Source organism: Streptomyces sp. NBC_00154 (assembly GCF_026342835.1).
Lineage (GTDB): Bacteria > Actinomycetota > Actinomycetes > Streptomycetales > Streptomycetaceae > Streptomyces.
The window spans coordinates 1-115343 of sequence record NZ_JAPEMI010000001.1; the positions used below are offsets into that span (position 1 = coordinate 1).

Annotated in this window: 97 protein-coding genes, 1 tRNA gene, 10 pseudogenes and 2 riboswitches (1 of these 110 running past the window's edge); of the genes and pseudogenes, 51 read left to right on the forward strand and 57 right to left on the reverse strand. The window is 69.3% G+C overall.

Features of this window, described 5'->3' with window-relative positions:
• From OHA03_RS00005 to OHA03_RS00020, 4 genes are all read right to left on the reverse strand, one after another.
• Positions 1-945 (reverse strand): IS481 family transposase (locus OHA03_RS00005; RefSeq protein WP_266999449.1); only part of this gene is annotated, 945 nt, incomplete at its 3' end.
• Positions 946-1062: 117 nt separating this feature from the next.
• Positions 1063-2337 (reverse strand): glycosyltransferase, encoded by a 1275-nt coding sequence (locus tag OHA03_RS00010; protein ID WP_266999451.1) that lies wholly within the window; start codon positions 2335-2337, stop codon positions 1063-1065.
• Complete coding sequence (locus OHA03_RS00015) at positions 2334-2903, reverse strand: tetratricopeptide repeat protein (RefSeq protein WP_266999453.1); 570 nt, start codon at positions 2901-2903, stop codon at positions 2334-2336. The genes OHA03_RS00010 and OHA03_RS00015 overlap by 4 nt, the downstream gene beginning before the upstream one ends.
• 659 nt (positions 2904-3562) lie before the next feature.
• Positions 3563-4735, reverse strand: coding sequence for an MFS transporter (locus OHA03_RS00020; protein WP_266999455.1), 1173 nt, complete (start codon positions 4733-4735; stop codon positions 3563-3565).
• Between the two features lie 73 nt (positions 4736-4808).
• On the opposite strand from OHA03_RS00020, the gene OHA03_RS00025 reads away from it, so the two are divergent.
• Positions 4809-5615 (forward strand): helix-turn-helix domain-containing protein, encoded by an 807-nt coding sequence (locus tag OHA03_RS00025; RefSeq protein ID WP_266999457.1) that lies wholly within the window; start codon positions 4809-4811, stop codon positions 5613-5615.
• Here OHA03_RS00025 and OHA03_RS00030 read toward each other — a convergent pair.
• Genes OHA03_RS00030 through OHA03_RS00040 form a run of 3 tightly spaced genes read right to left on the reverse strand, consistent with a single transcriptional unit; the run spans position 5609 to position 9009 of the window.
• Positions 5609-6652: a S66 peptidase family protein gene (locus OHA03_RS00030; RefSeq protein ID WP_266999459.1), complete on the reverse strand. Its 1044-nt coding sequence runs from the start codon at positions 6650-6652 to the stop codon at positions 5609-5611. The genes OHA03_RS00025 and OHA03_RS00030 overlap by 7 nt on opposite strands.
• Before the next feature lie 48 nt (positions 6653-6700).
• The gene (locus OHA03_RS00035) at positions 6701-7483 is read right to left on the reverse strand and encodes a crotonase/enoyl-CoA hydratase family protein (RefSeq protein WP_266999461.1); all 783 of its coding nucleotides are present in this window, start codon (positions 7481-7483) and stop codon (positions 6701-6703) included.
• Positions 7480-9009, reverse strand: a complete 1530-nt coding sequence (locus OHA03_RS00040; protein ID WP_266999463.1) for a class I adenylate-forming enzyme family protein — start codon at positions 9007-9009, stop codon at positions 7480-7482. The genes OHA03_RS00035 and OHA03_RS00040 overlap by 4 nt, the downstream gene beginning before the upstream one ends.
• A 78-nt stretch (positions 9010-9087) precedes the next feature.
• Between OHA03_RS00040 and OHA03_RS00045 the strand changes: the two genes are divergently transcribed.
• Complete coding sequence (locus tag OHA03_RS00045) at positions 9088-9678, forward strand: TetR/AcrR family transcriptional regulator (protein ID WP_266999465.1); 591 nt, start codon at positions 9088-9090, stop codon at positions 9676-9678.
• A 143-nt stretch (positions 9679-9821) separates the two neighbouring features.
• Here the strand turns inward: OHA03_RS00045 and OHA03_RS00050 are convergent, their stop codons facing one another.
• Entirely contained in the window at positions 9822-10658 is an 837-nt protein-coding gene (locus OHA03_RS00050) for a LysR family transcriptional regulator (RefSeq protein WP_266999467.1), read from the reverse strand.
• A gap of 1 nt (position 10659) precedes the next feature.
• Between OHA03_RS00050 and OHA03_RS00055 the strand changes: the two are divergent.
• Positions 10660-11073 (forward strand): annotated as a pseudogene (locus tag OHA03_RS00055) (DMT family transporter); the annotation flags it as partial.
• Positions 11074-11213: 140 nt separating this feature from the next.
• On the opposite strand, the gene OHA03_RS00060 reads toward OHA03_RS00055, so the two are convergent.
• The 3 genes from OHA03_RS00060 to OHA03_RS00070 are packed head-to-tail and all read right to left on the reverse strand — an operon-like array spanning position 11214 to position 13868.
• The gene (locus tag OHA03_RS00060) at positions 11214-12050 is read right to left on the reverse strand and encodes an FAD:protein FMN transferase (protein WP_323181122.1); all 837 of its coding nucleotides are present in this window, start codon (positions 12048-12050) and stop codon (positions 11214-11216) included.
• A complete protein-coding gene (locus tag OHA03_RS00065) occupies positions 12047-12523 on the reverse strand; it encodes an FMN-binding protein (protein ID WP_266999469.1) in 477 nt (158 codons plus the stop codon). Before OHA03_RS00065 ends, OHA03_RS00060 begins: the two co-directional genes overlap by 4 nt.
• Positions 12524-12551: 28 nt before the next feature.
• Positions 12552-13868, reverse strand: coding sequence for a ferric reductase-like transmembrane domain-containing protein (locus tag OHA03_RS00070; protein ID WP_267007870.1), 1317 nt, complete (start codon positions 13866-13868; stop codon positions 12552-12554).
• 541 nt (positions 13869-14409) lie between these two features.
• On the opposite strand from OHA03_RS00070, the gene OHA03_RS00075 reads away from it, so the two are divergent.
• The 7 genes from OHA03_RS00075 (at position 14410) to thiE (ending at position 21440) form a co-directional block, all read left to right on the forward strand.
• Positions 14410-15009: a hypothetical protein gene (locus OHA03_RS00075; RefSeq protein WP_266999471.1), complete on the forward strand. Its 600-nt coding sequence runs from the start codon at positions 14410-14412 to the stop codon at positions 15007-15009.
• Complete coding sequence (locus OHA03_RS00080; protein WP_323181124.1) at positions 15006-15725, forward strand: DUF5987 family protein; 720 nt, start codon at positions 15006-15008, stop codon at positions 15723-15725. The genes OHA03_RS00075 and OHA03_RS00080 overlap by 4 nt, the downstream gene beginning before the upstream one ends.
• Positions 15722-17317, forward strand: coding sequence for a GMC family oxidoreductase N-terminal domain-containing protein (locus tag OHA03_RS00085; protein WP_266999473.1), 1596 nt, complete (start codon positions 15722-15724; stop codon positions 17315-17317). Before OHA03_RS00080 ends, OHA03_RS00085 begins: the two co-directional genes overlap by 4 nt.
• A 12-nt stretch (positions 17318-17329) precedes the next feature.
• A complete protein-coding gene (locus tag OHA03_RS00090; RefSeq protein ID WP_266999475.1) occupies positions 17330-18268 on the forward strand; it encodes a hypothetical protein in 939 nt (312 codons plus the stop codon).
• A 120-nt stretch (positions 18269-18388) separates the two neighbouring features.
• Positions 18389-18483: riboswitch (TPP riboswitch) on the forward strand.
• Positions 18475-19881: a cytosine permease gene (locus tag OHA03_RS00095; RefSeq protein WP_266999477.1), complete on the forward strand. Its 1407-nt coding sequence runs from the start codon at positions 18475-18477 to the stop codon at positions 19879-19881. (Overlaps the previous riboswitch by 9 nt.)
• A 75-nt stretch (positions 19882-19956) precedes the next feature.
• Complete coding sequence (thiM, locus tag OHA03_RS00100) at positions 19957-20766, forward strand: hydroxyethylthiazole kinase (RefSeq protein WP_266999479.1); 810 nt, start codon at positions 19957-19959, stop codon at positions 20764-20766.
• A complete protein-coding gene (gene thiE / locus OHA03_RS00105; protein ID WP_266999481.1) occupies positions 20763-21440 on the forward strand; it encodes a thiamine phosphate synthase in 678 nt (225 codons plus the stop codon). Before thiM ends, thiE begins: the two co-directional genes overlap by 4 nt.
• A 130-nt stretch (positions 21441-21570) precedes the next feature.
• Here the strand turns inward: thiE and OHA03_RS00110 are convergent, their stop codons facing one another.
• Both OHA03_RS00110 and OHA03_RS00115 read right to left on the reverse strand, forming a co-directional pair.
• Entirely contained in the window at positions 21571-22143 is a 573-nt protein-coding gene (locus tag OHA03_RS00110; RefSeq protein WP_267007872.1) for a CGNR zinc finger domain-containing protein, read from the reverse strand.
• Positions 22144-22281: 138 nt separating this feature from the next.
• Positions 22282-22764 (reverse strand): MarR family winged helix-turn-helix transcriptional regulator, encoded by a 483-nt coding sequence (locus OHA03_RS00115; protein WP_266999484.1) that lies wholly within the window; start codon positions 22762-22764, stop codon positions 22282-22284.
• 254 nt (positions 22765-23018) lie between these two features.
• On the opposite strand from OHA03_RS00115, the gene OHA03_RS00120 reads away from it, so the two are divergent.
• Together OHA03_RS00120 and OHA03_RS00125 are read left to right on the forward strand one after the other, a co-directional pair.
• Positions 23019-23579: an NADPH-dependent FMN reductase gene (locus tag OHA03_RS00120; protein WP_267007873.1), complete on the forward strand. Its 561-nt coding sequence runs from the start codon at positions 23019-23021 to the stop codon at positions 23577-23579.
• Between the two features lie 438 nt (positions 23580-24017).
• Positions 24018-24668 carry a DsbA family oxidoreductase gene (locus OHA03_RS00125; RefSeq protein WP_266999486.1) on the forward strand — a complete coding sequence of 217 codons (651 nt, stop codon included), beginning with the start codon at positions 24018-24020 and terminating at the stop codon, positions 24666-24668.
• 330 nt (positions 24669-24998) lie between these two features.
• Here OHA03_RS00125 and OHA03_RS00130 read toward each other — a convergent pair whose 3' ends face one another.
• A complete protein-coding gene (locus OHA03_RS00130) occupies positions 24999-25643 on the reverse strand; it encodes a DsbA family protein (protein WP_266999488.1) in 645 nt (214 codons plus the stop codon).
• A 287-nt stretch (positions 25644-25930) separates the two neighbouring features.
• A complete protein-coding gene (locus OHA03_RS00135; protein WP_266999490.1) occupies positions 25931-26233 on the reverse strand; it encodes a muconolactone Delta-isomerase family protein in 303 nt (100 codons plus the stop codon).
• A gap of 325 nt (positions 26234-26558) precedes the next feature.
• Between OHA03_RS00135 and OHA03_RS00140 the strand changes: the two genes are divergently transcribed.
• Together OHA03_RS00140 and OHA03_RS00145 are read left to right on the forward strand one after the other, a co-directional pair.
• On the forward strand, positions 26559-27176 hold the full coding sequence (locus OHA03_RS00140) for a TetR/AcrR family transcriptional regulator (RefSeq protein WP_266999492.1): 618 nt from the start codon (positions 26559-26561) through the stop codon (positions 27174-27176).
• 232 nt (positions 27177-27408) lie between these two features.
• Positions 27409-28440 carry a nitronate monooxygenase gene (locus OHA03_RS00145; protein WP_266999494.1) on the forward strand — a complete coding sequence of 344 codons (1032 nt, stop codon included), beginning with the start codon at positions 27409-27411 and terminating at the stop codon, positions 28438-28440.
• Positions 28441-28503: 63 nt separating this feature from the next.
• On the opposite strand, the gene OHA03_RS00150 is transcribed toward OHA03_RS00145, so the two are convergent.
• From OHA03_RS00150 to OHA03_RS00160, 3 genes are all read right to left on the reverse strand, one after another.
• Positions 28504-29124, reverse strand: coding sequence for an HAD-IA family hydrolase (locus OHA03_RS00150; RefSeq protein ID WP_266999496.1), 621 nt, complete (start codon positions 29122-29124; stop codon positions 28504-28506).
• Positions 29125-29699: 575 nt separating this feature from the next.
• The gene (locus tag OHA03_RS00155; protein ID WP_266999498.1) at positions 29700-31949 is read right to left on the reverse strand and encodes a SpoIIE family protein phosphatase; all 2250 of its coding nucleotides are present in this window, start codon (positions 31947-31949) and stop codon (positions 29700-29702) included.
• Positions 31950-32311: 362 nt separating this feature from the next.
• Entirely contained in the window at positions 32312-32737 is a 426-nt protein-coding gene (locus OHA03_RS00160; protein ID WP_266999499.1) for an Ohr family peroxiredoxin, read from the reverse strand.
• 394 nt (positions 32738-33131) lie between these two features.
• Between OHA03_RS00160 and OHA03_RS00165 the strand changes: the two genes are divergently transcribed.
• From OHA03_RS00165 to OHA03_RS00175, 3 genes are all read left to right on the forward strand, one after another.
• Complete coding sequence (locus OHA03_RS00165; protein ID WP_266999501.1) at positions 33132-34148, forward strand: alcohol dehydrogenase catalytic domain-containing protein; 1017 nt, start codon at positions 33132-33134, stop codon at positions 34146-34148.
• Positions 34149-34307: 159 nt separating this feature from the next.
• Complete coding sequence (locus tag OHA03_RS00170) at positions 34308-34904, forward strand: TetR/AcrR family transcriptional regulator (protein ID WP_266999503.1); 597 nt, start codon at positions 34308-34310, stop codon at positions 34902-34904.
• A gap of 647 nt (positions 34905-35551) precedes the next feature.
• A complete protein-coding gene (locus OHA03_RS00175; RefSeq protein ID WP_323181125.1) occupies positions 35552-36148 on the forward strand; it encodes an LLM class flavin-dependent oxidoreductase in 597 nt (198 codons plus the stop codon).
• Here OHA03_RS00175 and OHA03_RS00180 read toward each other — a convergent pair.
• The gene (locus OHA03_RS00180; protein ID WP_266999505.1) at positions 36119-37342 is read right to left on the reverse strand and encodes an IS110 family transposase; all 1224 of its coding nucleotides are present in this window, start codon (positions 37340-37342) and stop codon (positions 36119-36121) included. The genes OHA03_RS00175 and OHA03_RS00180 overlap by 30 nt on opposite strands.
• 249 nt (positions 37343-37591) lie before the next feature.
• Between OHA03_RS00180 and OHA03_RS00185 the strand changes: the two genes are divergently transcribed.
• The 3 genes and pseudogenes from OHA03_RS00185 to OHA03_RS00195 form a co-directional block, all read left to right on the forward strand.
• A complete protein-coding gene (locus OHA03_RS00185) occupies positions 37592-38104 on the forward strand; it encodes an LLM class flavin-dependent oxidoreductase (RefSeq protein ID WP_267007874.1) in 513 nt (170 codons plus the stop codon).
• 569 nt (positions 38105-38673) lie between these two features.
• The gene (locus tag OHA03_RS00190; protein WP_266999507.1) at positions 38674-39978 is read left to right on the forward strand and encodes a phosphatidylserine/phosphatidylglycerophosphate/cardiolipin synthase family protein; all 1305 of its coding nucleotides are present in this window, start codon (positions 38674-38676) and stop codon (positions 39976-39978) included.
• Positions 39979-40118: 140 nt separating this feature from the next.
• Positions 40119-40345 (forward strand): annotated as a pseudogene (locus OHA03_RS00195) (transposase family protein); the annotation flags it as partial.
• Between the two features lie 431 nt (positions 40346-40776).
• Here the strand turns inward: OHA03_RS00195 and OHA03_RS00200 are convergent.
• Positions 40777-40850, reverse strand: a tRNA-Pro gene (locus OHA03_RS00200).
• A 128-nt stretch (positions 40851-40978) separates the two neighbouring features.
• On the opposite strand from OHA03_RS00200, the gene OHA03_RS00205 reads away from it, so the two are divergent.
• From OHA03_RS00205 to OHA03_RS00215, 3 genes are all read left to right on the forward strand, one after another.
• The gene (locus OHA03_RS00205; protein ID WP_266999509.1) at positions 40979-41680 is read left to right on the forward strand and encodes a transketolase; all 702 of its coding nucleotides are present in this window, start codon (positions 40979-40981) and stop codon (positions 41678-41680) included.
• 57 nt (positions 41681-41737) lie between these two features.
• Positions 41738-42640 (forward strand): transketolase family protein, encoded by a 903-nt coding sequence (locus OHA03_RS00210; RefSeq protein ID WP_266999511.1) that lies wholly within the window; start codon positions 41738-41740, stop codon positions 42638-42640.
• 256 nt (positions 42641-42896) lie between these two features.
• Complete coding sequence (locus OHA03_RS00215) at positions 42897-46415, forward strand: ThuA domain-containing protein (RefSeq protein WP_266999513.1); 3519 nt, start codon at positions 42897-42899, stop codon at positions 46413-46415.
• 60 nt (positions 46416-46475) lie between these two features.
• Here the strand turns inward: OHA03_RS00215 and OHA03_RS00220 are convergent, their stop codons facing one another.
• Positions 46476-47672 carry an RNA-guided endonuclease TnpB family protein gene (locus OHA03_RS00220; protein ID WP_266999515.1) on the reverse strand — a complete coding sequence of 399 codons (1197 nt, stop codon included), beginning with the start codon at positions 47670-47672 and terminating at the stop codon, positions 46476-46478.
• 155 nt (positions 47673-47827) lie between these two features.
• Here OHA03_RS00220 and OHA03_RS00225 point away from each other — a divergent pair, with 155 nt between their 5' ends.
• Entirely contained in the window at positions 47828-48685 is an 858-nt protein-coding gene (locus OHA03_RS00225; RefSeq protein ID WP_266999517.1) for a sugar phosphate isomerase/epimerase, read from the forward strand.
• 63 nt (positions 48686-48748) lie between these two features.
• Here OHA03_RS00225 and OHA03_RS00230 read toward each other — a convergent pair whose 3' ends face one another.
• Entirely contained in the window at positions 48749-49708 is a 960-nt protein-coding gene (locus OHA03_RS00230) for an NAD-dependent epimerase/dehydratase family protein (RefSeq protein WP_266999519.1), read from the reverse strand.
• A 130-nt stretch (positions 49709-49838) separates the two neighbouring features.
• On the opposite strand from OHA03_RS00230, the gene OHA03_RS00235 reads away from it, so the two are divergent.
• Positions 49839-50564 (forward strand): TetR/AcrR family transcriptional regulator, encoded by a 726-nt coding sequence (locus OHA03_RS00235; protein WP_266999521.1) that lies wholly within the window; start codon positions 49839-49841, stop codon positions 50562-50564.
• Between the two features lie 185 nt (positions 50565-50749).
• On the opposite strand, the gene OHA03_RS00240 is transcribed toward OHA03_RS00235, so the two are convergent.
• Genes OHA03_RS00240 through OHA03_RS00250 form a run of 3 tightly spaced genes read right to left on the reverse strand, consistent with a single transcriptional unit; the run spans position 50750 to position 53523 of the window.
• Complete coding sequence (locus tag OHA03_RS00240; protein WP_266999523.1) at positions 50750-51592, reverse strand: ABC transporter ATP-binding protein; 843 nt, start codon at positions 51590-51592, stop codon at positions 50750-50752.
• Positions 51589-52608, reverse strand: coding sequence for an ABC transporter substrate-binding protein (locus OHA03_RS00245; RefSeq protein ID WP_266999525.1), 1020 nt, complete (start codon positions 52606-52608; stop codon positions 51589-51591). Before OHA03_RS00245 ends, OHA03_RS00240 begins: the two co-directional genes overlap by 4 nt.
• Before the next feature lie 51 nt (positions 52609-52659).
• Positions 52660-53523 (reverse strand): ABC transporter permease, encoded by an 864-nt coding sequence (locus tag OHA03_RS00250; protein WP_266999527.1) that lies wholly within the window; start codon positions 53521-53523, stop codon positions 52660-52662.
• A gap of 255 nt (positions 53524-53778) precedes the next feature.
• Between OHA03_RS00250 and OHA03_RS00255 the strand changes: the two genes are divergently transcribed.
• Both OHA03_RS00255 and OHA03_RS00260 read left to right on the forward strand, forming a co-directional pair.
• Positions 53779-54816, forward strand: a complete 1038-nt coding sequence (locus tag OHA03_RS00255) for a LacI family DNA-binding transcriptional regulator (RefSeq protein ID WP_266999529.1) — start codon at positions 53779-53781, stop codon at positions 54814-54816.
• Positions 54817-54981: 165 nt separating this feature from the next.
• The gene (locus tag OHA03_RS00260; protein ID WP_266999531.1) at positions 54982-56463 is read left to right on the forward strand and encodes a transposase; all 1482 of its coding nucleotides are present in this window, start codon (positions 54982-54984) and stop codon (positions 56461-56463) included.
• A gap of 154 nt (positions 56464-56617) precedes the next feature.
• Here the strand turns inward: OHA03_RS00260 and OHA03_RS00265 are convergent, their stop codons facing one another.
• A complete protein-coding gene (locus OHA03_RS00265) occupies positions 56618-57007 on the reverse strand; it encodes a hypothetical protein (RefSeq protein WP_266999533.1) in 390 nt (129 codons plus the stop codon).
• On the opposite strand from OHA03_RS00265, the gene OHA03_RS00270 reads away from it, so the two are divergent.
• A complete protein-coding gene (locus tag OHA03_RS00270) occupies positions 57006-59438 on the forward strand; it encodes a polysaccharide lyase 8 family protein (protein ID WP_266999535.1) in 2433 nt (810 codons plus the stop codon). The two genes, OHA03_RS00265 and OHA03_RS00270, sit on opposite strands and share 2 nt — an antisense overlap.
• Positions 59439-59645: 207 nt before the next feature.
• Positions 59646-61644, forward strand: a pseudogene (locus tag OHA03_RS00275) (DUF2264 domain-containing protein).
• Between the two features lie 19 nt (positions 61645-61663).
• Here OHA03_RS00275 and OHA03_RS00280 read toward each other — a convergent pair.
• The 6 genes and pseudogenes from OHA03_RS00280 to OHA03_RS00305 all read right to left on the reverse strand — a co-directional run.
• Positions 61664-62254, reverse strand: a complete 591-nt coding sequence (locus tag OHA03_RS00280) for a GAF domain-containing protein (protein WP_266999537.1) — start codon at positions 62252-62254, stop codon at positions 61664-61666.
• Positions 62251-62901 carry an ATP/GTP-binding protein gene (locus OHA03_RS00285; RefSeq protein WP_266999539.1) on the reverse strand — a complete coding sequence of 217 codons (651 nt, stop codon included), beginning with the start codon at positions 62899-62901 and terminating at the stop codon, positions 62251-62253. Before OHA03_RS00285 ends, OHA03_RS00280 begins: the two co-directional genes overlap by 4 nt.
• On the reverse strand, positions 62879-63250 hold the full coding sequence (locus OHA03_RS00290) for a DUF742 domain-containing protein (RefSeq protein ID WP_266999541.1): 372 nt from the start codon (positions 63248-63250) through the stop codon (positions 62879-62881). The genes OHA03_RS00285 and OHA03_RS00290 overlap by 23 nt, the downstream gene beginning before the upstream one ends.
• Positions 63251-63252: 2 nt before the next feature.
• Complete coding sequence (locus OHA03_RS00295; RefSeq protein ID WP_266999543.1) at positions 63253-63687, reverse strand: roadblock/LC7 domain-containing protein; 435 nt, start codon at positions 63685-63687, stop codon at positions 63253-63255.
• Between the two features lie 7 nt (positions 63688-63694).
• Entirely contained in the window at positions 63695-65584 is a 1890-nt protein-coding gene (locus OHA03_RS00300; protein WP_266999545.1) for a sensor histidine kinase KdpD, read from the reverse strand.
• A gap of 1045 nt (positions 65585-66629) precedes the next feature.
• A pseudogene (locus tag OHA03_RS00305) lies at positions 66630-66974 on the reverse strand (MBL fold metallo-hydrolase); the annotation flags it as partial.
• Here OHA03_RS00305 and OHA03_RS00310 point away from each other — a divergent pair.
• Both OHA03_RS00310 and OHA03_RS00315 read left to right on the forward strand, forming a co-directional pair.
• Positions 66967-67347, forward strand: coding sequence for a plasmid pRiA4b ORF-3 family protein (locus tag OHA03_RS00310; protein WP_266999547.1), 381 nt, complete (start codon positions 66967-66969; stop codon positions 67345-67347). The pseudogene OHA03_RS00305 and the gene OHA03_RS00310 overlap by 8 nt on opposite strands.
• Before the next feature lie 5 nt (positions 67348-67352).
• Positions 67353-67565 carry a hypothetical protein gene (locus tag OHA03_RS00315; RefSeq protein WP_266999549.1) on the forward strand — a complete coding sequence of 71 codons (213 nt, stop codon included), beginning with the start codon at positions 67353-67355 and terminating at the stop codon, positions 67563-67565.
• Between the two features lie 244 nt (positions 67566-67809).
• Here OHA03_RS00315 and OHA03_RS00320 read toward each other — a convergent pair whose 3' ends face one another.
• The 3 genes from OHA03_RS00320 to ltrA form a co-directional block, all read right to left on the reverse strand.
• Positions 67810-68901 carry a HAMP domain-containing sensor histidine kinase gene (locus tag OHA03_RS00320; RefSeq protein ID WP_266999551.1) on the reverse strand — a complete coding sequence of 364 codons (1092 nt, stop codon included), beginning with the start codon at positions 68899-68901 and terminating at the stop codon, positions 67810-67812.
• The gene (locus tag OHA03_RS00325) at positions 68894-69589 is read right to left on the reverse strand and encodes a response regulator transcription factor (protein WP_266999553.1); all 696 of its coding nucleotides are present in this window, start codon (positions 69587-69589) and stop codon (positions 68894-68896) included. The genes OHA03_RS00320 and OHA03_RS00325 overlap by 8 nt, the downstream gene beginning before the upstream one ends.
• An 88-nt stretch (positions 69590-69677) precedes the next feature.
• Positions 69678-70967 (reverse strand): group II intron reverse transcriptase/maturase, encoded by a 1290-nt coding sequence (ltrA, locus tag OHA03_RS00330; RefSeq protein WP_266999555.1) that lies wholly within the window; start codon positions 70965-70967, stop codon positions 69678-69680.
• 1030 nt (positions 70968-71997) lie between these two features.
• Here ltrA and OHA03_RS00335 point away from each other — a divergent pair.
• Entirely contained in the window at positions 71998-73116 is a 1119-nt protein-coding gene (locus OHA03_RS00335; RefSeq protein ID WP_266999557.1) for an endonuclease/exonuclease/phosphatase family protein, read from the forward strand.
• A gap of 1 nt (position 73117) precedes the next feature.
• A pseudogene (locus tag OHA03_RS00340) lies at positions 73118-73252 on the forward strand (SDR family oxidoreductase); the annotation flags it as partial.
• A gap of 153 nt (positions 73253-73405) precedes the next feature.
• On the opposite strand, the gene OHA03_RS00345 reads toward OHA03_RS00340, so the two are convergent.
• The 3 genes and pseudogenes from OHA03_RS00345 to OHA03_RS00355 form a co-directional block, all read right to left on the reverse strand.
• The gene (locus OHA03_RS00345) at positions 73406-74077 is read right to left on the reverse strand and encodes a DUF4232 domain-containing protein (protein WP_266999559.1); all 672 of its coding nucleotides are present in this window, start codon (positions 74075-74077) and stop codon (positions 73406-73408) included.
• Between the two features lie 267 nt (positions 74078-74344).
• Positions 74345-74608, reverse strand: a pseudogene (locus OHA03_RS00350) (XRE family transcriptional regulator); the annotation flags it as partial.
• Positions 74556-75398 carry an SRPBCC family protein gene (locus OHA03_RS00355; RefSeq protein ID WP_266999561.1) on the reverse strand — a complete coding sequence of 281 codons (843 nt, stop codon included), beginning with the start codon at positions 75396-75398 and terminating at the stop codon, positions 74556-74558. The pseudogene OHA03_RS00350 and the gene OHA03_RS00355, both read right to left, overlap by 53 nt.
• A gap of 63 nt (positions 75399-75461) precedes the next feature.
• Between OHA03_RS00355 and OHA03_RS00360 the strand changes: the two genes are divergently transcribed.
• From OHA03_RS00360 to OHA03_RS00395, 8 genes and pseudogenes are all read left to right on the forward strand, one after another.
• Positions 75462-76349 carry a helix-turn-helix domain-containing protein gene (locus tag OHA03_RS00360; protein ID WP_266999563.1) on the forward strand — a complete coding sequence of 296 codons (888 nt, stop codon included), beginning with the start codon at positions 75462-75464 and terminating at the stop codon, positions 76347-76349.
• Positions 76350-76489: 140 nt separating this feature from the next.
• A complete protein-coding gene (locus OHA03_RS00365) occupies positions 76490-76909 on the forward strand; it encodes a hypothetical protein (RefSeq protein WP_266999565.1) in 420 nt (139 codons plus the stop codon).
• On the forward strand, positions 76906-77250 hold the full coding sequence (locus OHA03_RS00370) for an alpha/beta fold hydrolase (RefSeq protein WP_266999567.1): 345 nt from the start codon (positions 76906-76908) through the stop codon (positions 77248-77250). Before OHA03_RS00365 ends, OHA03_RS00370 begins: the two co-directional genes overlap by 4 nt.
• Before the next feature lie 171 nt (positions 77251-77421).
• A pseudogene (locus tag OHA03_RS00375) lies at positions 77422-78717 on the forward strand (ISL3 family transposase); the annotation flags it as partial.
• Positions 78718-78740: 23 nt separating this feature from the next.
• Positions 78741-78899, forward strand: a pseudogene (locus OHA03_RS00380) (ISL3 family transposase); the annotation flags it as partial.
• A gap of 13 nt (positions 78900-78912) precedes the next feature.
• Complete coding sequence (locus tag OHA03_RS47745) at positions 78913-79155, forward strand: single-stranded DNA-binding protein (RefSeq protein WP_323181317.1); 243 nt, start codon at positions 78913-78915, stop codon at positions 79153-79155.
• Between the two features lie 53 nt (positions 79156-79208).
• Entirely contained in the window at positions 79209-80300 is a 1092-nt protein-coding gene (locus OHA03_RS00390) for a tetratricopeptide repeat protein (RefSeq protein ID WP_266999568.1), read from the forward strand.
• Between the two features lie 294 nt (positions 80301-80594).
• Positions 80595-80863, forward strand: a pseudogene (locus OHA03_RS00395) (transposase); the annotation flags it as partial.
• Positions 80864-81117: 254 nt separating this feature from the next.
• Here OHA03_RS00395 and OHA03_RS00400 read toward each other — a convergent pair.
• A complete protein-coding gene (locus OHA03_RS00400) occupies positions 81118-82317 on the reverse strand; it encodes an MBL fold metallo-hydrolase (protein ID WP_266999569.1) in 1200 nt (399 codons plus the stop codon).
• Between the two features lie 99 nt (positions 82318-82416).
• Positions 82417-82857 carry a PPOX class F420-dependent oxidoreductase gene (locus OHA03_RS00405; RefSeq protein WP_266999570.1) on the reverse strand — a complete coding sequence of 147 codons (441 nt, stop codon included), beginning with the start codon at positions 82855-82857 and terminating at the stop codon, positions 82417-82419.
• A gap of 136 nt (positions 82858-82993) precedes the next feature.
• Here OHA03_RS00405 and OHA03_RS00410 point away from each other — a divergent pair, with 136 nt between their 5' ends.
• Both OHA03_RS00410 and OHA03_RS00415 read left to right on the forward strand, forming a co-directional pair.
• A complete protein-coding gene (locus OHA03_RS00410) occupies positions 82994-83578 on the forward strand; it encodes a carboxymuconolactone decarboxylase family protein (protein WP_266999571.1) in 585 nt (194 codons plus the stop codon).
• A gap of 177 nt (positions 83579-83755) precedes the next feature.
• Positions 83756-84985 carry a Glu/Leu/Phe/Val dehydrogenase dimerization domain-containing protein gene (locus OHA03_RS00415; protein ID WP_266999572.1) on the forward strand — a complete coding sequence of 410 codons (1230 nt, stop codon included), beginning with the start codon at positions 83756-83758 and terminating at the stop codon, positions 84983-84985.
• Positions 84986-85087: 102 nt separating this feature from the next.
• Here OHA03_RS00415 and OHA03_RS00420 read toward each other — a convergent pair whose 3' ends face one another.
• Positions 85088-86302, reverse strand: coding sequence for a transposase (locus OHA03_RS00420; protein ID WP_266999574.1), 1215 nt, complete (start codon positions 86300-86302; stop codon positions 85088-85090).
• 266 nt (positions 86303-86568) lie between these two features.
• On the opposite strand from OHA03_RS00420, the gene OHA03_RS00425 reads away from it, so the two are divergent.
• Complete coding sequence (locus tag OHA03_RS00425; protein ID WP_266999575.1) at positions 86569-90294, forward strand: S8 family serine peptidase; 3726 nt, start codon at positions 86569-86571, stop codon at positions 90292-90294.
• Positions 90295-90388: 94 nt separating this feature from the next.
• Complete coding sequence (locus OHA03_RS00430) at positions 90389-91000, forward strand: TetR/AcrR family transcriptional regulator (RefSeq protein ID WP_266999576.1); 612 nt, start codon at positions 90389-90391, stop codon at positions 90998-91000.
• A gap of 308 nt (positions 91001-91308) precedes the next feature.
• Here the strand turns inward: OHA03_RS00430 and OHA03_RS00435 are convergent, their stop codons facing one another.
• Complete coding sequence (locus OHA03_RS00435) at positions 91309-92352, reverse strand: helix-turn-helix transcriptional regulator (protein WP_266999578.1); 1044 nt, start codon at positions 92350-92352, stop codon at positions 91309-91311.
• Between the two features lie 101 nt (positions 92353-92453).
• Here OHA03_RS00435 and OHA03_RS00440 point away from each other — a divergent pair, with 101 nt between their 5' ends.
• The 5 genes and pseudogenes from OHA03_RS00440 (at position 92454) to OHA03_RS00460 (ending at position 96537) form a co-directional block, all read left to right on the forward strand.
• On the forward strand, positions 92454-92648 hold the full coding sequence (locus OHA03_RS00440) for a hypothetical protein (RefSeq protein WP_266999580.1): 195 nt from the start codon (positions 92454-92456) through the stop codon (positions 92646-92648).
• Positions 92649-92814: 166 nt separating this feature from the next.
• Positions 92815-93519 carry an IS607 family transposase gene (locus OHA03_RS00445; protein ID WP_266999582.1) on the forward strand — a complete coding sequence of 235 codons (705 nt, stop codon included), beginning with the start codon at positions 92815-92817 and terminating at the stop codon, positions 93517-93519.
• On the forward strand, positions 93516-94937 hold the full coding sequence (locus tag OHA03_RS00450) for a transposase (RefSeq protein ID WP_266999584.1): 1422 nt from the start codon (positions 93516-93518) through the stop codon (positions 94935-94937). The genes OHA03_RS00445 and OHA03_RS00450 overlap by 4 nt, the downstream gene beginning before the upstream one ends.
• A gap of 2 nt (positions 94938-94939) precedes the next feature.
• Positions 94940-95611, forward strand: a pseudogene (locus tag OHA03_RS00455) (coproporphyrinogen III oxidase family protein); the annotation flags it as partial.
• Between the two features lie 8 nt (positions 95612-95619).
• Complete coding sequence (locus OHA03_RS00460; protein WP_266999586.1) at positions 95620-96537, forward strand: STM4011 family radical SAM protein; 918 nt, start codon at positions 95620-95622, stop codon at positions 96535-96537.
• Between the two features lie 58 nt (positions 96538-96595).
• Here the strand turns inward: OHA03_RS00460 and OHA03_RS00465 are convergent, their stop codons facing one another.
• The 3 genes from OHA03_RS00465 to OHA03_RS00475 form a co-directional block, all read right to left on the reverse strand.
• Positions 96596-97447, reverse strand: coding sequence for an SGNH/GDSL hydrolase family protein (locus tag OHA03_RS00465; protein WP_266999588.1), 852 nt, complete (start codon positions 97445-97447; stop codon positions 96596-96598).
• A gap of 175 nt (positions 97448-97622) precedes the next feature.
• Complete coding sequence (locus OHA03_RS00470) at positions 97623-98480, reverse strand: LysM peptidoglycan-binding domain-containing M23 family metallopeptidase (RefSeq protein WP_266999590.1); 858 nt, start codon at positions 98478-98480, stop codon at positions 97623-97625.
• Positions 98481-98483: 3 nt separating this feature from the next.
• Positions 98484-98644: riboswitch (cyclic di-AMP (ydaO/yuaA leader) on the reverse strand.
• A gap of 291 nt (positions 98645-98935) precedes the next feature.
• On the reverse strand, positions 98936-101032 hold the full coding sequence (locus OHA03_RS00475; RefSeq protein WP_266999592.1) for an alpha-galactosidase: 2097 nt from the start codon (positions 101030-101032) through the stop codon (positions 98936-98938).
• Between the two features lie 195 nt (positions 101033-101227).
• Between OHA03_RS00475 and OHA03_RS00480 the strand changes: the two genes are divergently transcribed.
• The gene (locus OHA03_RS00480; RefSeq protein WP_266999594.1) at positions 101228-102040 is read left to right on the forward strand and encodes a tyrosine-protein phosphatase; all 813 of its coding nucleotides are present in this window, start codon (positions 101228-101230) and stop codon (positions 102038-102040) included.
• Positions 102041-102068: 28 nt separating this feature from the next.
• On the opposite strand, the gene OHA03_RS00485 is transcribed toward OHA03_RS00480, so the two are convergent.
• From OHA03_RS00485 to hpnC, 12 genes are all read right to left on the reverse strand, one after another.
• A complete protein-coding gene (locus tag OHA03_RS00485) occupies positions 102069-102242 on the reverse strand; it encodes a DUF6126 family protein (protein WP_266999596.1) in 174 nt (57 codons plus the stop codon).
• 33 nt (positions 102243-102275) lie between these two features.
• The gene (locus tag OHA03_RS00490; RefSeq protein WP_266999598.1) at positions 102276-102884 is read right to left on the reverse strand and encodes a helix-turn-helix domain-containing protein; all 609 of its coding nucleotides are present in this window, start codon (positions 102882-102884) and stop codon (positions 102276-102278) included.
• Positions 102885-102951: 67 nt separating this feature from the next.
• The gene (locus OHA03_RS00495) at positions 102952-104349 is read right to left on the reverse strand and encodes an aspartate aminotransferase family protein (RefSeq protein ID WP_266999600.1); all 1398 of its coding nucleotides are present in this window, start codon (positions 104347-104349) and stop codon (positions 102952-102954) included.
• Positions 104346-106247, reverse strand: a complete 1902-nt coding sequence (gene dxs, locus OHA03_RS00500; protein WP_266999602.1) for a 1-deoxy-D-xylulose-5-phosphate synthase — start codon at positions 106245-106247, stop codon at positions 104346-104348. The genes OHA03_RS00495 and dxs overlap by 4 nt, the downstream gene beginning before the upstream one ends.
• Before the next feature lie 25 nt (positions 106248-106272).
• On the reverse strand, positions 106273-107439 hold the full coding sequence (gene ispG / locus OHA03_RS00505; RefSeq protein ID WP_266999605.1) for a flavodoxin-dependent (E)-4-hydroxy-3-methylbut-2-enyl-diphosphate synthase: 1167 nt from the start codon (positions 107437-107439) through the stop codon (positions 106273-106275).
• A 4-nt stretch (positions 107440-107443) separates the two neighbouring features.
• Positions 107444-108463 carry an adenosyl-hopene transferase HpnH gene (hpnH, locus tag OHA03_RS00510; RefSeq protein ID WP_266999607.1) on the reverse strand — a complete coding sequence of 340 codons (1020 nt, stop codon included), beginning with the start codon at positions 108461-108463 and terminating at the stop codon, positions 107444-107446.
• Between the two features lie 5 nt (positions 108464-108468).
• Positions 108469-109128 (reverse strand): 1-hydroxy-2-methyl-2-butenyl 4-diphosphate reductase, encoded by a 660-nt coding sequence (locus tag OHA03_RS00515; RefSeq protein ID WP_266999609.1) that lies wholly within the window; start codon positions 109126-109128, stop codon positions 108469-108471.
• On the reverse strand, positions 109128-111128 hold the full coding sequence (gene shc / locus OHA03_RS00520) for a squalene--hopene cyclase (protein ID WP_266999611.1): 2001 nt from the start codon (positions 111126-111128) through the stop codon (positions 109128-109130). The genes OHA03_RS00515 and shc overlap by 1 nt, the downstream gene beginning before the upstream one ends.
• 104 nt (positions 111129-111232) lie before the next feature.
• Positions 111233-112336, reverse strand: coding sequence for a polyprenyl synthetase family protein (locus OHA03_RS00525; RefSeq protein WP_266999613.1), 1104 nt, complete (start codon positions 112334-112336; stop codon positions 111233-111235).
• On the reverse strand, positions 112333-113724 hold the full coding sequence (gene hpnE / locus OHA03_RS00530) for a hydroxysqualene dehydroxylase HpnE (protein WP_266999615.1): 1392 nt from the start codon (positions 113722-113724) through the stop codon (positions 112333-112335). The genes OHA03_RS00525 and hpnE overlap by 4 nt, the downstream gene beginning before the upstream one ends.
• A gap of 172 nt (positions 113725-113896) precedes the next feature.
• Positions 113897-114817, reverse strand: a complete 921-nt coding sequence (gene hpnD / locus OHA03_RS00535; RefSeq protein WP_267007875.1) for a presqualene diphosphate synthase HpnD — start codon at positions 114815-114817, stop codon at positions 113897-113899.
• Positions 114818-114846: 29 nt separating this feature from the next.
• Positions 114847-115343 carry the 3' portion of a squalene synthase HpnC gene (gene hpnC / locus OHA03_RS00540; protein ID WP_267007876.1) on the reverse strand. The gene runs 424 nt beyond the window's last position, so 497 of the gene's 921 nt are visible here — the last part of the coding sequence; its start codon lies beyond the right edge, outside the window — the gene reads right to left on this strand; its stop codon occupies positions 114847-114849.

The window sequence follows — 115343 nt, forward strand, 5'->3', positions numbered from 1 at the left end:
CTGACCCGTGAGGTTGGGGACGCGGCTGGCGGGTGGTTGGCCCTTGAGCGCGGTGTGTCCGCGGTGGTGATTGTAGGTGTGCAGCCAGGCGGGGTAGGCCTCGCGTCGTTCGCTCTCGGTGCGGTAGAGCTTTGCGTAGGCCCATTCGTCGAGGAGAGTGCGGTTGAACCGCTCCACCTTCCCGTTGGTCTGGGGCCTGTAGGGCCGAGTGCGCTTGTGTGAAATGCCTTGTTCGGCAAGGGAGTTGCGCCAAAGGTGTGACCTGTAGCAGGACCCGTTGTCAGTGAGAACCCGCTGGACGGTGATGCCGGCAGCGGTGAAGAAGGTCTGGGCTCGCTGCCAGAATCCGACGGCGGTTTCCTTCTTCTCGTCGGTGAGGATCTCGCTGTAGGCGAGTCGGGAGTGGTCGTCGACGGCGTTGTGCAGGAAGCTCATGCCGGCGTTCGCCCGGTTCTTTCGGCCCTCGGCCCGGCCGAGGACCTTGTGGCCGCCGCCGTCGGGGATGTTGCCGAGTTTCTTGATGTCGACGTGCACGAGGTCGCCGGGAGCGACGTGTTCGTAGCGGCGGATCACCCGGCCGGTGGCGCGGTCCAGGTGGGCCAGGCGGGCGAGGCCGTACCGGGTGAGAACACGGTGCACGGTCGCGGGATTCAGCCGTAGCAGGTAGGCGATACGGGCCGGTCCCCAGCGGCGCAGAAGCCGGACTTTGATGATCCGCCGCTCGGTGCGGGTCGGGGTCCGACGCGGGCTGTGGTGCGGCCGTGAGGAGAGGTCGGCCATACCGGCCTCGCCGAGCTCGCGGTAACGGGCGGCCCACCGCTGGGCCGTCGTGGGCGAGACCTGGAAGCGTTCGGCGGCCCGCCGCAGCGGCCAGCCGTCCTCGACGACGCAGCGGGCCAGACGCAGACGTCCGGTCTCGGTCAAGGGTGCATTACGGTGGGGCATGAGGGCCTTCTGATCGTTCGGTGGAGATGTCGCAATCCACACCGAACCCGGAAGGCCCTCACTCGTTCAAGATCCCCAAGCCGTGGGATCCGTCACCAACCTCCGTGGTCAGAACACCTAGACCAGCAGTGGTCCGCCGCATCGTGCGGCGCCGTCCTTCACCGCGATGAGGTTCGCCACGACGTAGGAGATGTTGTTCCTGGAGTGCCAGTCGGTCGGGTAGTAGGTGACCAGCCGTGAATTCTGGAACCGGGCCTCGATCTCGGGCACGAAGGTCCGGTACTGGTTGTCCGTGTAGTACCAGAACGAGTTCTCGTTGTAGAAGGCGACGTGTGTCGGATCCTGGTACGCGCCGCGGCCGTCGGAGCTCGGGGTCATGGTGAGGAGCATCCCCCCGGGAGCCAGCAGCCGGTAGAGCTCGTTGATCAGCGGCACCTTCGCGGGCACATGCTCGAGGAAGTCCACCGCCCGCAGCAGGCCGACGGAGCCGTCGGGCAGGTCCAGCTTCCCGGGCAGGGTCGCGACGATGTCGACCCCCTCTCCCGGATGCTGGTCCACGCCCAGGTAGCCGGGCGGCTTCCGGTGCGCTGCGCCGAGGTCCAGCGCGAACAGTCCGCGGCGCTGGGTCCAGGCCAGGGCGTTGGCCTCGACGTACTTGTCGTACAGGGCGACCGTCTCACGCTGGATGTGTGCGTTGATCTCCGGATCACGCTGCGTGTTCGCCGGGTGGATCCGCTGCAGGTACAGGCAGCGAGGGATGTGGTGGAAGTCGCCGGCCTGGAAGAGACGGCACATCAGGTCCTGGTCGTCCAGGACCGTACGGGTGGCGTCGTATCCACCGACCTTCTCGTAGACATCCTTGCGGAACGCCCGTACGTGGTTGGGCGCGTACCAGATGTACGAGACGTTGTGCGGCGTCGGAGCCATGGACAGAGCCTGCAGCAGCCGACGGCCGTCGACGTTCACATCCTCGTACTGCCAGCCGTGCTCCTTGTTGAAGCGGCTCTCGTCCCGGCCCCCGTCCTGGGTGATCTGTGCGGTGTTGCTGTACACGAAAACGGCCTCGGGATTGGCGTCGAACGCCTCGGCGAGCTCCGCCAGGCATCCCTTCGCCAGCAGATCGTCGTGGTCGAGTTCCACGAGGATCTCCCCGCGTGCCAGTTCACAGGCCCTTCGCTTGGCGGCCCCGACGCCGTGGACATCGTCCGCGATCTCCACACGGACACGCTCATCGGGCTGCTCCGGCCTCCACCGGGCGCCGTTGTTGAGCAGGACGATCCACTCCCAGTCCGAACAGGTCTGTGCCTGCAAGGTGGTCAGGCACTCGTCGAGGAATCGCGGCCTGTGGCTGGGGGTGAAGACGGAGAACCTCGGTGTCGCAGTCGACGTCATTCGGTAGTACCTGCTTGGCTAGTTGACGGTGATGGGCTTGCGGAATCCTGGAAGGGTTCCGGCACGAGAGAAAGCAGTTTGGGATCGACGGCAACGGCGCGGCCGAATGCGTCCTGGGCCTCGTCGTCGCGGCCTTTCTTCGCCAGGACCTGCCCCAGGTGCAGGTAGGCCGTGGAGGCCTTCGAGTTGTGGGCGACGACACGCTTCAGGAGACTGATGGCGCGGTCGGGCTCGCTGGACTTGAGCAATAGCGCCTCATTGAAAAGGGCCGAGTCGAACGATGGATCGATCTTCAACGCCTTGTCATAGGCCGCGCGGGCATCAGCCTTCTTGCCGTCCCGCTGCGCGATGACACCCAGGTTGTACCAGGCGATTTTGTTGTGCGGATCCAGGGCCACCACCCGCTTGAAGGTGGTGGTCGCCCCGGAGAAATCCTGGTACTGCGACTGCATAAGGCCGGCGCTCAGAAGCGTCTGCGCCTCCGAGGCGGCCGATTTGGCCTCGGATTCCGAGGTGGCGGCCGGCTGGGACAGAATCGCCCAGACTGCTGCCCCGGTGGCAACCACGGCCGTTGCGGCGAGTCCTGTCCACAATCGCCTACGTTTCACTTGGTCACATCTCATGGAGTCGGTGTGGGATGGAATGGATCCGGCTGATGCCGATCGGCCGACTCGGGCGCCCTGAGGGCCGTGCCGAAGAGACCGGATTCCGAACCTCCGTCATTGTCACCAAAGTTACGAGGTGACCGTTATGGCGTCACGATTCGTCAGGGACTTAGGGCATACAGACCACCCGAACGTACGCATCCAGGGGCGCCATTCACTTCAAGTCGACGATGCGAATCCCGGGGTGACAATGCATTCTTGAGCGGGCTCACCGGCAATTCGTCGGCTGACGAGGGTGGTCATGGCGGTCAAGAGTCTGATGATCTGCATGAGAAAGTCCCACCGCCACACCCGGCGCAGCATTCTCCGCACGGTGAAGTCAGCCAGTGCCCCGGCGAGTTCATCGGCTCAGACGTCAACATCGTTCCACTTCGGAATGTGTGACAGTATCGGCGGCCCGTGGCGACCTCAGCCGACACTGATCTGACCGAGGTGTCGGCCGAACCGCTCGCCCCCGCTGTCACCCTCGCGAAGTGGTGAGCCACCCCGTCGCGCAGGCGCACGCGCCCAGTTCAGGCGTACGTATCACGCCACCCATGCCCTGCATGCCAATTCCGGCGTCACACACGACATGTGGGCGAACCGATCATGCGGCGCGCCGGCAGGACAGCGACGATCAGCCCGGCCGCCGTGGCGGCGACGCCCGTGCCGGCCACCGTGGACCAGCCGCCGCCCACCCAGGCGACTGTTCCGACGAGCGAGCCGACCGCGATGCCGAGGAAGCGGAACGTGAAGTAGAGCGTGTTGAGGCGGTTGTGCAGAGCGGGATCGAGAGTGAACAGAGCGGCCTGACAGGCGGCTTGGCTGCCCCAGACACCCACATCCAGGACGACCACACCGGCGATGAGCCACCCGAGCCCGGTGCCGCCGGGCAGGAGTACGAGCCAGCCCACGGCGACCAGGCCGATCAGCGCGGTCAAGGCGCCCCGATACCCGAGGCGGTCGGCCAGCCGCCCGGCGTACGGAGAGGCAAGGGCGCTGGCCGCAGCGACGAGTCCGAACAGCCCGATCACGGTCGGTCCGAGGCGGTAGTGCCCCTCCAACAGAAAGGTCAGCGCGGTCCAGAACGCGCCGAACGCGATCCCGACCAGCGCACCGGAAAGCGTGATGCGGCGGACCAACGGGTGGGCGGCGAAGAGCCGCGGCAGCGAGGACAGGGTCGCCCGGTAGCCGATGTCCCCCGCGGCCGGGACGTACGGCAGCGTCCGCCGAAGCACGAGCATCAGCAGCAGGGTCAGCGCAGCGGAGCACCCGTAGACGGGCCGCCATCCGACCAGTTCGCCCAGCGCCCCCGCGTAGGCGCGGGAGGCGAGCACCCCGATCAGCAGGCCGCCCTGTACGGTGCCGACGATCCGCCCCCGGTCCGCGTTCCCTGCCAGCGCGACGGCGAGCGGGGTGACGAGCTGCGGGACCGGGGAGAGCAGCCCGACGGCGAAGCTCGACACGATCAGCGCACACACGCCGGTCGACACTGCGCAGGCGGCGAGCGCGAGCCCGGACGCCGTACCGAGGCCGAGGATCAGCCGCCGCCGGTCCCGGCTGTCGCCGGCGGGCACGAGCAGCAGGATTCCTGCCGCGTAGCCGAGCTGGGTCGCGGTGGGTACGGCCCCGAGTGCGTCGGGCGCGACGCCGAACGACGCGGCAACGGCCCCCAGCAGCGGCTGGTTAAGATAGACGTTTGCCGCAGTGACGGCACTGGTGGTGGCGAGCAGGACTGTCAGCTTCTGGATCACATGCGCCGACGCTAGGCCGACCCCGTACTGGCATACTTTCGCCGGAGTGCCAACACCTGTCGAGAGTGCGCCAATGTACGGGAAGAGCGAGCAGCGCGACGACTACCAGGACGTGCCGAGGCCGGTCGCCGCGATGGCGCGCGATCTGCCGGACGGGCATCACATCCCGCCGCACGAACACCGGCGGGCGCAGCTGATCTACGGCACGACGGGTGCCATCACGGTCGTCACCGACCATGGCGCCTGGGTGGTTCCCGCCACCCGGGGCGTCTGGCTCCCGGCCGGTCTCACCCATGCGATGACGTGCGCGGGCGCGGTCGCCATGCGCACGCTCTACATCGAGCCCCAGCCGGACTGGAGGCTGCCCGCCGACCCGACGGTCGTCTCGGTGTCCCCGCTGCTGCGTGAACTCATCGACGAGGCGACACGGCTGCCCGTGGAGTACGAGCGCACGGGCCGGGACGGCAGGGTCATGGAACTGCTGCTCCTGCTGCTCGCACCGCGCCCGGTTCCCGCGCTGCATCTTCCCGCCTCCGCCGATCCCCAGCTGCTCGGACTGTGCGAGGCGATCCGGCAGGCGCCGGGCCGGCCGTGGACGACGTCACTGGCCGCGGCATACACGCACATGAGCCCGCGGAGTCTGCAGCGGAGGTTCACCGCGGCGACCGGTCTGAGCCTGGCCCGCTGGGTGCAGCAGGCCAGGCTCGTCCATGCGGTGACACTGCTTGCCAGGAACACCCCGGTCACCGCTGTCGCCACCGGTCTCGGCTACGCGACACCCAGTGCGTTCACGGCGATGTTCCGCCGCGCGCTGGGCACGACCCCTTCGGCATACTTCGCTGACGGAGAAGAAGCCCACCGGCAGGCGGGGTCTCAGTAGGTCACGACGATTCGGCGGGCGGGCCCGTCGACCCGGATGTTCCCGCCGTACGGGATCACCACCTGCGGGTCCGTGTGGCCGAGGTCGACATCGAGGACCGCCATCGTGTCGGGGGCGTACTCGCTCAACGCGCGCAGAACCGCCTGCCGTTGCTCCGCACGGAACCGGTCTCCCTCGTCGGCGCCGAGCGGCTGCGCGAACGACCAGCACTTCGCCCGCCCCATGATCAGCACAGGGAACTGCTGCAGGAGCCCACGCTCCCCCATGCTCCGCAGAATCCGGTAGACCTCGTCGGCAGAGGGCATCTCCTCGGACGTCTCCAGGAAGAGCACGCTGCCTGCGTAGTCGCCGACCGGCCGGATCTCGCGGTCGGCCATGAGCAGCCACGCCAGGATCTCCAGGTTGCCTCCCCAGCCGGGTCCTTCGACGACCCGGTCGGCGTTGTGCCAGATCCAGCCGTCGGCGGGTCGCATCTCGGGCTCGGAGTCGAAGGTCCGGGGGTCCTCCCAGCGGCGGTTGACGTGGTCGGTCTCCTTGGCGGGAGTCAATTCGTAGGTGCCATGGGTGAAGAGGGCCGCTCGCAAGGAGTCGGCGGTCAGCGGATGCATCGCACCGGGGCGTCCGAGTTCGACCATCACCGACCCGCCGTGGTAGCCCACGATGCCCAGGTTCCGGAGGAGGGCCAGCAGGTTGGTGTTGTCGCTGTATCCGAAGAACGGCTTGGGATTGGCGCGCAGGAGATCGCGGTCCAGGTGTGGAAGGACGGTGATCTGGTCGTCACCGCCGATGCTGGCGATCACCGCCTTGATCTCGGGGTCGGCGAATGCCGCGTGGATATCGGTGGCCCGCGCGGCCGGGGTCGACCCCATGGTCCGCGTCGTCGGATACTCCACCACTTCGAGCCCGAACTCGTCGCGGAGTCTGCGCAGCCCCAACTCGTAGGGCAGGGGCAGAATTCCGGGGAGTCCGGAGGACGGGGAGACGACGGCGATGCGGTCGCCGGGGCGGGGCTTGTCCGGGTAGCTGGGTGTCGTCATCCGGCGAGCGTAGGACGGGCCCGTTTCCGGTGTCAGCCGGGTTTCGGCTCACTCGTCGAACGACCCGTGGCGGCCCGCACCGTCGCCGAACCGGTCGGCACCGGCCTGGGTCTCCCCCGCGGTCAGCGGAACCAGGCCGTGCCGGTACTCGGCCGCCAGGGCGTCCGGCTCGGAGAGGCCGTGCTGTTCGCGGACGGAGAGCCTGTCGTGACGCAGACAGAGCTGGGGAAACGCGGCGATCTCCCGGGCGAGTTGCTCCGCCGCGCGACGTGCTTCACCGGTCGGCACGAGCCGGTTGGCGAGCCCGATGTCGTAGGCCTCCGTTGCCGGGACCGGGCGGCCGGTGAGGATCAGGTCCATCGCGCGGCTCTCACCGATCAGGCGGGGCAGCCGCACCGTGCCGCCGTCCACCAGGGGCACGCCCCAGCGGCGGCAGAAGACACCGAAGACCGCGTCCTCCTCGGCGACCCGCAGATCGCACCAGACGGCGAGTTCCAGGCCGCCGGCCACCGCGTGTCCGGAGACCGCGGCGATGACCGGTTTGCTCAGCCGCATCCGGGTGGGCCCCATGGGCCCGTCGCCCCGGGCGTGGACCTTGTTGCCGCGTTCCGTGCCGATGCCCTTGAGGTCGGCTCCGGCGCAGAAGGTGCCGCCCTCGCCCCACAGCACGGCGACAGATGCGTCCGGGTCGGACTCGAACTCGCGAAAGGCGTCGGCCAGTTGATCGGCGGTCGGCCCGTCGACGGCATTGCGGACCTCGGGGCGGCTGAGAATCACCGTGAGGACGGGGCCGTCGCGCTCGATCCGTACGGCGGGGTGTTCGGTCGTCACTTTCCCTCCCACAGGGGGTCGCGCAGGGCCCGGCGGAGGATCTTTCCGACCGGTGAGTACGGGATGGTCTCGACGAAGTGCACGGTCTTGGGCACCTTGTAGCCGGCCAGCCGCGCGCGCACATGATCGCGCAGGGCCGCTTCGGACACCATGGCCCCGGGCCGCAGCGTGACGAAGGCGGTGACGGCCTCGACCCAGGTGGCGTCGGGGGCACCGACAACGGCGCATTGCCCGACCGCGGGGTGGCTCGCGAGGGCGTCCTCGACCTCGCGCGGGTAGACGTTGTAGCCGCCCGTGATGATCATGTCGCTGCTGCGGTCGACGAGGTGAAGGTAGCCGCGGTCGTCGAAGCGTGCGAGATCCCTGGTGCGGATCCAGCCGTCGTCGGTGAGGCTCGCGGCGGTCAGCTCTGGCGCGTTGTAGTACCCGGCCATAGCGAACGGTGCCTTGACCCGGACCTCGCCGATCCCGCCCGGTGCGACCGGGGCGCCGTCCTCGTCGGTCAGGACGAGCCGCGCGTCGACCGCCGGGTGTCCGGCGGCGCCGAGCAGGTCACCGCCCTCGGCATGGTCGTCCTTGTCGAGCACGGTCAGACACAGCGGCGCCTCGGTCTGTCCGAAGTACTGGACGAATTTGGGCCCCCAGGCGTCCAGTGCGTGCTCGATGAGGGGGCGCGGCATCGGGCTGGCCCCGTAGACGACGGTGTGCAGTCGGGCGAGGTCGGCGCGCTCGGCGCTCCCGTCGGCGAAGAGCATGCCGAGCATGGTGGGGACGAGGTTGACGGCGGTCACCCCGTAGCGGCCGATGGCCGCCAGGTACTCGTCCGGGTCGAAGCCGCCGAGGACGACGGAGGCGCCACCCCGTACCCAGTAGGGCAGTACGAAGGTGCCGCTGGCGTGGATGAGCGATGCGGCGTGCAGCATCACATCGTCCCGGCCGGGTGAGACGAGGTTGGACAGGATGTTCGCGGTGATCGCGGCGTAGCCGGCCTGCGTGTGCTGCACGGCCTTGAGGGTTCCGGTGGTGCCGGATGTGTAGAGGATGAGGATCACGTCGTCCGCCGCCGCAGGCAGCATCGGGTCTGCGGGGCTCGCCTCGCGCATGGCCGACAGCAGGTCGAGGTGGCCGGCCGCGTCGGGGCTGCCGAGGCAGGCGAGCGCCAGCCCCGGTACGGCGGCGCCGAGTTCGAGCGCACGCTCGGCGAGTTCCGGCCCGTACACCAGCAGGGTCACACCGGTGTCCTGGAGCATGCGCGTGTGTTCGGCGGCGGAGAGGCGGCCGTTGAGGGGGACGCGGGCGGCCCGGGCCTTCAAGCAGGCGAAGTCGGCGGAGATGGACCACAGCCCGTTGCCGAGGAGCAGCCCGACCCGGTCGCCAGGGCCGACGCCCAGTCCTGCGAGGACGTGGGCCAGGCGGTTGGCGGCCTCGTCGACCTCCGCGTAGGTGAGGGAACGGTTTTCGAAATGCACGGCGGTACGTCCTGCGAAACGCGCGGCACCGCGGCGAACCAGGTCTACGGCGAGCATGCGCCGGACGATAGACCTGCCACATACAGTCCGTCCAGACTGTTTGTTGGCTCCCTGTCCTGTCGTACGCTCGCTGCCATGCCCGCTCCACGCCGCACCCAGCAGCAACGCCGGGAGGAGACCCGGCAACGCCTCCTCGATGCCACGATCGACTGTCTGGTCGAGCACGGCTTCGCGGGCACCACGACCCAGCGGGTGCAGGAGCGGGCGGGCGTCTCCCGAGGCGCGCTGCTGCACCACTTCGCCTCGAAGGCCGATCTGCTGGCGGCCGCCACCCACCATGTCGCCGAGCTGCGACTCGCACACATCCGCAGCGAGACGCACAGCGGCGCACAGAGCCGCGAGAAGGGACTCGCCCTGCTGCGCACGGCGATGTCGGGCCCGTACTTCCTCGCGGGTCTGGAACTGTGGCTGGCGGCCCGCACCGACGCCGAGCTCAGAGCGGCACTGCTTCCGGCTGAGCGGGAAGTGGGCGCGGCCCAGCGTGCGGTGATGGCCGATATCTTCGGCCCGGAGACGGCGGCGCGCGAGGACTTCGCTCTGCTCTGCGAATCACTGCTGGTCCTGCACCGCGGCCTGGCGCTCACCGGCGTGCTGCGCGAGGACCCGACATTCGACGACGAGCTGCTGCGGCTGTGGGCGGACCGGTTTCTGGCAGCCCGGGATTAGGGTCTTTCGTCCCGGGGCCGGGCGTACGGACATGCGGAGCTACGACCGTGGGCGGCGGTGATGCGCCCGGAGGTCTCTTCACCGAGGCGGGCGCTGTGCCCGAGGCCGGTTCTCGCCTCCGCTCCGGGCTCCGCGGCGAGGACTCACCCCGTGCGATAGAGCGCCGTGAGCAGTTCGATCACGGTCTGAGTGGCGGGATGCGGGTCGTCCCGCCACCAGGCGAGCCGCACCGCGATCGGCTCGGCGTCGCGCACCGGCCGGTAGACGATGCCGGTCCGCGGGTACTGGTTGGCGGTGGATTCCGCCGTCATCCCCACGCGGCGGCCCGTGGAGATGACGGTGAGCCAGTCGTCGACATCGTGCGTGTCCTCGGTCGACGGGCGGGAGTCCGGTGGCCACAGCTCCGTGGTGGTGGTGGTGCCGGTCCGCCGGTCGATGAGCAGCGTACGCCCGCTGATGTCGGAGAGCCTGACCGAGCGGCGCCTGGCCAAGGGGTCGTCGTCGGCCATGGCGCACAGACGCCGCTCCAGCCCCACGATGGCGGAGTCGAAGCGGCGGTCGTCCAGCGGCCTGCGCACCACGGCGAGGTCGCAGGCGCCCTCCGCCAGCCCGGCGGTACCGGAGTTGACGCGGACGAGCTGCAGGTCCGTCTCGGGGTGCGTGCCGCCCCAGCGCCGCTGAAAGGCGAGCGTGTGGCGGCCAAGGGCCGACCAGGCGTATCCGATCCGCACGCGGGTGTGGCCCGACGTGGCCTCCCGGACGAGATCCGCCACCTCACCGAGCACCCGTCGGGCATGCGCCACCACCCGCAGCCCGGTCGCGGTCGGAGTCACCTCACGGGAGGTCCGCCGCAACAGCCGCACCCCAAGGGCGCGTTCGAGCGAGGCCAGCGTGCGGGACACGGCCGCCTGGGAGACACCGAGCGCGAGGGCGGCATCGGTGAAGCTGCCCTCGTCGACGATCGCGACGAGACAGCGCAACGGGATGGGTCTGGGGCTGCTGGCCGCCGTCTGCTGGGCGTCCTACATCCTGCTCAACCGCACCGTCGGCCGCCGCATCGCCGGAGCAGAGGGATCGGCGGCCGCGGCCGGCCTCTCCGCCCTGGCGTTCCTGCCGGTCGGACTCGTCGTCGTACAGCACCCGCCGACCGCTGGGGCCGCCGCCTGCGCTGTCGCCGCCGGCATTCTGTCCTCGGCCGTGCCGTATCTCGCTGACCTGTTCACGCTGCGCCACGTGCCTGCGCAGACCTTCGGTCTCTTCATGAGTGTCAACCCCGCCCTCGCGGCCGTGGTCGGATGGATCGTTCTGGGGCAGAACCTGGGCTGGACCGAGTGGACCGGCATGGCAACCGTCGTCTCGGCCAACGCGATCAGCAACCTCACGCGTCGCACCTGACGGAACGCCCCGCACGTCCCGGTTCCGGAATGCAGCCGCACGCACGGTGCCTGGCCGTCTCGCCCTGCGCATCGCCCCGCGGGCATCGGACGACGCCTGGAGTTCTCGGAAGCAAGTCGCGTGACGACCCGACGCCTCGGTCACCGGATGCCGGGCGGCAAGGGGACGGCGCTGCGCCAGTCGGCAGGGTCGGTGGTGGTGAGGGGCGCGGTGGCGTAGGCAGGGAATCCGGAGGTCCACCGGCGGCTGCCGTCGGGCAGCATCGCGAACGCCTCCAGTCCGTCGACCGTCTCCATGGTGTCCAGGCAGTCCGGCCCCATGGCGAAGCCTGCCGTGGCCCAGACGTCGGTGCGGGTGAGGCCGGTGCCGAGTACGGTCAGCGAGGCGAGCTCGGTCGCCGGCCGGCCGGTGTGCGGGTCGAGGATGTGGGCGCCCCGTTCCGCGGTGCCGGATGTGGCCACGGCCAGGTCCTGGCCGGCGACCACCGTCGCGAGCAGGCCGGGTCGCTGCGGGTGGGCGACGCCGATCCGCCAGGGCCGCCCCGGCGCGGGCCCGCCCACTGTCTGGACGTCCCCACCGCCGGTGATGCTGTGGCGCACCGACCCCGCCTCGCGCAGTAGGTGCGAGGCTTGTTCGACGGACCAGCCCTTGACGTATCCGGAGGGGTCGAGGCGGTCTGCGGGCCGGGGGCTGAACCAGCCGCCGGTTTCCCTGCCGGCCGCCGCGCAGGCCTGCAGCACCTCGGCCACCTCGGGTTCGCACGCGTCGAGGGTCAGCTCGCCGCGGTCGAACCGGGCGATCTGGCTGTCGGCGCGGTAGGTGGAGAACAACTCGTCGATGCGGTGCAGGCGTTCCACGGCGCATCGCAGCGCGTCCTGGACGGCGTCCCTGCGCGCTCCCGAACCGGCGTCGCGGATGTCGAAGGAGAAGACGGTGCCCATGACGTGTTCCACGTGCCGCAGCGGTGCACCGGTCACAGCCCCGCCTTGTCGATCGCGCTCTGCAACGAGTTGATGTAGCCGTCGCTCGTGAAAGTGGCACCGGAGACGGCGTCGATCTCGGCGCTCTGTGCGCTGATCGCCTCCTGGTTGAGGGTCGGCAGGGCGTAGCTGTTGATCTCCTGGTCCTTCCGGTTGTCGCTGGGGTACCGGAGCACCGTGACGTTGGTGATCTTGCTTCCCTCGACGGTGATCCTTACCTGGACGGGGCCGAAGCGGGTCTGCTCCGCCTCGCCGGTGACGGACCGGGTGGCTGCGGAGGAGCCGGAGTCGCTGCCGGCGCCGGGCGTGGCGGCCGAACTCCCGCCGCCGGCCTCCGTGGTGCTGCCGCCCGGGGATGTGCCGGTGGAGAACGGTGCGCCGGAGGCGGTGGCGCCGGAGTGTGGTTTGAGCGAGAGCAGCAGCACCACACCGGAGACGGTGGCGGCACTGGTGATGACGATTCGGCGCACAGCGAGCTCCTGGAACGTGCGGGAGGGATCAGAAGGTGAACGACTCATGGTGGATGCGGCGGCGGGGCACACCGGCTGCTCGCAGCGCGCTCACCGCGGTGACGGTCATCGCCTCAGGGCCGCACAGGAAGACGTCGTGCCGGGCGAGATCCGGCACCAGATGGTTCAGGGTGTGGGCGTTGAGGGGCTCACCCACCTCCCGGCGCGGGCCGACCAGGAAGTGGAGCCGGGCGCCTCGGGCGGCTGCGATGTCCTCGAGTTCGGCACGGAAGATCAGATCCTCCGGCCGGCTGCCCCGGTGGACCAGCGTCAGGTCCCCTGGGGCAGCCGGCAGCGTCTCGAACAGCGCGCGCAGCGGGGTGATGCCGACGCCTGCCGCCAGCAGAAGCACCTTGCGTGACCGTCGGCGTGCCGCGGTGAAGGCCCCGTACGGTCCCTCCGCACGCACCCGGGTGCCCGGCCGCAGCCGCGCCACCGCCGCGCTGTGCCCGCCCAGGTCCTTGACGGTGAAACGCAGGTACTGCGGGTGCACGGGGGCGGACAGTGAATACGGGTTGGCGGCCCAACGCAGGCCGGGGGCCAGGAACTGCAGCCGGAAGAACTGACCCGGCTCCGCCTTGATCCTCTCCAGGTGCCGTCCGGTGAGGTAGACCGAGACCGTCCCGGGCCCCTCGGGCCGTATCTCGGCCACCTGCAGCCGGTGCCGCCGGTCGGCGAGGAACGGCACGGCGAGCCGGTACCAGCCGAGCAGCGCCGCCGTGCCCAGGTACAGGCCGTACCAGGCGGCGCGGGCCGGCGGCCGGGAGACGAAATCGGCACCGTTGGCCAATTGATGGCCGAAGCCGAGGGCGACCGCCAGATAGGTGGCCAGGTGAAGGTAGTACCAGGTCTCGTAGCGCATCCGGCGGCGGGCGGCGCGCGCGGAAACCCCGGCCACGCCCAGCAGCAGCACGGTTGCGATCGTGGCCTTGAGCATCTCCGGGTAGTGGAAGACGATCTCCACCGTCTCCCCCGCCACGCCGCTGCCGTCCGTGAGCGCGTAACCCCAGATGATGAGCACGACGTGAGCCAGAACCAGGCTGACCATGTACCGCCCGCCCATCGCGTGCCAACGCGCCAGCCGGTCCGCGCCGACTCCCCGTTCCAGGAAGGGCAGCCGGGCCATGAGCAGAACCAGCACCGGCGCGGCATAGCCGGCCAGCAGTCCCGTGATCCGCCCGGCGCCGGTGAGCCAGGCCGCGGCACCGGCGACGGACGCGGTGCCCACCCACCACAGGGCGAGCACCGCGGCGGCACCACCCCAGATGAGCACGAGTATCGCCGCGGGTAGCGCCGCGGGCGGCAGGGCGGCGGTCGGTGGCCCGGAGTCACGGTGCCGGGCGCGCGGCCGACGGGGAGCCGGGCGGTCGTCCACAACAGTGGTCACGACAACTGGTCTCCATTCTGCGCCGCTGGTCGCGGCCGGACGTTCCGGATACCGCGGCACGGCACAATCCTGGCGGCGCAACTTCTGCGTTCCCTCTGAGCCACCGGCGTCGTGAGACCGGCGCGGAAGCAAACACACAGGTGAACGGCGTCATACGGGATAGCAGTCCCCTCGGTCCGGGCCGACGTTTCTCAGAAGGTTCTCAGCCGAAGTCCTCTGTCTGATCGCTTCATGGAGGCTTGACGCTGCAAGTCGTACGCGTCTCCTCCGGCGCCGTTGTCCGGCGGGCATGCACGCTTCACGTATCCGGAGGGTGTACCGACGCCCTTGCCTCTCCACCGACCGGGATCACCTCCGTCCCATGTCTTGCGCCGACAGCGAGCAGCAATCAAGATGCTGACTGCATGTGACCGCCGGTAACCGCCGCCCATCAGGGCTGGGACGTGAAGAAGGTCCTGCTGTGCCCGTACTCCGCCACACGGCGAACGCCCTCGGCGCCCTGTCGACAAGCGTCCGCCTCACCGTCTTCGGCGCAGTGGTGGCGGCAGCCGCCGCGCTGCTCCCCGCCGCTTCCGCCTCGGCTGCAGAGCCGGGCGTCGGTGGTTACACCGACCCCTCGTACGCCTCCGCGTGCACCTTCCACCGCTACGGCGAGGGCGAGACGCCGCCACTCTCCCTGTTCGGCGCCGACCCGCTGTGCGTGGAGTACGCCAAGCGGGACATCACCGTGACCAACGGCGGCGCGGCGCGCTTTCTGCTGGCCGAGCCGGCGCGCTTCGCGATCGCCGTACCGGCTTGCCGTTACTGGCAGTTGGACCATTGGAGTGTGCAGGCCACGGCCGGCGGAACCGAACTGGTCGGCTGGGATGGCAGTTACTGGTTCGACAAGGCGGAGGGCAGCGCCGCGGCGAGGGTACGAAACATCACCGTCGCCGGGCAGCCCGCGCAGGCCGAGGACGCCGCGCGGGTGATCCGGCCGTATGACGCCCGGCTCGCCGACGTGCTCGTGCGCGATGCCGCGGGTGTGACGGTGCGGCTGCCGGTGAGCGGGCTGTGTTGAGCGAACCACCCGCACGTCCCACTCGGCGCCGGCTGCTCGTCGGGCTGACCGCCGCCGTCGCCGCCCTACGGGCAGGGGAACCGACCGCCGAAGCCGCGCCTTCGGCGCGTCCCGTCCCCGAGCCGGTCCCGGTGGCTCGGGCCGGGCTGCTGCCCGCCTCCCTCGCACTGCCCGACCCGACGACCGCCACGCTGGAGGCGTTTGCGGACACCATGGTCCCGGGCGAGAAGCGGTACGGCGGAGACGTGGCGATCGCCGGGGCGGCCCCTGGTCCCGGCGCCGTACAGGCGGGGGCCGTCGAGCTGCTCAACCTTCCCGACCTCGGCATCGGCATACTGCTGCCCGAGCTGGCGCTGCTCGTCAACACCCGCGCCCTCGCCTATGCGGCCACCCATGGCCGGGTCCTGCTGCCCACTCAACCTCCTTTCGTCGCCCTCCGGTTCACCGACCGCACCGCGCTCGCCGGAGAGATGCTCACGCCCGGCGCCCCGGACCGGCAGCTGTATGTGCTGCTCGCACTCTTCGCCGCCGCGGCCTTCGACACCGCAGCCCATCTGCACACCGCCGCAGCCATCCGGCAACGCCACCCGGGCCTGGCCTGGATCGGCTTCCCGGTGCCCGACGCCGACGGACTGTGGCGCTTCCCTGACTACTCGTACGGCCGAAGGCTCGCCTCCGAGCACCCGCTCACCACCCCCGGAGGGCACCCCGCATGAGCGCCACCGAATGCACCGACGTGCTGGTCATCGGCAGCGGTTTCGGGGGTGCCATCCCCGCCTACCATCTGGCCGCGGGTGGCGCCGAGGTGGTGATCCTGGAACGCGGACCGCACCTCACCGCCCCCGACTTCACCCATGACCTGCGCCTGGGCAGCTACACCCGGATCGTCGACCTCGTGCAGGGCGACGGCATCACCGTCGTCGCCGGGAACTGCGTCGGCGGGTCCAGCGTGGTCTACTTCGCCGCTTCGCTGCGGGCGCCGGGCTTCGTCTTCGATCGCCGCGGCAGTCTGGGCCATCGCCTGTGGCCTTCGACCCTGACGCGCGCGGCACTCGACCCGTGGTACGACCGAGTCGAGGAGGCTCTGCCCGTCGCCGAGCAGAACTGGGACCAAGTCCCTTACGCCGGAGGGCTGTTCGCTGCAGCGTGCGCCCGTGCGGGCCGCACCTGCAATCCTGTGCCCGTCGCCGTCGACCTGGCCCGCTGCACCAACTGCAACTGGATGCTCAACGGCTGCCACTTCGACGCCAAGCGCTCCATGCTGCTGAACTACCTCCCCGCCGCGACCGCACACGGCGCCGAGATCCGCCCACTCCACGAGGCGCAGACGATCGCGCCTGCCACCACACCCGGTTACCGCTACCGCGTCTCGTACACGCAGCTCGACGCCGGCGACTACCGGCTGCCGGTCGGCGTGGGCGCGATCGAGGCCAAGACCGTGGTGCTGGCCGCAGGCGCTCTGGCCACCCCGGTGCTGCTGCAGCGCTCGGCTCCCCTGCTCGGCGGTGTCCCGCAAGCCGTCGGACGCTACTTCTCGGGCAACGGCGACCGCGTGTCCATCGCCGACGTCGACGAAGGCAAGGTGCGCGACCTGCTCGGTCTCGAGCGCGCCCCGGGCATCCCGTACCAGGGATTCCCCATCGGGAAGCCCATCGGCTCCATGTCGTACGACCGGCTCGACCCGGCAACGGCGGAGTTCACCCGTTTCTCCCTTCAGCAGATCTACTTCCCCGGCATCACCGACCTGCTGGCCCAGGCCACCGACACCCCGGCGACGAGCTGGTTCGGCGTCCGCAAGAAGGAGATGCGGGCACGCTGGCCGTCGTGGCTCTCCGTGCTCGCCATGACCGAGGACGACAACGAAGGCGTCTTCGGCCCGCCGCCGCCCACCGGAAGCTCGACACGCGTGGCCACGTCGCTCTGCCTGTCGACGCTCTCGTACCGGCCGACAGCGAACACCCTGCGCGGCTGGGCCGCCGCGGATGCCGAGGCCCGCGCGGTGCTGGAGCGCGACGGTCTTGCGCGGGTACGGCCCTGGAGCGAGAACCCCGCCGGGTTCGTGAGTGCGCACCCGCTCGCCTCCTGCCGGATGGGTGACGACCCCGCCACCTCGGCACTCGATGAACGCGGCGAACTGCGAGGCCATCCGGGCCTGTTCGTCACCGACGGCTCGGCAGTGCCGACCTCGCTCTGCGTCAACCCCTCACTGACGATCGCGGCGCTGGCCGAACGGGCCTGTCCCGGCATCGTGGAGAGCACTGCCGAGGCAGGCGTGCGCGCACGGTACGGGGCCCCCGCGCCCCGGTGAAAGGAAACCCTCGTGAACTCGCTCTACCCGCCGCGGATGACCGGCCGCCCAGGGCGGCTCGAAGTCTGGTACGCGACGTTGACCGATCCCCGTACCGGCACCGGCGTATGGATCCACCACGAAGTGGTGGCACCCAAGCACGACGGCCCGGCCCGGGCGCATGGCTGGATATCCGTATTCCCGCCGGACGGACCGCCGATCACCGAGCGGTTCGGGGCCCCGGACTCCCCAACGCCCCAGGGCGAGGCGTACTTCGAGGTGCCGGGGGTGCGGGCAACGCCCCGGCTGCTGGAAGGCACCGCGGGCGCGATCAGCTGGCACCTGACGGTCACCGGCGGCGGAGAGCCCCTCTACACCTTTCCGCGCTGGTCCTGGCAGCGTGAACTGCTGCCCGCTGCCCAGGTCGTGCCTGCCCCCGACGCCGTCTTCGCCGGGGAACTCGTCTTCGGAGAAAGGCGGTTCACCCTCTCCGACGCCGTGGGAGGCGTCGCCCGGATCGCCGGGCACGGCAATGCCCAGCGATGGGCGTGGCTTCATGCGGGCCTCGGCGGCGGGGACGTACTGGAAGTGGTGGCCGCCGTCGCCCGCCGTCCCACGATGCGGTGGCTGCCACCGCTGCCCATGCTTCAGCTGCGGATCGGCGGCACCGACTGGCCGCGCCACCCGTTGCTGACCGCGCCGCTGCTGCGCGCACGGATCGGGCTGCCCGACTGGTCGGTCGCAGGCGGCACCGCGCGGCGCAGGGTACGGATCGATGTGGCCCAGGACCCGGCCGACTGTGTGTCGCTCTCCTACACCGACCCCGACGGAGCGACCGCCACGTGCACCAACACGGAACGCGCCTCCGTCGACGTGATCGTCGAACGCCGCACCGGACTGCACCGCTTCGAGGTGGAACACCGCTGGCATCTGGATCGCACGGGTCACGCGGAGGTGGGAACGCGCCCGTGAGCACGGCGCGCCGCCCCCCGTGACGCGGACGGCGCATCCACGCCTCGGACGAACCCACCGAGTCGTTGACACGCAGACCTCCGTGCAGGTGTGCAAAGGGACCGGGTTAGTCTGACCGTCGTACCGGACACGGGGTGCCCTACCCGAGGGCTGAGATCACACCCGTCGAACCTGAACCAGTTCGCACTGGCGGAGGGATGTCTTTCATGCCTTTGACGCATGTTTCCGGCGGGCTGCCCGCCGACGGCCGGCAGACCGTCTTCGACGGACGGATGCCAACGGCCCCCGGCGACCTCCGCGTCGAGACGCACGGCATCGAGCCGGTCCCCGAGAGCAACCGCTACGGCGGTCCCGGGCGCCTGTTCACCGTGTGGTTCGCTCCCAATCTGACCATGACCGGCGTATTCACCGGCACCGTCGGCATCGCACTCGGCCTGGACTTCGCCACCGCGCTCGCCGCCGTCGTACTGGGCACGGTGCTCGGCGCGGTGCCCACCGCCTGCCTGGGCACCTGGGGGAGCCAGACCGGTGCCGGGCAGCTGCCGCTGGCCCGGCTCGCCTTCGGCCGGGCCGTGACGGTGCCCAGCATCCTGCAGTGGCTGTCCTCCGTCGCCTGGGACGCGCTGATCGGGCTGTTCGGTGGGGACGCGCTCGCGCGGCTCTGCGGCTGGCCGTTCTGGCTCGGTGTCCTGGCCATGATGGTGGCCCAGGGCGCCCTCGGCGTCCTGGGTTACGAGGCCATCCACCGGCTCCAGATCGTCATGACCTTCGTGCTCGCCGCCGCGTTCGCGCTGATCGCCTGGCGGCTGCTCGACGGAGTCCATCCGGTCGGCGCCGGCACCGCGCACGGCGCCGACCAGGCCGGCGCGTTCGTCCTGACCAGCACCATCGCGCTGAGTCTGGCCCTGTCCTGGGCTCCGTACGCCAGCGACTTCAGCCGCTACCTGCCACGCACCACCTCGCGCCCACGCATGTTCTGGTTCACGCTGCTCGGTCTCGTGGTGTCCTTCGTGGCCGTCCAGGCCCTCGGGTTGCTGGGGGCGTCCGTGCTGACCGACCAGACCGCCGCAGGGGTGGACAAGCTGCTGGGCGGTGGGGTGTTGGGCGCGTTCGGGCTGCTCGCCGTGGCGCTGGCTGCCCTCTGCAGCAACGCCATGAACGACTACAGCGGTTCCTTGGCTCTGCAGACCGTCGGCGTGCGTCTTCCGCGCCCGGCGGCGGCCGCCCTCGCCGCGGTGCTCGGCGTCCCTCTGGTGCTGTGGATGCACGCTGCCGACACCACTGCCCGCTTCCAGAACGTGCTGCTGTTCGTCGGCTACTGGATCCCCGGATTCGTGGCGATCGTCGTCGTCGACTGGATCGCACGGACCCGGGCACGGGGCGGTGCGGCGATCGACCTCGCCGCCGAGATCGCCCGGCCGCAGTCCGGATGGCCCCCGTTGCTGGCATTCGCCGTCGCCTTCGCCGCGGCCGTGCCGTTCATGGACACCAGTCTGTACGTGGGCCCGGTGGCGGCCGCCCTGCACGGCGCCGACCTCTCGTACTACGTGGCGTTCCTCGTGGCGCTCGCCGTCTACGCGCCGCTGCGGCTACGCCACCGCCCGCAGGACTGACCTGCCGCCGGCCGACGGACCCCCGACGTCGCTCGCCACCCGAACGACATCCCCTCCCCCACGGAGCGATATCCCATGCCCGCTACATCCGCCGACCACACCGCCTTCGCCCCGCAGGCCCTCGCACGCGTGCGGGCGGACTCCCCTCTCGTCCAGTGCCTGACCAACTCGGTGGTCACGGGCTTCACCGCCAACGTCCTGCTGGCGCTGGGCGCTTCACCGGCCATGGTCGACATTCCGGAGGAGGCCGGCCCGTTCGCCCGGATCGCCTCCGGTGTGCTGATCAATCTCGGCACCCCGCACGCGGAGCAGCGCTCCGCCATGGTCGAGGCCGCACGGGCGGCGGGTCCGGCCGGCACGCCGTGGGTCCTCGACCCGGTGGCGGTCGGCGCGCTGCCGGTGCGTACCGCGCTGGCACGAGAGCTCCTGCGGCTGCGACCGACTGTGATCCGGGGCAACGCGTCCGAGATCATCGCGCTCGCGGGCGCGGGCGACGGCGGCCGCGGCGTGGACTCCTCCGACGGCGTCGGGGCCGCCGAGGAGTCAGCACGCGAGCTGGCGCGTACAGCCGGCTGTGTGGTCGCCGTCTCCGGGCCCGTCGACTTCGTCACCGACGGGGCGCGCAACGCCCGGATCGCCAACGGTGATGCCCTTTTGACCCGGGTGACAGGGGGTGGCTGCGCGCTGGGTGCCGTGATGGCGGCCTTCGCGGCGGTCGACGAGGACCGGTTCGCCGCGGTGGTGGCCGCCGTCACCGCGTACACGGTCGCCGCCGAGCTGGCCGCGAAGGAGGCTTCCGGGCCCGGCAGCTTCGCCGTCGCCTTCCTCGACGCGCTCGCCGCGCTGGAAGAGGCGGACCTCACCGAGCGGGCGGCTCTCTCGTGACCGCGGCACCGGTGGATCTGTCGGTCTACCTGGTGACGGACACCGCCCAGTGCGCGGCCCGCGGCCGGAGCGTGGCCGAGACCGTCGCCCTGGCAGTGGCCGGGGGCGTCACCGCCGTACAGATCCGGGAGAAGCACGCCGCCGGGAGGGAGTTCCTCCGTACGGTTCTGGAGGTGGCCGCCGTCCTCCCCGAACGAGTGACGCTGATCGTCAACGACCGGGTGGACGTGTTCCTGGCGGCCCGGGCCGCCGGCGCACGCGTGACAGGTGTTCACGTCGGCCAGTCGGATCTGCCGCCGGCCGCCGTACGCGAACTGATCGGAGAGCACGCGGTTCTGGGCCTGAGTGCAGCCACCCCCGACCAACTGCGCGCCGCCGCCGAGGATCCGGCGCGAGTCCACCACGTGGGCATCGGCGCGCTGCACGCGACCCGGACCAAGGCGGACGCCCCGGCCCCGCTCGGCCATGCCGGCTTCGCCCGCCTCGCCCGGCTCAGCGACCTGCCCGCCGTGGCCATCGGCGGCATCACCCCGGCCGACCTGCCACGCCTGCGAGACGCCGGGGCGGTGGGAGCCGCCGCCGTGTCCGGCATCTGCGCCGCCGCGGACCCCCGTGCGTCGGCCCACGCCTACGCACGGGCATGGGACCGTGCCCGGGAGGAGAGGTACGCATGACCGAGCCGACCCGCGTACGGACGATCGTCGGATCCGACTCCGGCCAAGGAGCCTGACTTCACGTCCTCGACACCGGACTGCCCGACGACCGGCCCCACCAGCGGTAGGCGTGGCACCGACCGCTCAGTCCCTACTGGCCCACTGCCGCTGTCGACGGGCGCGACTTGCTCGCCTTCTTGCGCGCACGGTATGCGGCCGCCTTCACCCTGTTTCCGCACGGGTCCATGGCGCACCACTCCCGGCGATTTCCATGGGACCGGTCGATGTAGATCTGTGTGCACTCGGGCCTGGTGCACTCCTTGATCAGCAACACCTCCGGTCCGCTGAGCACACGGATGGCCTGTCGGGCTATCGAGGACACAGCCTGCTGCGGGGTCGCCTCGATGCGGCGCCCCTCCCTGGTGAGCTGCGGGACTGCGGACGGCTTACGCGCCTTACGGTTGACCAGGGCGAGGGCGTCGGGGTCGTAGCTCTCATCCGCCAGCCTGGCGGCCACGAGCGTGTAGATCGCCTCGCGTAGAGCCACCGCCTCCGCCACGTCGGACGGCTCGCAATGCGTATCGCCGTCAACGATTCCGGACTCGCGGAACCAGGAGTCGAGACTCTCCGGCGACGCGAGCATCTCGAGAGGCTCGGCGTTGCGCCGTGCGCGCAGGGTCCCTACGAAGTCCAGCACGGGGGTGCCGCACTTAAAGGCATGCATCATGTCACCATTTTGACAGGTGACGAACAAGAGAACAAGGAGCCCACACCTCCCCTCGCAGACCGGCCGCGATCCGGGACTCCGTCGCGGCAATCCCGCTCGCGGCCTTTGCGGCAGCAGCCTGCCGCAGGCCGGATGTCAGGAATCAGCCATGGTTCGCCCGCTCGGGGTCGCGACATGCTGCAGCGCGGCCGTCAGCTGGGGGAGGTCCTGGCCGCTGAAGTGGTCGACGAGATTGCGTCGCACGCTGACCAGGAATGTCGGCCAGGCCTGTTCCAGGCGGGCGAGCCCGGCGTCAGTCAGTACGGCGTTCCAACCGCGCCCGTCCTGGCTGCACTTGGCACGTTGGACCCAGCCCTGATTCTCGAGCCGGATGACGACGCGGGTGATCCCGCTGAGGGAGAGGTTGCAGGCGGCAGCGAGTTCACTCATCCGCATCAGCTTCCCCGGAGCCTCGGACAGGTGCATCAGAGGCGTGTACTCGGAAAGCGGCAGCCCCGCTCCGCGCACCAGGTCGGCGTCGACCACACGCGGCAGAGCCAGCAGCACCCGGCTCAGCGCACGCACGAACGCTTCCTCGACCGGATCGAGGGGCTGCAACTGCTGCTCTTCGGATGACATCTCCCCACTTTAGCTCCTTGACGGATCAACGAGTCAGCATTTCGCAGTGGTAATAGTAGACCGGTCTGCTATTTGCCAGTTCGTCACGGTGTGCGGAGCTCCAGCCCGGGGGCCGCGACACCGCCCCCTCCGAAGAGGTGTGACTCACATCTACTTGACGCATCAAGCAGTCGGGTATCTACTTCACAAGGCAAGTATCCACTTGACGAGGCAAGTACATGTTCAAGCTGTTCACGAAGCGCGAAGAGGCCACCATGACCAAGATCGGCATCATCATCGGAAGCACCCGCCCGGGACGGAACGGCGAGGCCGTCGCCCGCTGGGTCCACGAGACCGCCGCCCAGCGCACCGACGCCGACTTCGAAATCGTCGACCTGCTCGACTACAAGCTCCCGCTGCTCGACGAGGCCTACCCCCCGTCGATGGGCCAGTACACCCAGCCGCACACCCACGCCTGGGCGGAGAAGATCGCGTCCCTCGACGGCTTCATCATCGTCACCCCCGAGTACAACCGCTCCGTGCCCGGCGCCCTGAAGAACGCCATCGACTTCCTGTACACCGAGTGGACCAACAAGGCCGTCGGTTTCATCAGCTACGGCGGCACCGGCGGCACCCGCGCCGTGGAGCACCTGCGCGGCATCGCCGGCGAACTGCAGATGGCCGACGTCCGCTCCCAGGTCGCCCTCTCCCTCTTCACCGACTTCGAGAACTTCTCCACCTTCAAGCCCGCCGCCATCCAACGCGACACCCTCAACACGACCCTCGACCAGGTCATCGCCTGGACCAACGCCCTCGCCCCCCTGCGCACCAGCTGACACCGCACAGAGATTGACCACGACGGCCCGAAGTCATCGCCTTCGGGCCGTCGTCAGAGGGATTCCGAGGCATGACCGAACCGCGGATCGAGGTCAGCGGGCCACACAGCGGCGCCGGTCGGAAATGACACAGCGGCACCTCGTGAACTCCGCGGACGCGGCGGCGGCCCGGTGGCGCCGCGAATCCGGCAAACCAGCTCCGCATCGATGCATCCCCGCTCAGCACGAGTCCGCACTGTCCGTCAAGCGTCGCGTCGGGTTAGGATCATTAATAGACGGTCGGTCGTCTATCCCCTCGACCCGCGACGCTTCGCCAGGACCTGGCCGAGCGTCATCGGGACACGACTCAGCCGGGCCCGGATGGACCGGGCATCGCCGCCGGCCCGGGACGGCCCCCCGTACCCGTGCGGCCCATCGCGAACATGGAGATGCGAACACATGAACGTCGAGATCTGGACCGATATCGCCTGCCCCTGGTGCTATATCGGCAAAGCGCGTTTCGAGCGGGCACTCGCGGCCTTCGAGCACCGCGACCACGTCGAGGTGGTGTACCGCTCATTCGAACTCAACCCGAAGGCCGCCAATGGCACGACACCGATCATCGATGCCGTCGCCGCCCAGTACGGTCGCACCCGTGAGCAGCAGGTCGCCAGGGAGGAGTACGCCGCATCCGAGGCGCACGCCGAAGGGCTCGGTTTCCGGATCGGCGGACGCGTCCACGGCAACACCTTCGAGCTCCACCGCCTCCTGCACTTCGCCAAGGCCCGCGACCTCCAGACCGAGTTGATGGATCTCGCCTTCCAGGTGAACTTCACGGACGAGCGCTCGATCTACGACCAGGAGACCCTGGTGAGCATGGCGGTCGAAGTGGGGCTGTACGAGGCAGCGGTCCGTGAGGTGCTCAACGATGCCGACGCATACGCCGAGGACGTACGGGCCGACGAGCGGCAGGCCGCCGAACTAGGTGCAGGCGGCGTGCCTTTCTTCGTACTGGACCGGCAGTACGGCGTGGCCGGCCTGCAGTCCGTCGAGCTGTTCACCCAGGCGCTGGAACAGGCATGGCAGAACCGGTCGACAGCTCGGCACTGACACCCGGCCGCTGCAGCGCTTCGCTGTTTCCTTCACGGCAGGGCCCCTCTGCCGGGGACGCTTCCCCGACAGAGGGGCCCTGCCGCACCCTGAATCGGGCAGTACCCGTCCCCCGCGGCCCGGCCTCGGTCGCCCATCTGCCCGGATCCGGCGCCCGGGGAACCGCGTTCGGGGAGCTCCTGCGCACCTGTCGGGTGCCGGGGCTCCGCCATGAGGAGATCGCCCAGCTCGCCGGAGTCAGGTCAGTGAGGTCACAACGATCGCTGGGCCGGCTCGACACCAGGAGCACTGCTCCTGGTGTCGAGCCGGCCCAGCGATGAGCGAACCGGGTCAGTCGAAGACAGGACCGACGGTGCGGCTGCGCTTGATCTCGTAGAAGCCCGGTATGGAGGCGACGATCAGGGTTCCGTCCCACAGCCGTCCGGCCTCTTCACCCTTGGGGGCGGGTGTGACGACCGGGCCGAAGAACGCCACTTGGCCGGCATCGGTGGCCGAGGCCGGTACTGCGATGACGGGACTGCCGACATCCTCACCGACCAGAGCGATGCCCTTCTGGTGCGAGGCCCGCAGTGCCTCGTCGTAGGCCTCTGTGTCGCCGGTATCGGCCAGGCCCACGGGGAGTCCGACATCACGCAGGGCGGCTTCGATGGTCGGGCGGGTCCTGGGCTGTTGCTGCAGGTGAAATCGGGTGCCGAGCGCGGTGTACAGGGGCTCCAGCACGTCGGGGCCGTGGGCCTGCGAGGCTGCGGTCAGGACACGAACCGGTGCCCACGCCTGCCCCATGAGGACACGGATACGCTCGGGCAATTCGTCGAGGCGGCCTTCATTGAGGACGGCCAGGCTCATCACATGCCAGGTGGTGGTGACGGGCCGGACTTTTTCGACTTCCAGCATCCAGCGAGAGGTCAGCCAGGTCCACGGGCACACGGGGTCGAACCAGAAGTCGACCGGCGTGCGGGTGCGGGGGTCGTTCACGAGGGAATCCAAGCGCAGTCACGGAGCCCGCAGGACGGGCCGGGGAAGGTTGAGCGGTCGGATGGCACCGATGCGGGTGCCGGAAGGCGGCAGGGCGTGGCACGGCTGTCCCTGCCGCGGTGCGGACCGGCCTGGTCTGGCCACGGACAGTGTCGAGATAGCCGACCGGTCACCTATCAAACTAGACGACCGGTCGAGAATTGTCAAAGTGCCGACGGACGGAACTCGGCTCCCCGCCTCGACCATGCCTGGGCAGTGGGGAGCCGAGCACAGGGAGAGATGTGAGGTCAGGCAGCGCGGGCGATCCCGCCCGGGTCGTTGGGGTGCGACTGGACGGCGGTGACCACCGCCGCCATCCATGGCCACAGGGGCAGCGTGCCGAGCACCCTCTCGTACAGCTCGGCCTCGTCGGCGGCTCGCCACAGACCGACGCTGCGCAGTTCACCCACCGGGCGCCACAGCCTGACCAGATGGCCTGCGGCGGCCAGTTCGCCGGCCCGGACGGCTTCGGCCGCGCGGCGGCGGTCGACCTCGGCCGGGTCGGTGCCCTCGGGAACGGTTGTGGTGAGCCCGACCAAGAACTCCTGCATGGTCTTACCTCTCTCGATACTGATGGGACTTGGGTACGCCGGGACGCGCGGAACGGGGCGGTGTCGGATTTCCCCGGCACCCGGTGCCCGCCGAGGCGAGCACCATCAGACGCGCTGCCGGACCGACCGTCGCCCGCGACAGGACCGGTGATGCGAACCAGTTGCCCCCTGGGACCGCCCCGGATGCCGGCCGGGCACCTGCACGGTGACGTACTGCTGCTTCTCCACAGCCCTGCAGTCCGCCGTCAATCAGGGATACCATCGCGCGTGGGTCAATAGTCGACCGGTCTAGTAGACTATAGTCGAGCGGTCATATACTGGTGACATGGGACGGACCAGTGATGCCAAAGAGAAGATCCTCAGCGCCGCGCACACGCTCATCGAGCTGCGCGGCTACTCGGCTCTGGGTGTGGCCGAGATCTGCAAGACAGCCGGAGTACCCAAGGGCAGCTTCTACTACTTCTTCGAGTCCAAGGAGGCTCTCGCGCTCGCCGTGATCAACGAGCAGTGGGCCGAACAGCAGCGCGACTGGACTCGCATCCTGAAGAGCGAGGCGCCGCCACTGCAGCGGCTGCGGCAACTGTTCGAGGAGACAGAAGCCGACCAGCGGGCCGGCCAGCAGAGCTGCGGGACCGTTTCGGGCTGCATGTTCGGGAATCTCACCCTGGAGATGAGCAACCAGACCGAAGCTGTCCGCGAGCACCTGCAGGCGATCTTCGAGGCCCAGGTCGAGATGGTCGACTCGGTCATCACCGAGGCCCTGGAGCGTGGCGAGGTCGCCGTCACCGACACGCGTGAAGCTGCCCGGTCCGTGGTCGCGCAGCTCGAGGGCCAGGTCTTGTTCGCCAAGCTCTACAACAACACTTCCCAGCTCAGCGCCCTCTGGACGAACTGCGTGGCGCTACTGGGCGCCCGCACGGCGCAGGCGCCGGCCAACGCCTGACACCGCAGCTGCAGACCTCGATCTGCAGCTCGTCGTGGCCGGTGGGGCAGGGCGGTTCCGGAGAAGCCTTGGGTCCGGGTGGCGGAATGCTTCCCGGGCCGGGCGACACGCACCACCTCGCACGACATGTCGGCAGCCGTACCGGAGGCCGTCCCGCGTGCCGACCGGAGCGCGGTTCGCGGGAGACCCGACAAAGCGGGCGTCACCGCCTCGCAGGAGGAACACACGCATCATGATCTCGCCGCTGGCCGCTCTCGGAGTGAGCACCCCTATTCTCGCCGCACCGATGGCCGGCGGTCCGACCACGCCCGCGCTGGTCGCCGCGGCGGCCCGGGCGAACAGCCTCGGGTTTCTTGCGGGCGGCTACCGAACCGCCGACGCCCTGGCCGAGCAGATCGCCAAGGTCCGCTCCGACGGCGTGGGCTTCGGGGTCAATCTGTTCGCGCCCAACCCCGTTCCGGTTGAGCCGGAAGCCTTCCGCCGCTATGCCCGCGCTGTCGCACCCGAGGCCCGGGCCTACGGCGTCGACGTCCATACAGCCGGAATCGTCGAGGACGACGACCACTGGCAGGACAAGGTCCACCTGCTACTGACCGACCCGGTACCGGTCGTCAGCTTCACCTTCGGCATCCCGGAGGCAGCGGTGATCGCCGCACTGCGCGCCGCGGGGACCCTGGTCGTCCAGACGGTCACCTCGGCTGCGGAGGCCCGCCTGGCCGCGGAGGCCGGCGTGGACCTGCTGGCCGTGCAGGCCTCGGCAGCAGGAGGACACTCCGGCACGCTCACCCCGCAGCACATTCCGGCGCCCGTCCCCCTGACCGACCTCCTGGGCGAGGTGCGCCAGGCGGTGTCCCTGCCGCTCGTCGCCGCAGGCGGAGTGGCAACCCCGGCGGACGTGGCCGGGGCACTGCGTGCCGGAGCCACAGCTGTCATGGTCGGCAGCGTCCTGCTGCGTGCCGACGAGGCCGGCACCTCACGACCCCACAGGGCTGCGCTCGCCGACCCGGCGCGGCGCCGGACCGTGGTGACCCGGGCGTTCACGGGGCGTCCTGCACGGGCACTGCGCAACGACTTCACCGACCGCTACACCGACCTCGCCCCCGCCGGCTATCCCGCACTGCACCACCTGACCAGCCCGATGCGCAGAGCTGCCGCTGCCGCGGACGATCCCGAACGGATCAATCTGTGGGCCGGCACCGGATACCGCCATGCCGCAGCCGAACCCGCCGGGCAGATCCTGCAGGGGCTGGCGTCCGAGCTCTGACCGGCGAACCGTGCACGACGTCCGGCACGCTCCGGGCGACGCCGGCGCAGGACATCGGGGCCCTCAGACCAACGAAACTCCGAGCAGTGCCTCCAGCTGCGCGATCGTCTCTTTCGGGTCCTTGGCGTGGACGCCCGCCAGCCCCAACTCCGCTGCCGGCGCGAGGTACTGCTCGGTATCGTCCACGAAGACACAGTCCTCGGCGGGCTTGCCGAGCATCTCCAGCATGAGCTGGAAGACGGCCGGCTCGGGCTTGCGCATCCCGTGCTGCTCGGAGATCACCACGGCGTCGTACAGCTGGTCCAAGTCGTACCCGTCGTACAGATTCCACGGGTCGAGACCGACGGAGTTGGACAGGATCCCCACCGCCACCCCGGCCCGCCGCGCGGCGGCCGCAGCCTTGATCATGGTGGTCTCCGGACGCAGATCCGCGAAGATACGGCCCATGAGATTGTCGGCGGCCACACCGAGCTTCCTCGCTGCCGCGATGTTCCACTCCGCCTGAGTGATCGCGCCGCGCTCGAGGTCGTGGGTGCGCCGAACTGCGTCCTCATCGAGGTACAGCGCGGCGATGCAGGCGCCTTCAGCCAGACCCTCGCGCTGCTCGAAGGCGAGCACGGCGGGCAGGAGAGGCGTAGTCAGAACGCCGCCGAAGTCGAGGATGAGGCCGGTGCGGTGGGTCATGACGGAACTCCAGATGCAGTAGCAGGGGCACGAGCGCCACCTGACCCGAACAGACAGTGGTGTGGCGGGACGTCAGCCGGGCCTTGTCGGACGAACCCGTCCACGACCGTCCCGACGTCGAAAACGCCCGACTCGCCTGCGCGCTGCCGAGGGAGGGGACTGCTCAGCGGTTCCGCTGTGCGTGATCCTGCAGGGAGGCCGGCGACATCGGAAGCCTGCACCCCCTCCTCACCCCAGGCTGACTACGATATCGCAGGCCTTCAGGGCGTCGGACTGCCCACCTGCACTCCTCAATGTCACCGTCGCGTCTGTCGTCGACGTCGACGGCTTCTGACGCCCGCTCCGGTCCTCGCGTTCCACAGACAGCAACGCCGGTCCGGTCCCCTCACAACAGCCGCGATCTCGCTGTTCCGCTGACGTACTGTTCGCCGGCGGCCCGCGTCGCCGGAGACCTTCGGCGCCTCGAAGGATCCGAAGGCCCCCAGAACCTTCGCCCGCAAGCCGCCGGCCGCTCACGGCGTCGGCCTCGACGAGATCCGGGCGCCCCGAAGCGGCGCAGGCCGGCACACCATGGCTCAGGCGTCCGGGATCGGCACGTCCAGCGAGACCGTCTTGCCACGGCCGTTCGGGGAGCTGTTCCACAGCCCGGCCAGGGCCTCCACGATAAGGAGACCACGGCCGTGCTCGGCCTCTGCGTTTCCCTCCTCGGAGAGCGACAGGGGCGAAGGTACGGGCGGGTTGCTGTCGGAGTCCCGCACCTCCAGCCGCACGCGATCCGTGTACGCCCGCAGCCGCACATCGACGTCGCTGCCCGCGTGGATGATCGCGTTGGTCACGATCTCGGAGACCATGAGCTCGAGGTCGTCCGACATTTCCGCCAGCCCCCAGGACCGCAACCTCTGCTCCACGAAACTGCGGGCCGCCTTGACCCCGTGCAGGTCGCGACGCTGGATGTGAAGACTCCCCGTCCGCGTCACACCCTCGACACCGGCACCTTCATAGCGGGCGAGGAGCAGCACCGCGTCATCACGGCGCTGATGGGGGCCCGCCGCCTCGGCGATCAGGCGGTCGGCCAACTGCTCGAGATCGGACCCGGCCTCGCTGCTGCCGGAGCCGAGCAGCGTTTCCAGAGCGGCCCCCGGGCCGGTCCCGGCGCAGTCGACCAGACCATTCGAATACAGCATCAGGACGGACCCGGGGTCAAGGACGTGCTCACGCCCGCGGTAGCCATCCATCGTCGCGACGCCCAGAGGCAGGTTGGCAGGTGCTTCCAGAGGGCCGATGCTCCCGTCGGGCCGTTGCACCAGCGGCTCGGGATGACCGGCCAAGGCCACCTCGGCCATGCCGTCTGCCGTGTCCAGGGCGACGACACAGCACGTCACGAGCAGTTCCGTACCCAGTTCGGCGAGCAGCCTGCCGGTCCGGTCGATCACCGCGGCGGGGCGGTGGCCCTCGGTTGCGTAGGCCACCACCGCACTACGCACCTGGCCCATGACGGCGGCGCTCTCCATGGCGTGGCCTTCCACGTCACCGACGACCAGCACGACTCTCTCACCCGGCAGTTTGATCACGTCGTACCAGTCACCGCCCACCTGGGAAGTGACCGTGGCAGGCCGATAGCGCGCTGTGGTGGTCAGCCGGGGCAGCTCGGAGAGCGTGGACGGGAGGAGCCACCGTTGGAGACATTCGGCAACCGCGCGCTGCTCCATGCCGAGTTGGACGCGCTCCACCGCCGCGCCCAGGGCTCCTGCCATCATGCTCAGGATGGCCCTCTCCTCGGGCGGGAAGCCGCGAGGCGCGTCGAACGACAGGCAGCAGACGCCGACGACATTCTTGCTCTCGATGAGAGGAAGATCGATGACGTGCCTGCTTCCGACGAGAGGGAGGTACGCCTCGGCTTCCGGCTCGTCCTCGGAGCAGTCGGAGTCGGTAGCCGACAGCCGGCCGCCGGAGAAGAACAGCGGACGCCCCCGGACCGCCTCCGCCGCCGGCGTCCGGGCGTCCAGCCTGGCGCCGTGGAGGTTCCGGACCATGCCGGAGGAGTCCCCGCTGTGCCCGAGAATCCACAGGCGGCCCTCGTCGACCGAGGCCAGGACCAGGCCCTGGGCGCGAAAGGGGGACATCACGCAGTACCGGGCTGCACCGACGATGTGGTCCATGGTCGTGGCCTGGTTCAGCATGTCGGCAAGACGCTTCTGCGGGTACAGGAGGCTCGTGCCCGCGGAGCCAGGAACGCCGGGCACCCCCCAGCCCGGCGTGCAGAGGGCTGGATCCGCACCGAATGCCGGCACAAGTACCGGCATGTGACCTGGTGTGATCGCGGCGCCGCTCTCCGCCAGTTCCGTCAGGGCCACCGCCAACTCGTCACCGATCTCCGTCAGCCCTGTGCAGTCCGCTGCCTCGCAGCCGCCCTGGGTCTCCAGCCGAAGGACGGTGATGGCGCCGAAGCGGTGGTTCGCGGCGATGACAGGAGCCGAAATGGCGATGTACGGATAGGGCGGCACATGCTGCTGGTCCGCCGCGGCCGGGTCGGGATCGGCCAGGACCGTCAGCCGTCCTGAGGCCAGGGCACGTGCGGAGGCGTAGGGCGCGTCCAGCTCCATCCGCCCGGGGAGTGTGAAAGAGGAAGGCGGGCTGCCGCCGATCATCGCGGCCCGGAGTCGCGTGCGGTCTTCGTCCAAGAGGTAGACCACTGCCGCCACGGCATCCAGCCGGTGCACGGCCTCGCGGAGCGCGCGGTACAGAGTCGCCGCCACATCCGTGCCCCGGATCCGCGTGGACCCGCCTCTGCGGCGGTGTTCTCCGACTGCGCTGGTGTTCTTCACAGAACGGCTCCCTATACCGGGAGTATAAATTCGGCGGTGGCCCCTCGCTCATGAATGAGCAGGCGGTGAGCCCTGGGGCGAGCGTCAGGGGCAGGACGCCCGGTTCGAGCGGACCACCACTCACCACCCGGTAGACATTGGGCAGGCCGGAGACAGTCCGGGTGCTGGTCTTCCTGTCCAGGGTCGCGGTGACGGTGCCGCCGACATCGAGGTCCGCCGCGCCAGTGCCCGCGGTCAGAAATCGAGCGCTGGAGCACGTCACGCGAGTGCGTAGGGCGTCACGGCCTTCATCGCCGCGGCGCACGTCGAGGGCGCGGAGGGCCGCGCCCTCGACGACCCGGAAGGCCGAGGTGGCTGCGGCCTCAGGCGACGGTGGCCTCGATGGCGACCGGGATGTCGAGCGCCTTGGAGTACGGGCAGATCTGGTGGGCGCCCGCGCCGAGTTCCTCCGCGGTCTTCTGGTCCACCCCGCTGAGCTCCAGGTGAAGGACGGCGCTGAGGCTGTAGTCGCCCGTCTCGTGCTTGTGGTGCAGGGTGACCTCGGCGACGACGGCCAGGTCCTTCAGAGAAACCTTTCTCTCCGCAGCCGTGATCTTGACCGCGCCCAGGAAGCAGGACGCCCACCCCGCGGCGAGAAGCTGCTCAGGATTGGTGGCCCCGCCGGCGCCGCCCATCTCCTGCGGGATGGCAAGGGTGAGGTCGAGCAGACCGTCGGTGGACTGGGTGCGGCTGCCGTTGCGGCCCTCGCCGGTCGCGGTGACAACGGCCGTGTAGTTCGTCTCAGCCATGCTGATGCCTTTCTCGCTCGCCCCAGGTGGACCACCCAGGAGCGTCACCCGTCTGGATGGTGATGACCTTGCCATGGCGGTCCGTCACCCGTCAAACAGGTGACGGCTTCGTCTGCCGTGAGGGCGCGCGTCACGTCGGGACCGGTGCACTCCAGACACCGGGGCCCGCAGGACGGCGGCCCGGACCCCGCCCCGACGGCGCTTGACACATTTAAGACGACCGGCCATATTGAAATTCCGGAGCGGGTACATGCACCGCTCCGAAGCACCGCGGGCAAGGCGTGCCGCCGCTTGCGCCGCCACTGCCGCGGTACCGGCGCCCAGCCGCCCGCACCCGCCATCAGCCATCAGCCATCAGCCATCAGCCATCAGCCATCGGCCAAGGAGAACCACCATGTCCACCTATCGCGCAATCGAAGTCACAGGGGCGCGGAACTTCGAGCTGGTCACCCGAGAGGTCCCCACGCCGCCCGCCGGGCACGTGAGGCTGCGGGTGGAGAGCTGCGGGGTCTGCCACTCCGACGTGCTTGCGGTGGAGGGCCTGCGGGCCGATCCGGCGCAGCCGATCGTTCCCGGCCACGAGGTCGTCGGTGTCATCGACGCCGTCGGCGAGGGTGTGCACACCTGGCACATCGGGGACCGGGTGGGCGTCGGCTTCCTGAACGGCCACTGCGGCGAGTGCACGCCCTGCCGCCGCGGAGACTTCGTCAACTGCACGAACCAGCCCCAGACCGGGACGACCACGGACGGCGGATACGCGGAGGTGCTCATCGCCCGCAGCAGCGGCCTGGTCCGGATACCGGACGGCATGTCCCCCATCGATGCCGCCCCGCTGCTCTGCGCCGGCCTGACCACCTTCAGCGCCCTGCGCCAGCTCGACGCCCGCCCCGGCGCCCTCGTCGCGATCCAGGGCATCGGAGGCCTCGGGCATCTCGGACTCCAGTACGCCACCCGGCTCGGCTACCGCGTCGCGGCCATCGCCCGGGGTCAGGAGAAGGAGCAGCTCGCTGTCGAACTGGGCGCGAGCCACTACATCGACAGCTCGGCGGAGGACCCGGGTGCCGCGCTGCAGAAACTGGGCGGCGCCGACGCCATCATCGCCACCGCGGCCAGTGGCGCCTCGATGACGCCGCTGATCCCGGGCCTCGCCCCGAGCGGGCACATGGTGGTGGTCGGCGTCGCTCCGGACCCCCTCTCGATCTCCACGCCCGATCTCGTCCTCGGCACGCGCACCATCAGCGGGAGCCTCACAGGCTCTTCCATCGAGAACGAGGACAACCTCGACTTCAGCAACCGCTTCGGCATCCGTCCGATGGTGGAGACGATGCCCCTGGCGCAGGCGCCCGAGGCGTACGAGCGGATGCTGTCCGGGCGGGCCCGCTTCCGGGTCGTGCTGGACATGACCGCCTGACCGCGGGACGGGGGGCTACGTGCCGAAGACGCTTCCCGGGCCCGGGGCACGCCCTGCCGCGTGCGGCAGAGCGGGCCGGCCCAGCCCGGGGAGCACCCCGCCAGGCATCGTTTGACTCTGCCGAGGCGACCGACCATATTGCCGTAGGGAGGTGGCGTCATGGCCCGACGAAGCATGCGCGAAGAGATCGTCGACGCGGCGGTCGCGCAGTTCCACTCGAAGGGGTACAACGCCGCAGGCGTCAAGGACATCACCGATGCCGCCGGCACCCCCAAGGGGTCGTTCTACAACCACTTCGAGAGCAAGGAATCACTGGCCGTCGTCGCCCTGAGCCGGTACGGCGCGAGTCTGCGGATGCAGGATCTGGCGGCGCCCGACATCGCGCCGCTGGGGCGCCTGCGCAAGCACTTCGAGTTCCTGCGTGACGAGACCGTGAGTGCGGGATTCACCCGTGGGTGTCTCATCGGGAACTTCGGGGTCGAGGTCGCCGACCACAGCGAGACGATCCGGGCCGGCGTCCGTGAATCGCTCGACCACTGGGCCTCGATGATCCGCGGTGCTCTCGTCGAGGCGCAGCAGGCCGGCGCGGTGCGAGCGGACCTCGATACGGAGAAGACAGCACGGTTCCTCCTGAACGCATGGGAGGGCACGCTCATCGCCGCACGCGCCGGCCGGTCGGACGATGCCTTCGACGACTTCTTCGACACGGCCTTCGGGACACTGCTCGCGCCGCCGCCGGAAGAGGCTCAGCCGTAGACCCGTGGGTGGCCGACATCCGCAAGGACGGAGGGAGGGGCGCAGCCCCCTCCCTTGGATCGAAATCGGGCATACCCCTGCACAGCCTCCGGCCGCGCCTGCACCCCCGTACGCCCAGGCCGTGCAGCACCGGCATCCGTAGCGAAGGCCGGCCAGGACCCCCGCCGATCCCTCTGACGTGCATTTCTGCGTGCATACGTACGAGCGCCGCCGGCCTCCCCGCGCTCGAGCCGGTGCGGGTGAGTGCCGAGCGGCCTTGCGATGCGAGGCGAAGGCGCGATCGAGCGACATCCCACCACCCCGACTTCTTGACAGATCAAGGACTCGGGACTTCCACTTGAGCCGGCAAGCATATAATTGACGAGACAAGTACATGCTCGGGGTTCGAACAAGCGGAGCAAGCGGCACGGAACGGGGAAGCCGTCGCCCGCCGACTGCCGGAGATCGCTTCCTGGCACCGAGGCACAGCGCAGGCCCTGTCGGCCTGTCGAACCACGAGCCGGCGCTGCTCGACGAGGCCTGCCCGGCATCCCGCGCACCGGAGCACCTGCGCCTGACGGGTGCAAGAGCCCGCCGTTGCCGGTCGTCCGAGGGCGGAGACGCCCCGACGGCGCAGGCCGGGCAACCCACCGAACAAGGAGCCTGACATGACCAACCGTTCCGCGCCCCGTGGGGACGGGCATCCGATCACCCTTGGGCTGGACACCTTCGGCGATGTGACGAACGATGCCCAGGGCCAACCGCTCACGCATGGCGAGACGATCCGGAACCTGGTCGAGGAGGGGGTACTCGCCGACCAGGTCGGCCTCGACCACTTCGCCATCGGGGAGCATCACACCGACTGGATGCCGCTCTCGGCGGCCGACGTGGTCCTCGGCGCGATCGCCTCACGCACCTCGCGCATCCGTCTCGGATCGGGTGTCACCGTCATCAGCTCCGACGACCCCGTCCGGGTCTACCAGCGCTTCGCCACACTGGACGCGGTTTCCGGGGGCCGCGCGGAGGTGATTCTCGGCAGAGGCTCGAGCACCGAGTCCTTCCCACTCTTCGGCTATGAACTCAGCGATTACGACCGGCTTTTCGAGGAGAAGGTCACCTTGTTCGCTGAGCTTCTGAAGGAGAAGCCCGTCTCCTGGTCCGGCACCACCCGGCCGGCTCTGGACGGCTTGTCCGTCTTCCCGCACAGCGAGTCAGACACCCCATGTCGTTTGAGGTCAAGCGGCAGAGGTGTAGGCATGGTGTGACCAGGCGGTGGCTTCGTCGTAGTGGGTACGGGTTTTGAGGCAGCCGTGGAGGATGCCGACGAGCCGGTTGCCGAGCTGGCGGAGGGCGGGGTTGTAGCCGACCTCGCGGGCGCGTTGCTTGTCGTAGTAGCGGCGGGCGCCCGGTGATCGCAGGGCAGCGAACGCCTGGGATTGCAGGGCGTCGGCGAGGCGGTTGTTGCGGACGTAGCGGGCCTGGACGCTGTGGCTCTTGCCGGAGGCTCGGGTGATGGGGCTGGTGCCGGCATAGTTCTTGCGGGCTTTCGCGTTGGCGTATCGGGTGGGATCGTCTCCGAACTCGGCAAGCACCCGGGCGCCGGTGATCTCCCCGATGCCAGGCATCGAGAGGTAGATCTCAGCGTCCGGGTGCGCCAGAAAATGGGTCTTCACCTGCTCTTCCATCGCGGCGATCTGCTCGTTCAGCGCGATGATCAAGCGGGCGTGGGCGGTGGCGGTGGCCGCGTAGGCGGCGGTGACCGGTTCGGGCAGACCAAGTTGCGGCTCACGCAGCGCGGCCTGGATGGTGGCCGCTTTCGCGTCCCGGTTGCGGCGGCGGTGTCGCGTCAGGACGGCGGTGATCTGGGTGCGGGTCAGCTTTGCCCCGGCTGCCGGGGCAGGTGCCTTGATCAGCAGTTCCAGCGCGTCCGTGCTGGTCAGTGTCAGGTCCGCGTATGCGGCCAAAGCGGCTGGGAAGTACTCGCGCAGAGTGCAACGCAGCCGCTGGAAGGTGCGGGTGCGTTCCCAGATCAGGCTCTGGTGAGCACGGGCGACGACCTTGACGGCCTGGGCCTGCTCGCTGTCCCCGGCCACCGGTCGAAGCTGGTCCCGGTCGATGCGGACCATGTCCGCCAGCGCGTGCGCGTCGCCCTTGTCGCTCTTGGCGCCGGAGGAGGCATAGCGTTCCTTGAAGCGGTTGACCTGGCGGGGGTTGATCGCGAACACCTGGTAGCCGGAGGCGATCAGGGCCTGCACCCACGAGCCGCGGTCGGTCTCGATGCCGACCACGACCTCGGCTGGGTCCAGGTCCGCGCCGCCGTGGCGGGCGATCAGTTCGTGCAGCTTCGCGATGCCTGCCACCCCTTCGGGCAGGTTCGCGGCGGCCAGTTTGTGGCCGGTCTCGTCCTGGACCTCGACATCGTGGTGGTCCTCGGCCCAGTCATCACCGATCAGCAGCAACAGACCCTCCCCGTCTCGTACTTGACACAGCGGTGCAGCCTGCGGAAGGCGCGGCACGCGGCCTAATGGATCCAGTGCTCACGCCCCCGTGGGGCGGGCACGCCACCCCATCAGCGGTCTGGCCTCCCGGCCGACCAGCAGGGGCACGGTCTGACTCCAGAACTCGGCTGGTTCCGGCGGCGATAGTGCTCACCTGCTGGCGGCTACGGAACCGAGCATTCCCCGACTCCGTAGCTCCCATTAGGCGGGATCCCGACCTGGATCGGCGTCGGCGGCAGCCCCGAGTCGGTGATCCGCACGGCACGGCACGGCTTCTCGCTGATGCTCGCGATCATCGGTGGCCCCACGGCACGGTTCGCTCCGTTCTCCGCCCTCTTCCGCGAGGCCCTCGACAAGCTCGGCCAGCCGGAACGGCCCGTCGGCGTTCACTCCCCCGGCCACGTGGCCGCCACGGACGAAAAGGCGGTGGAGGAGTTCTGGCCGTACTACGAGAGCACGATGCGGATGGTGGCACGGCAACGCGGTTTCCGCGCGCCGACGTTCGAGCACTTCAGCCACGACGTCGGCCCCGATGGAGCCTTGTACGTCGGGTCGCCCGAAACCGTGGCACGGAAGATCGCCACCACGCTCCGGACACTGGGCGCGAGCCGCTTCGACCTGAAGTACGGGATGAACGGCCTGCCGCACGAGGAACTGATGACCACCATCGAACTCTTCGGCACGCAGGTGGCGCCGCTGGTGCGCGACATGATGACCTCCTGAGGCATCACGTTCAGCGGGACCCGGCTGAAACTGCCCTGCCCCGCCCCCACGGGCGGCACCACAGGGCAGTTTCCACGGTAGGCAGCCGATGTGTGCGAGGGCCTGATCGACGAGGACTCCTGCCCCCGTTCCGGCGACACCGAACCCGTGCGCGGCCCCCGGCTGGTCCTCAGGACAAACGGCAAGGCGGTACCGGATGTCTCCGATACCGCCTTCGACATGCTCAAAAGGCGTCCAGACCCTCACCGACGAGGAGACGAACGTCGCCGAATGCGAGGGCGTGCTGTGGCACCTGGAGGATCTACCCCGCCGCTACGCCCTGTGCTACGACGCACAGTTCGCCCGCCGTTTCCTGGTCACCGTGATCGCCATGACCACCCGGTGCAGAGCAACACCCCGCGGTTGCTCCCCTGCTCAAGGAATCTTGCGATGCGCAATGCGGGGACTTCAGGTGAATATCGGAACAATCGGTGGAACAGTAGTAGCTTCCGCTGACGACGGCATCGCTCCTGCGGGCCTCTTGCGGCAACCCGACTCTTCATCATCAACAGCCCGGCGAAAGGCCGCCCATGAAGCGAACGTTCACGCTAATCACCGCGCTGGTCGTCACCGTACTGTCGCTGACACCGGCGCACGCCGCGGTCAAGAAGGCCAAGCCCCCGCTCAGCTGCGAGTCTCGGACGTTCACCTCCAGCCCGGGCCCGCGCTTCAACGACCCGGAGGACCCCGCCGCCCAGATGAAGATCATGGGCCCGATCATCGAATCGATCAACAGCGCCAGTTGCGGGCAGACCATTCGCGTCGCCATGTACTCGATCAGCACCGCACAGCCGGGCCCGGACTTCGCCAACGCCCTTATCGCCGCGCACCAGCGCGGCGTCATCGTAAAGGCGCTGATGGACGCTCACAGCGACAATACGATCTGGCAGTCGATGGTCACCGAGTTGGGCAACGACCCGCGAGCCTCCAGCTTCGCCGCGCTGTGCCCGGGCGGCTGCCTGTCCCACTTCGACGGCTCCGCCCTGCACGCGAAGTACTACATGCTCAGCGGCGGGCTCGATGCGAACAGGACTGTGACCGTCAGCAGCGCGAACCCCACCTCCGCCCAGGCCAGCACCGCGTGGAACAGCAGCGCCACCGTCAAGGGCAACGTCGACCTGTACAACTCCTACGTCCGCTACTTCAGCGCCATGGCCAGGGGGGCGATCTATGGCCCGGGCCCGCTGGCACCCGACTACTACAACTCCACCAGCGCCACGGCCGCCAGGAAACTGTCCCCGCCCTCCTACCAGTGGCCCAAGGCGCGCACCAGAAGCGACACCTGGGTCGACTTCCTGAGCAACATCAAGGCGCCGGCCACGATCAACATCGCCATGTTCCAGTGGACCTCTCACGGGCAGCCGGGCGACCGGAACTATCTGGAGCTGCCGAAGAAGCTGGTGAGTCTGGCACAAACCGGCGTCAAGATCCACATTCTTATCACCGCCGGCCAGGTCGATGACAGCGTGCAGAGCTACCTGAAGAACCGGCCGAATATCGACGTGCACGACACCAGCCACGGCACCGACGCGAATGGCAACGCTCTGCACTACACGCACGACAAGTACATGATGGTCAGCGGCAGTTACGCGGGTGCGGCCAACTCCAGGCTCGTGTTCGTCGGGTCCTCGAACTGGACGAGCAACGGCGTCTGGCACAACGACGAGTCGAACCTGAAGCTGATCGGCCGGTCCAGCTACGACACGTTCATGGCGGACTGGCAGAACCAGTACGACCGCTGCTGCGGGACCGTGGCGCGGCAGTTGAGTGCCGAGGAGCGCGCCGAGAATACGGCACGAGAGATTCCGATCGATCCGAGGCAGGTCCAGGAATAGGCATTCTCGGTCCGAATAGTGCCAGTGAGCTCCAACCCGGCTGGTCTGGCGGATAGTTGGAGTGAGTGGCGTCCGGACGTGAAGATGCTCCTGATGGACGAGGTCACGACCAAGATCGCCTGTCCGCCAGGAGCTTCCGCGTGCTTGTCTGCCCAGCCGGCGCTCGATCGTCCACCTCGGCTCTGCGCTTCCTCGCCTGTGAGCTCGCCGCACGCTCGCCGGGAACAGGGCACGCGCTGGGCGTCGGCTGTCCGCCGGATGGCGAGCGCTGCTGGTTCTGGCCCATCTGCGCTGCGGTCACACCTACGCCCAACTGAGCGCCGGGTTCGGCGTGGGCATCACCACCGCCTACCGGTACGTCGCCGAGACCGAGGTCGTCCGTGTTCCCAACCGCGGGCGCTGGGACAAGCTCTCCCCAGGGTCAGCAGGACGTTCTTCCCCGGCCTGGAACGGGCACTGGACCTGACCAACACGGGCCCGCTCATACTGCTGACCGGTCCTTGAAATCGAACATGAGCCCAAGATTTCGCATGACCCCATACCGTCGGCCCCGGTTATGGGGACGCCGCTCCCAGCCCCGCTCCCACCAGGACGAGCGTGACCTGCACGAAGAGCGCAAGCCCATACCCATAAGCCCCCCGAACGAATATGTGGACAGCGGTCCGAGTGGGAGCAATTCGTTAAGGGGACTGGGAGCGCGCGCTCCCTCCCATCGCTCCCTGGGAGCGAGCCCGGGAACAGAAAAAGGGCCGTTATGAAAACGGCCCTTCACCTGCGACGTTCAATACGTTCGAACTGTCGGGACGACAGGATTTGAACCTGCGACCCCTTGACCCCCAGTCAAGTGCGCTACCAAGCTGCGCCACGTCCCGATACACGCCTGACCTGGTCTTTTCTCCTGGCCGAACGCGCATGAGAACAATACCGCACTTGGGCCGGTGCTCACGAACGCCTTTCGGTACTTGACCTCGACCAAACTTGAGGTTGAACGCTGGGACGCATGACGATCAAGACCGCCGCACCGGCGCTCCCGTACCGCGACCTGAACCGACTGATGAGCCTGATGACGGGCGACGAGAAACACGGGCCCGCGGCCACCTCGACCCTCGACGCACTCTGGGTGCTGTACCACCGCGTGCTGCGCGTCACACCGGCCACGGTGGACGATCCGGAGCGCGACAGGTTCCTGCTCTCGAAGGGGCACGGGCCGATGGCGTACTACGCCGTCCTCGTCGCGCACGGCTTCTTCGACGAGGATCTGCTGTCCGGTTTCGGCGGGTACGACTCGCCGCTGGGACACCACCCTGACCGACTGCTCGTCCCGGGCGCCGAGATCGGCAGCGGATCACTGGGACACGGGCTGCCGCTGGCCGTCGGCAGTGTGCTCGGCCTGCGGGCTCAGGGGCTCACCGATCCGCGGGTCTGGGTCCTGATCGGGGACGCCGAGCTGGACGAGGGCAGTAATCACGAGGCGATCGCCTACGCCGGTCCGGCCGGCCTCGACCAGCTGCACACCCTGGTGATCGACAACGCCTCCGCGACCCATGGCCGGCCCGGCGGCATCGCGTCCAGGTTCGAGGCGGCCGGCTGGTCGGCCCTGACCGTGGACGGGCGCGATCACGAGGCGCTGTACGCGGCGTTCACCGCACCGCACCCCGGCCGACCCCTCGCAGTGATCGCTCGCGTCGCCCCCAAGAGCTGAAGACCGCACCACGGCACACCAGCACATCCGTCACCGGAACGAGGAGTACCACCTCTCATGGACACCATGCGTGAACGCTTCATCACCACCGCGGCCCAGCTCCTGGACGACGACCCCAGGATCGCCGTCGTGCTGGCCGAGATCAGCCGCGACGGCTTCGACCGGGCCGAGCGCACCCATCCGGACCGGGTGATCAATGTCGGCATCCGGGAGCAGCTGCTGATCGGCGCCGGGGCCGGACTGGCGCTGACCGGGATGCGGCCGATCATCCACACGTTCGCCCCCTTCCTGGTGGAGCGGCCGTTCGAGCAGGTGAAGCTCGACTTCGGGCATCAGGGCGTGTCCGGGGTACTGGTCAGCGCCGGAGGTTCGTACGACTGGCCGGCCGCGGGCATCACCCACATGGCACCGGGCGATGTCGCCCTGATGGACACCCTCGACGGCTGGACCGTGCAGGTCCCGGGCCACCCCGACGAGGCCGAGACCTTGCTCCGCCAGGCGGCCGCCGGGGAGGACCGGGTCTATCTGCGGCTCTCGCTCCAGCAGAACGAGCGGGCCCGGCCGGTCGGCGCCGGGTCTGGATTCACTCCGGTGCGAGAGGGGAGCCAAGGGGTGGTGATCGCCGTCGGGCCCATGCTCGACGGTGTGCTCGCAGCGACGGAGGGCCTGGATGTCACGGTGCTGTACGCGACGACGGTGCGCCCGTTCGACGCGGCGGGGCTGCGGCGGGCGGTCGGGGCGAGGGAGACGGCGGACGCGGTGATCGTGGAGCCGTACCTGTCGGGCACCTCTACGGGCGCGGTCAACGACGCACTCGCCGATCTGCCGCACCGGGTACTGGGGCTCGGGGTGGGCAGGGCCGAACTTCGCCGCTACGGGCAGATGGACGAGCAAATCGCCGCGCACGGCCTGGATCCGCGCGGGCTACGGGAGCGGATCGGCGGCTTCCTGAACAGCTGAGACCGGTGGGGGACACGGTGCGCCCCCGCAACGGGATGCGGCCGGCCGAGGTGGCCGGTCGGCCCATCAGCCGCTGAGAGGCCTGGCGACGGGGCCCGGCCCGCCCGCGCCAGCCCCCACTCCGCGTCACAGCGAAGTCGCAGAGAGCCCTTCCGGCCCATTGACCCCGCAGATGACGTGAACCTACTCTGAACGGCGTACTCCAGAAAGCGCTTTCTACATCCCGCAGTCGGCATCTACCGCACAGGGAGCGCCCATGAGTCACCACCCGCCACTCAGAGATCCGCTGAGCAGACACCTGCCGAGCAGGCACCCCTCGCGAGGATTACCGTCGCCTCTCCTCGCTCTCTCCGCACTCCTGGCCCTGGTCCTCGGCCTGCTGGTGGCCTCGCCACCCCGCGCCCACGCGGCCCCCTTCCGGGTCCTGGTCTATTCCGAGGTCACCAACTTCAGGCACGACTCGATCCCCGCGGGGATCGACGCGATCAAGAAGCTCGGCGCGGAGAACGGCTTCGACGTGGAGGCCACCGACGATTCGGCGGTCTTCAACGACACCGATCTCGCCCGCTTCCAGGCCATCGTCTTCAACAACACCAACTCCACCCCGGAGACAGGTGACTTGCTGAGTGCCGACGAGCGGGCCGCCCTGCAGAAGTTCATACGCGGGGGCGGCGGCTGGGTCGGGCTGCATGCCGCGTCCGCCAGCGAGCGCGACTGGGACTGGTACGAGGGACTGGTCGGCGCGATCTTCGACCAGCATCCCGCCGTGCAGACCGGCCGGATCAAGGTCCTAGACCATGCGCACCCGTCCACCAAGGGCCTTCCGGACCTCTGGGAGCGCACGGAGGAGTGGTACAACTGGCGCACCAACCCGACCTCCAAGGTGCACACGCTCGCGCAGATCAAGGTGCGCGACGGCATCACCGGTCTGGACGAGGGCGTGGACCATCCGTGGTCCTGGTGCCAGAACTACGACGGCGGACGCTCCTGGTTCACCGCGGGCGGGCATGCGGCGGCGGCCTTCCAGGAGGAGGGCTTCGTCAAGCATCTGCTGGGCGGCATCGAATGGGCCGCGGGTGCCAAGTCGGGTGACTGCACGGCGACCCGTACCGGTTCGTTCCAGCGCACCGCCCTGGCCACCAGCGATCTTGCCGACCCGTTCGAGCTGGCCGTCGCCCCCGACCGCCGGGTGTTCTTCGCCCAGCGCACCGGGAAGCTGAAGGTCATCGACCAGCAGACCATGAAGGTCACGACGGCACTGGACTTCGCGTACACACCGGAGATGACCAGCCAGTCCGACGGGTTACTCGGCCTCGCGCTCGATCCCGGCTTCGCCACGAACAACTGGCTCTATCTCCTGCACTCCGACAAGACGGAGAAGCGGCTCAACCTGTCCCGCTTCACCGTCACCGGCAACACGGTAGACCCGGCGTCGGAGAAGCGACTGCTGACCATTCCGACCTGGCGGGGCGAGGGCCGGGCCAACTCCCACATGGCAGGTTCGCTCGCCTTCGACAAGGACGGCAATCTGTACGCGGCGACGGGCGACAACACCGACCCGTTCGCCTCGGACGGCTTCAACCCGATCGACGAGAGCGAGGGCCGGCGCGCCTGGGACGCCCAGGGCACGGCGGGCAACACGAACGATCTGCGCGGCAAGATCCTGCGCATCACGCCGAAGGACGACGGCACGTACACCGTCCCGGAGGGCAACCTCTTCGCGCCCGGTACGGAGAAGACGCGTCCGGAGATCTACGCGATGGGGATGCGCAACCCGTTCCGGATCACCACGGATCCGCTGAGCGGCGCGCTGATGGTCGCCGACTACGGCCCGGACGCCAAGGCCGCGGTCGCCGACCGCGGACCCGAGGGCACGGTCGAGTACACCCGTATCACCAAGGCGGGGAACTTCGGCTGGCCGTACTGCATCGGCAACAACACTCCGTTCAACGACTACGACTTCGCGGCGAAGAAGTCGGGCCCGAAGTTCGACTGTGCGGCGCTCGTCAACGATTCGCCGAACAACACCGGGCTGCGGGAGCTGCCGCCGGCCCAGCCGGCCACGGTCTGGTACGCCTACTCCGCGTCCGCCGAATTCCCGGAGCTCGGCACCGGCGGCGGTGGCCCGATGAGCGGTCCGGTCTACGACTACGACCCCGACAACACGTACCGCACCAAGTTCCCCGAGTACTTCGAGGGGAAGTGGCTCACCTACGAGCTGACCCGCCAGTGGTTCAAGACGTTCTCGTTCCAGCAGAAGGACCAGACGTTCACCGATCCGCGGTTCGCTCCGGTCAAGGCCGGTGATCTCCAGTCGATCAACGGCGTCTTCGCGGACATGAAATGGAACCAGCCGTTCGATGCCGACTTCGGCCCCGACGGGGCGCTGTACGTCATCGACTTCGGCCTCGGCAGCGGCACCGGACGCGGCGGCAGCAACGAGGGGGCGGGCATCTACCGGATCGACTACGTCGGTGACGGACGGCTGCCCAACGCGAAGATCACCGCGAGCCGGGACAGCGGTCCGGCGCCGCTCACCGTCGCGTTCTCCAGCGCGGGATCCGGCCTGCCGGAGGGTCAACCGGTCACCTATGCCTGGGACTTCGACGGCAACGGCACCACCGATTCGACGGAGCCGAACCCCTCGTACACGTACCGCACCAAGGGGCTCATCACGGCACGCCTGACCGTCACCGGGCCCGGTGGTCTGACCGCGCAGGCCGTGCAGGACATCACCGTCGGCAACACCAGGCCCGAGGTGACGATCAAACAGCCTCCGAACGGGGGGATGTTCAACTTCGGCGACACCATTGCGTTCACGGTCAAGGTGAAGGACAAGGAGGACGGGCGGAACGGGCAGCCGATCGACTGCTCCCGGGTGGTCGTACAGTCGCAGCTCGGCCACGACACCCATCTGCATCCGCTCGACAACTACACCGGCTGCACGGGCGAGATCGTCACGGACGCCGGGGACAGCCACGGCCCGGGACAGAACCTGTACTACGGGATCACCGCCCAGTACGAGGACAAGGGTGCCCCGGGCGCACCCGCGCTCACCGGCTCGACCTCGCTGACGCTGCGCACCACGTTCCGTGAGGCGGAGCACTTCACGGCGACCGGCGGCGCGCACGACGGTGTGGTGGTCGCGAGCAGGGCCGACGCCTCCGGCGGGAAGCGGCTGACCGAGATCGAGGACGGTGACTGGATCAGCTTCGATCCGGTGCATCTGAAGAACATCGACTCGGTGACGGTCGGCGCGGCCTCCGGCGGGATCGGTGGCACCGTGGAGTTCCGGTCCGGGTCCCCGACGGGTCCCCTGCTCGGCAAGGTGACCGTTCCGAACACCGGTGACTGGGGCAAGGTCGTCTCACCGACGACGGCCCTGGAGAACCCGGGGAGCAGTGTGAAGCTGTACGCGGTGTTCAGCAATCCGGATTGGTCGAGCGACAAGGCAGATCTGTTCGCGGTGGACTGGCTGCACTTCAACGGGCCCGGCGTCGAGAAGAAGCCCGGTACGAAGGTCAACGTGAAAGCGGCCCCGGCCACAGGCACGTCGCCGCTCGCCGTCGCGCTGAGCGGTGTGGTCGAGCCGGTCGCCGGTCGCACCATCACCTCGTACCACTGGGACTTCGGCGACAACGTCAAACCCACGGGCGCGGAAGGCGCGACCGCGACACACGCCTACGACCGCAAGGGTGCGTACACCGCACATCTGACCGTCACCGACGACAAGGGCGACACGAGCACCGGTTCCGTCCGCATCGACGTGAGCTGAGCGCGCGTCGGCTGAGAGGAGACACGATTTGACGCTCTCCCTCCTGAAGGAGGGAGATTCTTACGGCTCGCGCCGTGAGACTTCCTGTTTCATAGCCGACTGCCCGCCCGGAGTTCTCCGTTGAGGTCTTACACCAGCTCCACAGGCCGACACCGCCCGTCCGGCGGCCAGCAGGTTGCGTGCGGCGTTCACGTCCCGGTCGTGGGTCGTGCCGCAGGCGCACGTCCAGGTGCGAACGTGCAGCGGCATCTTGCCCTGCAAGGTGCCGCAGACGGAGCACAGCTTGGAGGAGGGGAAGAAACGGTCGACCGCGATCACTTCCCGCCCGTACCACTGGGCTTTGTACTCCAGCAGGCTGCGGAACTCGGCCCATGCCGCGTCGCTGATGGCGCGGGCCAGGCTCCGGTTCTTGACCATGTTTCGCACGGTCAGGTCCTCGATCACGATCGTTTGGTTTTCACGAACGAGCCGAGTGGTCAGCTTGTGCAGGCCGTCACGGCGCCGGTCGGCGATCCGGGCGTGGATCTTCGCGACCTTCAGCCGGGCCTTCCTGCGGTTGGCGCCGTCCCCCTTGGCCTTGCGCGCAAGGGTGCGTTGGGCCCTCGCGAGCCGGGCACGGTCCGTGCGCTCATGCCGCGGGTTAGCGATCTTCTCACCGGTGGAGAGCGTCAGGAGGTGGTTCAGACCGACATCGACACCGACCGCCGCATCCGTGGCGGACAGCGGCCTGACGGTGAGGTCGTCGCACAGCATGGAGACGAACCACCGACCGGCGCTGTCCTCGGAGACCGTCACAGTGGACGGCTTCGCCCCCTCAGGGAGCGGGCGCGACCACACGATGTCCAGCGGCTCGGCCATCTTCGCGAGAGTCAGCCTGCCGTCCCGGAAGCGGAAACCGCTGGTGGTGTACTCGGCGGACTTGCGGGACTTCTTGCGGGACTTGAAGCGCGGGTACTTGGCCCGCTTGCTGAAGAAGTTGGTGAACGCGATCTGCAAGTGCCGCAGCGTCTGCTGCAACGGCACCGACGACACGTCGTTGAGGAAGGCCAGTTCCTCGGTTTTCTTCCACGCCGTCAGCAGGGCCGAGGTCTGGTTGTAGTTGACCCGCTCCTGCCGCGTCCACGCCTCCGTGCGGGCCGCAAGCGCCAGGTTGTAGACCTTCCGCACGCATCCGAACGTGCGCGACAGCTCAGCTGCCTGCGCACCCGTCGGATAGAAGCGGTACTTGAACGCCCGCTTCACATGGTTCGCGGTCACGCTCACAAACTAATGCGACCGCATGTAAAGATCAAACCTGCGGGTCAGAGCACTGCGATCCGCCCTGGCGGCGAATCGCAGCCAGCCCTTGCCCTGCTCCGCGGGAGTCCGTTTCCTCTCCGCCCTGAAGGGCGGAGTATCCACGGAGGAGTCAGATGAACAGCACACGACGTGCGTTTCTCGGTACGGCTCTGGGTGCCGCCGCGGCCGCAGGTCTCGGCACCGCCCCGGCGTCCGCCGCAGGGTCCGACCGCTGCCGTCGCATCCCGCCGTCCGGGATCGGCATGCACCTGTACACGATGCGCACGACGCTCGCGACGGACTTCCGGGGCACGCTGGAACGGCTCGCGGAGATCGGGTACGCCACGGTCGGGGTGAGCGGCCGGCACGGCAACAGCGCCGCCGACATCCGGCGGATGCTCGACGAGACACGGCTCAAGGCGGTCCTCGAACATGTCGGGTACGACATCGTGCGGGGAGCCGGGCTGCCGCAGGCGCTGGAGGACATCCATACGCTGGGCGGCAAGTGGATCGTCGTGCCCAGTCTGCCGGGGTCGCTGCACAGTCCGGCCGGATACCGGGAGGCGGCACGGGAGTTCAACAAGGCGGGGCTGGCGGCCCGCGAATCCGGGCTGAAGCTGCTCTACCACAATCACGGCACGGACCATCAGGTGGTGGACGGCGTCAGCCTGTACGACATCCTGCTCGCCGAGACCGATCCGGAACTCGTCGGCTTCGAGCTGGATCTGTACTGGGCGGCCAACGGGGGCGCCTCGGCGCCCGGCGAGCTGTTCGTACGCCATCCCCGGCGCTTCCCGGCGCTGCATGTGAAGGACATGGCTCCGGACGGGGACTTCGCCGATGTCGGGTCGGGGGTGCTGGACTTCCCCGCGATGTTCGACACTGCGCGGCGGGGCGGGGTGAAACAGTGGCTGGTGGAGCACGACTCGCCGGCTGATCCGTTCGCGTCGGCGCTCGCCAGCTATACGTATCTGTCGCGGCTGCGGTACTGAGCGGTCCGGCGCGCGGCACGGCCCCGGAGAGCGTTGCTCGGGTCTCCGGGGCCGCTGCGGTGCTCAGTGGGCGGCAAGCAGCTGCTCGTACCAGGCGAGGGTTGCGTCCACCGTGGCCGGGAGCGGGTTCGGAGTGAGCCCGTAGGCCTTCTCGATGGCCGACGAGTCGACGATCTGCGGCTCGGTGTGCTGGTAGAACATCTCGGCGTACTCCGCCATGAAGACCTCGTCGAACGGGCCGACCGGGCGCGGCTCGTCGACGACGGTGATGTCGAGCGGACCGCCGGTGCGCTCCTCGATCATCGTGAAGACCTGCCGGGTGGTCAGCGCGGGTGCGGTCGGCAGGTGCCAGACCCGGCCATCGCTGTCGGGGTGCGCGCCGAGCGTGGCGAGTCCGGCAGCCACATCAGCGATGTACGTGTAACTGTGCGGCAGGTCGATGTCGCCGAGGGCAGGCACCGCTCCCCCGGTCAGCGCGGCCGGGAAGACGGCGCCGCCGAGGGTGGAGTTGAGCACGCCGGGTCCGACGAAGTCGGCCGACCGGCCGAGGACGACACGGAGCCGCCCTTCGGTGTGCGCCGCGAGATAGCGGGCGTCGAGTTCGGCGCGCATCCGGCCCTTGCGTGTCGTCGCGTTCCACGGTGAGTCCTCGGTCATCACGGCGCCGTGCGTCTCGCCATACGGGTAGAGCGTGTCGAGTACGACGAGCCGCGCGCCGACCGCCTCGACCGCGGCGAGGACAGCCTCCTGGATCCGCGGCATGACGTCGACCTGGAGGTGGTAACCGACGTTGACGCAGTGGTAGACGACCGCGGCACCCTCGACCGCGGCCCGGGCGCCGTCCGAGGTGGCCACATCGGCCGCGAACCGCTCGACCCCTTCGATCGCCGGCCCGCCGCCTGCACCGCCACCTGCTCGATCGACGAGCCGGACCGGGTGGCCGCGGTCGACGAGTTCACGGGCGAGCGTGGTGCCGGCCGGGCCTGCGCCGAGAACTACCTGGAGATCACGTACTGCGGTCATGGCGTACTCCTCTACATCGCTGATGGCTCCTTGCAACTGTTAGAGACGATAACTCTTGCGATGAGTCATAGCAAGAGACGCTGTTAGGCTGCGTAACAGAAGTGAGCTCGCCTAGCGAAAGGGGCCGGTGATGGTCCAAGGCCAACAGGGGCCGCGCGCCCGATACCGGGAGCAGACCCGGTCGGAGATCAAGGAAGCCGCCCTCCGGCAACTCGCCGAGGGGGGTGTCGCGGCGCTCGCGCTGACCCGTATCGCCAAGGACATGGGGCTCTCCGGCCCCGCGCTCTACCGCTACTTCGCCAGCCGCGACGATCTGCTGAACGCGCTGATCAGGGACGCGTACGACGAAGCGGCGGCGGCCATGGCCGAAGCGGCCGCCCGCTCCACGGACGCCTCAGGAGGCCCGCGCGCGCACCTGCACTCACTCGCGGAGGCCTATCGGGCCTGGGCCGTCGCCGAGCCGCATCGCTACCTGTTGATCCAGGGCGCCTCGGTGCCGGGCTATGTCGCACCGGCCGACACGCTGGACCGGGCCCGGGCGGTGCTCGGGCCGTTCCTGCCGGTCTTCGCGGGCGGGTCGCCGGGGGCCGAAGTGGCCGGCGTGGTGGACCAGATGACGGCGTGGGCCGGGTCGGACGCGGCTGTGGCCGGATGGGTGGCCGAGTATGTGCCGGCCGCCGCCGGCGACACCGGGATGTCGGGGCTGGCTCTGGCCGGCGCCGTGCTCGCCTGGGCGCAACTGCACGGATCGGTCGGGCTCGAGGCGGCCGGCCAGTTCGCGGGTATGGGACACGGCGGCGACACGCTGCTGGCCGCGCAGACCGAGATGCTGGCGAACGCGTTCGCACTGGTGTGAGGTCCGGGTCCGTGGGACGGGGACAGCCGCCTGCGCACGAGGGCCGGGGCGCAGGCGGCTTCGCACAAGAGCCAGTCCGCAGGCGTCCGCGCACGCAGACCGGGGCGTCGGCGCCTGTGCACGCGGTCCGGGGCACCGGCACCCTCGCACGAAGGCCGGGGCGATGCGCCCCGGCCCGTCCCTGGTCAGTCGTGTGCGGACGCCGCCCCGAGCAGATCGCGGATGTGGGCGGCCGCGTCCCGGAACTCCGGTCGGCCGAGCGTCTCGCCGTACTCCCGTTCCGCGTCCAGTCCCACCTCGATGATCTCGGTGATGGTGCCCGGCCGTGGGCTCATCACCACCACCCGGTCGGCCAGGTAGACCGCCTCCGATATCGAGTGGGTGACCAGCAGCACGGTGGTGCCGGTCTCCCGCCAGATGCGGTTGAGCTCCATGTTCATCTGCTCGCGGGTGAGGGCGTCGAGCGCGCCGAACGGCTCGTCCATCAGCAGGACCGGCGGTTCGTGCAGCAAGGCCCGGCACAGCGCCACCCGTTGCTGCATGCCACCGGACAACTCGTGCGGATACGCGTCCTCGAAGCCGTCCAGTCCGGTCATCCGGATCAGTGCGTCGACCCGTTCGCACGCCCGGGCCGCGGGCATCTTCCGGATCTCCGCCTGGAGCAGGATGTTGCGGCGCGCGGAACGCCACTCGAGGAGAGCGGCGCGCTGGAAGACGTAACCGATGTCGTGCCGTGGGCCCGTGACCTGTTCACCACCGAGCCGGACCTCGCCCGTGGACGGCTTCAGCAGTCCTGCGACCAGCTTGAGCAGGGTCGACTTGCCGCATCCGGACGGACCGACCAGGGCCACGAACTCGCCCGGCGCCACATCGAGCGAGACGTCGCGCAGGGCGGTGACGTCGCGGTTCCTGCCGCGGAACCGCACCGAGACGTCCGACACTCCGACGGCCGGAGTGACGGTGCCGCGGTCGCCCGCGGACAGCGGGTCCCGCTCCAGGGGCTTCGCCTCCTGCTTGGGCATCGTCATCCCTTCAGCGCTGTCTTCGCGTCCCAGTACTCCCCGACGGCCTTCGGCTTGGCGACCATGCCGGCTTCGGCGAAGACATCGATGGTCTGCTGCCAGTCCGCCTCGTTGTTGACCCCGGGTGCCTTGCCCTCGGTCGACGCGGTGTGCAGCAGTGTGAGCGTCGTCTTGAACTGCTCCGCCAGCACGTTCTTCGGCGGCAGTTGCTCGGACGCTCCGTCCATCGCGGCAACAGCGGGGCCGGGCGCCTTCTCCGCGGCGGCCCACGCCTCGCTGACCGCCTGCGCCATGCGCCCCGCGAGCTCGGACTTCGAGGCGAGAAGCTTCTGCCCGGCGAGCAGGCCGTTGGAGTAGAAGTTCAGCCCGTTCTCGGAGAAGCGGAGGTACGAGACGGGCTTCTTGGCCTTGTCCTGCATGGTCGGGCCCTGATCACTGGCGTATCCGAGCAGTCCGTCGGTCTTCCCCGAGATCACCGCGGCGATCTTGCCCGCCGGGTCGGTGTTCTGGACCTTCACGTCCGACTCGTCGATGTTGTTCTTCTTGAGGAAGATCGGGAACGTCTTGGAGAGCGCGTCCCCGGCCGTCCCGGCGATCGTCTTCCCCTTGAGATCGGCGGGTGACCCGATGCCCTTGGAGTCGAAGGACTGCACGGATGCGGGAGTGGTCTGAAGGAAAACGCCGAGGCTCTTGACCCGTACCCCCTGGTCGACCGCGGCCAGCAGCGCCGGGGTGTCGGCCCAGCCGAAGTCGGTCTGCCCCGCGGCGGTCGCCTGCACTGTCTTCTGTGAGCCCTGGCCCGCCTGAATCGTCAGATCGATGCCGTGCTTCTCGAAGATCTTCTGCTGCTTGCCGTAGTAGAACGGCGCGTGTTCGCCGTACGGATACCAGTTGAGCGTCAGCGTGACCTTGTCCAGCTTCTTCCCCGATTCACCGGTGGTGGTCGACGCGTCGTTCCCGCCGCAGGCCGTGGCCAGCAGAACAAGAGGTACGACACCGATCAGGAGTCTGCGCGGGTGCATGGGCTGGCCCTTCTCGCGACGGGGTCCGTGACAGCAGTCAGTGGGTGGCGTTCAGTACGAGGTGGTGGCAGGTGCGTCCCGGCGGCTGGCGTGCCACGGGAGCAGGAGCTTCTCGGCGATCTCGACGGCGACGAAGAGGACGACACCGATCAGGGACATCACGAGCAGCCCGGCGAAGAGCATCGGGGTGTCGAGGTTGCCGTTGGCCTGGAGGATCACATAGCCCAGCCCCTCGTTGGCACCGACGAACTCGCCGACGACCGCCCCCGTCACGGCCAGGGTGACCGCGACCTTGAGGCCGGAGAAGAGATGAGGGAGGGAGGCCGGGAAGCGGATCTTGAGGAAGGTCTGCCAGGGCTTGGCCCCCATCGTCGCCGACAGCTGCAGCATCTCCGGGTCGACCGCCTTGAGGCCGGTGACCATGGAGATCACCACGGGGAAGAAGGCGATCAGGACGGCGATGAGGATCTTCGGTGCGATACCGAAGCCGAGCCAGACCACGAACAGTGGCGCGATGGCGATCTTCGGTACGACCTGGGCGAACAGCAGAATCGGGTAGAGCGTGCGCTCGACGGTCGAGGAGTACACCATGATCACGGCCGCCAGCACGCCGACGGCCACCGCGATCACGAAGCCGAGCAGCGTCTCGTACGTGGTCACCCAGCTGTGCTGCCAGAGATAACTCGCCTTGCCCGTGAGGACATCGAGCGTCGCCCCTGGTGACGGTACGAGATACGGCTCCACCAGCTCGGCCGCCGAGATCACCCACCAGGCAACGAAGCAGGCCAGCAGCAGGGCGACCGGACGCCAGCTCTGCTCGGCCGCCCGCGCGAACCGCTCAGCTGCCGACGGCCCGGACCGCGGGGCAACTCCCGCCACTTCGGCGGGACTTTTGGCCAACGCGCTCTGGCTCACTTGAACTCCCTGAGGTTCGGCGGCAGTTGTGGAGAGCTGTGCGATTTCGCGATGACGGAGAAGGCGCTTTCAGAAAGCGCTTTCTGGTAAGGTGCCGCCACGCTAATGACTGCCTGCACGCATGGTCAATAGGTCGTCCCGAAGTTTCGGGACCCTGCCGCCACCGCGCCCCTAGGAGTCGAGTTGAGTCAACCGGTGACACGGGCGACGCCAGACCCTCCGGGGCCGCGGCGCAGCGTCGGGACCGCAACCCATGTGACGCTCGATGCCGTCGCCCGGGAGGCCGGGGTCTCACCGGCCACCGCCTCGCGGGCGCTGAACGGCACGGCAAGGGTCCGTGACGACCTGCGGGAGCGGGTGCATGCGGCGGCCGACCGGCTCGGCTACATCCCCAACGCCCACGCACAGGCACTGGCCGGCGCGGCCAACAACCGTACGGTGGGCTTGATCTGTCATGACGTCAGCGATCCGTATTTCGCCGCGATCTCCAGCGGAGTGATGCGGGCCGCGGCGGAGCGGGGGCTGCTCGTGATGCTGGCCTCCACGTTCCGCGAACCGTCCCGGGAGATCAGCTACGTCTCCATGCTGCGGGCCCAGCGCGCCCGGGCGATCCTGCTGATCGGATCGGGCTTCCAGGACCGCGCCTGGGAGCGTGCGATGGACGCCGAACTGGAGCCGTACGTCCGGGTCGGCGGGCGGGTGGCGGTCGTCAGCCGGCACCGCAGCCTGCGGGTGGACACCGTGCAGCCGGAGAACCGGGCGGGGGCCGCGGCGCTCGCCCGGGCGCTGGTGGAGCTGGGGCATCGGGCGTTCGCGGTGCTCACCGGGCCTGCCGCGCTGACGACGGTCTCCGACCGGCTGGCGGGGTTCCGGGAGGGGCTCGCCGAAGCGGGCATCGGGCTCGGGCAGGTGGTGGAGGGGGCGTTCACACGCGACGGCGGGTACGAGGCGGCCCGGCGGCTGCTGCTCGATGCGGGGCGGGCGCCCTTCCGGTCACGGCCGACGTGCGTGTTCGCGGTGACCGATGTGATGGCGGTCGGTGCGTTGGCGGCGCTGCGGGAGGCGGGGTTGCGGGTGCCGGAGGACGTGTCGCTGGCCGGGTTCGACGACATTCCGCTGGTACGGGAGCTGTCGCCGCCACTCACCACGGTGGCGCTGCCGCTGACATCGATGGGCGAGAGCGTGATGGCGCTGGCGCTGCGGGACACGGGGGCGGTACGGGGGGCGCGGGTGGTGCGGGTGGAGGGGGAAGTGGTGCTGCGGGGCAGTACGGGGGCGCCGGGAGGGGTGTGAGCTGCTGTCGGTTTACTGAGCTGAAGTGAGTAGTGGTGAGCGGGAGTGAGTTCTGCCAGTGGGTTCGCGGGGGTGGGAACGGGAGTTCTGGAGCCGAATGGGTGACCTTGGCGGCTGCTGCTCGTTGACCGGATGGCGGGTGTCCGGCCTTGAGGGGGTGATGTGGTGGGTGGTTTACGGAGGCCGACGGCCTCGTTCGTGGTGTCCGGGCCTTGCGGGGTGGCGGTCCGGGACCGTCTCAAGCACCTCACGCCGCAAGACGAGAGGGTGCTGCGTGCGGTCGGTGCGCACCAGGGCACGCTTGCTTCCCGTGATCTCAAGACCCGCTGCGCAGATGGTCTCGAGCACAGCGGGGACACCTGGGCAGCGCGCAAGCGGGACCTGACCGGGGTGTCATCGTCGCGGATCGCGGGTGCGATCACGAAGGCCACCCACGACCAGTGGGCGCTGGCGCGCCGCTGCCAGGCCGCGCACATCCAGAAGCTGGAAGCCGGAATCAAGACGTTGCGGCACCGCCTGTCCCTCCCGCTCGGGGAGCCCGGAACGAACCGGGCCGCGGGTGGCTACCGGTCGAAGAACGAGTGGTTCCGCAAGTCCCGCCGCCTCGCGGCACTCGAGGCGCGGCACGCCGCTGCTGTAGCCGACTGGCAGGCCGGACGGGTCCGGGTGGTACGAGGCGGCAAGCGTCTCCTGAACACCCGCCACCACCTCACCCAGGCAGGTCTCACCGAAGACGAGTGGCGGGAACGGTGGGAGGCGGAACGCTGGTTCATCGCTGCCGACGGTGAGTCGGGGAAGCAGTTCGGGAACGAGACGATCCGCGTCACCCCGGACGGCGACGTGTCCATCAAGCTACCCGTCCCGCTCGCGCACCTGGCCAATGCCAAGCACGGCCGGTACATCCTCACCGGCCGCATCGCGTTCGCGCATCGGGGTGCGGAGTGGGCCGACCGCGTCACCGCGAACCGGGCCGTCGCCTACCGCATCCACCTCGACACGGACCGCGGACGCTGGTACCTCACCGCATCCTGGCAACGCCCCCTCGTGCAGACGATCCCGTTGGAGACCGCCCGCGCCAGGGGGATGATCGGCGTCGACACCAACGCCGACCACTTCGCCGCCTACCTTCTCGACCGGCACGGCAACCCCATCGGCGAGCCGCACCGCTTCGGCTACGACCTGTCCGGAACCGCCGGTCACCGAGACGCACAGATCCGCCACGCCCTGACCCGCCTGATCAACTGGGCGGTGCGTGCCGGTGTCGCCGCGATCGGCATCGAAGACCTCGACTTCAGGCCTGAGAAGACCCGCGAGAAGCACGGGGGCCGCAAGCGGTTCAGGCAGCTCATCTCCGGCATGCCCACCGGCAAGCTCAAGGCCCGGCTGGTGTCCATGGCCGCCGAACAGGGTCTTGCGATCGTCGCGGTGGATCCCGCCTACCGGAGTGATCGTGCGGGGCATCGGACCGCCCAGGCCGAACCAGGTGACCAGGGGCGTGAGGGAACCCGCCCACCCACCACGGACCGGCCCCCCGGAGAGCCGTCACCGAGCGGGAAGCGAAAGCGGGAACCCAGCGCATCCAAAACCGTTCGGGATGCACCCAGCACGCAGCAGTGGGTCCACGACTCACTCATGCACACTGGCTAGGAACGGTGGAGTGCGGTGACCGGGGCGCCCCGGGGCCGGCCTTGTCCTCAATCGCCCCCATGGCCTTGAGGGCATGGGAGGGACCTCCTCGACGGCCTTGACTTTGCCGGCGATTGAGGACAGCCGTCCACCACGATCGCGTCAGGACGTGGACCTACGGGTGGATCAGGACCTGGGACAGGGCCACCCGCCCCGTTCCCGACACCGCGATCTTCACCGTGCGGGTCCGGCTGTCCAGGTCGAGGACCGTCGGGCGCAGTGCCTTGCCGCTCACGTGGACCGTGCCGTCGTCCGTGATGACGTCGAAGTCGGCGGTCGTCGTCGACGAGTTGTTCCAGATCTCGATCTGCCGGATGTGCTTCGTCGCGCCCAGGTCGACCTGCCACCAGGCGCCCGCCTCGGACAGCGTGCGGGTGTCCTTGTTGGTGTCGGCGTCGAGGGCGAGCCCGGCACCCGCCGTGCAACTGGCGGCACTCCATCTGCCGAAGCCGCCCGTCGACCCGAGCACGCTGACCGACTGACCGCAGGCGCAAGGAGTCACCATGAATCTCAGCAGACGAACCCTTCTCGCAGCGACAGGCGCCACCGCGGCCATATCCGCCACGACACTTGCCACATCGGCCGGTGCCGCGCACGCGCAGTCCGGCGACGCGGCCGGCGAAGCCTCCGAGGCGGTCGCCACCGTCGGTTTCGACGCGCTTCTGAAACGCGCCGAAACCCTCCTGACCGGCGGTGCGTTCGACCCTTCGGACGCCGATTTCGCCGCCGCGGTAGCGGCCCTGGACGCCACGGCGAAGGGGCTCTGGGACACCCTGGACCGCAGTGCGGGGCGGACCGTCCTCTGGCCGGACCTCTCCCCCGTCACCGACCCGGGCAACTTCGGCCAGAGCTACACCCGGCTGCGTACGCTCGCCACCGCCTGGGCCACCCCCGGTACCTCACTCGCCGGCAGCGCGGAGGTGGCGGACGCCCTCGTCGCCGCGCTGCGCTTCGCCCACGACACCGCGTACAACCCGGCCAAGCGCGAGACGGGCAACTGGTGGTTCTGGGAGATCGGCACCCCCCGTGCGCTGATGGACTGCGCCGTCCTGCTGCGCGATCGCCTTCCGGCCGCCGACCTGACGGCCTATCTGGCGGTCGTCGACCGCTTCTGCCCGGACGCGGACCGTCGCACCAACTCCCCCACGTTCGCCGAGACGGGGGCCAACCGCACGGACAAGGCCGTCATCGTCGCGCTGCGTGGGCTGCTGGGACAGGACGCGGCCAAGCTGGCATCGGCCCGCGACGCCCTCTCCGACGTACGCGACTCGAGCAACAGCCTGTTCCGGTACACGAGTTCGGGTGACGGCTTCTACGAGGACGGGTCGTTCGTCCAGCACGATGTGGTCGCTTACACGGGTACGTACGGCGCGGTGCTGCTCGGCGGCGCCGCCTATCTGCTGTCCCTGCTCGCGGACTCCGAGTGGGCGGTCGCCGACCCGGACGTCTCCGTGATGTACGAGGCCGTCGAGCGGTCCTTCGCGCCGGTGGTCTTCGACGGGCTGATGATGGACGCGGTGCGCGGCCGGGCGATCTCCCGGGAGCGCGCCGGTGACCACCGGGACGGTGCGGCGGCCGTCGCCGCGATCCTGCTCCTGGCGACCGGCGCACCCGCCACGTACGCCGACCGCTGGCGTGAGCTGGTCAAGGGCTGGCTGACCCGCAACCGCACCACCCCGTTCGCGGCGCTCGCCACGCTCCCCCAGCTCGCCCTCGCCAAGGCTGTGCTGAACGACCGGAACATCCACCCCGGACCGCGCACCACCGGCCACTTCGTCTTCGCAGACATGGACCGGGTGGTGCACCGCCAGGCGCGATGGGCCTGCGCGCTGTCGCTCTCCTCGAAGCGCATCTCGGCGTACGAGGCGGGCAACGGCGAGAATCTGCACGGCTGGTACACCGGCGACGGCATGACGTATCTGTACGGCGGCGACGACCTCGGGCAGTTCAACGACGGCTTCTGGCCGACCGTCGACCCGTACCGGCTGCCCGGCACCACGGTCGACACCCGGGAGCGAACCGATCTCGGCACCGGCGCCGGCACCTCCACCTACCGGCCGACGAACGCTGTCGCGGGCGGAGCGGTGCTCCACGATCGGTACGGTGCTGCCGCAATGGAGCTGATCGGCCCCGCAGGCACCACCCTGCGGACCAAGAAGTCGTGGTTCCTGCTGGACAACGCGGTGATCGCCCTGGGCACGGGCATCTCGTCGAGCGACAGCCGCACGGTCGAGACGATCGTCGAGAACCGCAACCTCGGCCCGGACGGCACACAGCGGCTGCTGGTCGACGGCGTCCGGCAGCCCGCTGAGCAGGGCTGGACGGAGGAGTTCGGCCACGCCCGATGGGCCCATGTCGACGGCGTCGGCGGCTATGTCTTCCCCGACCCCACTGCTCTGCACGCGCTGCGCGAGGAGCGGACCGGGACCTGGCGGGCGATCAACACCGGGGCGGACACCGGCGGCGGCACCGATCCGGTCACCCGCCGCTATCTCACGCTCTGGGTCGACCACGGTGTCTCGCCCGCCGGTGCCGGCTACTCCTTTGTGCTGCTGCCCGGTGCCTCCGCGGCCGCGACCGCGGTCTGGTCGCACTCGCGACCGGTCCGGATCATCGCCAACGACGCCACCGCACAGGCCGTGGAGGCCCGCAGGCAGGGGCTGACGGCAGTGAACTTCTGGGGCGCGGGCACCGCCGCCGGGGTCACCGCATCCGGTCCGGCCTCGGTCCTGGTCCAGCGCCGGGGCCAGGAGCTCGCCGTCGCCGTCGCCGACCCGAGCCGCACCCTGACCTCGCTCACCGTCGAACTTCCCTTCCGGGTCAGCCGGGTGGTCACCGCGGACGACACCGTGTCCCTCACACCGGGCCGGCGCCCCGTGCTCACGGTCGCGGTCGGCGGATCACGCGGCCACACGCACACCGCCGTGCTGTCCTGACCGGCCACCGGCGGCCGGTCCGTCAGCACCGGCCGCCGGTCCCCCGTTCCTCCTTGAGCTCACTGGTTACGATCTCACCGGCTTCTACGTCGACATGTGGGCGTACCCGATCAGCGCGGACGGCAAGGTCGCCGCCCTCGCCACGCTCGACCTGCCCATACCGCCCGTAGACCCGTCGCCCCTGACGGACTGAGGAGCACCACCCGCATGACCGCGCCCTTCCTGCACCTTCCCCCCACCGACCGGCTGCTGTCCTCACGGACCGGCTGGACGCGCGCGCACTGGGAAGTCACGGCCGACCGCATGCTCGATGCGCTCGTCCCATACGCGACCCCGGGCTTCGCCCAGTACCGGCTCCCGGGTCGGACCAGTTGGTCGGGGGTGGTCTCGGACGGACTCGAGGGCTACGCACGCTCCTTCCTGATGGCGGCCTTCCGCATCGCCGGAGCTCAGGGGGAACGTCGACCCGAAGCTGATCGAGCGCTACACGCAGGGTCTGACAACCGGCACCGACCCGGGGTCGGCCGAGGCCTGGCCCGAACTCACCGACTGCTCGCAGCAGATGGTCGAAGCGGCCTCGATCGCCGTGGGGCTGCACGAGACCCGCCCTTGGATCTGGGACAAGCTGGACACCAGCGTCCAGGAGCGGGTCGTCGACTGGCTCTCCGGATTTGTCGGCGGCCGCACCTGGGACAACAACTGGCGGCTCTTCCAGGTGGTGTCCGAGCAGTTCCTCGCCTCGGTGGGCGCCCCGTACAACCGCTCCGACATCGAGAGCAACCTGGACAGGATCGAGGACTGGTACGTCGGGGACGGCTGGTACACCGACGGGGACGGCCGGAACTTCGACTACTACATCGGCTGGGCGATGCATCTGTATCCGCTGCTCTGGTCGCGCATGGTGGGCCCGGACGACGACGGGGGCAGGACCGAGGTCTACCGGCAGCGGCTTTCCCGGTTCCTGGAGGACTACCCGCAGTTCTTCGGCTCCGACGGTGCGCCGGTGCACCAGGGGCGTTCGCTGACCTACCGGTTCGCGGCACTCGCACCGGTCTGGATGGGAGCGCTGGCCGACTGCACGCCGCTCGCGCCGGGGCTGACGCGCCGGCTCGCCTCGGGCACCCTGCGGCACTTCGTGGAACGCGGCGTCCCCGACGAGCGGGGGCTCCTGACCCTCGGCTGGTACGACACGTTCCTGCCCAGCACCCAGCCGTACTCCGGTCCCGCGTCCCCGTACTGGGCGAGCAAGGGCTTCCTCGGGTTGCTGCTCCCGGCGGACCACCCAGTGTGGACGGAGCGCGAACTCCCCCTCCCCATCGAGGAGTCCGACCAGTACACCGCGCTGCCGGCACCGGGGTGGCTGCTGCACGGCACCCGGCACGACGGCATCGTCCGGCTGATCAACCACGGCAGCGACCACAACCCGCCGGCCGCGACCGACGACGCACCGCAGGCGGGCGAGGAGGATCCGCACTACGCGAGGCTCTGCTACTCGACGGCGACGGCCCCCGAGTCCGCGCCGCACGCCGTGGCACGTTCCGTCGACGGCCATCTGGCGCTGCTCGCACCGGACGGCACCCCGTCACGACGGCGCAGGATCCATCCGTTGCGCTGCGAGGACAGGATCGCATCGTCCTGGTACGCGGCCGAGCTGCCCGGTGACGAGCGTACGTACCGGATCGAGACGACGAGTGTGCTGCACGGCCCGTGGGAGATCCGGGTGCACCGGGTCGAGGCGCCGGAGGGTGCGAGCGTGCGAGAAGGCGGTCATGCCGTGGCACACGAGGAGCGGCCGCGCGTCTCGTCGGGCCCCGGCTGGGCGATGGCGCGCACGGCCGACGGTCTGACCAGTGCCGTTGTCGCACTGTACGGCTGGGACACCGAGGAGGACTCGGAAACCGAGGGCGGCGCGGCGGGCGAGGACTGCTCGGAGGCTGTGCGGACCGCGCAGGCCGCGGGCGGCCCGGAGACCACGTACGGGTCCGGTGTCGCACGGGACGTGCAGTCCAACGCGTACGGGCCGCACTCCGCGATCCCGTATCTGCGTGCCGATCGCCGTCCGGGCGGGCGGAGCGTCCATGTCTCGCTGATCGCGCTGTCCCGCGACACCGTGCATCCGCAGGCGTTGCGCACGTCGGTGGTGGTGCGGGCGGGTACGGAGTCGGTGGTGCTGACCTTCCTGGACGGGACCACGGTCGAAGTGTGAGCGCGGGCGGCGGGGCGGATCAGGGCTCGATGCCCTGGTTGTCCTCCCGTCGGTGGATGTGCCCGATGAGTTCCTGTGCCAGGGACTTGATCGTGTCGAGGCCGGCCCGCCCCCAGGGGCGGGGCACGGTGTCGACGGCGCAGACGGCGCCCAGTGCGACACCCGTACGGTCGATGAGCGGCGCCCCCAGATAGGAGCGGATGCCTATCTCGTCGACGACCGGGTTGCCGGCGAATCTCGGGTAGTCGCAGACGTCCTCCAGGACCAGCGCCTTGCGACGTGCGACGACGTGCGGGCAGTAGCCGTGGTCGAGTGCCATGTACCGGCCGCCACGGCCGCTGCCCGCCGCCGTGGCGCCCAGGTCGGAACCGGTGCGGGTGCCGGCCGGGGTGTGCAGACCGGCGAAGAACTGCCGGTTCCCGTCAATGAAGTTGACCATCGAGAACGGCGCATCGGTCACTTCGGCCACCTTGTCGGCGAACGCGTCGAAGCTGTGGAACGACGCGTCGCCCCGCTCCCCGAGCCCGAGCCTCCGCAGCCGTCGGGTGCGGACAGGGGCGTCGCGGTCGACGGGAGTCAGCAGCGGCCGCCCGGTCGCCTGTCGGCTCACGGATGGGCTCCGAAGCCGGAGAGCGGGGCCGGTGCCGAGGTGGCGTTGATCAGGTGCTGCACCAGCGTGACCAGCGCTCCGGTGCCCGAGCTGCCGATCCGGGCGTCGCAGAGGACGACGGGCACGTCGGGTCCGAGGTCGAGCGCGGCACGTACCTCCTCGGGGCCGTAGCGGTAGGAGCCGTCGAACTCGTTGACGGCGACGATGAATCCGATGCCGCGCCGTTCGAAGAAGTCGACGGCCGGGAAGCATTCCTCGAGTCTGCGGGTGTCCGCCAGCACGACCGCGCCGAGCGCGCCCTGGGAGAGCTCGTCCCACATGAACCAGAAGCGCTCCTGGCCCGGGGTACCGAACAGATAGAGCACATGCTGCTCGTCGAGGGTGATGCGGCCGAAGTCCATGGCGACCGTGGTCGCGGTCTTGGACTCGATCCCCTCGAGGCTGTCGGTCGCCGCGCTGACCTGGGTCAGCAGCTCTTCCGTGCTCAGCGGTGCGATCTCGCTGACCGCGCCCACGAACGTCGTCTTGCCGACGCCGAAGCCGCCCGCGACCAGGACCTTGAGTGCGACGGGGAAGTATTCGGTGTCCCCGGTGCCGTCACCCCCGGCCGAGCCGCCGAAGCCGTCAGAGCTGTCGTCGTAAGCCATCGAGCACTGCCTCCAGCAGGGATCGGTCGGTGGGCATGTCGTGAAAAGCCGGCGGATGCGCGGTGACTGCGCCGCAGTCCACCAGGTCGGAGACGAGCACCTTGGTGACCACCGCGGGCAGCCGCAGATGCGCGGCGATCTCGGCCACCGAGGTGGGGCCGCCGCACAGCCCCAGCGCCACGCAGTGCTCGGGGCCGAGATGGGTCTGCGGATCGCTGCCCGTGGCCATGACCAGGGAGAGCAGGTCGAGCACGGTCGTCGGACGGGTACGGCCGTCGCTCACGGTGTACGGACGGATGAGCCGGCCGGCCGCATCGTCGAGCAACGGCCCGTCCTGCGGGGCCGACACCCTCACAGCCCCGTGACGCCCGGTGCCCCGGCCGCTTGTCTGGCCGGGGTCATCAGATACGGCCGGACGCTCTTGACCAGCATGGTCATCTCGTATCCGAGCACCGCGGCATCCGCTTCGCGTCCGGCGAGGACGGCGAGACAGGTGCCGGAACCGGCGGTGGAGACGAACAGCAGCGTCGAGTCGAGCTCCACCACCACCTGACGGACCTCTCCGTTGTCGCCGAAGCGCGCCCCGGCGCTGCGGCCGAGGGAGTACAGGCCGGCGGCCAGCGCCGCCATGTGGTCGGCGCTGTCGGCGTCCATGCCGTGGAGGGATTTCACCAGCCCGTCGGCGGAGAGCAGGACCGCGCTGCGCGTGTACGGCACACGCTGTACCAGCCCGCTCAGCAGCCAGTCGAGGTCCGAGACCTGACCGGACGGCATATCGGTCGCCATGTTGCATCTACTCCTTGAGGGTGTTCGTTTCGAGCGGGTCCGGGGCGGGGTGCGACGGTTCGACGGGCGCGGTGAGTCCGCGGACCGGCAACGGTTCGAGTGGGGCCGGCGGTTGCCAGGCCTGCGGTGCGGGCCCGTCGGGGGTGGCGTCCGGGGCCTGCGCGGCGTCGGCGTCCGAGGCGCTGCGGGCCTCGGCGAGCTCGATGCCCCGGCGGAAGGACGCCATCAGGCCGGGGTCGTGCAGGACGGGTTGTTCGTCCTCGGTGCGCGGCGCGGGGGCCTCCCTGAGCTGCGGGACCAGGTGTTCCTGGTTGGCGCGCCTGGGGAGCTGGGGCCGGCCCATGGTGCCGCGTACGACTCCGGGGTCGGGCTGGAGCGCCGGAATCGCGTCGTCCGGGCGCTGGACGCCGGGCCGGATGTCGGCGGGGGTGGGCCGGTCGACGCGCTCGGCCCGCAGCGGCAGTGGTGGGGCTTCGCCCTGCCTTCGCAACTGCTGCGGTGGCTGATGCAGCCGCAGCGGCCGACTGGGCACCTGCGGTTGCCGGTTCGAGGCCGGGGCGGAGCTCGGGTTCCGCTGGTGCGCGGTGTCGTCCTGGGCCGGTGGCCGGTGTACGGGGCCGGGCGGCGGGACCGGGCCGGCGTCGGCCGTCGTGGGCACGTCCCCTTCGACCCCGAGCAGGGACTGCGGCAGCACCAGTACGGCCTGTGTGCCGCCGTAGATGTTGCTCTGCAGCCGGACCGCGATGCCGTGCCTGCGGGCCAGTGACGCGACGACGAACAGTCCGATCCGGCCGTCCTGCAGCAGATGGGCGACGTTGACCCGGTCGGGGGCGGCGAGCAGCGCGTTCATCCGCTTCTGTTCGTTGCCCGGCATGCCGAGCCCGCGGTCCTCGACCTCCAGGGCGAGCCCGGCGGTGACGTGCTGGGCGCGCAACAGCACCTGGGTGTGCGGGGCGGAGAACACGGTGGCGTTCTCAACGAGTTCGGCCAGCAGATGGATCACATCGGCCACGGCGTGCCCACGCAGCGTGCCGTCGATCGGCGGCACCAGCTTGACCCGCGGATAGTGCTCGACCTCGGCGATCGCCGAGCGCAGCACCTCGGTCATGGTGACCGGGTTGCTCCACTGCCGCCGGGAGACGGCGCCGCCGAGGACGGCGAGGTTCTCCGCATGCCGGCGGATGCGGGTGGCGAGATGGTCGACGTGGAACAGGCCCTTGAGCAGATCGGGGTCCTCGACCTCGTTCTCCAGCTCGTCCAGCAGCTGAATCTCACGGTGTACGAGCGACTGGAGCCGGCGGGCGAGATTGACGAAGACCTCCACCCGCTGTTCCTCGCCCGATTCGTGGGTGAGCCGGGCCGCCTGCACCACTGCGGCCACAGCCCCTTCGTGCGAGCGGCTCATTTCCTGCGCGAGCAGGTCGAAGGCGTCGCTGCCCGGTGGGACGGGCTGCGGGGACCGCCGCGCGGGCATCGGTTCGCCGTTGCGCAACTGCTCCACAACCCGCTGCAGTTCGGCCTGCCCCTGTGCACTGGCACGGCGCAGGGCCAGACACCGGCCGAGGACGGTGGTGGCGACCCGGTTGGCACCGAGGAAGGCGGCGACCACAGCGGCGACGGCCAGCGCCGCGGATCCGCCCAGCGCGGTCCAGAGCTGGGTGGTCATCGGCGCACTCGTGGAGCGGACGGTGATGATGACTGCCGCGGCGCCGCTCAGTGCCACGGCGACGGCCGGGAGCACGGCCGTGCGGAAGATCTGAGGCCGTATGCGGGCATCGGGGGACAGCTGTGCGGCGCGCGGCCTGGCGGTGGCCGAGTGGGCACGGGCCCCCGGCCGGCCGTGCCGTCCGCCTTCTCGGCGTTCCGGTCGCGCTTCGGGTGCGCGAAGTTGAGACATCAGCGTCCTCGGTACGTGGCGCACCAGGAACCGGCGTTCATGTGGTGGCACCTACGGTGGTCGGTCAGGCTCGGGTCATCGGTCGGGCAGGCCCGAAAGATATGAGCCCACCGTTGATCACCGGCCACACACGGTAGTCGTCGATCGAGCATCCGTGGCGGGCAGTTGTAGAACTTGCCCGCCATCCGTCCCGCTCTGGTATGAGCTCTCGCACGGACAACCGAATATGTCCACGACCACGGAGGGTGCGCCGCGAAGGTCCCGCACTTCGATCACCGTGAGCCGATGCTCGCCGAGGGCGAGGTCCACGTGTATCGGCAGGTCCATCTGACCTGCGCGGAGCGAGTCGAAGCGCACATGCCTCGGCCGACAGGCGCGGAGGGGTTGCCAGGGGCCGGCAAGAGGCGGAGCGTTGAGATACGGGGGAACAGCAGAACTCGGGGGTCTCCACAGGACGAGGTTCATCATGAACAGAACTGTGCGTAGACGAATCCCAGCGTTCGTGTGTGCATCCGCCTTGGCCTCAGCGCTCGCGTTTTCCATAGCTGCGCCAACAGCCCAGGCGGCCCCACAGGTTCCGGCACAGACCACCGCGTCACAGGCCGCACCCACCAACTGGTGCGACTGGCACCCGTACGAGTGTGGATGGGGGCCCGCCACCTATCCCGTGTACCCCGTCTACCCTGTCTATCCCGTGTACCCCGTCTATCCCCTCTACGTCTACTAGTCACGACTCAGGCGATCTGTGGTTCGAGTAGGCACAGAACGATGGTGCGGCTGACGGGGCGGGTTCCGGGGGCAACTCAGCTGCGGGTCCGGTAGCGCAGGCCGGGGCGTTCGGTCTTGACACTCAACGCCGGCGCGGCAAGGGCGAGCACGTCATGCGCCGGCTGTGTGCGACCGGTCTCACGGTCCGATGCAGGGAGGCCTCACTCCGCCGCCTGGCCGGAAGAGTGGGGCCTCGGTGTGACGACTTGGCGATCCGCGTCTCGACTTCCGGATGGGTCGTGCGTCAATGAGGTCAGGCCTTCGTTCCTGCCCCGTGTCACCGCTCACCCGCAAGATCAAGATCGCGGCTGTCCTGTCCCTGAGCAACGTCCGTTGCTTTGTTCCGGCGCCAGGGGTGTGCGATCGGGGCAGCCACGGCCCGCCACCAGGGGTCGAGGGGAAGCGTTCCCGCGGGCTCGAACGGCTCGCCCGGCTGGGGGAACGCAGCCGGCTGCTCAGCTTCCTCAGCGGCGTCCTTGGTCCACTCGCCGGGCTCCGCCCAGGGGTGAACGGCGAGATTGAAGGTGCCCCAGTGGATCGGCAGCATGACACCGTGCGGCTTGCCCCCTTGCAGGTCAAGCTGCGCCTGCATGCCCTCGTCGGGTGTCATATGGATGTCGGGCGACGACTGGGAACACGACATCCTCATCGAGGACATCGCCGAGCCCCAACACCGCCTACCCTCCCCCCGATGCCTCACCGGCCGCCGAGCTTGCCCGCCCGAGGACTGCGGCGGCATATGGGGATACGACTACCTCATCGAGATCCTTGCCGATCCCCACCACGAAGAACACGAAGACCGCCTGGAATGGCTGGGCCTTGACTCGGCCGACCAGTTCGACCCCGAAACCTTCGATCCAGCGCAGGTCAACTCCGTTTTATCCGCCCGCGCCAGCCGGTCCGCCGCGCTGTCCGGGCCGTGCCCTACCGCCTCTGACATCCCGCCCTGGAACAGGACGGGACACTGGGTGACGGCGCTGAGGTCGCCGAGCTGACCGGCATGGCCGATCTGGACGGCTATCCGGCCGGCACCCTCATCATCGTGCGCCGCGAGCGGCCGCAGCCCGGAGCCCAGCTGTCCCTGTTCGACCAGGACCAGGGCCTACGCCATCAGGTGTTCCTCACCGATACCCGTGTGGACGCTGTCGTGCCGGACGTGTTTGATCTCGCTGTCGCGCATCCCGGACGTGGCAGTACTTCGGGGCGGCGATAGGATCGTTGAGCGAAGACATGGACATACCACCAGGCGGAACGCACCTGGATGCCGAGCCGCTCGGACACGGTAGTGATCTACTGCTCGATGATCTCCGCCACGGTCGCCGGCGCGAGGTCACCCACGATGGGCCAGCTCCGCGCGCGTCTGGGGGATCGGCATGCCGTTGCCAGAGGCGACGACCTGCCCTCAGTGCTCTTGCGGCAGATTCACTGTGGTTGGCGCGTTTCAATTCGCTGATTCTTCACCTGTCGGTGTGCGGGGATATCGCGGGTAGTTCCACCGTGATGCGGATCCCGCCGGCAGAGCGCGGGGTGAGGGTGAGTGTTCCGTCGTGTGCATGGGTGATGGTTTTGACGATGGCCAGGCCGAGGCCGACGCCTGCGTGGTCGGTGTGGATGCGCTCGGTACCGCGCTGGAAGGGTTCGGTGAGGGTAGAGACCAGCTGGGGGGTGAGCTTCTCGCCGGTGTTTTCGACAGTGAGCACCACAGTCTTGCCGCGGACGCCGGTGTGGACCCACACGGTGCCCCGTTCGGGCAGGTTGTGGACGATCGCGTTGTGCACGAGGTTCGTAGTCAGCTGCTGCAGGAGCGCTTGCGATCCGCTCGTCGGGGTGATGTCGCCGGAGGTCTCGATGGTCACGCCACGCTTTTCCGCGAGGGGGAGGAGTGTTTCGGTGGCTTCCTCCGCCAGGAGGGACAGGTCGACAGGTTCTCGGGTGAAGGACCGCTGGTCGGCGCGGCTGAGCAGGAGCAGTGCCTCGGTGAGGTCGATGGCTCGGGTGTTGACGGCGTGGAGGTGGTCGATGAGTTCGCCGGTGTCATGGTTCGGATCGGTGCGGGCCACGTCGAGAAGGGTCTTCGAGATCGCCAGGGGGGTGCGCAGTTCGTGAGAGGCGTTGGCTGCGAATCTCCGCTGTTCGGCGACGTGTGCTTCGAGCCGCGCGAGCATGCCGTCGAAGGCGTCGGCGAGTTCACGGAACTCGTCTTCGCGGCCCGGTAGCCGGATCCGGTGGGAGAGTGATCCGTTCGTGGCCAGGCGGGTGGCGTGGGTGATGTGGGTCAGGGGGGCGAGCATGCGACCGGCCAGGATCCACCCTCCCACGAGGCCGAAGACCAGCAGGAATGCCAGCACTGCGGCTGTCGCCGGGGCGTAGGACTGCAGAATGATGGAGCGGATAGGCACGAATTCACCGGGGCGGCTCGAAACGACGGCCACGTCGCGCAGGAGAAACACCCACACGGTAGCGAGCAGCAAGGCGCCCGCAATCATGAGGAATCCGGCGTAGCTGAGGGTGAGTTTGAGGCGAACGCTCAACCCAGGTGCCCTATCCACGCTCGCCTCCCTCGTGTCCCGCCTCTGATTGCGTGTCGATGCGGTAGCCGACGCCGGCCACGGTGGCGATGATCCAGGGTTCGCCGAGACGCTTGCGCAGCGCCGAGACGGTGATGCGCACGGCGTTGGTGAACGGGTCGGCGTTCTCATCCCACGCCCGTTCCAGCAGCTCTTCGGCGCTGACGACACCGCCTTCGGCAGCAACGAGGACTTCGAGCACGGCGAACTGTTTCCGGGTGAGGGCGATGTAGCGGCCGTCGCGATAGACCTCGCGTCGGAACGGATCCAGACGCAGGCCTACGATCTCTCGCACGGGTGGTCTGTTGTGGGCGCGCCTGCGGTCGAGCGCCCTGAGCCGCATGACGAGCTCTCGAAGCTCGAACGGTTTGGTGAGGTAGTCGTCGGCGCCGAGCTCGAACCCGGAGACCTTGTCGTCGAGCCGGTCGGCAGCGGTCAGCATGAGGATCGGCATGCCGCTGCCGGAGGCGACGATGCGTTTGGCGATCTCGTCACCGGACGGTCCGGGCACATCGCGGTCGAGGACGGCGACGTCGTAGGCGTTGACGCTCAGCAGTTCCAAAGCGGTGTCACCGTCACCTGCGATGTCAGCCGCGATCGCTTCCAGGCGCAGGCCATCTCGGATGGCTTGTGCCATATAGGGCTCGTCCTCGACGATCAACACACGCATGCCCTTAAGGCTACGAGCCGGCACAGGAGAGTCGGCGGCGGGAATCTCACCCGCCGCCGCTCGCAGAACCGTGCGGGAGCCTCTCAGCTCACACGGCTCCCATTGCCCAGCCATCAGGCTTGAGGCCGAACCGCCAGTGGGCGAACATATTGGGATACCGGCGGGCTGCGCCCGCCAATAGTTCTCCCGCGCGTTTCTCCCGGCGGCGCAGTCGTTTGTACTTCTGGCAAGCCCAGCCCACCAACATTCTGTTGATACGCCGGAGGAGGGGATACAACATAGACTTGTAGAATTGCCCGTAATAGTTGATCCACCCCTGCACGATGCTGTTGAACATCCGCGCAAGATCCATCAGCGACTTGTCACTGCGTTGGGCGATGTGCCAGGAACGCATCACCTTGCCCATCGCCTTGATCGCCTCCTTACTGACCGTCGGCAGGAAGCTCACAAAGTGCTTCCCATACCGGTTCTTGGCCAGCCTGGGCCGGAACGTGTATCCAAGGAACGTGAACGCCGTGTGCTCATACGAGCCCCGCCGGTCAGCGTCCTTGCAATAGACGATGCGAGTCTTGTCCGGATGCAACTCCAGACCGACCTGCGCCAATCGCTGCTCGAGAGCGTCCCGCACACGGCGGGCCTGCCCCTCGCTGCCGCAGTGAATCACCGCATCATCGCAGTACCGTTCGAAGGTGACTTTCGGGAACTCCCGAGCCAACCACACATCGAACGCGTAGTGGAGATACAGATTCGCCAGTACAGGGGAAACCGCCGATCCCTGGGGAGTCCCGCGATCCCGTTGCTGCACCGATCCGTCCGCCTTCGCCAACGGCGCGACCAGCCACCGCTTGACGTAGAGCAGGACCCATTTCCCGTCCTCGTCGATATGCCGCTCGACCGCCCTGAGCATCAGCTCATGGTCCACGCTGTCGAAGAACGCCCGGATGTCGAGATCGACCACCCAGTCACTCCGCCAACAGCGCTTTCGGCACTGCTCCACGGCGTCCAACGCCGACCGCCTGGGCCGGTAGCCATAGGAGTCCGGATGGAACACAGGCTCCACCCGACGCTCCAGGTACATCGCGGCCACCGTCTGGGCAATCCGGTCGTCCACAGTGGGCACCCCGAGCACGCGGATACCTTTCCCACCTGCCTTGGGGATCTCCACGGCCTTCACCGCGGGAGGGAAATACGAACCGGACGACATCCGATTCCACAGCTTGAACAGATTCTTCGAAAGGTTCTGCTCGTACTGCTCGATCGTCACACCGTCCGCTCCGGGCGCACCCTTGTTGGCCTTGACTCGCTGAAATGCCTCCCACACCATCAACTTTGAGATGTAAAACGACTTGACCTCGGCCTGCGGCCTTGATCCGTTCACCTGGCTCCTCCCGGGCACTCCGGTTGACCACCAAACAAGATCTGGACAACTCGCCCCCTTCGCTCCACCTCCATTACAGAGGCTTCATCACTACTACGAGGCGATCCGTCCCCCTGCCACGCATCGGTACTCCGCCCCTCACAGTTTCAGCTGCTTGGGGTTCTCCCTTGTCGCCTACCGGCCTCAACCTGACCGGTGACAGCATCGTGGCGAGGGGTTCCCACGTTCCACACCAGCGCCTGAACCGAGCTCGCGCCACCTTTATGCCGGGCACCACCTGGCCAGGAGTACAGGAACCCGCCAGATTCATCCCGGGGCAACAACTGGACCCCGGTTTCGGTAACCGTTCATACGCTTTCGACACTTCATCAGTGGTTCACTCGCGTTCGCCTTCTCGGCTCACACCTGACGCATCTCGTGCGCCTTTTCCGCAGTGCTCATCACCCCGGCTCATTCACCGGAGCAACCTGCGGCGGTTTGAGACCTCCCCCTGCGTGGGCGGTCTCGGAGGGCCTGCCTCCATCACCAGTGCAGCATCACGTCGGAAGCTTTCGTCTACACCGAAACCTCCCGTTGTGTTCGTGGCGCACTATCGTCGGCGTATCGAAATTCGCATACGTGCTGGCAACACCGCGTTGCTTTCACTGGTGGCATGTCTCGAACCCCCACCCTCAGCACGAACAACGACCCGCCGGGTTCGCTGGCTGATTGTTCGATGACGCGATTCCGGCTGTGGCCGGCGTCGATCCGGATCTGCTCAAGGCCCTCCGCCGGCCACCGCGACGACGTCTCCTCACGTGTCGGGGGAGGCCGTCGACCTCGGGCGCTCTGTCGCGACGGCGTGGCTGTCTCAGCGCGGTGCCGAGTACGGGCCGTGCCAGATCTACGGAACGAACCCCGGCACTACGGAACTGCGCACCGATGCGATCGACCGTGGCTGCCCGCGCATGTATGCCAACCCCACCCAGGACCCGAGGATGCAGCAGTGACCGGCAGCTCAGCAGTGAGCGGCAGTGAGCGAGGACAGACGATGACGCAGATGGACACGGCGGAGACCGGACAGGGCGGCCCGGCGGATACCCGCGCGCCAGGTACCAGAGCCGGTGCCCCGGCCGCCGGCACCGCCGGAACTTGGCGCGCGGGCATCCGCCGGGCGATCCGTAACGGTTCCCGGCCGGGGCCGTGGAAGCGCGGCCTGGTGCTCGCGGCGCTGGCGCTGCTGCTGGGCCTGTTCATGCTGCTGCACGCGAAGATCCCGAACCGGATCGGGGGCCTCGGCAGCCTGGTGGAGACCTTCCTGCCGTGGTTCGGCCTGTTCATCCCGGTACTCCTTGCCGGGGCGCTGTGGCGCCGCTCCGCCTCCGCAGTGGTCGCGCTGCTGCTGCCGGTCGTGGTGTGGCTGAACCTTTTCGGCGGGCTGCTCAGCGACAAGTCCCACCCGGGCGGCGACCTCACCGTGGCCAGCCACAACGTCGGCGCCGACAACCCCGAACCGGCCGGCACCGCCCGCGAACTTTCCGCCTCCGGGGCGGACGTGCTGGCCCTCGAGGAGATCACCGACCAGGCCCAGGGCACGTACGAGAAGGAACTGGCGAAGGCGTACCCGCACCACACGGTGCAGGGCACGGTCGGGCTGTGGAGCAAGCTGCCGCTGTCGGACATCCGGACGGTCGACGTCGCGATGCAGGGCATGGTCGGGCCGCTGGCGGAGCACCTGTCGGCCGAGGAGAAGAAGGCCACGCCCCGGGCGCTGCGCGCCACGGTGGCCACGGACCAGGGGCCGCTCGCGGTGTACGTGGCCCACCTGGGGTCCGTACGCGTGAATCCCAAGGGGGGCTTTTCGACGAGCCAGCGGGACGCCGGCGAGCGGGCGCTCGGCAAGGCCATCGCCGCCGAACAGAACAAGCGGGTGGTGCTGCTCGGCGACCTGAACGGCACCATGGACGACCGCGCGTTCGCCGACATCACCTCGCAGCTGCACTCGGCCCCGGACGCGGCCGGGGACGGCTTCGGCTTCACCTGGCCGGCGAAGTTCCCGGTGGCGCGGATCGACCAGATCCTGGTCCGCGGCGTGGAACCGGAGAGCTCGCGGGTGCTGCCGCCCACCGGCAGCGACCACCTGCCGGTGGCCGCCGGAATCAGCTGGTGAACACCGCCTACAGGCTCCGATTGCCCGCCTGGGCAGCCCGCAGGACACCGCTCACCTCGTGGACTTCCTCTGCTCACCGCAAGGCCAGTGGATCAACGGTCAACTGCTGAAGAGCAACGGCGGCTTCGCCAGCTGATCAGCACTTCTTGCCTACGCTGCTTGAGCCGAAGCGCGCCAGTTGTCACCATTGGCGTCCATTGACCTGCGGCTTCGATCAGGCAAAGCAGGATGTTGTCACCAGGTCGGCACGCTGCGCGTCACCAGCATGGATCACGAGCTGCGGGTCCGTTCAGCTGAAAGGAACGGCGTCCTTCGCGGCGGTGTGCCAGTTGGTGACGATCGGGTGATCGACAGTGATGGTGCCGACCGGCAGGGAAACCGGGTTGGGGTCGTCGTCACCGATGGCGACGATGATGCTGTCCAGTTCCTTGCCACCGTTTCCGTTGGTGGTCTTCGGGTTCACGCCGGCGTAGGCGGTGGTGCTCCCGCTCAGCTTGATCTGCTTGCCGGCGGTCTGCTCCGCGGGACCCGCCTCGGTGCCGTCAGAGCCGAAAGCCACGGTCGGAAGCGCAGCGGGCAGGTAGCAGGTGATCCCCGACTTCGCCTTCGCGATGATCAGAATGTATCCGCCGGCCTGGGTCTCGGACCTGGTGCTCCAGGAAATATCGTTGGCGCCGCAGCTCTGCCCGACCGGCTCCCGCTCGCCGTTGGCGGTGTCGGCGCCGCCACCGTCCGCGGATCCCTTGCCCGTCGCGTCGGATCCCTTGCCGGTGCCCTGGTTACTGCCCGCGGCCGACGAGCCGGACGGGGTGACCGCACTGCCGGCCGGAGTGGCGGACGAAGAACCCTGCGCGGCCCCGGTGTCCGTGGCCGCGTCCGAGTCCTGGCACGCCGTCATCAGCATGGCGCCGCCGACGAGGACTGCGGAGACGAGAAAGGCCTTGCGACGGCTGCCGGACATGAAATCCCCCAGTGGTTGAGGCCGAAGCGGGTTCGGCTTCTTGGTGCTTGCTTGATCACTATGAGGGGGCTGTGAGCCGAGAAGATCCCGGCGTCTTCGTTCCAGGACATCTCTGTCGCAGACCGGTGACATGATCACGAAGTGGAAGAACCGGGGTCAGTCCAGTGCGCCCGTTCGGTGGTCCTGGTGACAACACGCCTGCCTTGGTGACAACTATCGCGCTTCGGCTCACTGCTTCCGCCTCCGGGCGCTCCACCAGGACGGCCTCTACAGGTCGAACTCCAGGTGCTCGATGTCCGTGAAGTGGACCTCCTCCAGGGAGCCGGCGCGGCGGCCGCAGTCCTGGACGTAGGTCTCCTTGAGGGCTTCGGCGGCGATCTCCCTCAGGCGGTCGTCGCTGGCGCCCTGTTCCTGCGCCTCGAGGAGGCGGGCGGCGTGACGCGGCGGCAGGGCGACGATCAGGTGCCGGACCCGGTCCTCATCCGTCGACCCGATTGGCGTGACGAAGCCGAGCCGGGCTCGGGTGTCGATCGATTTCCGTGTGGCGCTTTTCGGGAATGCAGAGCGCGGGCAGGTCCCATGGGACGTGGAGGCGGCCGCAGGCGCTGTAATCGCTGTTGGTGACCGGACAGCGGCGTTCGCTCCAGCGGCTGCACTTCCAGCGTTGCAGGTGGCGGACGCCTGTGCGGACGAGCATCGCTTGGCGTGAAGCGATCGCCTGCCAGGGCACATCGTTGACTGCGGCCCAGGGTGGTGCGGTGATCCACCGGGCGAGCGGAACCAGCGTGGTTTCAACGCTGTCCGCCATGTAGTCGCGCAGTGCCTCAAGGTCCGCCCGGGTGGAGCCCAACACCGGGTCAAAGCACAGGAGTTGCCAGGACTGCTCGACGACGGTGCCGCGCCCGCACGGGTGCAGGGTCCAGGTCCAGCGGACGATGCCGCCCTCGGCGCCGTCGACCACGAAGGCGAAGGAGGAGCCGGGTTCGGCCCGTACGACCTGGGAGCGGCTGCTCCACTGTCGGCCGTCCCGCTGATTGCGGCCGCTGAACCAGGCGCCGACCTGTGGTCCGGCACCCTCGTCGTACGTCACCTCGGTCGCGTCGGGACTCCAACGGGCGATCGCGGAGACATCACTGACCAGGTCGTATACGCCGGCTGGTGTGGCGTCGACCCATGCGCGTCGGCTGAAGGTGAAGGCTGACGGGTCCAGAGCCCCGATGGGGTCGTGGTCGCTCGTGCTGGCGCTCAAGGCGTCCTCCTGGGTGTGCGGTGCCGGTTCGACGACGCCCAGGCCATCACCGGTTCCGCCGGGCAGCCACACCCGTTGGTGCCTATCCCCGCCAGGGGCAGGCTGCAGGGCGCGGCTCAGCCCATACTCAGATCCATGAAGGCCAATGTGCAGCTCGGGGACTTCTTACAGACACGGCACGCCCAAATGCGTCCGGAGGATCTCGGCGTACCCACCTACGGGGAGCGTCGGCGGGTACCGGGCCTGCGGCGCGAGGAGCTGGCGCTGCTGGCGGGCGTGAGCGTCTCCTACTACACCCGGCTGGAACAGGGGCAGTCGCTGAACGCTTCCGCGGAGGTGCTGGACGCAATCGCCCGGGCGCTGCGGCTGAACGAGGACGAGCGCCTGCACCTGCACAACCTGGCGCGGTCGACCAAGGCCACCGGCCGGGCCCGGCGGCCCGCGCCGGAGCGCGTGACGGCGGCGACCGGCCAACTGCTGGAGGCGCTGGCAGACGTTCCGGCGATCGTACTGGGCCGCCGCAGCGACGTCCTGGCGTGGAACCGGCTGGGCCACGCACTGTTCGCCGCACAACTGGACCCCGGTGCCACCGACCGCCCGGCCACGCGTCCCAACATGGCGCGACTGGTGTTCCTCGATGCCCACACCCGCGACCTGTACGCGGACTGGCCGAGCAAAGCCAGGGCCGTGGTGGGGAATCTGCGCCTGGTGGCGGGCCAGTACCCGGACGACGCCGCCCTGCACGCGCTGGTGGGTGAACTGAGCTCCAAGAGCCCGGAGTTCGGCGCGATGTGGGCCGACCACCGGGTCAGGCCATGCGCCGTCGCCGGCTACGAGATGCGGCACCCGCTGGTCGGCCCGCTGACCGTCACCCAGCAGACCTGGAGCCAGGGGCCCGGCCAGAACATCGTGGTCGTCACCACCGAGGCCGGTTCCCCCGCGCGGACTGCGCTGGCCCTGCTCGACCAGGCCGTCTCCCAGGCCCATCCAGCGCGCCCCGTGGCCCCGGCCGCCGTCGGCTGACCCGGCACGCCACCGGGCTCGCCACACCCCCAAGGACGCGGGCACGGCCGACAACCTGCCGTGCCCGAAACGGCCCTCGGCGCACCGCGCCCCGGATCAGAGCCATCCACCCGACCCGCGCGTCGGCGTATCGCTGCCGCATGCCCGAAAACAGTGAAGGCATCATGTTCAAGAAGCTATCCAGGACCACCGCTGTGGCTGCCGCCCTGTCCGCGGCGGTGATCGCGACGATCAGCCCGGCCCCGGCGTCGGCTGTCTCCGACCCGCTGAGCAACGCCCGGATCATCCAGCACTTCGACCTGGCCAAGCGCCAGACGCCGGAGAACATCGCGCCCGCCCCCGGCGGGGGTGCCTACGTCACCTTCGCCGCGGCCCGCCAGGTGGCCCTGATCTCCCCCACCGGCACCATCCGGGTCCTGGCCACCCTGCCGCTGCCCGCCGACGGCAGCGTGCACACCCCGGCGCTGGGCTTCCCGTTGACCGTTGGCATCGTCCGTGCGGACGACGGCAGCGCCGGTCCACGTACCGTGTTCTGTCGGCCCTCGCCCTGCTGGCCTTGACTGCCGGCGCCGTCACCGCCTGCGGCGACAACAACTCCGCCCCCGAACACGCTGCCTCGTCCTCGGCCACGTCGTCCGCCTCGCCGGGAGCCGGCCAGCCGGCCGCATCGAAGCTGCACATGATCACCAATGACGGTCACCGTCTGGCCTTCCATGTCGCACAAGGCAACGACCGCACGATCGTCCTGGACTCGGGCGGCGGAGAGGACTCCTCACAATGGAAGGACCTCGTCCCCAAGCTCCACGCGGACACCGGCGCCACCGTCATCACATACGACCGGGCCGGTCTCGGCAAGAGCGACGTGGTGCCAGCACCTCCACCACCGCTTCACGGGCGATGACCAGTGTCAGTGGCCAGTTGCAATTGGCTCTGTCGCGAGTTTGGTGAAATCCGGGACGGGGACCCTGGCGGCTCGTGATCATTCCGTGTGTCTGTTGATGACCTACTTGCTGCCCTGTTCCCGCACTTCTCGCGCCTGCATGTCGAGTTCGTCCGAGTCTTTGGCCGTGCGGTGGGGATCCAGGCGCGCGGTCGGGAGTCCTCGGCGGTGTGTCCAGGCTGCGGCACGGAGTCGGTGCGGGTGCACAGCCGGTATGAGCGCAGGATCTCCGACACCGCGATCGCGAACCAGCAGACGGTACTTCACCTGCGGGTCCGTCGGTTCTTCTGTGACAACGCCGACTGCGGGAAGAGGACGTTCGCCGAGCAGATCGACGGCCTGACGTTCCGTCACGGCCGTTGCACCGTACTGTTACGCACGATCCGCGCGGCCATCGCCCTGGCGCTCGGTGGCCGCGCCGGCGCCCGGCTCACGGAAGTGCAGGCAATCGGTATCGGGAAGGACGCGTTGCTGCGGCTCATCCGTGGCCTTCCCGATCCGGAGATCGGACGGGTACGGGCCCTGGGCGTCGACGATTTCGCGCTCAGGCGGGGCCACAATTACGGCACGATCCTGATCGACATGGAGACTCGGCGCCCGCTCGACCTGCTGCCCCAACCCTCCGCCGATGCCCTGGCCGACTGGCTCACCGCCCACCCGGGGATCGAGGTGATCTGCCCTGACCGTGCCCGCTGTTACGCCGACGGAGCGGATCGCGGTGCCGGCGCCGCCACGCAGGTCGCGGACAGATTTCACTTGTGGAAGAACCTCGGCGAGGCAGCTGAACGGCTGGTCGCCCGCCTCCGTTCCCAGTGGGCCCCGCCTGCCCCGGAGAAGGAGAAAGTGGTGCTGCCCGAGGGGCGGCAGGCCCGGCGCACCCGCGAGCGGCACGCCGCCGTGCACGCGCTGATGGACAAGGGCGTCAGCCACAGCGGCATCATGGCCGAACTCCATTTGGACCCCAAGACGGTGCGGAAGTTCATGCGGGCCGCCACGGCTGACGAGCTGATCGGCACGGGGCCCACCGGCGGCCGCCAGACCAGCCTGGACGGCCATGCCGCCTACCTGACCGCCCGGTTCAACGAGGGGTGCACCAGCGCCAACGTCCTGCACCAAGAACTCGCCGAACGCGGGCTCACCATCAGCGAGCGGACGGTGAGGCGCTTCGTGCACCGGCTGCGCGACCGGGCCAAGCCAACCTCTCACCCGCCCGTCCCGAAGGCCCGCGAGGTAACCGGCTGGATCCTCACCCATCCCGACAACCGGCCCGAGGTTGATCGCGTTGCACTCAAGGAACTCCGCGACCGGTGCCCGGACTTGGACGCGGCCAGCGAGTTCGTCGCGCGGTTCGCCGTGATGCTCGTCAACCTTCGCGGCAAGGACGAGCTCGAGCAGTGGACCACGGACGCGGAGGCCGGCAGTCTTCCCGAACTCCGGGGATCGCTACCGGCCTGCGCAAGGACTGGGACGCTGTCATGGCCGGCCTGTCGCTGCACTGGAACTCCGGCCCCGTGGAAGGTCACGTCAACCGGATAAAGATGCTGAAACGGCAGATGTTCGGACGCGCGAAACCGGATCTGCTGCGCAAACGGGTCCTGCTCGCCTCCTGAATCCAGCGAGTCCCTGACCCGCGGCACCCGCGTGATCGTCACAGGACGGCTTCGGCAGCGTACCTTCGACGACAAGGAAGGCCAGCGCCGCACCACCGTCGAGATCGACGCCGAGGATGTCGCTGTCTCTCTTACGTGTGCGACAGCCCAGGTCACCAAGTCCTTCCGGGCTGCCCAGACCACTCAACCCCCGGCCTCGGCTCCCGTGTCCGCGGCGCCCCCGGCGGAGCCGGACCGCGATCATCACCCGTTCTGAGCGGCCTGTCGGCACCGGCCCAATCAGTCGGCGCCCGCCGGTAGTGTGGTCGTATGTCCCGCAAGCGCCGCCCCACACCGTCACGACACACCCCCGCCGAGCGGACTCCCGTCATACAGGCCGAGGAACTGGAGGCGCTGGCACTGGAGTATCCCCAGGACCGCGAAGAGATCCTTGTGGACGCGGCGGGCTGCTGGGGTGATGCCGGCCAGTACGACCGAGCCCTCGCCCTCTACCAGCGGTTGCTGGATACCGGGTGCGAGGATGCGCATCTGATCGAGGCATACCGGATCAACACCCTGTGGGACGCCGGACGGACCGACCAGGCCCGTGACGCGGCCACACAGCTACGACGCCAGCACCCCACCGATGCCGGGGCCTGGAACTTCGTCGCCGAGATGTTCGAGACCGCCGGCGAACTCCACGACGCCACGGACTGGTTCACCGCGGGCATCACCCATCTCCTCGGCCCGGCCACCCCTCTCACCCGCCAATCCGTCGAGGACGCCCCGGGCGGCTATGACATCGAGATGCTCGTCATCGGCCGCCACCGAGTCCGGCGCCGCCTCGCCCAGCCGCACGACGACCTCGACCATCTCGCCGACGAACTCCACGAGCACCGCCCGGCCCTGCTCCGCGCCCCCGGCACCCTGGACGACCTGCACGATCCAGACCGACTCAGGGCCGCTGAGAGCGGTGACCCGGATGTCCTGCGCACCTCGATCGAGAAACTCACCGCTGAAGTCGCCGCACGCCGCGCCGCACTGTCCCGGCCCCGCATGACCTGTGCACTGTTCTGGCCCGAGCCCGAATTCACCCAGCTCCTGACACAGTCGCCCGCGCTGCAAGACGCCTACGGTGCTGATCACCACGATCACATCCGACGCGTCGAGGAGATCCTGCGCCGCCTGTCCGAGGAAGGCGAACCACATCTGGGCATCGCCCAGGGCACCGTGAGCGACTTCGAGGAATTCACTCGGGCCGAGGGCCTCTCCCCGCAGGACGGGGACACCCGGGCCCAATACGCCGCCGACCTCGCCGCCCGGGGGCAGACCCAGGCATGGCCACCGCCCCGCAACAGCTCCTGCTGGTGCGGCTCTTCCCGCAAGTACAAGAAATGCTGCGGCAACCCCGCCCAGATCTGACCAAGATCAGAAGGCATCGTTCACCAAACTCGCGACAGAGCCTTGCAATTCCCCGCTCGCGACCAGTTGATGGAGAGTCAACTGGCCGCCGACGCTGCTGAGAGCAGCTGCCTTTGAGGCTATTTGTTCCGCCCAAGGAACACACATACCCAGCACGAACGGCGTTGGAATGAGTCTGTTGCATCATGCTGTCCGGCAGGATCCCTGCGGAACTGTCACGCTTCCCTACGTTGTTCGGCGGGACGTCGTGAGCCCTTCGTATGTGACCGCCGCAGGGACGTCGGGTGCGGCTTCCTGCGACGGCCGTGGGAGAGACCGAGCCCGTCCGACAAGCTCACTCCCGCCCGAGTCCGCCGCGATTTCCGGCACCTCCGCCCGAGGGCGGCCTGTCCTGCCGGAGCGCCGAGTTCCTCCCGCCCGGCCCAGGCCGGCCATCCGGTCGCAAGAACACCCGGCCCGCTCCACGCTATGACGTGCACACAGTCGGCAAACCGGGCCCCGCAAAACGACGGACGAAGAAGTCAACAACCCCCGCGGCGACGCCGCACAGGTTAAAGATCTAGTTAGAAATACGGAAGCCCCACCCCGCCCTTTTGGCCGGAAGGGTGGGGCCCCATTGTCAGGACTTGACGATCCGCGTCTCGACTTGGATGCCGGATGGCTTTCGTGAACTGGGCAGTGGGATGTACTGCCGTGCTTCGGTAGTCCTCTCCCGTCGAGGGGGACCGTCGAGGGTCTGGATTGCCTGCTTCTTTTCGGCCTCCGTCATCTTGGCGAACACCTGCGTCATTGTGTTCAGGCCTTCATCCCTGCCCCGTCACCGCTCACCCGCAAGATCAAGATCGCGGCTGTCCTGTCCCTGAGCAACGTCCCTTGCTTTGTTCCGGCGCCAGGGGTGTGCGATCGGGGCAGCCACGGCCCGCCACCAGGGATCGAGGGGAAGCGTTCCCGCGGGCTCGAACGGCTCGCCCGGCTGGGGGAACGCAGCCGGCTGCTCGGCTTCCTCAGCGGCGTCCTTGGTCCACTCGCCGGGCTCCGCCCAGGGGTGAACGGCGAGATTGAAGGTGCCCCAGTGGATCGGCAGCATGACACCGTGCGGCTTGCCCCCTTGCAGGTCAAGCTGCGCCTGCATGCCCTCGTCGGGTGTCATGTGGATGTCGGGCCAGTACTCCGAATACGCACCGATCTGGATCATCGTCGCGTCGAACGGGCCGTGCTCGGCGCCGATATCCTTGAAACCGGGGAAGTAGCCGGTGTCCCCGGAGTGGTAGATCCGGTGCTCGGGGCCCGCGACGACCCAGGACGCCCAGAGCGTGTGCTGCTGGTTGCGCAGGCCGCGTCCGCAGAAGTGCCGGGCCGGGGTCGCGGTGAGGCTGATCCCGGCCATGTTCGTGCTCTCGTTCCAGTCGAGCTCGCGCACCCGGTCGGCGGACACGCCCCAGCGCTCCAGGTGGGCGCCGACACCGAGCGGCACCGCGAAGACCGTGTCCGTGCCCGCCAGGGCTCGGATCGTCGGCAGGTCGAGGTGGTCGTAGTGGTCGTGCGAGATCACGATCGCGTCGAGCGGGCCGAGCGTCGCGAGCGGCAACGGCACCGGGTGCAGCCGCTTGGGCCCGGCGAACGCGAAGGGCGAACAGCGCTCGCCCCACACCGGGTCGAAGAGCACTCGGCGGCCGTCGATCTCGGCGAGCACGCTCGAGTGGCCCATCCAGGTGAGCCGCAGCCCTGAGGCGGGCGGCCGGGCGAGGTCGGCGAGGGTGGTCGCATGGACGGGCACCGCGCCGTTCGGCGACCTGCGTACCCGGTCCTCCTTGCGGAAGTAGACCTTCGCGAACTCCAGCGTCGAGCCGGACGGCCTGGTCCGCGCCCCCACCGGGTTCTGGAAGACCCCGTCGGCGAAATTGGGCGAGTTCCGGATGCGCTCCATGCGGGCGCCCCCCGGGTCGGCGCCGAATGCGGCGGGTCGCAGCGAACGCAGCCGGGTACGGAGCGGATGCAAGGAGTCAGCGCCGGTCACAACATCTCCTGAAGGAGTCGGTGTCGTTTCATTATGAGCAGGGGGTAAGACAGCGCGAGCACGGGGCGGCCAACGGAATGACGGCCGGACCCCGCCGCCTCAGCCACGCGACTGCCCGTACACGTGTTCGACATGCAGCCGCAGCACGATCCGCCGGTCGCGGACCATCGCGCTGCGGTAATCGTCCCAGTCGGGGTGCTCGCCCTGCACGTCCCGGTAGAGCGTGATCAGCTCCTCGACGGTCGCATCGAACGGATCGGCGGCGACCGGCGACAGCTCGGCCGTGCCGTCCGCGACCGTCCAGGCCCAGCGGTCCTCGCTGGTGACGTGGTAGCTCGCCCGCGGATCGCGCCGCAGGTTCCGCGTCTTCGCCCGGTCGTCGGTGATCGAGACACGCATGATGCGCTCCGCGGGATAGTAGAAGTGATTGACATTGGACAGCTGGGGCCGGCCGTCCCGCTTCAGCGTCACGAGCACCCCGCCACTCTCCTCGGCGACCAGCCGAAGGAGCGCGTCCTGCTGTGCATCGATTCCCGTCATGCCGAATCCAACGTGCGTAGCCATCACAGGATTCCGCATTCGGCCACTCGCTCATGTCACATCCGGCGGCCGCCGCCCGTCGCATCCGTGACAGCAGCCCGCCGACACCGGTGGACACCGCACAAGGAGGCCGGCCATGACCGCCCGCATCTCGCTCGACCCGCCCCGCACCCTCCTCTTCCGCGCCGTGTCGTGGTATTCGAACCGTACGTACGGGAAGGTCATCAACCCCGTACGGGCCACCGCCCACCACACCGAGGTGCTGTGGGCCGGGCTCCGCTTCGAGTTGGCGGTCGGCCGCTGGAAGGCACTGGACCCGCAGCTGAAGGCACTCGCGGTGATGACGTCCGCGTCGACCATCGGCTGCAGCTGGTGCATGGACTTCGGCTACTGGGAGAACCACCGGCAGGGGATGGACACCCGCAAGTTGCGCGATGTGCCGGTGTGGCGGGAGAGCGAGGCGTACACACCGCTGGAGCGCGACGTCATGGAGTACGCGGAGGCGATGAGCCTCACCCCGCCCGAGATCGGGGACGAGCTCGTGGACCGGCTCAGGACCGCGCTCGGCGAGAAGGCCCTGATCGAGCTGACGACCATGGTCGCCGTGGAGAACATGCGCTCCCGCACCAATTCCGCACTCGGCCTGACCAGCCAGGGCTTCAAGGACCAGTGCGAGGTGCCGAGGCCCGCCGCGCAGGGCACGGCAGACTCCAGCCACTGAACAGTGATTCAGCAAGGGCCACATTGACAGGGGTGCTCCCGCCTTCGGATACTGACTGGCGATTCAGTAAATCGCCGGCCGCGGCGGCCACGCCGAACAGCCGGAGGCGCTCGCCCGCGCCCTGGCCCGGACCACTCCGGGGCCCACCCTGATCCCTGTTACCGAGGAGACACTCCGATGACGACACCGACGACGGCGCCGACGGTGTCCCCGTCCGCTCTGCCCGCCCCGCTGATCTCGCTGACCTGGACGGACCACGTCACCGGACGCCAAGGCCATCTGGTCGTCGACCGGCTGGTGCGCGGCGTGTCGAGTGGTGGGCTGCGGATGCGGGCGGGCTGCACGCTCGACGAGGTGGCGGGGCTTGCCCGGGGCATGACGATGAAGGAGGCCCTGCACTTCGATGCCGATGACACACAGGCGCGCTACATACCGCTCGGTGGCGCCAAGGGCGGCATCGACTGCGACCCGCGCGCCCCGGAGGCGTACGGGGTGCTCGTGCGCTACCTGCGGGCCGTGCGTCCGTACATAGAGAACGTCTGGACGACCGGTGAGGATCTCGGACTCACCCAGGACATCGTCGACCGGGCGGCGGCCGAGGCCGGGCTCGTCTCCTCGATCCAGGCGGTCTATCCGCTCCTGGACGACGAGACGGCGGCGCGGCAGCGGCTCGCCGACGCGTTCGCCGTCGAGGTGGACGGCATCGGGCTCGACGAGCTGGTCGGCGGCTGCGGGGTAGCCGAGTCGGCGCTCGCCGCGCTGGACCGGGCGGGCGTCGCGTACACGGAGGCCAGGGTCTCCGTGCAGGGGCTCGGCACCATGGGCGGGGCGACGGCGCGGTTCCTCGCCCGGGCCGGACTGAAGGTCGTCGCCGTCGCCGACATCAAGGGGACGATCGCCAACCCGGCGGGCCTCGATGTCGAGGCGCTGCTCGCGGCCCGGGACGCGTACGGAACGGTGGACCGCGGTGCCCTGCGGGACGGAGACCAGGAGCTGCCCGCCGACGCGTGGCTGACGCAGGAGGCGGAGGTGCTCGTACCGGCAGCGGTCTCGTACGCCGTCGACGCCACCAACCAGGCCCGGATCAGCGCCCGTTGGATCGTCGAGGCGGCAAACATGCCGGTACTGCCGGAAGCGGAGGCACTGCTCGCCGAGCGCGGGATCACCGTACTGCCCGACGTGGTCGTCAACTCCGGTACGAACGCATGGTGGTGGTGGACGCTGTTCGGCGACATCGGCGCCGATGCGGAGGAGGCGTTCGGACACACCCGTCGCTCGATGCGGGCGCTGATCGGCCGGATGCTGGCCCGTGCCGAGGCCGACGGCTCCACGCCCCGGGCGGCGGCCCATGCCCTCGTCGCCGAGCGGCTTCCGGTGATGGCCGAGCGGTTCGGCTGGTACCGGTGAGCCTGCCGGGCCGCCGGGCCTGCTGAGCCGCTGAACCTCTATGGGGGCGCAACTCCCGTTTCCTCGTGACTCCTCCCCGCCCTGAAGGGACGGGGCTTCTCGCTATGCCGTGTGGGCGTTGCGACGGACCAGCCCGGCCCGTAGAACATTGAGTGCTCCCACTGTGTCGGCGTGCGCCGTGTGTCCGCACGACTGGCAGAGGAAGGTCTCCTGTGTGGGCCGGTTCTCCTTGGAGACGTGCCCGCATTCGGGGCAGGTCCGGGAGGTGTTGCGGGGGTCCACGGCGATCACTTCCCGTCCGGCGCTTTCAGCCTTGGCGTACAGGATTGTCAGGAACACCCCCCATCCGGCGTCGGCAATGCTGCGGTTGAGTCCAGCCTTCGCCGCTGCCCCATTGGGCAGGAATGCGCCCGCCTGCTCGGGGTCGGGCTTGGGTGCGGGGGCCTTGCTCATGTTGCGGATCTCGAGGTCTTCGTGCGCGATGACATCGTGCGCCCGGACCAGGTCGAGCGCGGTCTTGTGCGCGTGGTCGAGCCGCTGGCGACGGACCTTGCCGTGCCACCGGGCGACCTGGTCCACTGCGCGCTGGTGGTTCCTGGTGCGGTCCTTGGCCTTGCGGCGCGGGAACCTGGACAGGGCCTGCTGTGCGGCTTCGAGTTTCGCAGCAGCGCGGTGGCCGTGGCGCGGGTTGGAGACGAACTCGCCGCCCGAGTCGGCAAGGAAGTTGGCTATGCCCAGGTCGATACCGACCACGCTGCCGGTCGTCGGGAGCGGTTCGGGCTGCTCCTGTTCGGCGGTCAGCACGACGAACCACTTGCGGCCCTCACGCTTGACCGAGACGGTCTTGACCCTGCCGACCACCGCACGGTGCTGGTTAACCCTGACATGCCCGACCCCTTGCAGCCGCACGCGGGTGACAGGGTCGTGCGGGGTGGAGTCCCACCGGCAGCCGTCCCCGTCCTTCGGGAACTCCACCGTGTCGAACCAGCTCACCGAACGAAAGCGCGGATAGCCGGGCGTCTGACCGGACTTGATCCGGCGGAAGAACGCGGCGAACGCTTTGTCCAGCCGGCGCAGCGTCGCCTGCTGCGAGGAGAACGACCAGCGCCCCTGACGCTCAGGATCGAACGCCCTAATGTCCTTCAACTGCCCGGACTGCATCCCGTACCGGACGGTGGTCCTCGATACATGCCGGTAGGCATCCCGTCGCTCCTGTAACGCCCCGTTGTAGAGCGAGCAGTGATCCCGCAGCATCTCGCCAAGCGCGATCTGCTGGCCCGTGGTGGGCCGCATCAGGAACTTGTACGCACGAATCATCCAGCCCACCCCCTTTTGGGTCAGTCCGGTCAACATAGCTGGCGCCACTGACAACGCAGAGAACTGCGGCGCTCCGCGCCTCCGGGCCAGGGATCGCATTCCCGCCCGGCCTGAAGGCCGGGATTCCCCGCGAAGATCAGGGATGGGCCGTACGGCGAATAGCTGCCATGGCAGCTTCCCGCCAGCTCCGACCGCCTCCGTTACGCCATGCTCCTGACAGTCTCACCTCACCACCCTCTGAAAACACACGAGTTCACGAGGTGAGAATGAGACGGACCAGATGGGCGGCGGCCTGCGCCACAGCGCTCGCCGCCGCCCTTGCCGGTGGATCGCTCCCTGCCGCCGCCGACCAGGCACCCGCGTTCGCCGACCCGGCCCTGTCCCCGGGAGCAGGCGGCGGAACCCGCACAGTCACCCTGCTGACCGGCGACGTGGTGACGTACTCCGGCAGCGGGAGCGCCGTACAGATCAGCTCGATCGTGCCGGGATCCGGCCGCGAGGGCATGGGCTTCACCCGGTTCCGGGCGGACGGCCACGAGTACGCGGTGCCGATCGACGCCGTCGGACAGATCTCGCAGGGCCGGGTGGACCAGCGGCTCTTCGACGTGACCGAGCTGGTCGCCTCGGGATACTCGGACAGCAGCACCGACACGCTACGGGTCCTGGTCGGCGGCGCCACGCCGTCCGTCGGGAGCCCGGACGCGCCGGAGGGCGCCCGCGTCGCCGCGGCCTTCCGGACCACCGGGACCACGGCCCTGACCGTGCCCAAGAAGTCGGCCGGCACCGTGTGGAAGCAGCTCGGCACGGCCTCCCGGGCCCGCACCGAAGGCATCGGAAAGGTCTGGCTGGACGGCAGGGTGCGGGCCACGCTCGACACGTCCGTACCGCAGATCGGCGCGGACAAGGCGCACCGGGCCGGGATCACCGGGAAGGGCACCAAGGTCGCGGTGCTCGACACCGGCTACGACCGTGACCACCCCGATCTGAAGGGCGCCGTCACCGCTTCGCAGAACTTCACCGAGGACGGCGACGTCCAGGACCTGCAGGGCCACGGCACCCATGTGTCATCGATCATCGCCGGTTCCGGTGCGGCGTCCGAAGGCCGCTACGCGGGCGTCGCGCCAGGCGCGGAACTCGTCGAGGGCAAGGTCCTCGGCAACGACGGCTACGGCTACGACTCCTGGATCCTCGCGGGCATGCAGTGGGCCGTCGACCAGGGCGCCCGGATCGTCAATATGAGCCTCGGGTCGAACCTGGCGTCCGACGGCACCGACCCGTTGTCCGCCGCGGTCGACAAGCTCTCCGCCGAGCACGGCACGCTGTTCGTGATCGCCGCGGGCAACAGCGGCGACCGGACGATCAGCGGGCCCGGCGCCGCCGATGCCGCCCTGACGGTCGGTTCCGTCACCAAGTCCGGTGAGATGTCGGCGTTCTCCTCGCGTGGACCGCGCGAGGGCCGGCCCGCGGTCAAGCCGGAGATCTCCGCGCCGGGCAGCGCCATCGTGGCCGCCCGCGCCGCCGGCACGCTCGACGACGCGGCCGTCACCGAGCAGTACGCCTCACTCTCCGGTACGTCGATGGCGAGCCCGCATGTCGCGGGCGCCGCCGCACTGCTGGCCCAGCGCCACCCCGACTGGTCGGGGGCGCAGCTGAAGTCCGCGCTCGTCGGCAGCGCCGCCCCGGTGGCGGGTGCGTCGGTCGCCGACACGGGCGCCGGTCTCACCGACGTGCCGGCGGCGCTGGCGGCGAAGGTGGTCGCCGAACCCGCCACGCTGGCCGCCCACACCACGTACCCGAACGCCTCCGCCGCCGCGCAGAGCCATGAGGTGACGTGGACGAACACCACGGACAAGCCCGTGAAGCTGCGGCTGTCCGGGTCCGGCCGGGCGGTCCGGCTGGGCGCGGAGACCGTGACCGTGCCCGCGCGCTCGTCCGCGGTCACGGACGTCACCCTCGAACCGTCGCGGGTCGAGGCGGGTACGACGTTCGGCGGGGCGGTCACCGCGACCTGGCCGGGGGGCGGCCGGGCGACGGTGCCCGTGTCGGTCGAGGCCGATCCTGAGACGTACACCCTCACCCTGACCGGCCCCGCACCGCGCGAGGGCGCCGAGCGCACCTCGACGGGTGCGGTCCTGCAGAACGAGAGGACCGGCGCGTCCCAGCTGATCGGGCTCGACGGCGCCAAGCCGAGGACGGTGACGCTGCCGCGCGGCAGTTACCGGATCCTGGGCCACACCTGGGAGTACGACACGGTGGGCAACACCGTCGTCGGGACCGCGGCGATCCACTTCGCCCGGCGGGTCACGGTCGGCCGGGACAGCTCCGTCACACTGGACACCGAGGGTGCGAAGCCGGTCAGGATCGGCGTGGACGACGGGTCGGCGCGGGTGTCACTGCAGTCGGCGACCGGGATCGTGTCACGCATCGGTTCCGGCACGGACGCCCGGGACACCGGTCTGGTCGCGCCGAGCTCCGCCGGTCAGTACCGGGTGGAGGCGGTGCCCACCACCGGTGGGACGCTGGACGGGCTCAGCTTCTTCGGCGGGCTGAGCTGGCAGCAGCGGGAGGTCGACGCGCATGAGCCCGGCTCCTCGGCCGACGCGCTGAAGCTGCTGCTCTCGCAGTACAGCATCTACAGCTGGCTGGGTACGGCCACCGGCGAGGTCGTCGACATCGGCACCGGGGCGGACACCGACCCGGCGGCCATGGACCTCAAGGGCAAGATCGTCCTGTGGACACCGGCCACCAGCCAGACCGCGTTCAACAACGCGCTCTACCAGAAGCTGTCGGACGCGGGCACGGCCGCCATCGTGTATGTGGGCTACGGGCTCTCGGTCTACAGGCCGACACCGGTACTCAGGCTGGACACGGCCAGTGTGCCCGCCCTGCGGGCCCGGCTGGCCGAGGGGCCGCTCACGCTGACGCTCGACGGCGTCAACAGCTCGGCGGACGCCTACTTCCTGCACCATTCGGTCGACGGCAGGGTCCCGGCCGGGGCCGACTGGTTCGACCGGCGGTCGGAACTGGCCAAGGTGACGACGGTGCAGCGCACGCACGGCTACCCGTCCGACCCCAAGGGCATGTACGCCTGGACGACCTGGCACGGGCTGACGCTCTTCCAGCAGTCCACCCGCTACCGCCCGCCGTCGGAGCAGACGCTCTACTACACCCCGGACGTGGCGTGGACGACGGCGACCTTCCACTACCAGTACGACGTCGCCGAACGGGTCTACCCGTTGGGGACGCTGGTCAGCGCACCGACCGTGTACCGAGCCGACGGTGACTACCGGGACGACTGGATGTCCGCGCCCTTCAACCCGGCGCTCGGCAAGCAGGCCGGGCCCGCGCAGATCACCCGGGACGGCGACAAGCTGAATGTGGCGCTCCCGATGTTCTCCGACGCGGCCGGCCATCGCGCCGAGACGGCGCCGGTGGCGGACACCGGCAGCACGGTGCTGGCGGACGACAGCGGGAAGGTACTGGCCCGCAACGGCGCACCGGGCCGCGCCACCTTCGATCTGCCGCGCAAGGACAACTGGTACCGGCTGACCGTCGATGCCACCCGTACGTCGCCGGATCCGGTGACATGGATGCTCGGGTCGCAGGTGACCAGCGAGTGGCGGTTCCGCTCCGGCCACGAGAAGTCCGCTGCCGCGGCCCGGCTGCTGGACCTCGACTACCGGCTGCCGCTGACCGGCGAGAACGCGGCGGACGCGGGCAAGTCGCTCGACTACACGGTCGGCCTGACCGCACAGGGAAGCCGGCGGGCGCTTCCCATCGGGTCGTTGAAGGTCTGGTACGCGACGGACGGCACCGACTGGAAGCAGGCCACGGCGGCGCGCGCGGCAGACGGCCGGTGGAAGGTCACCGTGCCTTCCGCGGGCACCGCCAAGGTCGGCCTGCGGACAACCGTCACGGACACCACCGGTGCGTCGCTGACGGAGACCCTGATCGACGCGTACAACTCGGGCTGCGCCGACATCTGGTGCTGACCGGGGCCTGACAGCTGGAAGCGAGTCGGGGGCGGGCCGCTTGCGGTCCCGCCCCCGACCTGTCGGGAACCCGTGCATTGGTTAGGGTGACGCCGTGGCGAGAGTGCGGTTGGGCGTGGCGGAACGACGCGAGGAGCTGCTGCGCGCTGCCGTCGAGCAGATCGAGGTGCGAGGCGTCGCCGCGGTACGGATCGCCGATGTGGCGTCCGTCCTCGGGGTGAGCAACGCACTCGTGCTCTACCACTTCTCGACGAAGGAGAAGCTGGTCGCGGCCGCCTTCGCGCATGCGGCGGAGGCCGACCTGGCCCATCTGCGCAAGCTGCTCAGCCGCCGCACCAGTGCGGTACGGAGACTGCGCGCCGCCGTCCGCTGGTACGCGCCGACCGGGCAGGCCAAGGGGTGGCGGTTGTGGATCGAGGGCTGGGCGGCCTCGTTGCGCGATCCGGCGCTGCGCAATGTGGCCGGCGATCTCGACCAGCAGTGGAAGGCCGAACTGGCCGAGGTCCTCGAAGAAGGGGCCGCTGCAGGGGAGTTCCACTGCGACGATCCGATGTCCGTGGCCTGGCGGCTGACCGCCCTGCTGGACGGTCTGGCCGTCCAGATGACTTCGTACGCCGGTCCGCTCTCCCGGGCCACGATGCTGGCGTGGACCGACGAGGCGCTCGCCCGCGAGCTGGGCATCGACCAGGAGGCGCTGACGGCCTGACCGGCAGTCGCTCCGCTTCCGTCAGCCCCTGACGTCTCGCGTCTTCTCCCCGTCTCCCCGGGTGCCTTCCCACGTCTGCGACCGCCACTACGATCGGACAGGTAACCCAGATGATGATCAGGTACAAAGTCATTCCGCCCGAGGTGGGCCCGGATGACTACGAGCCGGCCGACCTGGAGGCGCGCGTGGAACTCTTCGCGTTCCCCGCCTCCACTCCCTCGGTGGGGCTGCTGAAGTCGACCGTGAAGGCACAGCTGCCGCCGGGGGCCCCAGGCGGCGATCCTGTGCGCGTGAGAGCAGCCGGAGGGCTAGCAGACCCGCCGGGCAGCGTCCTCCATCCGGGCCTGGTAGTAAGCCCGGTCCCGCGGGTACGCCCCAAGGTCTGGCAGGGCTGCACGGATCCCGTCCGCTGCGGCCTGCCAGTCCCGGCACGCGAACGCCGTGTCCGCGACGGCCAGCTGGGCTCGAATCGGCGTCAGCCAGTACAGCCAGCCGGGCCGGTCCCTCTCGGCCGGCACCCGCAACGCTAGGCGCAGCGCCTCGTCGGCTAGGCGCCGGGCACGGTCCCGCTCGCCGACCGCAGCCGCCGCCATCCCTGCCGTATGTGCCGCCACCGACCGGGCCGCCGGGGACACCCCGGTGTGTTCTCTGGCTGCTTCCGCGGTGCGCAGTGCCCGCACGGGGTCACCGACCCGCAGGCTGTAGTGGGAGCGAATGCGATGTACCCACGACGCCATGTCCGGGTGCCCGCCGTCGACCGCCCACCCATGCGCCACATCGATCCACGCCAGTGCCGCGCCCATGCGCTGCTGCTTTGCTGCTACCCACGACAGCCAGTGTGCGTGTTCGGCGGCGAGGAGCATCAACCGGTCGGCGACCGGACCGGACGCTGCGGGAATGAGGAGAGTGACGGCGTCCAACTGCGAGCGGACGACGGGCCGCAGGTCAAGTCCGCCGATCTCGTCCTCGGCTCGCCGGTGCTGGGCGAGGACCTCGCCGATCCAGTCAGCTGTGTGGAGGTCGGTTCGCCCAGTGGCGTGCCCATGGGCGATGCGCTCCCGCAGAGCGACGGGCGGACCCCACTCGTCGAGCTCAGGGCGGCGGGCGACAGCGGTCAATTCTGGGGGAACTGACAGTCCTTCGGTGATGCGGGCCATCACCTCGGCGGACGTCACCCTCCTGCGGCCCGACTCGATCGCGGAAATGTGCGGCTGCGGCATGCCCACGAGCGGCTCCAGGTCACGCTGCGATATGCCCGCAGAGCGCCGGTATTCGCGAAGGATGGCAGCCCAGTCCTGGCGCGCCCAAGCGGCACGCAGTCTGACGTCCGCCCAGAGTCCCCGACTACTCATGCGGGGACGATACGCCCGCCTGATACATCCTGTGTATCGGATCGGACGGAAGTACCCCAGACGATGGTCTCCCAGCCGAGTCGGGTCGGAGAGAGATCACCATGAGCGATGCCACACCAGCCCCGCAGCTTGCGTACTGCTGCCACGACGGGCAGTTGACCCGCGAGCCGGTTGCCGTCGACGAGGTGCATTCCTCGTCCGGCGCCGGAACCCACGTGTACGCCTGCCCCAGACACGCGCACCTGTACAGCGGCACCCAGCGAGGCCCGCGTCTCGGAGCGGAGCACTTCGGATGATCACGCTAAAGAAGCCCGGCGGCGCCGAGGCCGCGTACCGCAAGCTCCTCGGCCACACCGTAACGTGCGCAGGTTGCCGGAGCGGAGCCGCGTGTCCTACCGCGGTCCGGCTCGGCCGCGCCTGGCGGAAGGCCCGCCGATGAAGTGCGACCGCTGCGACCAGCCGATGACCGACGAGGAGTCGAAACCGTACGACATTCCGGGCGCGACCAGGCCCGGGGTCACGATCCGCGTTGACAAGGAGCGCTGCACTCCGCCGCCCCGGCCGAGGACGTACGGGATCAGCGAGTTCGCACAGCGTGTTGGCCGCCACGCTTCCACCATTCCCAGGTGGGAGCGCGACGGTCGAATCACGCCGCAACGCGTGTCCGGTCAGCGGTACTTCACCGATGCGGAAGTACGCCAGGTTCTCCAGCCTGGTTTCGACGAATCCGCACGTCAGACCATCGTGTACTGCCGGGTGTCCTCACCTGGCCAGAAGGGCGATCTGGCCTCGCAGGTGCAGGCGATAGAGGAGTTCTGCCGGGGCCGCAGTCTCGCTGTCGATCAGTGGATTCGCGAGGTCGGCGGAGGGATGAACCTCCAGCGGAAGAAGTTCCTCGCCCTGATGGATGCGATCGAGCGGGGCGAGGTCTGCGCGCTGGTGATAGCACACAAGGACCGGCTGGCCCGGTTCGGATTCGACTACTTGCAGCACGTCGCAACGAGGAACGGCTGCATCATCGTGGTGGCGAATCAGGAGTCACTGTCGCCGCAGGAAGAGATGGTGCAGGACCTGTTGGCAATCGTGCGCACCTTCTCCTGCCGCCTGTACGGTCTGCGACGCTACGAGAAGACGATGAAGGACGAGTTGGCCGGCGGTGGCGGGTGAAGGTCACTCGCGTCGCCTACTCAAAGAACCTCAACGACGGAAAGTACAGCCGGCTCGAAGAGCAGGCTCGCCGCCTTGGTGTGGTTCGTTCGCTGGTGTGGCGGCAGTTCGGCTCGGTGGGCGGCCTCGCGTGGTCGGACAGGCAGATCCGTGATGTATGGATCGTCGACGGCACCGCGCAGACCTTCGGCGTCCTGGCGAACGCGTGGAAGGAGACCGTGCGGGATGCGGTCGCCGACATCACTGCCAACCGGGAAGCGGCCAAGGTCAAGGTCCGCCATGCGATCCACCAGCGCACCAAGGAAGAGGCCGAGCGGAAGCGACTGTTCAAGCTGCTGAAGCGGGACACCTGGGCCGATGACCCATTCCTTGCCCGGCAGATGCGCCAGCACCGGAAACGCGGACGCAACCGCACCCACAACCAGATCGTGGTACGCGCTGACCAGTACAAGACCTTCACCCTCACCAAGGACGGAAACGTCTGGCTCGCCGTGCCCGGCCTGGAACGCCACCAGCTCGTACGTATCCCGCTCAACACCACGGTTGCCCCGACCGGCACGCTGCGACTTGTCCTGCGCAGCAACCGGGTCGAGGTGCACTACGCCATCGACGCGAAGGACATGAAGTCCTCCAAACGTCCCGTCGGCACCCGCACGATCGGCGTGGACAAGGGATACACCGAGGTCCTCACCGACTCCGACGGTCGGCACCACGGAACCCGGCTCGGCGACCTGCTGACCTCCGAGTCCGATCACCGGAAGGCCAAGAACGCCCGACGGGCCAAACTCCGCAGCATCGCGGAGAAGGCCGAACAGCGCGGCGACCTGGCGAAAGCCCGGCGTATCCGTGACAACAACCTCGGCACCCTCAAGCGTGACCGGCGCTCAGCCGCGTGGCAGTGCCGAGTCCGCGACCTCACCTTCAAGGCCGTGCACGCAGTTGCCGACAACGCGGCCGTCATCGTGGCCGAAGACCTCACCAAGGCTTTCGCCGGCGTCAAGAGGCTGGGGAAGAACACGAACCGACGCCTCGCCGCGTGGACCAAGGGTGTCACCGCGGAAGCGCTCAATGCCGTGTCGGACCGCAGAGGTTCTGCGGTGCGGCTGGTCAACGCTGCCTACACATCACAGGTCGTCCCCTTTACGAACATCCTTGGTGTCCGCAAAGGGGACAGGCTTCACTGCACCGAGTGCAGGGCCGTGTGGCAAGCCGACCACGCCGGAGCGGTCAACATCCTGCACAGAGACGGTGATCCCGACATCGCTCTGTTCACCCCGCACACGCGGGTGAAACAGCTCTTGCAGGAACGTACCGACCGCCAACGGTCCCGACTGCCGATGGACCAGGACTCCAGCACGTCAGTAAAACTGTGCTCGTGCGGAGAGCGAAATATCCGAACGCTCAACAACGAGCAATAAGGAAGCAGCTCTATCTCTATCCGCTGTACGTACGCCCGCTGACCGGTCTGGGCCGGTTCGGCGCCGACGTCGAGGCCGCGGCGGACGCGGCGTGGGACGAGCAGCGGCTGCGGCTGCGGCTGTACCGGGCGGGGCGGGCCGGGACCATCTTCTCGCTCACGGCTACGAGCAGGTGTCGATGCGGATGTTCCGCCGCGCGGACGCCCCGCAGGAGGGCCCGGCCGACTACGCGTGCCAGACGGACGGCATGATCGGCCTGGGCTGCGGCGCCCGTTCGTACACCACACGGCTGCACTACTCGTTCGACTACGCGGTGGAGATGCGTGAGGTGCGGGCGATCATCGACGGCTACACCGCCACCGAGGACTTTACGCGCCGAAGTGGGCCGCTACGTCGACGGCGACGAGGCGCGCAGACGCCATCTCCTGCAGTCGCTGCTCCAGGCCCGGGGGCTGCAACCGGCCGACTACCGCGAGCGGTTCGGCACCTTGCCCGGTGACGACTTCCGCGTCGAGCTGGACCGGTTCGAGGCGCGCGGCTGGCTGGACGGCGCTGCCGACGCGTCCGGGCTGCTGCGGCTGTCGCCCGAGGGCCTCGCGCACTCCGACGCCCTGGGTCCCGAGCTGTTCTCCCCCGCCGTACGGGCCGCGATGGCCGCGTACGAACTGAAGTGAGCGCACCCATGGACCTGACGATCCTGTACCGCGGTCCACTGGCGTCGTGCGACTACGACTGCCCGTACTGCCCGTTCGCGAAGCGGCGCGACAGTCCGCAGCAGCTGCGTACGGACCGTGCCGCGCTGGAGCGGTTCACCGCGTGGGCGGCGGCGCCGACCGGCGACCGGATCTCGGTGCTGTTCACGCCATGGGGCGAGGGGCTGGTCCGCTCCTGGTACCGCCGGGCGCTGGTCGAACTCGCGCAGTTGCCGCACATCGGCCGGGTCGCGATCCAGACCAATCTCAGCGGCCGCACGCGGTGGCTGGCCGAGGCGGGTGGGGCCGCCCGCGACAAGATCGCGCTGTGGTGCACGTACCACCCGGGGCAGACGCCGTACGACCGCTTCCTCGCCAAGTGCCGGGAGCTGACCGGCCTCGGTGTCCGGTACAGCGTCGGTGTCGTCGGTCTCGACGAGCACCTCGACGAGGCGCGGCGGCTCCGTGCCGACCTGCCCGGCGAGGTCTATCTCTGGGTCAACGCGGCCGAGGGGCGGAGTTACACGGACGAGGAGGCGGACCGCTGGACGGCCCTCGACCCCCTCTTCCCGTACAGCCGGGATCCGCATCGCTCGGCCGGAATGCCGTGCCGGACCGGCGAGTCGGTCATCTCGGTGGACGGGGACGGGACGGTGCGCCGCTGCCATTTCGTCCCGGCCGAGCTCGGCAATCTCTACGACGGCAGCTACCGGCGGGCGTTGGGCCCGCGGGCCTGTCCGCTCGCCGTGTGCGACTGCCACATCGGATATGTGCATCTGGAGACGCTGCCGCTGTACGACGTCTTCGCGGGCGGCGTACTGGAACGCATACCGGCCGGCCCGGCGCCCGAACCGGCGCACCGGGATCAAGCGTTGCTGCCGTTGTTCCCGGTCGCCGGACGGGCCTGAACGAACCGGACGGGCCTCGGCGGACAAGCCCGTCCGGCCGAAGAGGACACCGCGCCGATTACAGCGGCAGCAGGTCGGGCCGCTTCGCCTCGACGTGGTCACCGGAGGACTCACCGCGCAGCCGCCGCCCGATCCACGGCACCAGATATTCGCGCGCCCAGTGGATGTCGTCGCGCCGCACCTCGAGCGTGCCGCGCTGCGCCTGCGGCGGCCACTCCTGGTCGGGGTCGGCCGGCACGTCGAGGCCGACGACCTGCGCGGCGCGCAGCGCGACCCGGGTGTGTCCCTCGGGCGACAGATGGAGCCGGTCGTCGTCCCAGGCGCGCCTGTCCTGCACGGACCGCAGCGACCACAGGTCGAGGACCGGGCAGTCGTAGCGGTCGGCGATGGACCGCACATGGGCGGTGTAGGTGGCGATCTTGCCGCGCAGATGGCGCAGCACGGGAACGCCGCGGGTGTCGAAGCCGGTCGTGACCATGACGGTGCCGACCGACCGGGTCAGGTCGGCGACCGCGCGCTCGAAGCGCTCGGCCACGTCGTCGGGGTCGGTGCCGGGCCGGATGATGTCGTTGCCGCCCGCGCAGAAGCTCACCAGGTCGGGGGCGAGCTCCTTGGCGCGCGGCACCTGCTCCTCGACTATCTGGTCGAGGAGGCGTCCGCGTACGGCGAGATTGGCGTACCGGAAATTCCCGTGAGCCGAACCGGCGGAACCATCGGTGTTCGCTGCATCGAGGTCGGGGAGCTGGTCCGCGAGGAGTACAGCGAAACGGTCTGCCCAGCCGACGAAGGTTCCGTCCGGGCCGGGGTCACCGACCCCCTCGGTGAAGCTGTCGCCAATCGCTGCGTACGACCCGATGGCGCCATGCCGGTTGTTGACGCCACGTTGATTTTTTCTCGAATCGTCTGCCACAAGGGCACATCCTGCACTGCCGAATGTGACCTACGCGACCGTAATAAGGGGTTGACGGGAGGTGAGATAGACCACCCGGTCAGGTTTTGGTAAAGAGGGAATAAGCGAAGGGGCGGTGCGCCGCCGCGCACCGCCCCTTCACCGAGCCGTTCGGATCAGGCCTGATCGGATCAGATCAGACGGAGATTCCGTGCGAAGCCAGGAAGGCGACCGGGTCGATGTCCGAGCCGTACGCGGGGCCGGTGCGGACCTCGAAGTGGAGGTGCGGGCCGGTGACGTTGCCGGTGGCACCGGAGAGGCCGATCTGCTGGCCGGTGGAGACGGTCTGACCCACCGAGACGGAGAGCGCGGACAGGTGGCCGTACTGCGAGTAGTGGCCGTCGGCGTGCTTGACGACGACCTCGTTGCCGTACGCGCCACCCCAGCCGGCGGTGACGACGGTGCCGGAGGTGATCACCTTCACGCTGGTGCCGGTGGCGACCGGGAAGTCGATGCCGGTGTGGCTGCCACTGGACCAGTTGGCGCCGGAGGCACGGTAGTTGGTGGTGTGCTTGCCCGGGACCGGGGAGACGTAGCCGGAGCTGCTGCTCTGGGCGGCCGCAGGGGCGGCGGGCTTGGGCGCCACCGGAGCCTTCGACGGGGCCGGGGCGGCCTGCGTGGTGCCGGTGGCCGCGGCGGAGCCGCCGAGGGTCAGCTTCATGCCCGGGAGGATCAGGCTCGGGTTGCCACCGATGACCTCGCGGTTGTCCTGGTACAGCTTCTCCCAGCCGCCGTCGACCTTGTTGTCGGCGGCGATCTTCGCCAGGTAGTCGCCGGCGACGACGGAGTACGTCCGGGTCTCGGCCTGCTTCTTCGCGACCGGGGCGGCCGGGGCGGCGGCCGAGTGCGCGGCGGGGGCGGCCTGCACTGCGGCGTGGGCGCCGGTGGCACCGAGCAGCGGGAGGGCGATGACGGCCCCGCCGGCTCCGGCGGCGGCAAAGCCACGAGCGATGGTGCTGGACTTCGGACGACGGTGCTTACCCGATATGAGCATGAAGAATTTCCTCTCCGGCGCCTACGAGGTGAGCTGTCGGGTTCGGGCTGGAGATGCCCGGTCGCACGAAGTGCGACTTAACCCCGAGCCGGCCGGATTTCTCCGGTCGGCGGCTTACCTGGTTCCCCCGCTCCTGCCACACGATGAGTGGGTACGAATTCCGGTCGGCGGCAGGATTAGGCGGTCCGTCCGGATTGACGGTGACCGTAAACGAGTGAGGACGAGCAGAACAAGCCATTGGTTGCGTGCCGGAATCCGCGCCGGGAAATCGGCGCGGAATTCCGGTCACACTCCGTGGATTAAGGATCTTGGCTTTCCGCGCGGTGTACGGATTACCCGCCCGCCGCGCCACCACACACCGTCACGGATATGATCCCGCTCACGAGACGCCCCTCATCTCCCACATAAGTAGGGCATGTTCGACTAAATGCCCCAATACGGACATGTCATGAGCATCATCCGCGGCGAAGCCTCAGCACCTTCGCGTCCAGGTCCCCCCGCAGGCCGGTGTGCAGCCCCTGATGCAGCAGCACGGAACCGTGATGGACGGCCCCGGTGTCCACGCAGGTGTAGCTCGCCGTGGGGTCGAGCCCGCACAGCCGCAGAGCCGGCGGCAGCTCCCCGTACCTCTGTGCCTCCAGCCACATGAGCACCACGGTCTCGTCACCGTGCGTGTACTGCACGGCGCTGAGCCCGCCGCGCGGCGCACGCAGCCGGTACAGCGCCCCGTGCTGCACCACCGAGCGGATCTCCTTGTACAGGTCCACCCAGCCCCGGGCCTCGGCCAGCTCCTCGTCGCTCCACTCGGTGAGGTCTCCGCCGACCCCGAGCACCCCGGCCATCGCGCTCACGAAGCGGAAGCGCAGCGAGCTGACCCTGCTGTTGAGCTGGACATTCGGGCTGTCGGTGACCCAGGCGGCCATCACACGAGCCGGATGGATCTGCCCGAAGCCCTCCTGGATGGCGAGCCGGTCCAGCGGGTCGGTGTTGTCGGAGGTCCACACCTGGTCGGTGCGGGCGAGGATGCCCAGATCGATCCTGCCGCCGCCGCCCGAGCAGGACTCGAAGGCGACACCGGGGTGAGCGGCCCGCAGCCGGTCGATCAGCGCGTACAGCGCATCCACATGCTCGATCCAGAGCTTCTGCGCATACTCCTCGCCCGGCCAGCCCGCATCGGTGAAGCACCGGTTGAAGTCCCATTTCACATAGTCGATCGGGGCGCTGGAGAGCAGTGAGTCGAGCTGTTCCCACAGATAGTTCTGCACATCGGTCCGGGCCAGATTCAGCACCAGCTGATTACGGAACTCCGTGCGGGTGCGCCCGGGAAAGTGCTGCACCCAGTCCGGGTGCGCGCGGTAGAGGTCGCTGTCGGCGTTCACCATCTCCGGTTCGACCCAGATGCCGAACTGCATGCCGAGTGTGTGCACTTCGTCGGCGAGCGGCTTCAGCCCGCCGGGGAAGCGCTCGGGGTTCGGGGTCCAGTCGCCGAGTCCCGCCCGGTCGCTGGTGCGCTGCCCGAACCACGCGTCGTCCACCACGAACAGTTCGACACCCATTGCTGCGGCGCGCACGGCCAGGGCGCGCTGCTGGTCCTCCGCGATGTCGAAGCCGGTGGCCTCCCAGGAGTTGTAGAGCACCGGGCGCAGGCTTTCGGCGTCCGGAACGACGTGGGCCAGCTGCCAGGCGTGCCAGGCCCGGCTCGCCCCGCCGAACCCTTCGGCGCTCCACAGTCCGGCGAACACCGGTGTGGTGTACGTCTCCCCCGGTGCGAGCCGCAGCAGCCCCGAGTCGTCGTGGCCGGCCCCGCCGGTGATCTGTACGAGCCCGTCGGGGAGCTGCTGCACGGCGATCCGCCACGAGCCGGACCAGGCGAGCGCGCAGCCGTACACCTCGCCGTGCTCCTCGGTGGCGGCTCCGTCCGCGTCGAGCGCGACCCAGGGCAGAAACTGGTGCCCGGTGTGACCGCGCCTGCTGGAGAGGACCATCTCGCCGTACGTCAGCTCCGACCGCACGAGCTGCGTCTCCGCCGCCCACCGCCCGTGCAGATGGCTGAGACGCCAGCCGTCGCGGGCGGGCAGCGCCCAGGCGGCCGCGTCGGCGCGCAACAGCTCCAGCGGCGGTCCGTCGGGTCCGGCGTGGCTGACGGTGGCCCAGCGCTCGATCACATCGGAGTCGTCCCGCATCCGGTAGTGCAGTGTGAGCGCGAGCTGCTGTACGGAGTCGGAGAACGCGATGCGCAGTTCGTCGCCCTCCACCGCCGCCTCGGCGTAGGCCCATTCGGTGCCGCGTACCTCGGGGGTGCGTACCGAGAGGGCGGGCCGGACAAACCGGGGGCCGCCCTCCACCGGGTACTCCTCGCGGCCGTCCAGCTGTGATTCGAAGCCCCGGAAGGGCAGGTCCGGTGCAGCGGCGAGGGCCTCGGCGACCGCGAGGGTGATCCGCGGCCCCCAGTGCAGATGCAGCAGTTCGTCCCGGTCCGTGAGATGCAGCGCATAACTACCGGTCGCCCCGGTCAGCAGCCAGGTCCGACCCGTCTCACCAGTCTCGATCATGTCATCCCCACATTCACACAGTTCCGCACATCATCAAGCTCCGACGGGTGGCCGGGCAACGCCCGCGCAAGGGGGAATTCACCAGCGGGCAGGGTGAGAAAGGCCGAGATGATTGTCCGAGCCACCGATGTCGTATCGTCGCGGGAGTGACCTCGCCGGCGAGCCGCGCCGACGCCAGAGATTCCAGGAGACACCGTGACGCAGCAGGTGCCGCAGATCCCGTCGACGGAACCCGAGCTGTCAGGCGTGCGCAACTTCCGCGACGTGGGCGGGCTGCCCACCGTCGACGGACGCCGGGTGCGGCACGGACGGCTCTTCCGCAGCGGTCACCTCGCGCACGCCACCTCCGAGGACGCGGCGTTCCTCGGCGGTCTCGGGCTGCACACGATCTTCGACTTCCGGAATGCGGCCGACCACAAGCTCGACGGCCTGGACGTGGAGCTGCCAGGTGTACGGAATGTGAGCATCCCGCTCTCCGACCCGGCCGACGGCGCCGAGTTCTGGCGGATGGTCCGCAACGGCAACATCGAGCAGCTGCGCGTACTCCTCGCCGACGGCAAGGGAGCGGCCCGGATGACCGCCTCGTACCGGACGATCGTCAGGGACCGCACCGCCGAGCACAGCCGGGTGCTGCACGCCCTGGCCGAGGACAGCGTCCCCGCGCTGATGCACTGCGCGGCGGGCAAGGACCGGGCCGGGATCTCGATCGCGGTGTCGCTGCTCGCCGTAGGGGTCGAGCGCGAGGCCATCGAGGCCGACTACCTCAAGTCCAACGACCCGCACCGCCGTTACAAGGTGCGCCGCAGCGACACCTCGGAGACCGGGATGTCGCCCGAGGTGATGGAGCTGCTCAGCCCGCTCTTCGACGCCCGCGCCGAATATCTCGCCCAGGCCTTCACCACCATCGATGAGACCTGGGGCAGCACCGACCGCTATCTCGCCGAGGGGCTGAAACTCACTCCGCAGACGCTGGAGCGGCTGCGCGGACGGCTGCTCGACGAGGCGTAGCCGGACCGCCGGCGGTGGTGGCCGGCGATCAGCCCTTGCCTGCCACCGCGAAGAGCAGGTAGAGGAAGGCCGCGAAGACGTGCCCGGCGACGAGATAGGCGACCAGCCGGATCACCACGCCGCGCGGAAATTTCCCCTCCTGCGATCCGTCCTTTCTGGACCTGGCCGGGGTGAGCGGATCGAAGTTCTCTGAATCGGACATGACAGTCCTCTCTGGCGACCGGGCGGACCGGTCTCAGCGACGGTGGATGCCCCTGCCGAGGCACAGCTCGGCGGCAGGACTCTGAAGCAGGGTGTGGACGAAGAGGAGCTCGGATCCGTCGCGGTCGACGGCGGCGATCCGGTGCGGGATGAGCGAGTCGAAGTGGGCACTGTCCCCGGGGTCGAGATCGTGCACCGTGTCACCGAGGCTCACCCGTAGCCGCCCGGCGAGGACGTACAGCCACTCCTCGCCCGGATGGACGCGTACGAGATCGCCCTGCGCGCCGTACGGCACGCGGACGCGCAGCGCCTGCATCGCCCGGCCGGAGCCCCCGGCCTGCTGATACATCCAGCCGTCGGCCTCGGCGCCCTCGAAGCTGCCGGCGCGGACGATCGCGTCACGTTCCGGCGGAGTCTCGCCGAGCAGCTCGGAGACCGTCGTACCGTAGATCCTGGCAAGTCCGAGGAGCATCGGCAGCGAGGGCTGTCGTCGGCCCGTTTCGAGCCGGGAGAGATGGGCGGGGGAGAGCCCCGCGCGCTGCGCGGCGCCCTCGAGGGTGAGACCACGGCGGTGGCGCAGATCGCGCAGGCGTGGCGCGACCCCGGGCAGCTCGTCGGCCACCCCTCCATCGGGAGGATTCATATGTCCATTGGGCCAGGATTCTGCCTCAGAGGCAATTTTCTTGCCTCCAAGGCAAATCCTGTGGGGCTCAGCGGTTGGCGACCGCCTGCTTGACCAGTGTCCTGCCGAAGTCCCACATCAGCCCGCCGCCACTGTGCGCGTCGTCCATCACCGCCGTGAACGCGGTCACGAACCGGTCCACCTCCGGCTCGCCGATGACCAGCGGCGGAATCAGCTTGATCACTTCCAGATGGTCGCCGGAGACCTGGGTGAGGATCCGGTGCTTCTGCAGCAGCGGTACGACCACCATCTGCGCGAAGAGACCCTTGCGGGCCGCCTGGAGCACGGTCCAGCGGCTGCGCAGCTTCAGCGAGGACGGCCGGCCGAACTCGATGCCGATCATCAGCCCGCGGCCACGGACCTCGTGCAGCATCTCGTACCGCCCGATGAGCGCGGCGAGCCGCTCGCGCAGCAGATCGCCGGTGCGGCGGGCGTTGGCGACGGTCTCCTCGTCCTCCATCACCGCGAGGACCGCGAGCCCCGCAGCCATCGCCTGGGCGTTGGAGCCGAAGCTCGCCGAGTGGACCAGAACCCGGTCCATCGACGAGTAGACGCGTCTGAAGATCCAGTCCTTCCCGAGGGTCGCGCCCACCGGCACATAGCCGCCGGAGAGAGCCTTGGCGACACAGACCAGATCGGGTTCGACACCTTCCTCGTGCTGGTACGCGTAGAAGTCACCGGTCCTGCCGAGGCCGGTCTGCACCTCGTCGGCGATGAGCAGTGCCTTGTGCCGGTGCAGCAGCTCCTGGGCGGCGCGCAGGAAGCCGGGCGGCGCCTCGTGGACGCCCTTGCCCTGGATCGGCTCGACGACGAGCGCCGCCACATCGCCTCGTTCGAGTTCACGCAGCAGCGCGTCGAGGTCGCCGAGTTCGATGGCGGTGTCGGGCAGCAGCGGTGCGAAGCCGTCCCGGAAGCCGGACTCGCCGTTGACCGAGAGCGAGCCGGTCGTCAGGCCGTGGAAGGCGTGGGTGCAGTAGAGCACGCGCGGCTTCCCGGTGGCGTACCGGGCGAACTTCAGCGCGGTCTCGACGGCTTCGGTGCCGCTGTTGCCGAAGAAGACCCGGTCCAGGTGCGGGCTGTGCGAGAGCAGCTTCTCGGCCAGCAGTCCGGGCAGCGGCTGGCAGTCGAAGCGGGTGAGGTCGGCGAGCGAGGCATCCAGGACGTCGTGCAGTGCCTTGCGGACGACGGGGTGGTGGCGGCCCAGCCCCATCACACCGAAGCCGGCGAGCATGTCGAGGTAGTCGTTGCCGTCCGCGTCCCAGAAGTACGCCCCCTCGGCCCGCTCGTAGACGTTGTCGAAGCCGATGGTGTGCAGCATCCGCGGCAGCTGGTGGTTGAGGTATTTCGTGTGCAGCTCATATCGTTCGGCGCCGCGTTCCGCGAGGAGTTGCGCCAGATCGAAACCCTTGGGGCCGCCGTCCTTCATTCCCCGCTCTCCTCGATCCCCTCGACTGCGGCCTTGGCGGCCAGCGCGGCACTGATCGTGCCGGCGATCTCGACCGGTGTGAGCCCGATGTCGGCCAGCACCTCGGCGCGCTTGCCGTGCGCGAGGAACTGCTCGGGGATGCCGAACGTGCGCAGCGGTACGTCGACACCGGCATCGCGCAACGCCTGTCCGACCGCCGAACCGACGCCTCCCGCCCGGCTGTTGTCCTCGACGACGGCGACCAGCCGGTGCCGTCCGGCGAGCGGGGCGAGCTGTTCGTCGACCGGTTTGACCCAGCGGGGGTCGACGACCGTGCAGCGGATTCCGCCGCCCGCAAGGAGGTCGGCAGCCCGCAGACAGACGGAAGCGAGCACGCCCACCGCCACGATGAGCACCTCGGGGTCGTCGGCGCGGTGCAGCACGTCCATGGCACCGACCCGGCCGATCGCCGGGACGGGCTCCCCCACCGACTCCTTCGGGAAGCGCAGCACGGTCGGCGCGTCGTCGACGGTGACGGCTTCGCGCAGCTCCTCCCGCAGCCGGTCGGCGTCGCGCGGGGCGGCGATCCGGAGCCCGGGCACGACCTGGAGCACGGACAGGTCCCACATGCCGTTGTGCGAAGGACCGTCCGGGCCGGTGACTCCCGCCCGGTCGAGGACGAACGTCACACCGCATCTGTGCAGCGCGACGTCCATCAAGAGCTGGTCGAAGGCGCGGTTGAGGAACGTGGCGTAGACGGCGACGACCGGATGCAGCCCGCCGGTGGCGAGCCCCGCCGCGGAGACCGCCGCATGCTGCTCGGCGATCCCGACGTCCCACACCCGGTCGGGGAACGCCTCGGCGAACTTCGTCAGCCCGACGGGGTGCAGCATCGCCGCCGTGATCGCGACGACGTCCGGCCGTTCCGCACCGATCGCGGCGATCTCGTCCCCGAACACCGAGGTCCACGACGGGCTGACGAGCGGTGCGAGCGGGGCACAGGTCAGCGGGTCCATCGCGCCGACGGTGTGGAACCGGTCGGCCTCGTCCTCCAGCGCGGGCGCGTACCCGCGGCCCTTCTCGGTGAGACAGTGCACCAGCACCGGGCCGTGGAAGCGCTTCGCCCGGCTGAGCGCGGACTCGACGGCCGCGATGTCGTGTCCATCGATCGGCCCGACGTACTTGAGCCCCAGGTCCTCGAACATGCCCTGCGGGGCGAAGGCGTCCTTGAACCCCTTCTTCGCACCGTGCAGCGACTCGTACAGCGGCTGTCCGACGACGGGTGTGCGCTGGAGGACGTCCTTGCCCCATGACAGGAAGCGCTCGTACCCGTCGGTGGTACGGAGGGTGGCGAGGTGATTGGCGAGGCCGCCTATGGTCGGGCCGTACGAGCGCTCGTTGTCGTTCACCACGATGATCAGCGGCCGGTCATTGGCCGCCGCGATGTTGTTGAGCGCCTCCCACGCCATGCCGCCGGTGAGCGCCCCGTCCCCGATGACGGCGACGACGTGGTCGGGGCGGCCGAGCACCTCGTTCGCCTTGGCCAGGCCGTCCGCCCAGCCGAGCACGGTCGAGGCGTGCGAGTTCTCGATGACGTCGTGCGCGGACTCCTCGCGCGACGGGTAGCCGGAGAGGCCACCCTTCCCGCGCAGCTTGGAGAAGTCCTGCCGTCCGGTGAGCAGTTTGTGTACGTAGCTCTGGTGCCCGGTGTCCCACAGGATGCGGTCCACGGGTGAGTCGAAGGCCCGGTGCAGGGCGATGGACAGCTCCACCACCCCCAGGTTGGGCCCCAGATGGCCCCCGGTCCTGGCCACCGCCTCGATCAGGAACTTCCTGATGTCCTCGGCGAGTTCGCCGAGTTCCGGTCCGCTCAGTGCCTTCAGGTCGTGCGGCCCCCGAATGGTCTCCAGAATGGTCACGCTCGGGCCCCCTCTCGGTCCTGTTTCAGCTCACGGTGACGGCGGGGACCCCTGATGGTGTTCCCGCGTCTTCCATGCCCTCGGCGATCTTCAGGGCTTCCTCGATGAGCGTCTCGACGATCTTCGACTCGGGAACCGTCTTGATGATCTCGCCCTTGACGAAGATCTGCCCCTTGCCGTTACCCGACGCCACACCCAGATCCGCCTCACGGGCCTCACCCGGACCATTGACGACACAGCCCATCACGGCAACCCGCAACGGCACCTCCATGCCCTCAAGACCCGCAGACACCTGATCCGCCAGCTTGTACACATCCACCTGCGCACGACCGCACGACGGACACGACACGATCTCCAACCGCCGCTGCTTCAGATTCAACGACTCCAGAATCTGCAGACCGACCTTGACCTCCTCGGCCGGCGGCGCCGACAACGACACCCGGATCGTGTCCCCGATCCCCTCACTCAACAACGCACCGAACGCCACCGCAGACTTGATCGTCCCCTGGAACGCCGGCCCCGCCTCCGTCACCCCCAGATGCAACGGGTAATCACACTGAGCCGCCAACTGACGGTACGCATTCACCATCACCACCGGATCGTTGTGCTTCACCGAGATCTTGATGTCCCGGAACCCGTGCTCCTCGAACAGCGACGCCTCCCACAACGCCGACTCCACCAGAGCCTCAGGAGTCGCCTTCCCGTACTTCTTCAACAACCGCGCATCCAACGAACCCGCATTCACACCGATCCGGATCGGCGTCCCCGCATCGTTCGCCGCCCGCGCGATCTCCTTCACCTTGTCATCGAACTGCTTGATGTTCCCCGGATTCACCCGCACCGCAGCACAGCCCGCATCAATCGCCGCGAACACATACTTCGGCTGGAAATGAATATCCGCGATCACCGGAATCTGCGACTTCCGCGCAATCGTCGCAAGCGCGTCCGCATCATCCTGAGTCGGACACGCAACCCGCACGATCTGACAGCCCGACGCCGTCAGCTCCGCGATCTGCTGCAACGTCGCACCGATGTCCGACGTCCGGGTCGTGGTCATCGACTGCACCGACACCGGCGCATCCCCACCGACCGCCACCGACCCGACCTGGATGCGCCGCGAGGGACGGCGCATCGCGAGCGGCCGGGCCGGCAGCTCGGGGAGACCCAGTGCGACTGGTTCTCCAGTGGTCATGACGTCACCGGCTCCCGGCGACGGTCTCGCGCGCGGCACGCAGGGACTCCTTGAGCGAGCCCATCGTGGCGAGCACGGCAGTGGGCTCGTAGCCGCAGTGCGCCATGCAGTTGGCGCAGCGCGGATCCTTGCCGCGACCGTACTTGTCCCAGTCGGTGTCCTCGATGAGTTCCCGGTACGTCGGGACGTACCCGTCGCTCATCAGATAGCAGGGCCGCTGCCAGCCGAAGAGCGAGTAGTTGGGGATCGCCCAGGCCGTGCACGGGAAGTCCGCCTTGCCCTCGAGGAAGTCCAGGAAGAGCGGCGAGTGGTTCAGCCGCCAGCGGGACCGGTTGCCGCCCGCGAAGGACTTCTTGAAGAGCTCGCGGGTCTGCTCGACGCCGAGGAAGTGCTCCTGGTCGGGAGCCTTCTCGTACGCGTAGGCGGGCGAGATCATCATCTCGTCGACCTTCAGCTCGTCATTGAGGTAGTTCAGGACCTCGATGACGGTCTGCGGGGTGTCGGTGTTGAAGAAGGTGGAGTTCGTGGTGACCCGGAAGCCGCGCCGCTTGGCCTCCTTGATCGCCGCCACCGCCTCGTCGAACACGCCTTCCTTGGCGACCGATTCGTCGTGCCGCTCGCGCAGACCGTCGATGTGCACGGCGAAGGCGAAAAACGGGGACGGGGTGAATTTCTCCATCTTCTTGCGCAGCAGCATCGCGTTGGTGCAGAGGAAGACGTACTTCTTCCGCGCCACCAGCTGCCGCACGATTTCGTCGATCTGCGGGTGCATCAGGGGTTCACCGCCCGCGATGGACACCATGGGGGCACCAGATTCCAGCACCGCGCCGACGGCCTGGGCCACCGGCATGCGCTGCTTGAGTACTCCTGCCGGATGCTGGATCTTTCCGCAGCCCTCGCACGCCAGATTGCAGGCGAACAAAGGCTCCAGCTCGACAATGAGCGGGAATTTGTCCCGCTTGCGGAGCTTCTGTTCAACGAGGTACGTCGCAACCTTGATGGTCTGACGGAGCGGCATGGCCATCTAGCTCACCTCCTGGGGAGCAGCAAAGATCGGTGCCATTCATAGAAAGCCGGCAGGACAGCACGGAGAACACGGAAAGCCGATATTCCACCGCGTACCGTGCCGATGCGGACGAGCTCGTGCTCCGGAGCGTCCACGACCACCCGTACGGCCGCAACGGGGCGTACCCCGGTGCGCAGGGCGGTGCGGAGGGTGGCGGCGGACTCCATGTCCACAGCGATCGCTCCGGTGGCCCGCAGCTCGGCCCGCTCATGTCCGCGCACGACATGGTCGGAGCCGGTCAGCGGACCGGTGTGGACGGTGCGACCCGGCACCGTCCTGGCGAGTGCCTCGGCGAGCAGACCCGCACCGGTGCAGGCCGTCGAGTCGCCGGCCTCCCGGGTCTCGTCGGCGACCACCAGGTCTCCCGGGTGCATGCCGGGCGCGAGCCCGGCACAGAACCCGGAGGCGATGACCGCGGCGCCGAGCGCCCGGTCCTGGCCGAGGGCGTGCGCCACGGCCGTCTCGGCGGCTTTCGGGCCCATGCCCGTACGGAGCACGGTCACCTGGCCCGGGGCGTCGCCCGCCTTTCCTCTGCCACTGCGCAGGGCGAGTTGCTCGATGCCGAGCGCGCAGGCGATCAGCAGCGGCGCCGCGGGGCCGGACGGCCCCGGTGCATCGCCCATCAGGCTCCCTCCCGGACGTCCGTGCGATCGGCGAACGGGTCGCCGTACACGTACCGCCCGAGTGCGGTGAGCGGGAAGACCTGCCGGTAGAGGTGGTAGTTGATGGAGAAGTCCCAGGGGAACCCGGTGCCGGTGAAGTACGGCTCGTCCCAGGACCCGTCAGCCTGCTGGGCCTCGGTCAGCCATGCGATGCCCCGGGTCACCGCCGTGCTCTCGCGCCGGCCGGCCGCGAGGAGGGCAAGGAGCGCCCAGGCGGTCTGGGACGCGGTCGACGCACCGTTCCCGATCCACTTCTCCTCCTGGTACGAGCGCAGGTCCTCGCCCCAGCCGCCGTCGTCGTTCTGAACGGACTCCAGCCAGCCGACCGCACGGCGGATCGCCGGATGGGCGGCGGGCAGCCCGGCAGCGACCAGGGCGGGCACCACCGACCCTGTTCCGTATACGTAGTTGACGCCCCAACGGCCGAACCAGGCACCGCTCGCCTCCTGTTCGGCAAGCAGCCACTCGATGCCGCGCCGGGTGGCGGGGTGATCGGACCGCCCCTCTATGGCCAGCATCTCCACCACGTGTCCGGTGACATCGGCGGACGGCGGATCGATGACCTCTCCGAAGTCGCAGAAGGGCAGCCGGTTGGGGAACGGGCTGGTGTTGTCGGCGTCGAATGCGCCCCAGGCGCCGTTGCGGGACTGCATGCCGAGGTTCCAGCGCACCCCGCGTTCGATGGCGGCCTCGACACCGGCCGGATTCGGATGCCGGACCCGGCGCAGTGCCAGGACCACTTCGGCGGTGTCGTCGATGTCCGGGTAGTTGTCGTTGTGGAACTCGAACGCCCATCCGCCCGGGTCAAGTCGAGGCCGACGCACGGACCAGTCGCCGGGCCTGACGATCTCCTCGCCGAGCATCCAGTCCGCCGCTTTCACGAGCGCGGGATGGTCGGGCCGGACTCCGGCATCGGCGAGCGCGATGGTGGCGAGGCAGGTGTCCCAGACCGGTGACTGGCAGGCCTCGATCATGCGGGCGCCGTCCTCGCGCCAGATCGCGAACCGGTTCAGCGAGTCCAGGCCGGCCCGCATCACCGGGTGGTCGAGGTCGTAGCCGAGGAGATGCAGGGCGATGACGGAGTACACGGCGGGCGGCTGGATGCCGCCCCAGCAGCCGTCGTTCTCCTGGCGTTCGATGATCCAGCGGGCCGCCGCATTCATGGCGATCCGGCGCAGCCGGCGCGGGGCCACCTTGTGGTAGACGTGCAGTGCCTTGTCCAGGCGCTGGAAGACGCCGTCCCAACTGACCGCCGGGGCACGGCGCTTGGGCGGGTTGGGGACGAGCGGGTCGGTGTGCAGTTCGTCGAGGGCGAAGGGCGCGGGCCGTACCGGACGCTTCGCCGAGACGACGGTCAGCGGCACAATCGTCTGCCGGGCCCAGCAGCCGAAGTCGTAGATGTTGAGCGGGACCCACTTCGGGAAGAACATCAGCTCCGGTGGGAGCTCGGGCAGGTCGTCCCACTTCCACCAGCCGAACAGGGCCAGCCAGATCCGGGTGAAGACGCGGCTCTCGGCGATGCCGCCCTGTTCCCTGATCCACCTGGAGGCGCGGGCCATGTGCGGGTCGTCCGGCCGGTCTCCGGCCAGCCGCAGCGCGACGTACGCCTCGATGGTGGTGGAGAGCTCGCCCGGGCCTCCGTGGAAGGTGGCCCAGGTGCCGTCGCCGAGTTGCTCGCCGCGGATGAAGCGGGCGGCCGACTCGACGGTGGCCGGGTCCTGAATGCCGAGGAACTGGCGGAGCAGCAGATCCTCGGCGTCCATGGTGACGTTGGTGGCGAGGTCGCCCTTCCACCAGCCCTGGTCGTCCTGTCTGCCGAGGAGATGCTCCACCGAGCGTTCCGCGGCCCGCCGCGCGGCGGCGAATACGTCGTCCGCGACGATGGTTGATTCGGTCGGTTCGCTGGCCGAGGCTGCGCGGGGGTCAACGGCCCCGGTGCTTCCGTCGGTCGTCGCTGTCATGGCTTCCCCTTCGTGCAGTTGGTCCTCTGCTGTGCTGGGGTCTCCGTCGGTCGGCGCCCTTCGAGGGCGCCGACCGGCGACTGCGAGTCATATGCGAATGATGATCATCTCTTTCGTACGACGACGAAGTCCGCGAGCGCCGTGAGCTGCGCACGCACGGTTTCCGGCATGTCGACACCGTGCAGCGCCTCGATGGCGACGGCATGCTGCCGACGGGCCTCCTGGGCGGTCCACTCGCGGCCGCCCGCCTCCTCGATGAGCGCCGCCCGGGCGGCGAACTCCTCCTCGGAGAAGCTGTCGAAGTCGGTGCTCTTGGCGTCCGCGGCGAGCAGCTCGCCGAGGCGCTCCGAGGCCGGTCCGCCCGCGGCGAGCGCGGCGACGACCGGCAGGGACTTCTTGCGCTGACGCAGATCGCTCCAGGTCTGCTTTCCGGTGGACTCCGGGTCGCCCCAGATACCGAGCAGATCGTCGACGGCCTGGAAGGCGAGGCCGAGGTGGTAGCCGTACGCCTCCAGGGTGTCGGCGGTGCGGTCGTCGGCGCCGCCGAGCACCGCACCGATGGAGACGGCGCAGGCGAGCAGGGCGCCCGTCTTGTTGCCCTCCATCTCCAGGCACTCCTCGACGGTGACCCGCTCGCGGTGCTCGTAGGAGATGTCCTGGGCCTGCCCGTCGATGAGCTTGCGGGTGGCGGTGGTCAGCCGGCGGGCCGCGCGGCCCGCCTCGACCGTGCCGAGCTCCAGCAGGATCTCGTTGGCCAGCGCGAACAGCGCGTCGCCGACCAGGATCGCCTGCGCGGGGCCGTGCACCTTCCATACGGTGTCACGGTGGCGGCGCTGCTCGTCGCCGTCCATCAGGTCGTCGTGCAACAGCGAGAAGTTGTGCACGAGTTCGACGGCGACCGCGCCGGGGATGCCGGCCTCGGCCGCAGCCCCCGCCGCCTCCGCGGACAGCAGGGCCAGCGCCGGGCGGACGGCCTTGCCGCCGTCGCCGTCGGAGGGTCGGCCCTGGGCGTCGATCCAGCCGAAGTGGTAGGCGGCGACGGTGTCCATGGGCGGTGCGAGCCGGTCAACGGCGGCCCGGAGCACCGGAGCGGACAGGGCCCGTCCGCGCTCCAGAAGCGCGGTGACGTCCGCGGTGTCTACCACGGTGTCGAAAGCCGGATTCGCCGGGGTCACTGACTCTCCTCTTGTTCCGGTGGTACTGCTCATGCCGCCTCCTGCAGCGAAAGTTCATGATGGGTGCGGCCGAGCGCACGGAGCGCGGCGTCCGCGGCGCTGGACCCGCTGCGCACCGCACCCTCCATCGTCGCGGGCCAGCCGGTGGCGGTCCATGCTCCGGCCAGATAGAGGCCGGCGGCACGGGTGCCGGTTCCGGGGCGCAGTCGGCCGACGCCGGGAGCGGGCGCGAAGGTCGCTGTGCGTTCCCGGGTGACGAAGAAGTCCCTGATGCCGGCTCCGCGGGCGGCCGGCAGGAGTCGTTCCAGCTCGGGCAGATAGCGCCTGCGCAGTTCGGCGACGGGCAGGTCGATCTCGTCGTCGGCCGCGGACTGGGAGAGCGCGAGGTACTGTCCGGGGCCGGTCAGCCCGGAGGCGTCCGTACGGTCGAAGACCCACTGGACCGGGGAGCCGAGCGCGGCGAAGAACGGGCGGCGCAGCACCTTGCGGTCGTAGACGACGTGCACATTGAGAATCGGCGAGGTACCGATGGAGAGCAGCCTGTCCGGCTCGTCCAGTGCGCCTTCGGGCAGCAGGTCGTACGTCTCGCGCTGCGGGACGGCGAGGACGACGGTGTCCGCCTCGATCCGTTCGGCTCCCGTGTCGACGATCCAGCGTCCGTCGCCGGTGCGGGTGACGGTGTCGGCCTTGGTGCGCAGCTCGGTCCGTACGCCGGCGGCGTCGAGCGCCTTGCGGGTCAGCGTGTCGTGCACCTCGCCGAGCGGCACGCTCGCCCAGCCGATGTCGGCGGCACCGGGCTCGGAGAGGAGTCCGGTCTTGAAGACCTTCGCGGCGAGGGCCAGCGATGAGTTCGGGGCGGTGGCGTTGAGTGTGGCGACGCCGACGAGGTCCCAGAGGGCCTCGATGGTGCGCGGGGATTGCCCGTGGCGGGTCAGCCAGCTGCCGAAGTCGATGGCGTCGAGCGCCGGGTCGTCCGGGTCGAGCCGGCCGAGTGCCAGTGCGGCGCGCCCGACGCCTGCCCGCTCGGCGAGCGAGAGGTGCGGGTAGCGGGCCAGCCCGGCGGCGAGGTGGAACGGCACCGGCAGGGCGTTGCGGCGCAGCCGTCCGAGCCGGGGCCCCGAAGGGCGTCCGACATCGAGAACCGGCACGTCCAAACGGTTTTGCAGGGGTGCCAGACGGGCACCGCCGACCCGGTCGAGGAACCAGCGGTAGGCGGTGCAGCAACGAAGATAGACATGCTGACCGTTGTCCACCGTCAGTTCGCCGCGTTTGAAGGAGAAGGCGAGTCCGCCGAGCCTCGGCCGTCCTTCGAGCAGGGTCACGTCAAGCCCGGCGTCGGCGAGACGGAGGGCCGCGGTGATGCCGGCCAGTCCGCCGCCGATCACGACCGCGCGGGAGTAACGCAGGGCCTCGTCGGTCACGCGTCCCCCTTTCGCCAGGTCGCTCCGGCCGGCCCGGCCGTTCGGGCCGGACTCGTCTTTTCGGTCAGGCATGTTGTTTCAGTCAGGGACGCGTCGGACCACCGCAGGGTTGCCCAAGGTCTGGACCGATCGGCCGTGATGCACATGCTGCGCAAGATATCTGCATTACGCATCAGACGCGCCCCCGGGCCGTCCGGCGCGAGATGTACCGCGCGTCCAGACCCGACAGGCCGCGCACCGCGACGTACGCCTTCTCGTGGCCCGGCAGCGACACCCGGCCGCGCAGCACCGCCTCGGGGTCGCGCTCGATCCGGTCGAGCAGGCGGCGGTAGATACCGGCCATGGCGGCCACACAGGCGCCGCTGCGGCGGTCCAGCATCGGCAGCAGCCGGTAGCCCTCGGCGAAGAGGGTGCGGGCGCGCCGCACCTCGAAGTGGACCAGGCCGGCGAAGTCGGAGCCGGGCGGCGGGGTGGCCCGGTGGAAGCCGGTGGAACAGCCGAACTTGGCGAGGTCGTCGGCGGGCAGATACATACGCCCGTTGCCCGCGTCCTCGCGGACGTCGCGCAGGATGTTGGTCAGCTGCAGGGCGAGACCGAGCGTGTCGGCGTACTCCGCGGCGCGGTCCGCGCCGGGTGCGCCCGGTTCCGTACCGAAAACGCCCAGGCTGAGCCGGCCGATGGCCCCTGCGACACACCGGCAGTAGACCTTGAGGTCGTCCCACGTCTCGTACGTCGTGCCGCGCACGTCCATGAGCACGCCGTCGATCAGCTCGTCGAGCCCGCCCAGCGGCAGCGGGAACCGGCTCGCGGCGTCGGCGATCGCGACGGCCACCGGGTCGGTGTCGTCCTCATCGATCGCGCCGTCCCGGATCCGGTCCAGCAGCGTGCGGGTGCTCTCCAGCCGGAGCCGCTTGGTCTCCGGCTCCAGCTCGCCGTCGCCGATGTCGTCGACCCGGCGGGAGAAGGCGTACAACGCCGACATGGCCTGCCGCTTCTCGGCAGGCAGCAGCCTGATTCCGTACGCGAAGTTACGCGCCTGCTGTCCGGTGACGGCCTCGCAGTAACTGTATGCGGCCTGTACCGGCGCCGACATGTACGTCGTCTGTCCCTCCACGGTCCGGCTCACCCCTCTCTACGCGCTCTTCGCAAGACAACTCCCACCTCGCGCAGCAAGCTGGGCTTGGTGGGCTTGGGCGGTCCGGGCAGTACATCGAACCCGGCGGCCGCGATCGCGGTGAGGGCGGCACGCCCCCCTCCCACAAATCCGGCGAGAAGCAGCTTGAGCCTGCCGTGGACGCTACCCACCAAGGGGGTGCCTTCATTCAGCAGGTTCCGGGCGCGTTCTGCTTCGTATGCAACCAGTGCGCGCACCGATGCGCCCCCGGAGGGGGTTGCCAGGTCGGCCTCGGTGACATGGAACCCGGCCATGTCGTCGGCCGGCAGATAGATCCGGTCGCGGCCGAGGTCCTCGGTGACGTCCTGGAGATGCTCGACGATCTGCAGGGCGGTGCAGACGGCGTCGGAACGCCGGATCCGCTCGGGGCTCGCGGTGCCGGTGATCTGGAGAACCAGGCGGCCGACCGGGTTGGCTGAGAGTTCGCAGTAGGCGAGGAGCTCCT

Coding starts and splice junctions, on each gene's coding strand:
- OHA03_RS00010 (WP_266999451.1), bottom strand. CDS start 2,337: ATGACGTCGACTGCGACACCGAGGTTCTCCGTCTTCACCCCCAGCCAC.
- OHA03_RS00025 (WP_266999457.1), top strand. CDS start 4,809: ATGTACGGGAAGAGCGAGCAGCGCGACGACTACCAGGACGTGCCGAGG.
- OHA03_RS00030 (WP_266999459.1), bottom strand. CDS start 6,652: ATGACGACACCCAGCTACCCGGACAAGCCCCGCCCCGGCGACCGCATC.
- OHA03_RS00040 (WP_266999463.1), bottom strand. CDS start 9,009: ATGCTCGCCGTAGACCTGGTTCGCCGCGGTGCCGCGCGTTTCGCAGGA.
- OHA03_RS00045 (WP_266999465.1), top strand. CDS start 9,088: ATGCCCGCTCCACGCCGCACCCAGCAGCAACGCCGGGAGGAGACCCGG.
- OHA03_RS00085 (WP_266999473.1), top strand. CDS start 15,722: ATGAGCGCCACCGAATGCACCGACGTGCTGGTCATCGGCAGCGGTTTC.
- OHA03_RS00095 (WP_266999477.1), top strand. CDS start 18,475: ATGCCTTTGACGCATGTTTCCGGCGGGCTGCCCGCCGACGGCCGGCAG.
- thiM (WP_266999479.1), top strand. CDS start 19,957: ATGCCCGCTACATCCGCCGACCACACCGCCTTCGCCCCGCAGGCCCTC.
- OHA03_RS00110 (WP_267007872.1), bottom strand. CDS start 22,143: ATGCATGCCTTTAAGTGCGGCACCCCCGTGCTGGACTTCGTAGGGACC.
- OHA03_RS00115 (WP_266999484.1), bottom strand. CDS start 22,764: ATGTCATCCGAAGAGCAGCAGTTGCAGCCCCTCGATCCGGTCGAGGAA.
- OHA03_RS00120 (WP_267007873.1), top strand. CDS start 23,019: ATGACCAAGATCGGCATCATCATCGGAAGCACCCGCCCGGGACGGAAC.
- OHA03_RS00125 (WP_266999486.1), top strand. CDS start 24,018: ATGAACGTCGAGATCTGGACCGATATCGCCTGCCCCTGGTGCTATATC.
- OHA03_RS00135 (WP_266999490.1), bottom strand. CDS start 26,233: ATGCAGGAGTTCTTGGTCGGGCTCACCACAACCGTTCCCGAGGGCACC.
- OHA03_RS00140 (WP_266999492.1), top strand. CDS start 26,559: ATGGGACGGACCAGTGATGCCAAAGAGAAGATCCTCAGCGCCGCGCAC.
- OHA03_RS00145 (WP_266999494.1), top strand. CDS start 27,409: ATGATCTCGCCGCTGGCCGCTCTCGGAGTGAGCACCCCTATTCTCGCC.
- OHA03_RS00150 (WP_266999496.1), bottom strand. CDS start 29,124: ATGACCCACCGCACCGGCCTCATCCTCGACTTCGGCGGCGTTCTGACT.
- OHA03_RS00160 (WP_266999499.1), bottom strand. CDS start 32,737: ATGGCTGAGACGAACTACACGGCCGTTGTCACCGCGACCGGCGAGGGC.
- OHA03_RS00165 (WP_266999501.1), top strand. CDS start 33,132: ATGTCCACCTATCGCGCAATCGAAGTCACAGGGGCGCGGAACTTCGAG.
- OHA03_RS00170 (WP_266999503.1), top strand. CDS start 34,308: ATGGCCCGACGAAGCATGCGCGAAGAGATCGTCGACGCGGCGGTCGCG.
- OHA03_RS00175 (WP_323181125.1), top strand. CDS start 35,552: ATGACCAACCGTTCCGCGCCCCGTGGGGACGGGCATCCGATCACCCTT.
- OHA03_RS00190 (WP_266999507.1), top strand. CDS start 38,674: ATGAAGCGAACGTTCACGCTAATCACCGCGCTGGTCGTCACCGTACTG.
- OHA03_RS00205 (WP_266999509.1), top strand. CDS start 40,979: ATGACGATCAAGACCGCCGCACCGGCGCTCCCGTACCGCGACCTGAAC.
- OHA03_RS00210 (WP_266999511.1), top strand. CDS start 41,738: ATGGACACCATGCGTGAACGCTTCATCACCACCGCGGCCCAGCTCCTG.
- OHA03_RS00215 (WP_266999513.1), top strand. CDS start 42,897: ATGAGTCACCACCCGCCACTCAGAGATCCGCTGAGCAGACACCTGCCG.
- OHA03_RS00225 (WP_266999517.1), top strand. CDS start 47,828: ATGAACAGCACACGACGTGCGTTTCTCGGTACGGCTCTGGGTGCCGCC.
- OHA03_RS00230 (WP_266999519.1), bottom strand. CDS start 49,708: ATGACCGCAGTACGTGATCTCCAGGTAGTTCTCGGCGCAGGCCCGGCC.
- OHA03_RS00235 (WP_266999521.1), top strand. CDS start 49,839: ATGGTCCAAGGCCAACAGGGGCCGCGCGCCCGATACCGGGAGCAGACC.
- OHA03_RS00240 (WP_266999523.1), bottom strand. CDS start 51,592: ATGACGATGCCCAAGCAGGAGGCGAAGCCCCTGGAGCGGGACCCGCTG.
- OHA03_RS00245 (WP_266999525.1), bottom strand. CDS start 52,608: ATGCACCCGCGCAGACTCCTGATCGGTGTCGTACCTCTTGTTCTGCTG.
- OHA03_RS00270 (WP_266999535.1), top strand. CDS start 57,006: ATGAATCTCAGCAGACGAACCCTTCTCGCAGCGACAGGCGCCACCGCG.
- OHA03_RS00265 (WP_266999533.1), bottom strand. CDS start 57,007: ATGGTGACTCCTTGCGCCTGCGGTCAGTCGGTCAGCGTGCTCGGGTCG.
- OHA03_RS00285 (WP_266999539.1), bottom strand. CDS start 62,901: ATGGCTTACGACGACAGCTCTGACGGCTTCGGCGGCTCGGCCGGGGGT.
- OHA03_RS00295 (WP_266999543.1), bottom strand. CDS start 63,687: ATGGCGACCGATATGCCGTCCGGTCAGGTCTCGGACCTCGACTGGCTG.
- OHA03_RS00300 (WP_266999545.1), bottom strand. CDS start 65,584: ATGTCTCAACTTCGCGCACCCGAAGCGCGACCGGAACGCCGAGAAGGC.
- OHA03_RS00310 (WP_266999547.1), top strand. CDS start 66,967: ATGTCGGGCGACGACTGGGAACACGACATCCTCATCGAGGACATCGCC.
- OHA03_RS00315 (WP_266999549.1), top strand. CDS start 67,353: ATGGCCGATCTGGACGGCTATCCGGCCGGCACCCTCATCATCGTGCGC.
- OHA03_RS00325 (WP_266999553.1), bottom strand. CDS start 69,589: ATGCGTGTGTTGATCGTCGAGGACGAGCCCTATATGGCACAAGCCATC.
- OHA03_RS00335 (WP_266999557.1), top strand. CDS start 71,998: ATGACGCAGATGGACACGGCGGAGACCGGACAGGGCGGCCCGGCGGAT.
- OHA03_RS00345 (WP_266999559.1), bottom strand. CDS start 74,077: ATGTCCGGCAGCCGTCGCAAGGCCTTTCTCGTCTCCGCAGTCCTCGTC.
- OHA03_RS00360 (WP_266999563.1), top strand. CDS start 75,462: ATGAAGGCCAATGTGCAGCTCGGGGACTTCTTACAGACACGGCACGCC.
- OHA03_RS00365 (WP_266999565.1), top strand. CDS start 76,490: ATGCCCGAAAACAGTGAAGGCATCATGTTCAAGAAGCTATCCAGGACC.
- OHA03_RS00390 (WP_266999568.1), top strand. CDS start 79,209: ATGTCCCGCAAGCGCCGCCCCACACCGTCACGACACACCCCCGCCGAG.
- OHA03_RS00405 (WP_266999570.1), bottom strand. CDS start 82,857: ATGACGGGAATCGATGCACAGCAGGACGCGCTCCTTCGGCTGGTCGCC.
- OHA03_RS00410 (WP_266999571.1), top strand. CDS start 82,994: ATGACCGCCCGCATCTCGCTCGACCCGCCCCGCACCCTCCTCTTCCGC.
- OHA03_RS00415 (WP_266999572.1), top strand. CDS start 83,756: ATGACGACACCGACGACGGCGCCGACGGTGTCCCCGTCCGCTCTGCCC.
- OHA03_RS00420 (WP_266999574.1), bottom strand. CDS start 86,302: ATGATTCGTGCGTACAAGTTCCTGATGCGGCCCACCACGGGCCAGCAG.
- OHA03_RS00425 (WP_266999575.1), top strand. CDS start 86,569: ATGAGACGGACCAGATGGGCGGCGGCCTGCGCCACAGCGCTCGCCGCC.
- OHA03_RS00435 (WP_266999578.1), bottom strand. CDS start 92,352: ATGAGTAGTCGGGGACTCTGGGCGGACGTCAGACTGCGTGCCGCTTGG.
- OHA03_RS00440 (WP_266999580.1), top strand. CDS start 92,454: ATGAGCGATGCCACACCAGCCCCGCAGCTTGCGTACTGCTGCCACGAC.
- OHA03_RS00445 (WP_266999582.1), top strand. CDS start 92,815: ATGACCGACGAGGAGTCGAAACCGTACGACATTCCGGGCGCGACCAGG.
- OHA03_RS00460 (WP_266999586.1), top strand. CDS start 95,620: ATGGACCTGACGATCCTGTACCGCGGTCCACTGGCGTCGTGCGACTAC.
- OHA03_RS00470 (WP_266999590.1), bottom strand. CDS start 98,480: ATGCTCATATCGGGTAAGCACCGTCGTCCGAAGTCCAGCACCATCGCT.
- OHA03_RS00475 (WP_266999592.1), bottom strand. CDS start 101,032: ATGATCGAGACTGGTGAGACGGGTCGGACCTGGCTGCTGACCGGGGCG.
- OHA03_RS00485 (WP_266999596.1), bottom strand. CDS start 102,242: ATGTCCGATTCAGAGAACTTCGATCCGCTCACCCCGGCCAGGTCCAGA.
- OHA03_RS00490 (WP_266999598.1), bottom strand. CDS start 102,884: ATGAATCCTCCCGATGGAGGGGTGGCCGACGAGCTGCCCGGGGTCGCG.
- OHA03_RS00495 (WP_266999600.1), bottom strand. CDS start 104,349: ATGAAGGACGGCGGCCCCAAGGGTTTCGATCTGGCGCAACTCCTCGCG.
- ispG (WP_266999605.1), bottom strand. CDS start 107,439: ATGACCACTGGAGAACCAGTCGCACTGGGTCTCCCCGAGCTGCCGGCC.
- hpnH (WP_266999607.1), bottom strand. CDS start 108,463: ATGGCCATGCCGCTCCGTCAGACCATCAAGGTTGCGACGTACCTCGTT.
- OHA03_RS00515 (WP_266999609.1), bottom strand. CDS start 109,128: ATGGGCGATGCACCGGGGCCGTCCGGCCCCGCGGCGCCGCTGCTGATC.
- shc (WP_266999611.1), bottom strand. CDS start 111,128: ATGACAGCGACGACCGACGGAAGCACCGGGGCCGTTGACCCCCGCGCA.
- OHA03_RS00525 (WP_266999613.1), bottom strand. CDS start 112,336: ATGAGCAGTACCACCGGAACAAGAGGAGAGTCAGTGACCCCGGCGAAT.
- hpnD (WP_267007875.1), bottom strand. CDS start 114,817: ATGTCGGCGCCGGTACAGGCCGCATACAGTTACTGCGAGGCCGTCACC.